The sequence below is a fragment of the Elongatibacter sediminis genome (assembly GCF_037892215.1).
Classification (GTDB): Bacteria; Pseudomonadota; Gammaproteobacteria; order Xanthomonadales; family SZUA-36; genus Elongatibacter; species Elongatibacter sediminis.
This window is the reverse complement of sequence record NZ_JAZHOG010000002.1, coordinates 385,068-481,753: the sequence shown is the minus strand read 5'-3', so window position 1 is coordinate 481,753 and position 96,686 is coordinate 385,068. Positions and strand designations below refer to the sequence as shown.

At 58.7% G+C, this 96,686-nt stretch carries 79 protein-coding genes, 5 tRNA genes and 1 pseudogene; 67 read left to right on the top strand and 18 right to left on the bottom strand.

Annotated features, from left to right (window positions below; translation table 11 throughout):
• Positions 1–95: 95 nt before the first annotated feature.
• Complete coding sequence (locus tag V3330_RS04800) at positions 96–731, bottom strand: transposase (RefSeq protein ID WP_354694250.1); 636 nt, start codon at positions 729–731, stop codon at positions 96–98.
• Positions 732–1,046: 315 nt separating this feature from the next.
• On the opposite strand from V3330_RS04800, the gene V3330_RS04795 reads away from it, so the two are divergent.
• Positions 1,047–10,583: an RHS repeat-associated core domain-containing protein gene (locus V3330_RS04795; protein ID WP_354694249.1), complete on the top strand. Its 9,537-nt coding sequence runs from the start codon at positions 1,047–1,049 to the stop codon at positions 10,581–10,583.
• A gap of 334 nt (positions 10,584–10,917) precedes the next feature.
• Here the strand turns inward: V3330_RS04795 and V3330_RS04790 are convergent, their stop codons facing one another.
• A complete protein-coding gene (locus V3330_RS04790) occupies positions 10,918–11,448 on the bottom strand; it encodes a hypothetical protein (protein WP_354694248.1) in 531 nt (176 codons plus the stop codon).
• A 203-nt stretch (positions 11,449–11,651) separates the two neighbouring features.
• Between V3330_RS04790 and V3330_RS04785 the strand changes: the two genes are divergently transcribed.
• Positions 11,652–12,260: a hypothetical protein gene (locus V3330_RS04785; protein ID WP_354694247.1), complete on the top strand. Its 609-nt coding sequence runs from the start codon at positions 11,652–11,654 to the stop codon at positions 12,258–12,260.
• Between the two features lie 124 nt (positions 12,261–12,384).
• Here V3330_RS04785 and V3330_RS04780 read toward each other — a convergent pair whose 3' ends face one another.
• Entirely contained in the window at positions 12,385–13,824 is a 1,440-nt protein-coding gene (locus V3330_RS04780) for a hypothetical protein (protein ID WP_354694246.1), read from the bottom strand.
• Between the two features lie 222 nt (positions 13,825–14,046).
• On the opposite strand from V3330_RS04780, the gene V3330_RS04775 reads away from it, so the two are divergent.
• Positions 14,047–14,502: a hypothetical protein gene (locus tag V3330_RS04775; protein WP_354694245.1), complete on the top strand. Its 456-nt coding sequence runs from the start codon at positions 14,047–14,049 to the stop codon at positions 14,500–14,502.
• 89 nt (positions 14,503–14,591) lie between these two features.
• Complete coding sequence (locus V3330_RS04770) at positions 14,592–15,002, top strand: hypothetical protein (protein WP_354694244.1); 411 nt, start codon at positions 14,592–14,594, stop codon at positions 15,000–15,002.
• Between the two features lie 468 nt (positions 15,003–15,470).
• Here the strand turns inward: V3330_RS04770 and V3330_RS04765 are convergent, their stop codons facing one another.
• Positions 15,471–16,520 (bottom strand): TolB family protein, encoded by a 1,050-nt coding sequence (locus V3330_RS04765; RefSeq protein ID WP_354694243.1) that lies wholly within the window; start codon positions 16,518–16,520, stop codon positions 15,471–15,473.
• Positions 16,521–16,598: 78 nt separating this feature from the next.
• Positions 16,599–16,871, bottom strand: a complete 273-nt coding sequence (locus V3330_RS04760; protein ID WP_354694242.1) for a hypothetical protein — start codon at positions 16,869–16,871, stop codon at positions 16,599–16,601.
• On the opposite strand from V3330_RS04760, the gene V3330_RS04755 reads away from it, so the two are divergent.
• Positions 16,860–17,798 (top strand): hypothetical protein, encoded by a 939-nt coding sequence (locus tag V3330_RS04755; protein ID WP_354694241.1) that lies wholly within the window; start codon positions 16,860–16,862, stop codon positions 17,796–17,798. The two genes, V3330_RS04760 and V3330_RS04755, sit on opposite strands and share 12 nt — an antisense overlap.
• A gap of 81 nt (positions 17,799–17,879) precedes the next feature.
• Here V3330_RS04755 and V3330_RS04750 read toward each other — a convergent pair whose 3' ends face one another.
• The 5 genes from V3330_RS04750 to V3330_RS04730 all read right to left on the bottom strand — a co-directional run bounded on the left by V3330_RS04750 (position 17,880) and on the right by V3330_RS04730 (position 25,428).
• Positions 17,880–19,436 (bottom strand): tannase/feruloyl esterase family alpha/beta hydrolase, encoded by a 1,557-nt coding sequence (locus V3330_RS04750; RefSeq protein ID WP_354694240.1) that lies wholly within the window; start codon positions 19,434–19,436, stop codon positions 17,880–17,882.
• A 211-nt stretch (positions 19,437–19,647) separates the two neighbouring features.
• Positions 19,648–20,859: an FG-GAP repeat domain-containing protein gene (locus tag V3330_RS04745; protein ID WP_354694239.1), complete on the bottom strand. Its 1,212-nt coding sequence runs from the start codon at positions 20,857–20,859 to the stop codon at positions 19,648–19,650.
• A 79-nt stretch (positions 20,860–20,938) separates the two neighbouring features.
• The gene (gene dgcA / locus V3330_RS04740) at positions 20,939–21,922 is read right to left on the bottom strand and encodes an N-acetyl-D-Glu racemase DgcA (RefSeq protein ID WP_354694238.1); all 984 of its coding nucleotides are present in this window, start codon (positions 21,920–21,922) and stop codon (positions 20,939–20,941) included.
• Positions 21,919–22,956, bottom strand: a complete 1,038-nt coding sequence (locus V3330_RS04735) for an N-acetyltransferase DgcN family protein (RefSeq protein ID WP_354694237.1) — start codon at positions 22,954–22,956, stop codon at positions 21,919–21,921. The genes dgcA and V3330_RS04735 overlap by 4 nt, the downstream gene beginning before the upstream one ends.
• Positions 22,957–23,058: 102 nt before the next feature.
• Positions 23,059–25,428, bottom strand: a complete 2,370-nt coding sequence (locus V3330_RS04730) for a TonB-dependent receptor (protein WP_354694236.1) — start codon at positions 25,426–25,428, stop codon at positions 23,059–23,061.
• Between the two features lie 269 nt (positions 25,429–25,697).
• Between V3330_RS04730 and V3330_RS04725 the strand changes: the two genes are divergently transcribed.
• Positions 25,698–27,737: a sulfotransferase gene (locus V3330_RS04725; RefSeq protein ID WP_354694235.1), complete on the top strand. Its 2,040-nt coding sequence runs from the start codon at positions 25,698–25,700 to the stop codon at positions 27,735–27,737.
• Here V3330_RS04725 and V3330_RS04720 read toward each other — a convergent pair.
• Entirely contained in the window at positions 27,722–29,050 is a 1,329-nt protein-coding gene (locus V3330_RS04720) for a Xaa-Pro dipeptidase (RefSeq protein WP_354694234.1), read from the bottom strand. The two genes, V3330_RS04725 and V3330_RS04720, sit on opposite strands and share 16 nt — an antisense overlap.
• A gap of 209 nt (positions 29,051–29,259) precedes the next feature.
• On the opposite strand from V3330_RS04720, the gene V3330_RS04715 reads away from it, so the two are divergent.
• Positions 29,260–31,470, top strand: a complete 2,211-nt coding sequence (locus V3330_RS04715; protein ID WP_354694233.1) for a SulP family inorganic anion transporter — start codon at positions 29,260–29,262, stop codon at positions 31,468–31,470.
• Between the two features lie 2 nt (positions 31,471–31,472).
• On the opposite strand, the gene V3330_RS04710 is transcribed toward V3330_RS04715, so the two are convergent.
• A complete protein-coding gene (locus tag V3330_RS04710; protein ID WP_354694232.1) occupies positions 31,473–32,513 on the bottom strand; it encodes a PrsW family glutamic-type intramembrane protease in 1,041 nt (346 codons plus the stop codon).
• Positions 32,514–32,744: 231 nt separating this feature from the next.
• Between V3330_RS04710 and V3330_RS04705 the strand changes: the two genes are divergently transcribed.
• The 4 genes from V3330_RS04705 to V3330_RS04690 all read left to right on the top strand — a co-directional run bounded on the left by V3330_RS04705 (position 32,745) and on the right by V3330_RS04690 (position 38,570).
• The gene (locus V3330_RS04705; RefSeq protein ID WP_354694231.1) at positions 32,745–34,592 is read left to right on the top strand and encodes a cation:proton antiporter domain-containing protein; all 1,848 of its coding nucleotides are present in this window, start codon (positions 32,745–32,747) and stop codon (positions 34,590–34,592) included.
• Between the two features lie 68 nt (positions 34,593–34,660).
• A complete protein-coding gene (locus tag V3330_RS04700) occupies positions 34,661–35,512 on the top strand; it encodes a metallophosphoesterase (RefSeq protein WP_354694230.1) in 852 nt (283 codons plus the stop codon).
• A gap of 51 nt (positions 35,513–35,563) precedes the next feature.
• Entirely contained in the window at positions 35,564–37,777 is a 2,214-nt protein-coding gene (locus tag V3330_RS04695; RefSeq protein ID WP_354694229.1) for a CHASE2 domain-containing protein, read from the top strand.
• Between the two features lie 316 nt (positions 37,778–38,093).
• Entirely contained in the window at positions 38,094–38,570 is a 477-nt protein-coding gene (locus tag V3330_RS04690) for a FecR family protein (RefSeq protein ID WP_354694228.1), read from the top strand.
• A 57-nt stretch (positions 38,571–38,627) separates the two neighbouring features.
• Here the strand turns inward: V3330_RS04690 and V3330_RS04685 are convergent, their stop codons facing one another.
• Positions 38,628–39,809: a hypothetical protein gene (locus tag V3330_RS04685; RefSeq protein ID WP_354694227.1), complete on the bottom strand. Its 1,182-nt coding sequence runs from the start codon at positions 39,807–39,809 to the stop codon at positions 38,628–38,630.
• A gap of 224 nt (positions 39,810–40,033) precedes the next feature.
• Between V3330_RS04685 and V3330_RS04680 the strand changes: the two genes are divergently transcribed.
• Positions 40,034–40,519: a transcription termination/antitermination NusG family protein gene (locus V3330_RS04680; protein WP_354694226.1), complete on the top strand. Its 486-nt coding sequence runs from the start codon at positions 40,034–40,036 to the stop codon at positions 40,517–40,519.
• Between the two features lie 371 nt (positions 40,520–40,890).
• Here the strand turns inward: V3330_RS04680 and V3330_RS04675 are convergent, their stop codons facing one another.
• A complete protein-coding gene (locus V3330_RS04675) occupies positions 40,891–41,064 on the bottom strand; it encodes a hypothetical protein (RefSeq protein ID WP_354694258.1) in 174 nt (57 codons plus the stop codon).
• On the opposite strand from V3330_RS04675, the gene V3330_RS04670 reads away from it, so the two are divergent.
• From V3330_RS04670 to V3330_RS04450, 46 genes and pseudogenes are all read left to right on the top strand, one after another.
• A complete protein-coding gene (locus tag V3330_RS04670; protein ID WP_354694225.1) occupies positions 41,047–41,265 on the top strand; it encodes a class I SAM-dependent methyltransferase in 219 nt (72 codons plus the stop codon). The genes V3330_RS04675 and V3330_RS04670 overlap by 18 nt on opposite strands.
• Positions 41,266–41,466: 201 nt before the next feature.
• Positions 41,467–42,582: an acyltransferase family protein gene (locus V3330_RS04665; RefSeq protein ID WP_354694224.1), complete on the top strand. Its 1,116-nt coding sequence runs from the start codon at positions 41,467–41,469 to the stop codon at positions 42,580–42,582.
• A gap of 29 nt (positions 42,583–42,611) precedes the next feature.
• Positions 42,612–43,454, top strand: a complete 843-nt coding sequence (locus V3330_RS04660; protein WP_354694223.1) for an ABC transporter permease — start codon at positions 42,612–42,614, stop codon at positions 43,452–43,454.
• Positions 43,447–44,757, top strand: a complete 1,311-nt coding sequence (locus V3330_RS04655) for an ABC transporter ATP-binding protein (protein WP_354694222.1) — start codon at positions 43,447–43,449, stop codon at positions 44,755–44,757. Before V3330_RS04660 ends, V3330_RS04655 begins: the two co-directional genes overlap by 8 nt.
• On the top strand, positions 44,757–45,395 hold the full coding sequence (locus V3330_RS04650) for a sulfotransferase family 2 domain-containing protein (RefSeq protein WP_354694221.1): 639 nt from the start codon (positions 44,757–44,759) through the stop codon (positions 45,393–45,395). Before V3330_RS04655 ends, V3330_RS04650 begins: the two co-directional genes overlap by 1 nt.
• Positions 45,396–45,523: 128 nt before the next feature.
• Positions 45,524–46,648, top strand: a complete 1,125-nt coding sequence (locus tag V3330_RS04645) for a glycosyltransferase family 4 protein (protein ID WP_354694220.1) — start codon at positions 45,524–45,526, stop codon at positions 46,646–46,648.
• Between the two features lie 18 nt (positions 46,649–46,666).
• On the top strand, positions 46,667–47,821 hold the full coding sequence (locus V3330_RS04640; protein ID WP_354694219.1) for a glycosyltransferase family 4 protein: 1,155 nt from the start codon (positions 46,667–46,669) through the stop codon (positions 47,819–47,821).
• A gap of 63 nt (positions 47,822–47,884) precedes the next feature.
• Positions 47,885–49,153 carry a glycosyltransferase family 4 protein gene (locus V3330_RS04635; protein WP_354694218.1) on the top strand — a complete coding sequence of 423 codons (1,269 nt, stop codon included), beginning with the start codon at positions 47,885–47,887 and terminating at the stop codon, positions 49,151–49,153.
• Positions 49,154–49,177: 24 nt separating this feature from the next.
• The gene (locus tag V3330_RS04630; RefSeq protein ID WP_354694217.1) at positions 49,178–50,179 is read left to right on the top strand and encodes a glycosyltransferase family 10 domain-containing protein; all 1,002 of its coding nucleotides are present in this window, start codon (positions 49,178–49,180) and stop codon (positions 50,177–50,179) included.
• A gap of 69 nt (positions 50,180–50,248) precedes the next feature.
• Positions 50,249–50,887, top strand: a complete 639-nt coding sequence (locus tag V3330_RS04625) for a sulfotransferase family protein (protein ID WP_354694216.1) — start codon at positions 50,249–50,251, stop codon at positions 50,885–50,887.
• Between the two features lie 30 nt (positions 50,888–50,917).
• Positions 50,918–52,114 carry a glycosyltransferase gene (locus tag V3330_RS04620; RefSeq protein WP_354694215.1) on the top strand — a complete coding sequence of 399 codons (1,197 nt, stop codon included), beginning with the start codon at positions 50,918–50,920 and terminating at the stop codon, positions 52,112–52,114.
• A gap of 44 nt (positions 52,115–52,158) precedes the next feature.
• Positions 52,159–53,214, top strand: a complete 1,056-nt coding sequence (locus V3330_RS04615; protein ID WP_354694214.1) for a glycosyltransferase family protein — start codon at positions 52,159–52,161, stop codon at positions 53,212–53,214.
• Complete coding sequence (locus tag V3330_RS04610; protein ID WP_354694213.1) at positions 53,211–54,194, top strand: NAD-dependent epimerase/dehydratase family protein; 984 nt, start codon at positions 53,211–53,213, stop codon at positions 54,192–54,194. Before V3330_RS04615 ends, V3330_RS04610 begins: the two co-directional genes overlap by 4 nt.
• 14 nt (positions 54,195–54,208) lie before the next feature.
• Positions 54,209–55,135 carry a glycosyltransferase family protein gene (locus tag V3330_RS04605; RefSeq protein ID WP_354694212.1) on the top strand — a complete coding sequence of 309 codons (927 nt, stop codon included), beginning with the start codon at positions 54,209–54,211 and terminating at the stop codon, positions 55,133–55,135.
• A 91-nt stretch (positions 55,136–55,226) separates the two neighbouring features.
• Positions 55,227–55,913 (top strand): sulfotransferase domain-containing protein, encoded by a 687-nt coding sequence (locus V3330_RS04600; protein WP_354694211.1) that lies wholly within the window; start codon positions 55,227–55,229, stop codon positions 55,911–55,913.
• Positions 55,914–55,943: 30 nt separating this feature from the next.
• Entirely contained in the window at positions 55,944–56,726 is a 783-nt protein-coding gene (locus V3330_RS04595) for a hypothetical protein (RefSeq protein WP_354694210.1), read from the top strand.
• A complete protein-coding gene (locus V3330_RS04590) occupies positions 56,723–57,865 on the top strand; it encodes a glycosyltransferase family 2 protein (RefSeq protein WP_354694209.1) in 1,143 nt (380 codons plus the stop codon). Before V3330_RS04595 ends, V3330_RS04590 begins: the two co-directional genes overlap by 4 nt.
• A gap of 138 nt (positions 57,866–58,003) precedes the next feature.
• Positions 58,004–58,372, top strand: a pseudogene (locus tag V3330_RS19625) (hypothetical protein); the annotation flags it as partial.
• 164 nt (positions 58,373–58,536) lie between these two features.
• On the top strand, positions 58,537–58,851 hold the full coding sequence (locus tag V3330_RS04585; protein WP_354694208.1) for a hypothetical protein: 315 nt from the start codon (positions 58,537–58,539) through the stop codon (positions 58,849–58,851).
• A gap of 3 nt (positions 58,852–58,854) precedes the next feature.
• Positions 58,855–59,742, top strand: a complete 888-nt coding sequence (locus V3330_RS04580; protein WP_354694207.1) for a glycosyltransferase family 2 protein — start codon at positions 58,855–58,857, stop codon at positions 59,740–59,742.
• Positions 59,743–59,994: 252 nt separating this feature from the next.
• Positions 59,995–60,966: a glycosyltransferase family 2 protein gene (locus tag V3330_RS04575; RefSeq protein WP_354694257.1), complete on the top strand. Its 972-nt coding sequence runs from the start codon at positions 59,995–59,997 to the stop codon at positions 60,964–60,966.
• 26 nt (positions 60,967–60,992) lie between these two features.
• A complete protein-coding gene (locus V3330_RS04570) occupies positions 60,993–62,117 on the top strand; it encodes a glycosyltransferase family 4 protein (RefSeq protein ID WP_354694206.1) in 1,125 nt (374 codons plus the stop codon).
• A 131-nt stretch (positions 62,118–62,248) separates the two neighbouring features.
• Positions 62,249–63,133, top strand: a complete 885-nt coding sequence (locus V3330_RS04565) for a CgeB family protein (protein WP_354694205.1) — start codon at positions 62,249–62,251, stop codon at positions 63,131–63,133.
• Positions 63,130–64,269 carry a glycosyltransferase family protein gene (locus V3330_RS04560; protein ID WP_354694204.1) on the top strand — a complete coding sequence of 380 codons (1,140 nt, stop codon included), beginning with the start codon at positions 63,130–63,132 and terminating at the stop codon, positions 64,267–64,269. The genes V3330_RS04565 and V3330_RS04560 overlap by 4 nt, the downstream gene beginning before the upstream one ends.
• The gene (locus V3330_RS04555; protein WP_354694203.1) at positions 64,266–65,660 is read left to right on the top strand and encodes a hypothetical protein; all 1,395 of its coding nucleotides are present in this window, start codon (positions 64,266–64,268) and stop codon (positions 65,658–65,660) included. The genes V3330_RS04560 and V3330_RS04555 overlap by 4 nt, the downstream gene beginning before the upstream one ends.
• A gap of 6 nt (positions 65,661–65,666) precedes the next feature.
• Positions 65,667–66,827, top strand: coding sequence for a glycosyltransferase (locus tag V3330_RS04550; protein ID WP_354694202.1), 1,161 nt, complete (start codon positions 65,667–65,669; stop codon positions 66,825–66,827).
• A complete protein-coding gene (locus tag V3330_RS04545) occupies positions 66,820–67,197 on the top strand; it encodes a MarR family EPS-associated transcriptional regulator (RefSeq protein WP_354694201.1) in 378 nt (125 codons plus the stop codon). The genes V3330_RS04550 and V3330_RS04545 overlap by 8 nt, the downstream gene beginning before the upstream one ends.
• The gene (locus V3330_RS04540) at positions 67,190–68,500 is read left to right on the top strand and encodes a nucleotide sugar dehydrogenase (RefSeq protein ID WP_354694200.1); all 1,311 of its coding nucleotides are present in this window, start codon (positions 67,190–67,192) and stop codon (positions 68,498–68,500) included. The genes V3330_RS04545 and V3330_RS04540 overlap by 8 nt, the downstream gene beginning before the upstream one ends.
• Before the next feature lie 42 nt (positions 68,501–68,542).
• On the top strand, positions 68,543–69,616 hold the full coding sequence (locus V3330_RS04535) for a glycosyltransferase family 4 protein (protein ID WP_354694199.1): 1,074 nt from the start codon (positions 68,543–68,545) through the stop codon (positions 69,614–69,616).
• A gap of 22 nt (positions 69,617–69,638) precedes the next feature.
• Positions 69,639–70,205, top strand: a complete 567-nt coding sequence (locus V3330_RS04530; protein ID WP_354694198.1) for a WcaF family extracellular polysaccharide biosynthesis acetyltransferase — start codon at positions 69,639–69,641, stop codon at positions 70,203–70,205.
• Positions 70,202–71,431 carry a glycosyltransferase family 4 protein gene (locus V3330_RS04525; protein WP_354694197.1) on the top strand — a complete coding sequence of 410 codons (1,230 nt, stop codon included), beginning with the start codon at positions 70,202–70,204 and terminating at the stop codon, positions 71,429–71,431. Before V3330_RS04530 ends, V3330_RS04525 begins: the two co-directional genes overlap by 4 nt.
• A gap of 224 nt (positions 71,432–71,655) precedes the next feature.
• Positions 71,656–72,882: an outer membrane beta-barrel protein gene (locus V3330_RS04520; RefSeq protein WP_354694196.1), complete on the top strand. Its 1,227-nt coding sequence runs from the start codon at positions 71,656–71,658 to the stop codon at positions 72,880–72,882.
• A gap of 21 nt (positions 72,883–72,903) precedes the next feature.
• On the top strand, positions 72,904–73,536 hold the full coding sequence (locus tag V3330_RS04515; RefSeq protein ID WP_354694195.1) for a polysaccharide biosynthesis/export family protein: 633 nt from the start codon (positions 72,904–72,906) through the stop codon (positions 73,534–73,536).
• A gap of 37 nt (positions 73,537–73,573) precedes the next feature.
• Positions 73,574–75,871, top strand: a complete 2,298-nt coding sequence (locus tag V3330_RS04510; protein ID WP_354694194.1) for a GumC family protein — start codon at positions 73,574–73,576, stop codon at positions 75,869–75,871.
• A gap of 16 nt (positions 75,872–75,887) precedes the next feature.
• A complete protein-coding gene (locus V3330_RS04505; RefSeq protein ID WP_354694193.1) occupies positions 75,888–76,556 on the top strand; it encodes a hypothetical protein in 669 nt (222 codons plus the stop codon).
• The gene (locus V3330_RS04500; RefSeq protein WP_354694192.1) at positions 76,540–77,316 is read left to right on the top strand and encodes a metallophosphoesterase family protein; all 777 of its coding nucleotides are present in this window, start codon (positions 76,540–76,542) and stop codon (positions 77,314–77,316) included. The genes V3330_RS04505 and V3330_RS04500 overlap by 17 nt, the downstream gene beginning before the upstream one ends.
• A 2-nt stretch (positions 77,317–77,318) precedes the next feature.
• On the top strand, positions 77,319–78,344 hold the full coding sequence (locus V3330_RS04495) for a hypothetical protein (protein ID WP_354694191.1): 1,026 nt from the start codon (positions 77,319–77,321) through the stop codon (positions 78,342–78,344).
• A gap of 10 nt (positions 78,345–78,354) precedes the next feature.
• Positions 78,355–79,734 (top strand): O-antigen ligase family protein, encoded by a 1,380-nt coding sequence (locus V3330_RS04490; RefSeq protein ID WP_354694190.1) that lies wholly within the window; start codon positions 78,355–78,357, stop codon positions 79,732–79,734.
• Positions 79,735–79,761: 27 nt separating this feature from the next.
• Entirely contained in the window at positions 79,762–80,901 is a 1,140-nt protein-coding gene (locus V3330_RS04485) for an MraY family glycosyltransferase (RefSeq protein WP_354694189.1), read from the top strand.
• Positions 80,898–81,869: a UDP-glucuronic acid decarboxylase family protein gene (locus V3330_RS04480; protein WP_354694188.1), complete on the top strand. Its 972-nt coding sequence runs from the start codon at positions 80,898–80,900 to the stop codon at positions 81,867–81,869. Before V3330_RS04485 ends, V3330_RS04480 begins: the two co-directional genes overlap by 4 nt.
• Positions 81,869–82,879, top strand: a complete 1,011-nt coding sequence (gene galE / locus V3330_RS04475) for a UDP-glucose 4-epimerase GalE (RefSeq protein WP_435791383.1) — start codon at positions 81,869–81,871, stop codon at positions 82,877–82,879. The genes V3330_RS04480 and galE overlap by 1 nt, the downstream gene beginning before the upstream one ends.
• The gene (locus tag V3330_RS04470; RefSeq protein WP_354694186.1) at positions 82,876–83,988 is read left to right on the top strand and encodes a nucleotidyltransferase family protein; all 1,113 of its coding nucleotides are present in this window, start codon (positions 82,876–82,878) and stop codon (positions 83,986–83,988) included. The genes galE and V3330_RS04470 overlap by 4 nt, the downstream gene beginning before the upstream one ends.
• Entirely contained in the window at positions 83,985–84,320 is a 336-nt protein-coding gene (locus V3330_RS04465; protein ID WP_354694185.1) for a PqqD family protein, read from the top strand. Before V3330_RS04470 ends, V3330_RS04465 begins: the two co-directional genes overlap by 4 nt.
• The gene (locus V3330_RS04460; RefSeq protein WP_354694184.1) at positions 84,320–84,766 is read left to right on the top strand and encodes a lasso peptide biosynthesis B2 protein; all 447 of its coding nucleotides are present in this window, start codon (positions 84,320–84,322) and stop codon (positions 84,764–84,766) included. Before V3330_RS04465 ends, V3330_RS04460 begins: the two co-directional genes overlap by 1 nt.
• A 112-nt stretch (positions 84,767–84,878) precedes the next feature.
• Complete coding sequence (locus V3330_RS04455; protein ID WP_354694183.1) at positions 84,879–85,751, top strand: hypothetical protein; 873 nt, start codon at positions 84,879–84,881, stop codon at positions 85,749–85,751.
• A gap of 4 nt (positions 85,752–85,755) precedes the next feature.
• Positions 85,756–87,663, top strand: a complete 1,908-nt coding sequence (locus V3330_RS04450; protein ID WP_354694182.1) for an asparagine synthase-related protein — start codon at positions 85,756–85,758, stop codon at positions 87,661–87,663.
• Positions 87,664–87,947: 284 nt separating this feature from the next.
• Here V3330_RS04450 and V3330_RS04445 read toward each other — a convergent pair whose 3' ends face one another.
• Positions 87,948–89,618 (bottom strand): ABC transporter ATP-binding protein, encoded by a 1,671-nt coding sequence (locus V3330_RS04445; RefSeq protein ID WP_354694181.1) that lies wholly within the window; start codon positions 89,616–89,618, stop codon positions 87,948–87,950.
• A 146-nt stretch (positions 89,619–89,764) separates the two neighbouring features.
• On the opposite strand from V3330_RS04445, the gene V3330_RS04440 reads away from it, so the two are divergent.
• Both V3330_RS04440 and V3330_RS04435 read left to right on the top strand, forming a co-directional pair.
• Positions 89,765–90,901, top strand: coding sequence for a methyltransferase domain-containing protein (locus tag V3330_RS04440; RefSeq protein WP_354694180.1), 1,137 nt, complete (start codon positions 89,765–89,767; stop codon positions 90,899–90,901).
• Between the two features lie 39 nt (positions 90,902–90,940).
• The gene (locus V3330_RS04435; protein ID WP_354694179.1) at positions 90,941–91,717 is read left to right on the top strand and encodes a YdcF family protein; all 777 of its coding nucleotides are present in this window, start codon (positions 90,941–90,943) and stop codon (positions 91,715–91,717) included.
• A 17-nt stretch (positions 91,718–91,734) separates the two neighbouring features.
• On the opposite strand, the gene V3330_RS04430 is transcribed toward V3330_RS04435, so the two are convergent.
• Positions 91,735–92,079, bottom strand: coding sequence for a 4a-hydroxytetrahydrobiopterin dehydratase (locus V3330_RS04430; RefSeq protein WP_354694178.1), 345 nt, complete (start codon positions 92,077–92,079; stop codon positions 91,735–91,737).
• Positions 92,080–92,434: 355 nt separating this feature from the next.
• Positions 92,435–93,250: a phenylalanine 4-monooxygenase gene (gene phhA, locus V3330_RS04425; RefSeq protein WP_354694177.1), complete on the bottom strand. Its 816-nt coding sequence runs from the start codon at positions 93,248–93,250 to the stop codon at positions 92,435–92,437.
• A 131-nt stretch (positions 93,251–93,381) separates the two neighbouring features.
• Between phhA and V3330_RS04420 the strand changes: the two genes are divergently transcribed.
• Positions 93,382–93,852: an Lrp/AsnC family transcriptional regulator gene (locus tag V3330_RS04420; protein WP_354694176.1), complete on the top strand. Its 471-nt coding sequence runs from the start codon at positions 93,382–93,384 to the stop codon at positions 93,850–93,852.
• 528 nt (positions 93,853–94,380) lie between these two features.
• Here V3330_RS04420 and V3330_RS04415 read toward each other — a convergent pair.
• Complete coding sequence (locus V3330_RS04415) at positions 94,381–95,217, bottom strand: phytanoyl-CoA dioxygenase family protein (RefSeq protein ID WP_354694175.1); 837 nt, start codon at positions 95,215–95,217, stop codon at positions 94,381–94,383.
• 82 nt (positions 95,218–95,299) lie between these two features.
• Here V3330_RS04415 and V3330_RS04410 point away from each other — a divergent pair, with 82 nt between their 5' ends.
• The 6 genes from V3330_RS04410 to V3330_RS04385 all read left to right on the top strand — a co-directional run bounded on the left by V3330_RS04410 (position 95,300) and on the right by V3330_RS04385 (position 96,630).
• Positions 95,300–95,614: a PqqD family peptide modification chaperone gene (locus tag V3330_RS04410; protein ID WP_354694174.1), complete on the top strand. Its 315-nt coding sequence runs from the start codon at positions 95,300–95,302 to the stop codon at positions 95,612–95,614.
• 106 nt (positions 95,615–95,720) lie between these two features.
• Positions 95,721–95,797, top strand: a tRNA-Arg gene (locus V3330_RS04405).
• A 220-nt stretch (positions 95,798–96,017) separates the two neighbouring features.
• A tRNA-Pro gene (locus V3330_RS04400) sits at positions 96,018–96,094 on the top strand.
• A gap of 39 nt (positions 96,095–96,133) precedes the next feature.
• Positions 96,134–96,210: transfer RNA gene (locus tag V3330_RS04395), tRNA-Arg, on the top strand.
• 229 nt (positions 96,211–96,439) lie between these two features.
• Positions 96,440–96,515 (top strand) — tRNA-His (locus V3330_RS04390).
• Between the two features lie 39 nt (positions 96,516–96,554).
• Positions 96,555–96,630 (top strand) — tRNA-Lys (locus V3330_RS04385).
• The last annotated feature ends 56 nt before the right edge of the window (positions 96,631–96,686 follow it).

Below are 96,686 nucleotides of genomic sequence, written 5' to 3'. Positions count from 1 at the left end.
TAGAGCGGCACAGGCTACTTCACCTCGCCCGCTCTTCCCACATCAGTGGCGTTGCACTTCGGGGTTTAATCCAAGCCCTTGGGTGGCCAGTTTCTTCAGCAAAACCGTGCTTTAAAGGAATCCGGGCCCACCGCCACGTCCTCGGTCCATTTGGGTTCCCGCTCAAGGGTCTCGGATCTGAGCGCTTCCATAACCCACCTCCGGTGGTGGCGCCTGAGCGTGTCTGCTGTAGTGAAACCGGTCAGACGACACAAAGCTCCAACATCGATGATTCGGTAGCGCTTTGGCGGCGTCTGAATCTCCCGATAGCCGCTGTCTCTCCACTGCTCCGGGCGCTGGACCACGCCGGCACGAACCATGTTCAGGTCGATGTAGACCAGGCACCGGACCAGATGGTGATCGGTCGACACCGCAGTGGCGAAATAGCGGTCTTCCCAGAAAGCGCCCTTGCGCGCCTTTCGCTGGTTGAACTCCTGAGCGACCCGCCCGGAGATCAACCTCATGCTTCGGGCGATGGCCCCAAGCCTGCGGTCTTGAACCAGCAAGTGGACGTGGTTTGAGGTAACCATGTAGTTCAGCACGGTCAGACCGTAGCGCTTGCGAGCCTCGAACAGCCAATGGCGCCACCGCGTTCTGTCGCGTTGGAATTTCAGCAAGTAATCAGGGTTGTGGCATCGATGAGTGAGATGCCAAGCACCGCCAGAGAGGTAACTTGGCTTGGCTCTGGGCATGAAATGCTCAAAAGCATGATTTTGATGCCCAAATGGCTGTGCTAAGGAATAATTATTCTGCTGATCTTTGAAAGAATCTTTCTATGTTGGTCGTTTACACCCCCACGTGCCGGCCCGACCCCATTCGGCGACCCCATTTGCCGGCCAATCGGCGGCAAGAACGGCAATCCAGCCGGTATCAAGATCCACGTTGGCCGGCGGATTGTTATCTTCGTTTGAAGCCCGTCCGAAATGCTTGATAAACCGAACGCCTGATATGATCAATCGAACACGCTTCGGCAGTTCGAGCCAATGGAGCAACCAGAGTAGGTGCCTATGCGCAACAATCGATTCAATCGGCCTGGAGTTATCTTCCACCATCTGTTCACAGGGGTCGTAGGTGTCCTGGGGCTCTGCGGCATTCCTCAACTTCAGGCAGGTGTTCAGGGCGAACCAGGCCTCCACATGGGAGGCTGGAATGACTCAGTAGTCATTGAAGTGCCTGCCGGCATAGCCGGCGTGGCGCCGACATTGTCGATCGAACACAATCACGGGCACCGTGACGGATTGATGGGGTCCAATTACCAGCTCTCAGGGCTGTCGGTCATCACCCGCCGGTCCGCCACCGGCGGCGTGCCCGAGTTGGGCAGTGATGACACCGAATCTTCCTTCTATCTGGATGGTGAACTGCTGATTCGACAGGAGCAAAACCTGTTGAAACCGCAGGCAGCCACCGCACACCAGATGATGCTCAATCCCGGCAGGGTCGGGATCGACAGCGCCCATTGGCAACCAGGCATTTACTACGAGCCCGAAACCTATACCGGTGCACTTCTGGAATACGACAGCGAACGAAACCTGTGGATCATGCGCCGCAATGGCTGGTTGTGGGAATATGGCCAGCAGGACGGAGCGGGTAGGGAAGCCACCGTTATTCGCGAACTGGCGGTGACCACCTCGGGCGACTCCGCCGTTGGAAACGTAACTGCAGTCCTGTTATGTGAAGATGCAAGTGCGCTTTGCAGTACGGTTGCCTGGCATTTGTCCCGTGCCGTCGACCCTTACGGCAACGAGATCATTTACAACTATCAGTTGTTGCCGCTGACCCATAAGCTGCAGGCCCAGTACGAAGACGTTCAAATCCGATGGCCGGTAATTGAAAGCATCCATTATGCCGGGCAACGCCAGAGCGTTACTTTTGACTATGAGTACCGCCCCGATCCACGCCTCGATGCATCCGGTGGAGTGCCTGCCATTCTCAGCCACCGCCTCAGCAAGATTCAGTCGTGGGTGGACGACCTGCTTTATTCGGACTATCACCTGAGTTATCAGGATGACAGACCGGATAATCCGGAACTCCCCAACAGCGTTTTGTGGAAGGTTGAACGCAAAGCTGCCGATGGCAATGTGTACCGTGACATTCGCGTATTGGAAGTGGATACAGAGCAGGCCGGCTGGCCGGACATTACTGCTGCTGAACCGCTGCAAGTGGTGGCAAACCCGGGCAGCGATAGTGCCAGCGTCCGTCATCTGGTGTTTCCACAGGGCGCCAATCTAAATGATGACGGCGTCACTGATCTGGTGGTGCTCGCCTGGCATTGTTCTGGCTTGCTGTGCAGCAATTTCCACCGGGTTTACCTCGCCAAGCCAGAGGATGAAGCGCGCTTTGTTGGTGTCGATCAGGCCACTGGTGATGACCTGGACTTGATCCAGGCCTGGAACGACGAGTTGAACACGCATCTGGACGGAGCGTTTGTCCGCCATGGCCGAGGCTACCTGCTTGCCGATCTCGATAACGACTACCGTCTGGACCTGCTGGTAGAAAGCAGCGACGCCGACGAAGAAGAGCTGGGTGATATCAGCCTGGTCAGTCATCGTGGCGGAGACCGGTTCGTGACCCGGGCAATTCCCGAGTTGGACGCATGCAAGATTCGCTACGGTCAACTCGGTGACGTTGACGGAGACGGTTATCAGGATCTCATTCGGGTCGTGCATGAGCAAACCGACTTGTGCCCCAGAGCCAACAAGACCCGATGGGTGGCCAATAGCCGGCACGCACCGCATTTCGACTGGGCTGAAAAGAAACAACTCGCGATGCCGCTGGATCAGGAGAGCCTGCCAGATGGGTGGACGAAAATTATTGGCACCAGCACTGCATCCACCCCCAACTTCCATGCGGCCACTCTCGAACCCCGAGCGACAGAAATTGAGATCGATAACATCACCCTGAACCGACTGCCGATCGCAGCCTGCCGGGGCGAGTTTATCGGTCCGCCGGAAAACTTCAGTGAATTCGACTCCGAACCCGCCAACCTGTCCAAGTTTGCCCGTTTCGGTGATTTCAACAGCGATGGCGTACTTGACGTTCTGTACAGCATGCACGGCTGTTACACGTGGAGCGGTCAGACGGCAAACGACGCGGTCAGCTACTGGTATCCGATTGAGGAAAGCCTCTATTCCGAAGTTCATTACGGTCTGGGCGACGGGTCCTTCATAGCCAGCGGAATTCACGCTGGGCACCCGCTGTTGGAATACAGCGAGGGCTGGGCGATACCGAACTCAGGTGGTGATGACGACGGACCGGATATTGTCATCGACCCGGACCTCGATCTGGATCTCGAACCCGGTATTATTCTCGGGTCAGGCGACACGTTCACCCAAACGAGACCGGGCAAATTGTCCGGTAACGTGACGTTCATGAAACGCGCCACCTCTTCAAGCGGTGGCAACAACTCCAGCCCGATCTCGGCCCGCAGCTCATCCAGCGGCTGGCTGATCCAGAACTGGTATCAGCACCGCCTCAGTCCTTTCAATCCGGACCGCGGCCATTACTCCGCACTGATGCTGCAGCTGGACACCAGATTCGCCGAGCCGGCCGTGCTGGCCTATGACCGTGGCCTGTCTGACGGTTATTTCCTGTCCAACGACGAGAGACTGCCTGCGGATCTCGAAATTCTGCCGACAAGGAGTATTGGCGACCACCAGGCCTTCGGTGATTTTGACGGCGACGGTTTTGTCGACCTGCTGACCATTTCTGTTATCTCTACGCAAAGCTACCCAGGCACCCAGGCGTGGAGTACCAAGCTGGCACTGAACACCAAGCAAAGCAGCCGCGGAAGAACACTGTCATCGACTGGACCCTTCGGCGGCAAGCAGCAGCTGGCATGGGGCTTCTCAGCCGAGGGTCTGCACGCCAACCCGGATTTGCCGCTTAACCTGGAAGTGTTAAACGAGTCTGAAGGTGCGCACGGGCGACGAGCGTATCGCTATGCAGAGGGCGTGGCCAGCTACGGAAAATTCCGCGGCTTCGCCCACGCCGAACTTCTCAATGAGCGCGGGGGGCGAACCATCCATGGGTATTACACCGAACCCGCCCGGATCGGCTTGCAGAAATACGGTGCTCGACTGCGAACTGACGGGTCTTTGCAGCATGTAACCGTCAGCCTTTTCGGCAACCGCAATGACTCCGGTGGCTACAGCTATAACCTGGCGCCGCCCTATTTCAGCCCGCTAATACGTAAGTGTGAGTACCAGCTGGGCGCAGCTGATGCCAATGGCAACCAAACACAATCGCTGGACCAGCTTGTTACCCGTTGCCATGACTATTCGCCTGATGAGGGCCTGGGAAAAGGTTTTACCCTGGCACCGGAAATTTTCGACATCTGGCTTGTCGAGAAGCCATTTCACCAGTGGAGCAATTCTGTTCCAATCGAGCAGCCTCTCGATGACAAGCCACCCAGGCTGATGGTTCGTGATCGCCCAGGCGACAAAAACACACCCTCGGCTGTCAAACGCCAAGTCCACCGGGCGACCATTAATCGCATGCGCAGCATGAGTTTCAAGCAGGCGCAGGAGGCAAAGCCGCTGCGAGTGGAATCTGCGAATATTTCCGATTACGTCATCAGCGGCCAGGTGGACAGGCCGTTGCTGGAAACCCAGTGGCAGAAGTCTCTGCAGCAGCGCTGGCAGCGAAACCCGGCGGACTTTCGCTGGAAACCACCGGAAAACATCCCTCTGCCGATCGTGCCCCAACAACCCGGGCGCGCCCACGAGGGGGATACTGAACTCGTTGAGTTCATTACCGACTATTTCTACGACCATGCTGCCCGACGGCTGGACAGCGAATACGAATACCAGGACACAAGCCTGCTCAGTGATGACCGAATCAGTGAGTATGGCTGGGAAAAAGTCGGCGCAGGATTCTGGTATCGACTGAGCGAAGTGCTCGTGAGCGATCATCAAGGCAACCGTTTTGGCCGCCTCAAGCGCTCGGATTTTGACCCAGCCGGATTCAACAACGCGCAAACCGTATTACGGTGCGGCATCGATGATCATTCCTGTTACCAGGAACGGTATGCCTGGGACGAACACGGCAGGCTGGTCAGCACTACCGCCAATGACGGCGGGCAGGCAGGTTGGGAATACGACGATATCTGCGGTGCGGTGGAACACATAGATCCCGTCGGGCGTTCCCGGTATCACCAATATGATGGTTTATGCCGCAAACAGGGCGAACAGTGGCTGACCTCGTCCAGCACGTTTGCTTATGACGGCTTCAACCGTTTGTACCGCACCGATTTTTCGGCCGGTGGGAACACACCCGACAGCACCATCTACACCCTGCAGGACGATGAACTTGCGATCATTGCGGATTCTGAATTCAGGGAGCCGCGCATGGCTCGACTGCGAAGTGATGGCCAGCTTGAGCTGACATACCTAGACGAGTTCGGGCGATTGACGCGCAAACTGCTCTGTCGAAATGACGGAGAGCCCCATCCGCAGCACATCGACGATGTGTTCTGTGAACCCGGGACCGAACTGGTAACGGAGTGGCAGGCCTGGAGTCACGATGGCTATCGTATTGCCCAGGCGCAGCCATATTTCAATGACGAGATCGTCAGGGTCAGTACCTATCATCATGATGAACTCGGTGATGTCTTTGCTGCCCAACATCCGGCCCACACGCCACTGCAGGATGGCCCTCAATGGCTGACCACCTGGTTTTCCAGCGGGCCGGGCTGGGAAAGCAAAACCGATGCGCTGGGCAGGGTATTTAGAACCGAGTTCACCACGCTGCGAAAAAGCGAGACTGTTGACGGCTTGCCGCAAACCAGTGAGACGGTTGATGCCTTTGGGCGCTTCATCACCATCGAACAGCCCGGCGGCGTGACCGAACGTTTCAGCTATGACAGCTACAATCGACTCGCTTCACGAGAATACGCACAGGCCTTCGAGTGCTGGACGTTTAACGGACAGAGTTATGTCAGCAGCCAGACCTGCACCGCGCGCCAGGAGTTTGGATACGATGCCAATGGGCGCCAGAACCTGGTGCGTTTTGCCGACGGCAGCGAACAGATAACCCGGTTTGATTACAGCGGACGTCCGATCGCACAAACGGCCAGTGGCAACGGTGCCTCGCAAGTGCTCAAGCAATGGCAGTACCATGACAGTGAAGTGGTGCCACGAATAACCATCACCGATGAGAACCTCAACCAGCGCGAACAGCTGGCAGGAACCCTGGGTCAGATCACCGAGGAGACCGTAGCTGGACTGAGTATTCAGCGGGACTACGGAATTCATGGAAAGCCACTGCAGATTGTCGACGAGAACGGTGTAATCACCAGTTTTGAGTACGACCTTTACGACCGTCTTTCACGCAAAACCATCGGCGGTATCGAGCAAACCGACTACCAATACAATGGCCGCAACCATCTGACCCGTGAAACCGATGCCGATGGTGTGGTTCAAACCTGGGAATACACCTATTCCGGCAAACCGGCCGCGCATTATCTCGGAGGCTGGTTAATTGAAGCCTCGATCTACGATGAAGGGGGCCGCAAGACCGGCGTTTACGACGATGGGGTATGGGGCCGGCGGAGCCATGACCGCTTCGACATGCTGCTGCGCGTCGAGTCAGGCCTCAGTTCCTTGAATGCAACTGATCCTCTGACCGTTTTTACCTACGATTATGATTCTGGGCATCGCCTGGTGGCCAGAACCGCATGGCCGGTTGAGGGCCAACAGGCTGTGGTTCTATACGGTTACAACGCTATTGGTTTACTGGAGCGGATCACCGACGCCGATGGTGAGCAATATCAACGCGCCTACGACAGCAATCTGAACGTACACCGCAGCACGGATCCCGAAGGGTATTCTGCTGTCACCACTTATGACTGGCGTGGCCGTGTCACGAGCCAGGATATTCCCGGTGGCGGTAAGCTCCAGTACCAGTACGCCTCGGCCGTCGAATGGCCGGACCGGGATGATCGCCTGTACGCCATCACGGTAAGCGATGGCGAACAATCGGCAACCACCCGGTATTTGGATGCCTGGGAACAGACGGTGGTCGTTGAATACCCCGATGGCAGCCAAATGCAACAGGACTATACCGGCACGTTGCTGGCTGCCCGGCGGATGAAAGATGCCAGCGGCCAAACGCTGAGCGAAACCCGCTATGCCTATCACGATAACGTCTCGCGGTTGGCGCAGATTGCGGGACCGGACAGCCCGGCTGCGTTCACGGTAGGCGACAACCTGTACGCGGTCGATTACAGCTACACCAATGCCGGACGTTTGAGCCTCCTGGAATCACCGGTGGAAGCCATCGCTTATGACTATGATGACGATGGTTTGCTGGCTCAGGAAACCTATCCCGAGCAGTCGATCACCTTTTATCGGGAGGCGGCTTATCCCGACGTCACCCGCCAGGATTTGGAAGCGGGCGGGCAGTTGCGCCAGACATTCTACTCACGCAACACCAATGGCCAGATCGTCAAGCAGCAGATCATGACCAACGGTGATGTGGAGACCCGGCAATTCTATCGTTTCAACGCTTATGGCCGGCCTGCACGGACCATCAGCCAGCATAACGGCCGGGCTCAGGTCAGGCACGACTGGGCGTACACGAACACGGGGCAACTGGCGAGTCGCGAGACGTTCTTGCAGGGACGCTCGATAGGCACGGTGAAGTGGTTGTACTACGGCAATGGCGTGGTACAGGCGGTGCAGGACACCGCCGGAAACCGCATCGCCTACCGCTATGGCAACCCCTTTGATTATCGCTTGCTCGCGGTTGATGATGATATCGGGCACACGTACGCCAGCATCAAGCAACATAACGGTCGCGACCAGGTCACTGGCCTGGTGCTGGCGGATGATACTGAAGTCAGATTCACCTATGACCTCTCCGGTCGGCAAACGCGCCGAATCGATCAGTACACTGATGGCAACCAGACTGAAGTACGCAACGACTTCGACGCCCTGGGCCGTCTGGTGCATGAATACTGGCAGGCCGGGGGTCAGGAAGTTGCTACAGATTATGAATACGACGGCAAGGGCCGGTTGCAGCGCGAGGACAAATCCAACCCGGAACTGAGTATTCATTACGAGTGGGACCTGGCTGGCAACCTGCTGACCAAGCAAATTGAGCACTCTGGCAGTATGAACCAGCATTTCGCTGCAACCATCACGAACAATCGCCTGGTCGCCGCCAATGGTGAGGATCTGAAATACGATGCCTTCGGCAATGTCAGGTTGGATCAGTACGGGCGGCAGTTTGATCGCCTGCCCAGCGGCTTGATTCGCGCTGTGGCCACTCCCGAAAACAGATTGCGCTTCTTTCGGGACAGCGACGGCATTAGCTGGGCGGCGATCCAAAGCAGACAGCGTAAACCCATGATCGATTTGTGGCGCCAGGACTACTCGCAGTTGCCTCTGGCTTCGCTCGGCGCGGATGGCAGCCACCGCCTGTTTGTTTCTGATGACGGCGGGTTCGTCTATGAGGTAATCCGGCAAGGCGCTGCCGGCAGCAACAGTGAGGCGGCCGTTTATGACCAACAGGACAGCCTGAGGCGGAGAGCGGGCGGGAACCTGCCGGCGCGTGATGCCTTTGGCGAACCACTGGATAAAGCGCTCTCGCATGACCCCGATATCAGTGACTTCACTTTCCACGGCATGGCCTCGTATGCCGCCACCACCGGTATGCATTTTTCACGCTACCGGGGCTATGACCCGGCCAGTGGCCGTTTCCTCAGCCGCGACCCGGCGGGCCTGCGTGGTGGGTTTAACCGCTATGGCTATGTCCATGGCGACCCGGTCAACCTGAGCGATCCGATGGGACTGTTCGCCATATCCGCATCCGATTATGGCAGTTCTGGCGGCAACTCCTTCGTCCCCCCCAACACCCAGCCTGGCGGCTGGCCGACAGGCGATGATTCCGATGCCCCCTTCGGAGACCCGGGCTGGGGTAATGATGGCTGCCCCGTAACGGCCATGTGCGCCACCGACGATTCCAATGCCTCGGGCGAGGAGTCAGGTGGGAGTTCGGTGGATGCGTCGGACTCGGAAGGCGCGAGCGCAACGGAACCCGGCAGTTCTGACCCGACCACCAGCAATCCTGCGGATCTGGATGGCTATCGATGGGATACTGAGATTTTTTATGAACCCAGCGACGGTTTTGTCTCCTGGCGGGAAGGTGACGGTCAACTGCAAACCGCAGACGTAAAATCGGTCGAACACTTTGCCGAAGGCACTCAGATAAACCTCGAAGACAACCCGTCTGGCGCAACCTCGCTGTTCATCATGGATGGCGAGACACCGGAAGACACGCCAAGCAGCGCTCAGCTCGGAGATGGTACCGATGTGGAATTCGGTTCCGAACTCGAAGTGTCATTTGGCGAACGCGGGCAGATTCTTGGCGATTTGATCGGTCAGAAATGGAGTGGTTTTACCGATTCTTTGTGGGCTACTGCCGATGCCGCCATGAATCCGGTGGATACCTGGATGAACAATACGCCGGGCGGGCTGGCGTTGCAGGGCGACTGGAGTGGCGCGGGCTGGTCCATGCTGAATACCGCGACCATGCCGTATCAGATCGCCGGCGGCATGGTGATGACCGGCGGCCGCGCTGTAGTAGGAACATTTACCAGCCCTTATCACATCAATCGCGTGATGTTCTCGAACGACCCAGCCCAGATTCGGTATTCCGCCAACCAGTTTGTAGACAACCAGATTGCGTCGGTGGAAACCGTATCGATGATTACGCCGGCCGGCGCGGGCCGGAAAATCCTGACCAAGGGCGTGCTCAAGAACATCCCGAAGCGGCCGAAGAAGATCGGTCGTTGCAGTTTCGCTGAAAACACACCCATATATACAGAAGCCGGCTTACGCAGAATTCAGGATGTTTATGCCGGTGATTTGCTGGCCTCGACGCCAGCGACACCGATTGACATTGAATATCGTGAGGTACTCGAGAGCTATACCCGCGACAGTTCCGAACACCTGTTGATCCAGTTCACGGATTTGAACCAGCAAGTTGCCGGCTCATTGGCAATCACGAATGAGCACCCGGTCTGGATCAGAAACAGGGGCTGGGTAGAGGCCAGGGACATTGTGCGGGGTGATGGGGTCATTACGATATTCGGTACATGGCTTACCGTGTCGTCCATTGAAAATGTCAAAGAGCAAACGCCGGTCTTCAACGTGGCGGTTGAAAATACGGAAAACTATTTTGCTGGCGAAGCCGGGGTTCTGGTACACAATTGTCATCACATCAGAAATGACGGAATCACACCTGGCCCGTATGCAGTAAACCCGACTCCTTTACGTCAGGGCAGTCATCGCCGCTGGACGGCAGCAGAGAAGCGTGCGATCAATAAGGAAGGCTATGAAAATGGGTGCCACACCTGCGGCAGGAAAGACCCCGGCGGGTTCAAGAACTTTGTAGTGGATGAGCACCCGAGAATGTCGAGCAACAACGGCGTGTACCCTCGTGAAGGGTATCCGCAATGCAAAAATTGCATGCGCGAGCAGGCACTGAATGCGGCCGAAGATGCACGCTGGGACGCAGATGCATTCAAGGACTGGGACAAATAGCCAGGAACAGTAATTTCGGGCGGATAGGACGAATAATCAAGCACCTATTACCTGATGAACGATGTATCGGCAAAAACGTAAGACCGGTTAAGCGGAGTTGCTGCGACCAGGGTACTGCCCATAACGCGACGGGATCCGCGCCCGAAGGCGCAATCCAGGCCCCGGAAATCTCCACTCCCCGCACCCGGGCGAACGACGCCCTGAGCAACATGCCCATGCGGTTCAGGTGCGATTCAGCGCCTGCGGTGACTCAGCCGGCGGCGTCCGTGCCGGGCACGGCGTTGTCGGCCCGCGCGTGCCCGCCGCTCCTGAATCCGATATCGCCGTCCGCTGATCACGCGTCGGACAAGGTGAAGCGGGTCTTGTACTTCAGGTGATCGCTGTTGAACGATTTCTCGCAGGCGACCGAGAAGGTCGTAATGCCCGTTCCCGGGCAGACGGACTCTGCGCCGGTGGGCAGGGTCCACACGAGGTCGTCATTACCGGTATTCCGCATCCGGTAGCTGCACTCCTTGCTGAACGAAGACAGCTCGGAATAGATTTGTACTCGCAATGTCGCGGATCCGCCGCTTTTCGACAAATGCGTGGTGAATGAACCTTTCTCCCCCGGTTTCAGGAATTTCGTCCATTTCTGTGTGTCGCCACGATAAATCTCGATTTTGAGCGTCTCGCTCGACATCGCGTTGACGACCGTCGTTTCCGCAGCGGGTTTGCTGGAACTCCCGATGGTGCCCGACCGCGACGTATAGGTACACGAGCCGGCCTCGGCCGCCGGGCTCAGCATCGTGGCCAGGACGGCCGCGGTGATCATGCGTTTCGCACCGAGCCGGGATCTCGGGCGGTTGGTGTCTTTCACGAGTGACATATCGACCTCCAGTGTGTTGTGTCGGCGAGACCCGGAAGTCGCATGTTCGTGCCGTTCGGCGACCAGGTGCCTCACTTTCACAAGCGAATTCCAGGGAATATGAATGCCACCGCCATCCCATCCAACGGCATTGGCATGGCATGTTCTTCGGTTGAGCTGCGCTTTAGCGGATATCAGCCCTTTCATCCGACTGGAGGTGTGTCATGACCCGGGTTTCTGTTCTCTCGGCGCTCGCTATTCTCGGTTTCGCTCTTTCTTCGCCCGACTTGGCTCAGGCGGAATCCGTGTTCAACAAGAAAGAGTTCAACTGCGGTGGTGACAACGCCACGGGGTACGCAACGTGCAATAAGTTCGTGCGCAGTTACGGCGTCAATGCCTTCAATTACGCGGTCTATGGCGCATCCGCCTACAAGCTCGACAGCGTGACCCTTCAGGTGAGATTCCCGGGCAAGAACTGGGTCAAGATGTCCCGGCACACGAGCAACATCGCCGACGAGAAGCATGGCGTCATTTTCACGTTCAACATCGGCCACGTCGAAGACACGCTCGATACGTCCGCGAAGTACCTGAGGGACAACCAGGGATTCGAAATTCGCAGCAAGATCGAATCGGTCGCGGCCGGCGGGTCCGAGACCCGCCACCATTGTGCCGCGGTCGAGGTGTCGTATGACAAAGGGGGGGCGACGGGATGGCGTTACCGCAAGGCAGGCAGCAATGACGGTTATGTCAAAGCCGAGTCCGGCAACGTCTTCATGTGGGAGGCCAAAGGAACATCCAACCGGGTGCGCTGCAGCGTGCGCACCGGCCGGTAGCTCGTCCGTTAGCGGAACAGGAGGGTCCGATGCGTACATCGATCACCTTCCAGTCTGCTCACTAAAGGGGGGCTCACAAAAGTGAGCCCGTGCCGCCACCCTGGGTGTCGCCAGTCGACGAAGACTAGCCTTCGAAACCGTCCTTGAAGAACGGCATTTCAGGCACTTCGTAGGCTCCAACATCGCAAGCGGTGATTCCGTCTCCGTCGCCATCGACGGGACGAGGATTGCCGCGCGCATCCGAGTTTCGGCAGTTGCTGCCATCCAGTGTGCCACCATCGATCGGGTCCTCGCCCGGCTCGAATATCACGACGCCAACTCCACCGGTCGTGTTGATATCCAGCACGGACAGGTTATTGCTGATTGAGCCACCCATCGACGACAAAACACCGCATTCCTGTTCGAACAGGTTGGCGGCAACCGGCGCACCGTTGGGAAATATTGTGTCTGTAAGGTCGCAGGCGGGATCCGTTGCCGCTTCAGCCAACACGTTATGCGCAAAAGGAGAAACTTCTACATCATCGAGATAGAGGTGACTGCCGCCGGGGGAGTCATTGAAATAGAACGTGGTGTGGCGCAGGGATATATCGATATCGAAGGCGTGTAGCGCTCCACCGGAAACGGTAGCCTCGTTTCCAACAAAGGTATTATTCTCGGCCTCCATGAAAGCGTTTTCACTTGCCGTATACTGGGAAACGTAGACGGCTCCGCCGGACCGTCCACTGTTCTCATTGAAAAAGTTGTTTTGAATCTGTGTCAGGCCGAAGGTCTCGTGCGACGCATAGACAGCGCCACCAAGGCCGAGCGAAGTGACCGCAGTGTCCACCGAGTTGGAGTCGAAGGTGCAACCATCGATTTCACTGATGGCGCTTGCGGGGGTCGTCAAATGTACTGCTCCGCCGAAACCGCCGCGAGAACCGGCTGAGTGAACAGCGTTGTCACGGAATGTTGAACGGCGAATGATCGCGGCGCTGGACATGGACAGCGCTCCACCCCGCGGCTGCTCATTGGCGACATCGCTCGAAGAAGCGGTGTTACTGATGAATCCGGAATCTTCAATCAGCACCAGCGATGGAGGCTGTTGGTTCCAGTAAATGGCCCCGCCGCCCGCAAAAACGGCGCCGTTTGCAAGGCAGCCGGTAAAGACCGAGCGGCGGACAACCAGGTTGCCGGAGCCGGTCACGTGGTCGGTTGCGATACAGCCACCGTTTTCTCGCACACCGAACTGAAAATTCATGTCTTCAACCTGCAAGGACACACCAATATCGCTGACCAATATGGAGTGGTTCGCGCCTCCATCGATGACTGGATACTTGGGATAACCGAAGAATCGAACTTCGCTGGCCGTTACCATCGGCAGGTTCGATTGGAGCTGGATGGTCCCGAACAAGGGGTACGATCCTGTGAACAGGATGTCGTGGGGGCCAGCGCCGGCAGAGTTCGCGTCCAGGATGGCCTGGCGCAGGCTGCCCGGACCGGAATCCCCGGTGTTGGTTACCGCGAAAACTGCGGCAAAAATATTACCTGAAACACTCAGAAACAGCGCAAGGAAAAACGTGCGCATTATTGACCTCCGGTTGGTTTGCGGTTCCCCTAGTATAAACAACGCTCGCCGAACACAACCGGCTGGACCAATCCTGAAAAGTCTTGCTAAGTAGGCTGAGTTTTCGAATCACTCAGCCAGCGCCATTTCCCTCTGTTTGGCATAAATCTCTTTCGAAATTCGCTTGAAGGTTCTGAGAAGCCGAAATTGGCGTTCTTGGACTGATTTTCGAAGGAGAAAGCAATGAAAGCACGTAAGCAAATCGTATTAGCCACTGCCGGTGCTATCGCGCTGGTCCTGTTTGCCAACAATGCCCTGGCGGCCCAGGGCTATACTATTCGCATCGCGATGGGCAACGAGACCTATGCCCCGTTTACCATCGAAAAGGTAGCCAGAAACCACACGAACCTGAACGAAGAAGAATCAACTTCTTTCGATTCCAAAATTGGCTATGCCGAAACGGGTTCCTACAACTTCCTCCACAATACCGACTACTGTGACGGTAACTACAAGTTCAACGTGATCGGCAAGTCAGGCATTGTTCTGGGGGAGTGCAAGGTGAGCTTTTCGTCCCAGAAGTCGGACCAGAAGTGTCAGCGCTTCTGGGATGAAGCCAAGTGTGAGAACACTGGAACCACCAATATCCAGTTTCACAAGTCGGATACCGGCGCCCACCACCGCAACTTCACCATCAAGTAACTGGCCAACCGGAGTGGGTGGCGTGGTTCCATCCACTCCGAGGTCCCATCCAGAGATCACGGGTACATGTCCAACTCGGGAGGTGCAGCATGTTCAGGCACTTAATATCGGCCAGGGGGCGCAATCTGATTGTGCTGCTGGCCCTGGCAGCCACGGTAAGTTTTCCGCAGATGGCTGCTGCGTGGACCGCCACGATAGAAAACAAGCTCGATGTCGACCTTACCAACCGGGATATCGAAAACCGTCAGTCGATGCAGTGGAAATCCAAGCCGCCGGTAACCATTCCGGCAGGTCAGTCAGCGACGTTTTCGATGAAACAGGGAACCTCGGCCAAGGTCGACCGGCTGAAAATCAAGTACACCGTGGGCGAGAGCAATGACTGGGTTGAGATTCTCATTCAGGACACGCTCTGCACGGCCAAAACCAGCTTGGATTCCTACGTTGGAACGGTCAACAACAAGTGCAAGGGCGGCAGCGTATTCACCTACAAGGCGAAATAGCCCGGTGACGCCTGGCTAGCGAAACGGTCGACAGTGGGCGGATAGGACGAATTAAGCACCCATTACCTGATGTAACGATGTATCGGCAAAGGCGTAAGGCCGGCTAAGCGGTGTTGCTGCGACCTGGGTACTGCCCTTTACGCAACGGGATCCGCGCCCGAAGGTGCAATCGAGGCCCCGGAAACCTCCACTCCCGGCACCCAGGCGAACGACGCCCTGAGCAACATGCCCATGCGGTTCAAGTGCGATTCAGCGCCTGCGGTGACTCAGCCCGCGGCGCCCGTGCCCGGAGGGAGGCTACGGCCTCGCGCGACCGTACATGGCCGAGAATCGTGCGGATCAGTGACGATTCCTCGATTCATGTGATGACCCGAAGTTTCCCACCACAATCCGGGCAGGTCTCGATGGGTCCGGTATCGGTCAATCGCGGATCGTCGAGTGGGCAGTGGGCCGCCGGTTCTCAACCCCTCAGTCGGCTGTCTTCGGGAGGGTAATCACAATGACACTGCCGTACTCGCTCGCTTCGGTCTCGTGATGGCGATAGGCGGTCAGGGAGGTCCCGTCGGGGCCCCAGGCGGGCTGGACGTGGGCCCAGTCGCCCGATGTGATCTGTTGCAGGCCGGTGTCGTCCTTCCGCACCCGCCACACCTGCCCGGTGAGCTTCGGGCCCGCCCGGTTCGAGGCGAACACGATCCATTCGCCGTCGGGAGACCACGCCGGCCAGCCGTCGAAGGCGGGGTGGCTGGCCACCAGCCGGGCGCCGCCGCCGTCGGGCCGGGCGATGGTGATTTCCGAGTTGCGCGGGCCGGCTTCGAGCCACCAGTTGAGGCCCGGCGTGTCGTCCACTTTCCGGTACAGCAACCACCGCCCATCCGGAGACAGGCTGCCAAACGTGCAGACACTTCGGCAGTCGGTGTGGCGTACCGGGTTTTTCGCCTGACCGGAGTCGTCGAGTTCGACCGACCAGATGTCGTGATAACGCTCGTGCCAGGGAGCGGACAGGTCGGGCGTATCGCGGTCGGAGTTGAATACGATCCGACGGCCGTCGAACGACCATGCCGGGTGATCGTCGTATCCGGGACCGTCAGTGACCTGGCGGGGGTTGCCGGCGTCGGCATCCATAACGAAGACATCATTGTCGTCGGGCCCAAGATAGGCGGCGTAGACGATCCTGGAACCATCGGGGGACCAGCGGGGTGTTTCTGCGCCCTGGCCGCCCCGGTGCGTGAGTTGCTCGAGGCCGGACCCGTCCTGGTTCATCACCCAGATCTGGTTTGACCCGCTGCGGTTCGACTGGAACACGATTCGCCCGCCGTCCGGCGACAGGTGCGGATAGCTGTCGCGCACGGGTGCGATCGGCGTGCCGGCCGTTGGTTCCGCGGAAGCAACGGTTCCGGGTGACACGCCGGCCACGATCAGCAGAAGCCATCCGCCGGGTTTCATGAGGAAAGTGTAGCCCCGCCGGATGCCGTTGCCGTGCGGTTTGTCGCTGTGCCCGCTCGTTTCGGCGGATCGCATACCGACCGCCATGAGGTCTGCGCCCAAGTGGGCCGGCGTACGGTGCCCCGCGTGTGTCGAGGGAATTAGATGGGTCCGTCACCAACCGTGCGGTGACTCAGGGATAGGGCTGAACAGGGGAAGCGAATTGTCCGTGACCACGGCTCCGGCCGGGTAACGCGCGGACGTGCTGATGCGCGCGGTGGAACGCCTTTCGACGGCGCAGTAGCTGTCGATCATCACCGAAATCGTCACCGGCGCCCTGCGGGCGTTGACCGGCTGTTCCGCCCCCTGGTGCGGCTGTACAGCGACGGCGAATTCCCGGGCACCGAGCTGGGCCTCGCTTTCGTCGCCCACATCGTGAAACTTCACGGGGGGCAAGTCAGCGCAGTGGGCGCGAATTTCGACAACTATCCTTCGGCCGTTCAGGGCGAATGGACAGGGCACCTGCAGCGCATTCCATCGGGGCACCACCGATTGGTGTCAATTACCCCGATTTCGATCGACCGCAATGGACTGGCGCCGTATCTCGGCAACGAGGGGGCCCAGCCGCTGGCGGTACTGGGCGAACCCTGGTCGAGTGTGGATTTTTCCACACCTGAAGTTTTGCAGGCGTTTTTGAACCATGCCCGCGTCGTGATCGAAGTGTTCACGCCGGACATCCTCGTGGTCGGGATCGAGGTCAACCTGCTACGCAAACTGGCGCCCCGGGACTGGGCTGATTACGTCGAGTTTCAGCGGCAGGTTTATCAGACTCTGCGCGCGGAGAACCGCAGTTTGACTCTGATGCTTTCCTTTACGGCGGCGGACATGCTGGACGATTGGTCGGATACCGATACTGCCACCCAACGCCAGGCATTGCGGGATGTCGAGGACTACACCGAGATTTTCGGCATCTCCATCTACCCCTATCTGACGCGGCATCTGACCGGGCCGTTGCCGGAAAACCTGTTTACGGAACTGGCCGGACTGAGTTCCAGGCCTTACGCGATTACCGAAACCGGATACTTCGCGGCCGAGCAGACGTTCGAAATTGGCCCGGAACTCACCGTGACATTCGAAGGAACCCCGCAGAAACAGCAGGATTGGCTCGCCTGGGTGCTGCGCGAAGCGGACCGCCGTGACTACCGATTCGTGATCAACTTCGTCAACCGCGACTACGACGCCTTGTGCGAGGTCGCGATGTGTACTGACGCGCAGCGTGACTGGCAGGCGACCGGCCTGATCAATGCCGCGGGCAATCCGCGGCCCGCGCTGGAGACCTGGGAGAACGACCTGGCCAGGCCACTGCGGCGTTGATCTCCACGCAACAAGCCAGCCGTAAAACCTCGGGCGCGGATTGACGCTGCAGGTGGTCCGGGTCCTTGCCGAAACCCTGATTCAGGGGCTGCCGCAGCTGAAATTCGCGGCGTCGGTCTGGGAACCGCTGCCGGAGTACTTCGCGACCTGCGGATACGGGCACACCGGCCGGCTGTAAGGCTGGCTCGGTTGCGGCGCATCCATGCCGAAGTAATCCGGAATCTCATCTGGATGCGAGCCGGTCACGGCGCCCGGGGCAACGTTGTCTTCCGACCATTGCTCCAGCGCGGTCAGCCAGTCGATGTTGAATGGTCCTTCACCGCCACTGCAGTGGTTCATTCCCGGCACGAGATACAGCCTGACATGTTGCTGTGCCGTTTCATCGCCGAGGTGGTCGATCACGGAGTCGTAGTAATTGACGGTGTTGCGGTAAGGGATCATCCCGTCCGTGGTGCCGTGAAACAGAATCAGTTTGCCGCCGTTCGCGACAAATTCGGACAGGTCGGGGTCCATGGCCTTGGCGGCGCCGGCATCCAGTTGCTCGGCTCGCGCAATAGCGGCGGCCGGATCCAGTGACGCCGGATCCCAGTCGGGGTCCTGGTACACGACGTTTTGAAAGTAGCTGGTTCCAATGCGGAACATGGGCATCGCGTAAGCGCCCCATTCCCGTTCGCTGCCGGGGCCGGTGCCGGGAAACAACTCGTTGCCCGCGTCGTCGACGAGTCCTGCGTAAAGGCGCTGTGCGGCCGCGACCTGCGGTTCTGTCAGGCAGTCTTCCTGCTCCGCGCGTGCACATTGCAGACTGGACGGATCGAAGGTGCAGCGTTCGGGCCGGGCGATCAGGCGATCGACGATGCCGTCGTGGGCGTCACAAGCTGCAATGGCGGCTTCCTGAAGCTGCTTGAGTTGTTCGGTGCCGAGTCCGCTGGAAACGACTTCATGCTGAATATGTGCGGTCAGTGTCAATAGGGCCAGGAGATTGTTGGCTGGCGCTCCGGCGATAATCGCGTCGTAGTCGGCGGGGTATTTCTGGGCTTCCTTGAGGCCTTGCCGCCCACCGGTCGAACAGCCCAGCCAGTAGGATTTTTCCGGTGCGCGCCCATAGCGCGATTCGGTGACGGCTTTGCCCACGCGGGTCAGTTCGTGAACGGCCCGGTGCTGGTAGTCGACCAGTTTCTCGGGGTGTCCCACGGCCCAGGTGAAATCACCCATGCCGCCCTGGTGGCCCGTATCGGTGTTGGCGACGGCGTAGCCGCGCTGCAGCCCGTTGGCGAGTGAATCGTAGATGATCGCGCCTGCCGCGCCGCCGTTGCCGGTCTGCAGGAATTTGCCGTTCCAGGTTGCGGCCGGAAGCCAGAGCTCGAAACGGATGTCGGAATCGGCGCTGGGTTGGATCGAGCCCGTCACGCGGCAGAATTCCGGAAGTTCGGAATACTGGGCCCCGGGGCCGGCAGCCTGTGGCCCGGGCGGCATGAAGGCGCCGGCCGCCACGGTCTCGGCGCTGTGAATCACGGTGGCTTCCGGGGCCTGTTCGGCCAGGGCTTCGCAGGCAGAAATTTCCTCAGCCATGACAGGGGCCACGTGGGCCACGCCAAGCCAGGCCAAAAGCAGGAAGGGGGTACTCGTGATTGCTCGCATCAGGGTCTCCATCAATTTTGTGCCGACATCATATCCCAGCCGGGGCCGGTCGCTCTTACCGCTACCGTGTGGCCGGGAGCCGAACGACCGGGTGCGGGTCATTGTCGACCCGGGAGCCCGGTGGGTGCAACGTCGAATGAAGTTTGGTGCAGATTTGCCCAATGGGGCGGTGCGGCCGTTGAACGAAGCATCGTGGGCGGCGAGGTCTTGTCTATCCCGCACCGCCGCGCAACAGCAGGCTCGACTGACCGCCGACCAGCGGGTCGGTCCGGGGTATGGCGCGGTTACAGAAGAACAGGTCTTCCTGGCCATCGCCGTCGAAATCCGCGACCTGGATGTCGAAACCGATTCCGCGGTCGTTGACCGACTCGGGCAGGATGCTGCCCGCTGCCGCGAGACTGAACCGTCCGCTTCCGTCGTTGAGGTAGACCAGGTAGTCCCCCGTATCCGGATCGAACATCGAGGACGGAAGAATGGCATCCAGGTCGCCGTCGGTATCGACGTCAGCCACCTGAACCGTGAAAAACTCCCGGTCGCCGGCCGGGAAATCTTCCGACGGTGCCACCGAGAAACGGCCGCTGCCGTCGTTGATGAACAACAGCGTGTCCTTCGGCCCGGTGAATTCGATATTGATGTTGACCAGCAGCAGGTCCTGGTCGCCATCACCGTCGGCGTCGGCTGCCCGGAATTCCCTCGACTCGTCGTGCCGCACCGGCAAATGGCCCGGCGGGGCCGCCAGCAATCGCCCATTTTCATTGAAATAGAGCAGGTTGGGGCCCTCGTCAGCCAGCACCGCATCGAGGTCGCCATCGCCGTCCAGGTCCGCCAGTTCGACATCCTGGGTATCGCCGCCGGTATTCGGCCAGTATGACTCCGTCTGATCGCTGAAATGCCCGCGACCGTCGTTGATCATCACCCCTTCGGCACCGTAATTGCCGAGTACGATGTCCAGGGCTCCGTCACCGTTGAGGTCGACGACATCGATCGCATTGGAACGACCCTTCAGCGGCAGGTTTTCACTGGCATTGCGGAACCGTCCGCTGCCGTCGTTCAAATACAGCTCGTTGTCCTTGCTGTCCTCACTGGCGAACAGCAGGTCCGGGTGGCCGTCACCGTTGACGTCGGCGAACGTGGTGTCCTCGCTGTCGTGCGGGGTTTGCGGTATCCGGTCCGGGTCGCTGGCGAAACGGCCCTGACCGTCGTTGATCAGCAGTATGTTCGCTTCCCGCTCATTCGCCAGCGCGATATCGATATCCCCGTCACCGTCGACATCAGCCGCGGCGGCGTCCATGCAGGTGCGTGGCAGGTCCGGTGGCAGGTGAGTGTCGCTGACGTCACGGTACTCCGCGGCCTGGGCCATGGCCATGGGCACGCTGGCTAGAAGCGTGAAGAAACGCCATTGAATCATCCGGTTTCGACGCATGGTGGTTGTCCTGTAGGTTTCTGGCATTCAGCGGTGCTGAATAAGTTGGGTATCAGGATTCGGGCTCGGACGGGTGCTTCTATCCCCAGAGATCCGAGTTAAATCCTTCGGCCACACCATCCCGGTACGCCAAACCGTTCGGGTGATCGTGTTTGAGCAGCAGCGGCCCGTCGATGTCGACGAAGTCGCACAGTTGAGCGATCACGAACGAGGGCGCCATGCCGAGCGAGGTGCCCATCATGTTGCCGACCATCAGTTGGCGGCCGGCGGCTCGTGCGGCTCTGGCCAGCTTGAGCGCCTCGGTGAGGCCGCCGGTCTTGTCCAGCTTGATGTTGATCATGCCGTAGCGGCGTGCCGCCACGTCGAGTTCGCCGGTGTGCAGGCAGGATTCGTCGGCGCACAGAACGATGGGGGACTCGAAACCTTCCAGAAACTCGTCGCCGTCGCGGGGCAGGGGTTGTTCGAGCATCGCCAGGTTCAGTTCGGCGCAGCCGGGCAGCACGTCGACCAGCAGTTCGGGTGTCCAGCCCTGGTTGGCGTCGACCACCAGTTCGGCGTCCGGGCGTGCGGCGCGAATGGCGGCGAGTTTTTCGTAGGGACGGTCGCCGTCCAGCTTGATCTTCAGCAACGGCGCGTGAGTCGCGGCGGCTGCCTTCTCGGCCATCGCTTCAGGTGAGGATTCCAGGCCGATGGTGAGCACGGTTCGCACGGGCGCGGGTTCGATCCCGGTCATTTCCCAGATCGTTTTGCCGGCCTGCTTGCATTCGAGATCCCACAGCGCGCAGTCGATGGCGTTGCGGGCACCGCCCGGAGGGAGCAGGCGTTGCAGGGCTTCGCGGTCGATGCCTTTTTCGATCTCGCTCGCCACCGATTCCGCCTGTTCAAACAGCGATTCCGCGGTTTCACCGAGGTAGAAAACGCCCTGGGCTTCGCCGCGGCCGAGGTAACCATCCTGCGCGATCTGAACCACCAGGCCGCGGGAATGGGTCCACTCCGAACCGGTAATTCGAAACGGTTGCTGCATTTCCCACTCTTCGAGGTGGGCGCTGTACTTCATGCTCATGTTTTCTCCGGAAATTGCTGGTTGATGCGTTCGACAATCGGCGCGCAGCCGTCGATCAGCGGATCGACGCAGGGCAGGCCAGTCTCGTCGGCGAAGCGTTGCAGGCAGTTTTCGCGTTCTGCGGCATCGACCTGCGAGGTGTTGACGCTGACGCCCACGCATTGGATGTCGGGGTTGGTGCGTCGGCCGGCCGCCACGTGCAGTTCGATGCATTCGGTCAGTGACGGTAATGAAAAGTGCTCCCAGCCCGCCACCCGAGTGCGCGTGGCATCGTGACAGACAACAAAAGCATCCGGCTGCGAGCCGTGCAGCAAGCCCAGGCTCACGCCGGAGTAACCCGGATGGAACAGCGAACCCTGGCCTTCGACCACATCCCAGTGGTCGGGGTCATTGTCGGGGGAGAGCAGTTCGGCGGCGCCGGAAATGAAGTCCGCCACCACCGAATCGATCGGGATGCCCTGGCTGGCGATCATGATGCCGGTCTGGCCGGTGGCCCGGAAAGTGGCCTTCATCCCGGCTTCCTGCATCGCCTGGTGCAGGGCCAGTGCGGTGTACTTTTTGCCAATGGCGCAGTCCGTGCCCACCATCAGTACCCGGCGGCCGCTGCGTTTTCTGCCATTTCCAACCGGCAGGTTGGGGGGCGGCACGCGGACGTCGACCAGACGCGCGCCGGACGATTCCGCCGCGGCCACGATGCCCGGCTGGTCGGTGAGTTTGACATGCAGGCCGCAGACGACGTCCAGACCGGCGCGAGCCGCTGCTTCCATGACGGCCCACCACGTGTCCGGCACGGACCCGCCCACCGGCGCCACGCCGATGAGCAGGCTGCGCACGCCGGCTGCGGCCGCATCTTCGATACTCATGTCGGGTACACCGAGATCGACGGTGCAACCCGGAAACCGGAACTGGCCCGCGACGAGTTCAGGGCGCCACTGCACGATGCCGAAGGCGGTTTTTGCGTACGTCGCGTCGTCTTCCGAGCCGATCAGGATCAGATAGGGCGGATTGATCTTCACCGTGGTCAATTCGTTCATGTCAGCTTCGATTTTCGGTCAGGTAAACAGGTGCGCATGGTGCCACAAAAAACGCCCGCGAATGCGGGCGTTTTGGTGGCAATTGTGGAAAAACGTCGTGATTCAGAACCGTTGGGCCCAGCGAATGCCGTAGCTGCGCGGTTTGATGTAGTTGGTGTTGTAGTCCAGGCCGCTGGGACTGAAGTAACCCGGATCACCGATATCGATCTGACCGCGCTCGTCGGTGACGTTGTTGGCGTACAGGGTCAGGCTCCAGTTGTCCTTTTCGATGCCGGTCGACAGGTTCAGGACCGAGTAGGAATCCATCCGGTCGCGGCGCGAATTGGTGCTCTCCAGATCGTTGAAGGAACCGTCGCGATACGAAAACGCGAACTGCGCGAAGGCGGGCAGGGAGCCAGCGTCGAAATTCCATCGCCCGATCGCCGTGTACTGCCATTCCGGCACATACGGCATGGGTGTGCCCTTCGGCGCGTCCGGCGGCAGGCCGTCGAGGCGGTCCTGGTCGCTGCGCCAGAAGGCTTCCTCGAGTTCCGCGTCGTTGTAAGAACCGGAGAATGAGAGCAGCAGTTGATCCGTCGCCTGCCAGTCGAGTTCAAACTCGACACCGCGCGTCTGCGCATTACCCACGTTCTGGATGATGGTCAGGTTGGACACCGTGAAATCCAGGAAACCAAACTGGAAGTCCTTCCAGTCGATCAGGTAGGCGGCACCGTTGAAGCGCACGGTTCCACCCGCCCACTGGGTCTTCCAGCCAATTTCATAGTTCTCGACGAAGTCCGGCTGGTATTTCGGGATGCCGGGCACCCGGGCGCGGTTCACGCCACCGGCGCGAAAGCCCTCCGAATAGGTGAAGTAGAGCAGCTTGTCGTCGGCCACACGCCACTCCACGCTGCCTTTCCACGACGTGTCGTCGCCGTCGGCGACGTCATCCACGATGCCGGTATCGAAGCATGGAAACTGGGGTTCACCGGCGTTGTCCTGAACGAAATTGCCGTTGTCGTCGTAAAAGCCGGTGCAGTGGCGCAGGAATCCGTTGAAACCGAACAACGAGTTCTCGTACTCGAAGTAGCGGCCGCCGACGGTCAGGGTCACGGCATCGGTGAGATCGAAATACACTTCGCCGAACACCGCCTTGTCGCGGTCGATCCTCTGTTGATGAGTCTGCCAGGTGGACACGCCATTCTGCACGACGGAGTCGGCCGGGTTCATGTCCGGCACCACCCACTGCAGGTCGAACAGGTGTTCCTGGCGTTGGTAGAACAGGCCGGCGATCCAGCGGAATCGTTGATCCTGGTCCGATTGCAGACGGAGTTCGTGGCTGAAGCGCTCGAAGGTCTCATCGCCGTGGACGAATTGTGAACCGTCCGCGCAGTCGCCGAGGGCATCGTAGTACAGGCAGTAGTAACCGTAATAACCGTACAGGTCTTCCAGATACTCCGCGTAGCCCGAGTAGTCGTAGCTGTTTTCAACATCCCGGTCGAGATAGGCGCCGGCGTAGACCAGGTCGAGATTGCCGATCTTGCCTTCCAGGGTCAGCGAGGCCTGGTACCAGTCCTCGTCCTGATAATCCGGGAAGAATCGGGAAACTTCGCGCTCGTTGCCGGTGTAGCCCTCATTGTCGAACCAAACGCCGGTGGCGTCCTGGGTCTGGTAGTTGATGCCGGGAGTCAGCGTCCAGCGGTCGTTCAGATCGATTTTGGCCTGGGCCCGGAATCCGGTGGTCTCAACCGTATTGAAGTCGTCCTCGATGAGAGCGGCATTGTCGCGCACGATGCCGCTGGCGGCGTACTCGATGGTGCCCGGAACGTTGTCGATCCAGCCGCCTTCGTCCTGGTGCCAGGCGACCAGGCGGATTGCCACGCGGTCGTTCACGGGGATGTTGACGAACGCATCGATGCCAAAGCCGGGATCGCCGTCATCGACGGTATCCGCGTAGATGTCGTAGCCGCCCTGGAATTCTCCGATCACCGGTTTGTTGGTGATGATGCGGATCGTTCCCGCCTGGCTGCCCTGGCCGTACAGGGTGCCTTGCGGGCCGGACAGGGTTTCGACACGGGCGATGTCGTAAACGTGCACATCCAGAATCTGGTTGATGGTCGTGACCGGCTGCTCGTCGAGGTACACACCCACGCTGGGCATGGAGCCGGAGTGCACGCCATCGCCGCCGCTCGAAATGCCACGCATGTAAACCTGGCCGTAGCCGGGGCCGTTCGATGTGTACGACACCGTGGGCAGGAACAGGATGTAATCCTCGAATCCCTTGATCTGCAGATCTTCCAGTTTCTCGGTGCCCAGCACCTGAATCGATACCGCGACATCCTGGAGATTGGCGGCTCTCTTTTGGGCGGTGACGACGACCTCCTCGAGCGAGGAGTCGGCCTGTACGGGTGCGACGACTGTCGCTGCGATCGCGGTGCCAGCCAGGGCCATGGACACGGCCTGGTTCAGGGGCGTTCGGTAGAACTGCTTCATCGTGGTCTCCTCGTAACGCTGCGGCTATTCCCCACCATTCGATAGCCGGGCCGGAGGCCCGAGTCGATCGAAAGACCTACTGCGCATCAGGACTTTAATCAGGTGCTCGGTGAGAGTTGTTGGTCTCGGTATTGATGCACCGAATCCTGATGATTCTTCGTATAGTAGTATGCTCCCGCTTCCGGACACAATCGGCAAGCGATGGACCGACCGGTTTAGTCCGATCAGGCAATCTAAACCACTGAGTATCAGGCTTGCAAGTTCATGCCATGACGACAACCAATAGCGAATCCATGGGAAACCTGCAGACGGCGTTGCGCCATGCCGCCGCACTGCTGAAGAATAATCCGGGTCTGGCGGAGCGACAGGCGCGGGAAATCCTGGCGGTTCAGCCCGGGGCCGATCCGGCCATTCGCATTCTCGCGGCGGCTCTGCGCATGCAGGGTAATGTGCGGGCCAGCCGGGATCTTCTCGAGCCGCTGGCAACACGCTATGCCGATTCTCCGAGTTTCCTGTTGGAGTGGGGGCTGGTTCTGGGCGCGCTGGGAGAGGCGGGCCCGGCTACCGCCGCCCTGCGCAAGTCTGTGCGGCTGCAACCCGAACAGGCGGCTGCCTGGCGCGCGCTGGGCGATCAGCTCGCCCTGGCCGGTGACGAGGAGGGAAGCCGCGCCGCATACGAACGGCAGTTCGCCGCGGCAGCCAGACATCCGGACCTCGTGCGGGCCGCGGACGAAGTCCGCGACGGGCGTTACGCCAGGGCAGAAGGCCTGTTGCGCGAATACCTCAAGCAGCATCCCGCCGACGTGTCGGCATTGCGAATGCTGGCCGACGTGGGCATGAAGCTGGGACAGTTCGACGACGCCCGGGCGCTGCTCGAGCAGTGTCTGGAGCTGGCGCCGGACTTTCACCTGGCGCGGCACAACTACGCGGTCGTACTGGTTCGACAGAATCGCCTGGACGAGGCCTGCGAGCAGGTGCGCCGGCTGTTGGCGCGTGATTCGGCGAATCCCAATTTCCTGATCCTGATGGGGACGATCCGGGTGCGGCGCGGTGAGCATGCCGAGGCGCTGGAAATTTACGAGCGGGTGCTCAAGGACTATCCCAACCAGGCCCGCGCGCAGATGAATTACGGCCACACCCTGAAGACCGTCGGGCGGGTGGAGGAGTCCATCGCAGCTTACCGCAATTGCATTCGGATCAATCCGGCCATCGGCGAAGCCTACTGGAGTCTCGCCAACCTCAAGACCTATCGCTTCACCGATGAAGAGATCGAGTTGATGCGCGGTCAGGTCACCACCGAAGGCGGCGATCCCGACGATCAGGCGCACCTGGCATTCGCTCTGGGAAAGGCACTGGAGGACCGCGGCGAATACGACGAGGCCTTCCGCTACTATCATCGCGGTAATGCCATTCGCCGGGTGAATCACCGCCACGACATGCGGGTCAATGTGTTCAACACGGCGCGGCAGATCAAGACGCTGACCGCGGACTTCTTTGCCGAACGAGACGGCTGGGGCTGTCCGGCCGAGGATCCGATTTTCATCGTCGGCCTGCCGCGGGCGGGTTCCACCCTGCTGGAACAGATCCTGGCCAGCCATTCACAGGTCGAGGGTACGGCCGAGCTGGTGGACATCATTCAGACCGCGCGCAAACTCGGCGCCAGATCGCGCAGGAATCCCGCTTCGAATTACCCGGAAGTACTCGCAGATCTCACGGCTGAGCAATGCCGGGAGTTGGGGGAGCGCTACCTGGAAACCACGCGGGTACAGCGCACGGACACTCCGTTTTTCATCGACAAGATGCCAAACAATTTCCAGCACGTGGGTCTGATCCACCTGATCCTGCCGCGGGCCCGGGTCATCGATGCCCGGCGCCATCCCATGGCCTGCTGTTTTTCCGGCTTCAAACAGTTGTTCGCCCGCGGTCAGACCTTCACCTACGGCCTCGAGGAGATCGGCAAGTATTACCGGGATTACGTGATCTTGATGGACCACTGGGACGAGGTTCTGCCCGGTCGGGTATGGCGCGTACAGTACGAGGACATGGTGGCCGACACCGAAAACCGCATTCGGGAGCTACTGGAGTATTGCCGTCTGCCGTTTGAAGAGCAGTGCCTGCGCTTCTGGGAGACCGAACGTGCCGTGCGAACGCCCAGCGCCGAGCAGGTTCGTCAGCCCATTTATACCGCCGGGTTGGAGCAGTGGCGGCACTTCGAGCACCACCTGGACCCGTTGAAAAAGGCGTTGGGCCCGGTACTGGAACGGTACCCTGTTGCCGGGCCGGACGCGGACGTTCAATCGTCGCGGTAGATCACGCCACCCTTCATCACGAACACGACGTCCTCCAGTTCGCTGATATCCGCGAGTGGGTCGCCGTCCACGGCCACGAGGTCGGCGTAGTAACCGGGTGCGATTCGTCCGACCCGGTCGGACCATCCCAGTAATTCGGCGGCGTCGACCGTCGCCGAGCGGATGGCCTGCATCGGTGTCATGCCAAACTGCACCATGCGCGAGAACTGCCGGGCGTTGTCACCGTGCGGGTAGACACCTGAATCGGTGGCAAAGACCAGTCGCACACCGGCTTCCACCGCCCGGCGAAAACTGTCGCGTTGCGCGATGCCAACCGCCCGTTCCTTGGCGATGTTTTCTTCCGGCACCCCATTGGCTTCGCCCTGCGACAGGGTGTACTCGGTATTGTAGATGTCCATGGCCAGCGAGGCGCCGTGTTCGATGGCCATTTCAATCGCTTCGTCATCGAGATAGCTGGCGTGCTCGATGGAGTCCACTCCGGCCCGGATGGCGAGCTTGATGCCTTCGGTGCCATGGGCGTGCGCGGCGACCTTGCGGCCGTGGGTGTGGGCTTCGCGAACCAGCGCCTGCATTTCCTCGAGGGTGTACTGGGTCTGGCCCGGGATCGTGCCTTTCGAGAAGACCCCGCCGGTGGCGCAGAACTTGATCAGATCGACGTCGTACTTGACGTTTTTCCGCACCTGGGCACGAACCGCCCAGGGACCATCCGCCACGCCATCGGCACGTTCGTCGAAGTCGTGATTGAGTGAATTGGAATCGCAGTGCCCGCCGGTGATGCCGAGCGCCGGACCCGAAACCGCCATGCGCGGGCCGGGGACTTCACCGGCATTAATGGCATTGCGCAATGCCACATCCTGAAAATCCGCGGCCCCCACGTTGCGGATGGTGGTGAATCCCGCCCGCAGCGTGCGCTCGGCGTTGACCACGCCGCCGATCACCGCCCGGTGCGGTGACTGGAAATAGCCGGCGAAAAAGTAGTTGTCGAGATGCCCCACGACATGCGTGTGCAAATCCATCAGCCCCGGTACAATGTAGCGGTCGGACAGGTCCACGACCCGCGCGTCCCCGGGCACCGCCGCCGGGTCCGACTCGACCGCCACGATGCGCTCTCCCTCGATGACCACGACCGCATCCTCGTGCACCTCGCCACTGGCCGGATCGATCAGGTGGCCCGCGATCACGTAGAAACGATCCGTTGATGCCTGCACTGTTGCGGCGGCGAAAAGAACAGCCACCAGACCTGTCAGCAGAAGACCGCGCGGCACCCCGGTGAAAAACCGGCCGATGACAGGGTGTGTGCATTGCAGGGGCATGATTGTTACTCCCGGGATGGTTTTGAGGTAAAGACCGACAGGTAAATGGCCGTTCATTTTAAACGCCCTGATTGGCAATGCCAGCGGTTCGGCCTGACTTGCACGCCCGGCCTGAATTTGACATATCATGTGCGCTTCGGTCCGCTGCGGTTGAAACGGGGAAACCCGGCTCAGGCGTTGGCGAAACTCCCGCGCTGACCTCACACAAAATGATCAGGTTCCAAACCCACGGCTACGAATCCCGATCGCTGATTTCGGACATCGCCCTCGGTGTGTTCGACGGCATCGACAACAGTCTGTGGTGTTACGGTTTCGCCGCGATCATTTTCGCCGGCTCCCTGGCCGGCTACATGCCGTTGATGCTGGGCATCCTGCTGGTCGGCTGGTCCCTGATGGGAATTCTGACGGCCGTAACCTCCGGCGCCCGGGTCCACCTGATCAATCTGGATGAACAGGCGGTGGTCATTCTGTCGACCATCGGTGGTTTGATGGTGGCCGAAATGGGCGATCGGGCGTCCACGACCATGGGTCTGTCGACCATGTTCGCGGTAATTTCGCTGACATCGCTGACCGTGGCCCTGAGTTTCCTGATTGTCGGCCGGTTCCAACTTACCCGGCTGCTCGAATTGCTGCCGTATCCCGTCATTTGCGGCTTTATGGCCGGTATCGGCTGGCTGCTGCTGCAAGCGGGCGTCGGCGTAGCCGTGGACCTGCCCATTTCGCGCGAACTGGTCGCGGCTCTGGGCGACTCGGACAACGTCGTGCGTTTGTTGTTGATGGTGTTGGGCGGGCTGGTTCTGATGGCGGCGGCCAAGCGTGCCCGCGTCGCCTGGGCGTTGCCGGCCACCGCGCTGCTGATTCTGGCGGTGTTCTACGCGGTTTCCAGCGTGATGGGGCTCACGCACGAGGAACTCGTCGCCAACAAATGGTTGTTCGATTTCTCGGACGAGGTCGGTGGCGCACTGGAGCAAATGCGTGACCGTTCGTTTTTCCAGATCGACGTTCCCTTCGTGCTGTCGGTCATTCCGCAGATTCTCACCATCGCCTTTCTGGCCATGCTGTCCGCCTCGATGTCGATGTCGGCCATGATGGCCGGCGGCAATCCGGACCTGTCGACCGCGGAAGAAATGCAGGTCGCAGGCACCGGAAACGTGATGATGGGTCTGATGGGCTGTCCGCCCGGATACACCGACGTCACCTCTTCGCTGCTGTACCGCGAGTTCGGTGCGTCGAGCCGCTGGATGGCCCTCACCTCCTGCGCAGTCACGCTGATCGTGGCCATGGCCGGCAGTTGGCTGGTGAGCTGGATGCCCACGCTGGTGGTGGGCTCCATCGTGTTCCTGTTCGCGTTTCAGATGCTGTTCGACTGGATGTACCACAACGCGCGGGGGTTCCAGCCGGTCGATTACGCCATTGTCTGCATCATTCTCGGCACGGTGATTATTGTCGGCTTCATGTCGGGCATCCTGGTCGGCATTTTGTTGGCCCTGCTGCTGTTCGTAATGCGCTACAGCATGATCAGCGCGGTGCAGGGACGATACAGTCTGGCGACGTTCCGCAGTTCGGTGGAGCGCTCGCCGCGCAGTAACCAGTTACTGGATGAACACGGTTCCGGCGCCCTGGTCTACACCCTGCGCGGATTTCTGTTCTTCGGCACGGCCAATGCGATTCTGGACACGATTCGCGACGAATCCGCGATTCGGTCCGGGCAGTGCAAAGCCATCCTGCTGGACCTCAAGCGCGTGACGGGCATGGACATCTCGGCGCTCAAAACCTTCCTGCAGATTCGCCACATCTGCGAAGCCGCAGGTGTGAAACTGATGTACTCGGGTATTCCCAAGGGCACCGAACAGCGCATCGTGCTGATGGACGCGGTCAGCCGGGAACGGGGCCGTCCGCTGTTCTTCAAAGAAGCTGACTACGCGGTGGAATACATGGAAAACGTGCTGTTGGAAGATCTCGGCGAAAACGACGAGGCCAAGTCCATCAGCGATTTCCTGATGGAACTGCTCGACGATGAGCACAAGGTCGATCTGCTCATGGGCGCGATGACGCGTGTGGAATGCGATGTCGGCCATACCTTGTTCCAGCAGGGGGAAACCGATGACGGGCTTTTCATTCTCGAGTCGGGCTCCATGACTGCGCTGATCGGAACACCGACCAACGGCATGAAACGGGTGAAGAAGTTCAACGCCGGTTCGGTGATCGGTGAGATGTCGAGTTACACGCCCGACCGCAAGCGTACAGCCACCATCATCGCCAACGAGCCGTCCGTGTTGTATCACCTCTCGGCGGCTACCATCGCGGGATTGGACGAGCAGGATTATCGGCTGGTCGGATCCATTCACGAACTGGTAGCTCGCACCCTCGGTGGACGCATTGCGTACATGAACCGGCGCCTGATCCAGGAATTGCGCTGAATTCAGGTTGGCCGGTGGGCTGGCGCGGGTGCGATTTCGTCCAGCAGGTGGATGTCCCACAACTCGGTGCTGGAAAAGTGCAGGTGCTGGCGCAGCATTTTCAGGCCGGCCCGGCCGATGTGGCGTTCCAGCCGGTGCATTTCCTCGAGTTTCGCGACCGTCTCAGCGCCAATGCGGATTTCAATACCCTGTTCGCGTGCCAGCAGAATGCGTTCGGCGCCGAGCACCAGTTCGGTGTGCAGGTAGAAATAGTTGATCATGTCGCGCGCCACCGCTTCGGGCACGATCTGTTCCAGGTCCAGCAGAAAGCGGCCGGCTTCGCAGCCGGTGAATTCGCCGTGTTCCAACTGGCGCAGCAGGCGCTGGTGGGTCGCGAAATCCAGTTCCAGAAAATTATGGATCGAAACCGTGTTGCGTTCGAACAGCAGGAACAACAGGGTCGGCAGGATCAACAGGGTGACTGCCGCCGACAGCACCGGTGAAACCGGAAAATGGTTGAATATGGAGTGAATCAGCACGGCGACGATGAGCCCGGGCAGGTAGAGCAGGGGGTTCATCTGCAGATGTCGTTCGGTGAGCTTCTGCGCGATGATGGCGAACAGCGCCGTGGCGCCTCCGTGCATCACCGCGGTTCCGAAGCCGCGCACGAACCAGGTGACGTAGTGGGCGTCGGAGACCAAATGCAGGTAATAGATGTTTTCGACGAAGGAAAATCCCGCGCCAATGGTGAAACCGAGTATGCCTGCGTCAATCAGAAATCCGACGCGGTTGGTACGGAACAGCCAGATCAGCACCGCGGCCTTGAGGCTTTCTTCGATCAGCGGGGCGACGTAGCGGGTGTAATCGAGGAACTCGAACGGGTAGGCCGCTATGACCTGGGCATTGACCACCGCGCTCAGTACCGCGGTCACGCCGCCGCACAGGAACATGCGAGCCAGGAAGTGGGTGCCCAGCAGGCGGTGGCTGTCGAGGTGAAACAGCGCCGCCGCCAATACGATGACCGGCAGGCAGGCGATGACGGATTTCAGTGCGAGATCGAGCATGGTCGCATCCGCGGCTCCGGATTGGGAAGGGTCGTCACGGCAGTCCGCCCCTCAGGGGCTTCGACGGCTCCTTCCCGATGCATCATAGCGTACTGCGGGGCCGTTACCCGGCAGGTGACTGCATCACGGCAAAACTGGTAGCCTAGTCAGCGGCTATCGTTCCGCAGAGGGATACAACAACAAATGCGCCGTCAACCGCGCGTTCATCGCCCACACCGCGCAACGGGGCGGATGTGGCGACTGGGCCTCATCCCCCTTCTGGGGCTGGTTCCGAATCTGGTCTTCGCCGCCGGTGGTGACATGCCATCGCTGGTGCACGACATCGGCATCAGCCTGATGGTGGCCGGGGCACTCGCCGTCATTTTCAACCGCGCGCACATTCCCAGTATCGCGGCCTTCCTGCTGGCGGGCGTCATCATCGGGCCGATCGGGCTGGGCCTGGTGACCGATGCTGAAAACATCGACACCATCGCGCAACTGGGATTCATCCTGCTGCTGTTCCTGATCGGCCTGGAAATCGACTTCAAACGCATTCTCAGCAGCGGTCGCGCCATCATCGTTTCCGGTCTGTTGCAATACCCGCTGACCATTTTGTTTGGCATGCTGGCGGTCAAACTGATGCTGATGGCGGGTATCGGCGGCGCGTTGCTCCAGGAAAGCCCGCACGCGGCCATTTACATCGGCGTCATCATCGCGGGTTCGTCGACCCTGTTGGTGGTGAAGCTGTTCCAGGAGCATTTCGAACTGGACACCGAACCCGGCCGGCTGTCGCTGGGCATGCTGATCTTCCAGGACATCTGGGTGATCGTCGCCATCATCATCCAGCCCAGCCTGGAAAGCCCCGATTTCGGCCTGATTGCGATGTCGTTCCTGGGCATCGTGTTGCTCGCTCTGTTTACCGTCGTCGTCGCCCTCTCATTCGTCGGCCGGGCATTCACCTGGATTGCCAAAACGCCGGAACTGACCCTCACCGGCGCGCTGGCGTGGTGTTTCATCGTCGTGTTCCTGGGGGTAAACCTGGATGCGATTCTCGAGAACCTGTACGGCCGTAATTTTCACATGTCGGTCGGGTCCGGCATGGCGGCGTTGATCGCCGGTGCCAGCATCGCCAATCTGCCATCGGCCACTGAAATCATCACCAAGGTGGCGACGGTCAAGGATTTCTTCATCACCCTGTTCTTTGTCGCCCTGGGTATCAGTATTCCGGCTCCGGAAAGTTTCGACGTGATTGTGCTGGCGGTGGCGATCGCCGTGATCGCGATACTGGCCAGGCAGTTCATATTCTTTCCGTTGTTCTATTTCTGCAGCGTCGACCAGCGCAACGCGCAGGTGGCTTCGATCCGCCTGGCGCAGATTTCCGAATTTGGCCTGGTCATCGCCTTCCTGGGGGTCAAACTCGGTCACCTGAGCCCGGCCTTCACCAGTTCGGTGATTTTCGCGTTCGTCATTACCGCGCTGGCCACTCCGCTGCTTTACGGCAAGGCTTATGAACTGCACCGTGTGTTCCAGCCTGTATTCGAAAAGCTCGGCTTCAAGGCGCCTCCGGAACGCGAACTCGAACAGGGTGCCGAGTACAAGCTGGCCTTGCTGGGCTTCTACCGCGACGCCTCGTCGCTGCTGTACAACCTGCAACAGGCGAATCCCGAACTGGTCCGCGAAACCCTGGTGGTGGACTTCAACGTGGCCTTGCACGAGCGCATTCAGCAAACCGGTGCGCATGTGCATTACGGTGATCTGTCCAATACCGAAACGCTGCATCACGTGGGGCTGGACCGGGCGCGGGTGATCGTGTGCACCATTCCCGACGACCTGCTGCGGGGGATTACCAACCGGTCGCTGGTGCGCGTGGTCAGAAACATGTGCCCCGACGCCATCATCATCGCCAATGCGGTCAGTCTGGACCAGGTGGAATTGATATACGCGGCGGGTGCGGACTGGGTGTACCAGTCACGGCTGGAGGCGGCCCGGGCCCTGAATGAAGCCATCGACGAGGCGTTGGCGGGTCGTATCGATGTGTTTCGCGAGAAGCGCACGCAGATCAATCTGTCCTCGGAGGACCGCCGGGAAGTGCTCGATTGATGCACTTGACCAACTTTTTCGCCGGCCCGCAGTACTTGTCAGACTAGGGGTCTATCCGGGAGTCGCGTGTGACACTGCTGGTTCAGCTGACCGACACGCACATCGTGGAGCCGGGACACCGGCTGTACAACAAGGCTGACACTGCCGCCCACCTGGCGGATGCGGTGGCCCAGATCAATGCCATGAGTCCGCAGCCCGACCGGGTGATGATCACCGGCGATCTGGTGGAGCATCCGGGTCAGGAAACCTATGACCATTTCGCCCGCCTGATCGAACCATTGCATGCCCCGGTCAACCTGCTGCCCGGTAATCATGACGATCCGGCGATCCTGCGCGAGCAGTTCGACGGCACGGGTTGCTTTCCGGCGGAAGGGCCCACCTACCAGTACACCATTGAAGATTTGCCGTTCCGCATTTTGGCGCTCAACAGCCATTACGCGGGCAGCGAGCTGCCGGCCTTTGGTCCGCGCCGCCTGGCCTGGCTCGAAGCTGCCCTGGAGGAGTCGGACCGGCCGACGATGATCGCGATTCACCATCCGCCGATGATCACCGGGGTGGAGTTTATCGACATGGTCGGTGTCGACTGGTACGCGGACATTGCCCGGGTCATCGCGGCCAACTCCCAGGTCCGCCTGGTGATCTGCGGCCATGGTCACACCGACCTCGTCGGCACCATCGCGCATGCGCCGGTCTACATGGCGGGAAGCATTGCGCATCAACTGGTAGCTGCCCGCGGCAACGATCACGCGCCTGGCTTCGATAATCGCCCGGTAGCGCCGGTGTTGCATCACTGGCTGGGCGAGCGTTTTGTCAGCGGTAGCCATCCCTGGCCTGCCTGGGTGGACGATCATCGCATCGATACGGAGTCCGGCCTGGCCTGGACGGAATTGAAAGACCGGATGCGGGGTTCGATGCGCTGATTTGGTATGGTGCCGTCATACCGTCATGTTCGAACCCAGGAACGCCGCTGAATGAAGCGCTATCTCATCCGGGCCGGAGCCGGCCTGCTACTGACCCTGTTCCTGCTCGGACACGTCGCCGGTTCGTTCACCGTCCCGTTTATCGACGAGGTGGAAAATCTGCTGTACGACACGCGCGTGCGCCTGACCGCACCGCGCGGACTCGACGACCGCATCGTGATCATTGCCGTGGACGAAGCCAGCGTACAGGAACAGGGTTATTGGCCGTGGCAGCGTACGAAGCTCGCGCGCCTGGTGAGAAACCTGTTCGATCACGGCGTGGCCGTGGTTGGTTGGGATATGGTGTTCGCTGAACGCGATGAGAGTGCCGATGTGTTCCGCCTCGAGAATCTGGCCGCCGAGGCGGGCGATCACGCCTTCCTGCAGCGCCTGGAAGAATTCGAGCCGCAGTTGGACCGGGATGCGATCTTCGCCGAGGCCCTGGCATCCGGCCCCAGCGTGCTGGGTTTTTTCTTCGACACCAACGAGCAAACGGCCTACGAGACCGGCGAGCTGCCGTTGCCCGCGTTCGATTTTCACGAGTCGATGGCCGAAATCATTTTTCTGCCGCGCGGCGCGGGATTCACTTCAAACCGCCCGGAACTGACGGGGGCGGCCTACAGTGCCGGCTTCATCAACAACCCGCTGATCGACGAAGACGGCATCATTCGGCGGGCTCCGTTGCTTCATGAGTATGACTTCAGTGCCTACGAGTCCCTGTCACTGGCGGTCGCGGCGACCTATTTCAACGAGATCACCCTGCCGATTTTCGTCGATGAATCGCGCTTCATGGGCGATTATCCCCCGCTGGAGGGGCTGGAACTGGCGGGACGGCCAATCCCGATCGATCCGCAGGGGGCGGTGCTGGTGCCGTATCGCGGGCCGCGCGGGAGTTTTCCCTACATTTCGGCCAGTGACGTGATCGAGGATCGGGTTGAAGACCCCGCCGTTCTGGACGGGGCCATTGCGCTGATCGGTGCCACCGCGCCGGGCTTACAGGACATTCGTTCCACACCGTTCGGCTCGGTTTATCCCGGGGTCGAGGTTCATGCCAACGTCATCAGCGGAATCCTCGACGGCACTTTCCGCTGGGAGCCGGCCTACACCGCCGCGGCGGAAATGATCGCGGTAATCGCGTTTGGGATATTGGGCTCGCTGGCCTTGCCGATTCTCTCACCCATCATCGCAAGCCTCGGATTCGCGGCACTGCTGATTTCTGCTTTGGCGGTGAATCTGTACGTGTGGAGTATCGAGATGCACGTGTTGCCACTGGCCATCACGTTGATGACCATCATTGGCATCTACGCCCTGAACATGGTGTTCGGTTATCTGTTCGAGACCCGCAGCCGTTCGCACATGGACAGCCTGTTCGGCCAGTACGTGCCGCCGGACCTGGTCAAGGACATGAGCCGCGACCCGGAGCATTACACCCTGGAAAGTGAAAAGCTCGAACTCAGCGTGCTGTTCAGCGATATTCGCGGGTTCACCTCCATCTCCGAAGGTCTGGATGCCGGTGACCTGTCTGAGTTGATCAACCAATATCTGACGCCGATGACCCGTATCGTGCATGAATCGAAAGGGACCATCGACAAGTACATCGGTGATGCGGTCATGGCCTTCTGGGGAGCGCCGTTGCGGGATTCGCACCATGCCGCGCGCGCGGTCGCGGCCGGTATGGAAATGCTCGCCGCATTGCCGCATCTCAACAAAGCGTTCAAGGAACACAACTGGCCGGAAGTCGCCATCGGTATCGGCATCAATACCGGCACCATGAGCGTGGGCAACATGGGTTCCGAGTTCCGCCGCGCCTACACCGTGCTCGGGGATTCGGTGAATCTCGGCTCGAGGCTGGAAGGCCTGACCAAGGCGTACGGGGTGAGCTTCATCGTCAGCGAGACAACCGCGCTCCAGGCGCCTGAATTCATCTACCGCGAGTTGGACTGCGTGCGCGTCAAGGGCAAGGCGGAACCGGTGACCATTTACGAGCCGCTCGGCCTGCGGGACCAGGTGCCGGGTCGGCTGGTGGAAGACGCCAAGCTGATGCGCAATGCCCTGCGCCTGTACCGCGAGCGTAACTGGGACGCGGCGGAGTCGGTGCTGCAGGAACTGCAGTCGGCCAATCCGGGATTCTACCTCTACGCGCTGTACCTGCAGCGGATCGCCCATTTCCGGGAGCACCCGCCCGAGGAGGGCTGGGACGGGGTATTTACCCACGAAACCAAGTAAATTCCGTCGCCTGCGGCCTGATGATGATGCGAATTCTGCGTTTGGTCGGAATGTTCAGGCCGCCGTAAATGGTTGTCGTTACTGGTTTTTATGAAAATCTGTGCTAAGCTGGATAGATCATGCAGGGTGCTCGCCCGCCCTCATGCAATGGGGTATGGCCGGAGCGGCCGGCCATTGATAACAGTCGCCCGCGTAGCGGGTTCAATAGTTCGAGGGGGGCTGAAGCAGTCCTGATATGCCCCTGCCAACTTTTTGCCGCGCCAAGGGTACTGGCTATTGAACTGCTTCCGAGGGCAAAGAAAAGGGTTCACACATTATGAAAACGTGCCGTTCACTGTTCGTCATTCTCATCGCCGGTCTGTCGGCTTTTACGTCTGAGGCGTTCGCCGCCGATGCAACCGGCCTGATCGTGGCGTCGCGAGGCACCGTGCTTGCAACGGGTGTTGGCGAAGCCCGCGAACTCAAGCAGGGCGATGAGATTTTCGTCGAAGATTCCATTATGACGGCGCCCAAGAGCTTTGCCGTCATCCAGTTCCTGGACGGTGCCAAGGTTACCGTCAAGCCCGACTCCGAAATCGTCATCGAAGATTACGTGTACAACGGCAATGCCGACGACAAGGCCACCTTGAATCTCGTGTCCGGTGGTTTGCGGGTGATCACGGGTGCCATGGCCAAGACCCACCCGGAAAACTACAAGGTCAAGACCCCCGTGGCCCTGATGGGCGTGCGGGGAACCGAGTTTTCCATCCAGTTGTGTGGCGACCAGGTCTGCGAGCAGGAAGTGATCGACTGAGCGGGCCACCCGAACTCAACGAAAAAACCGGCCATCAGGCCGGTTTTTTTGTGGCTGTCAGGAATCGCTTGCCGCGGGATCCGGCGGTGGCGGTGGGGCCAGCCCGCCGGGCGGTACCAGTGGTCCACCGATGGGCGTGGTCGAACCGGATACCGAAGCGTTGGCGGCACCCACCGGTGTTCCGGGTCCGCAGCGGCGAAGGTGTACATCCTGCTCGACGAAATTGATGACCGTCGGCAATCGGCTGATGCCCAGCGACAGGGCGACTCGAACCCGCTCGGGGTCGTCGATGTAGAGTCGGTCCGAGCCCTCCAGCATGGTCACGAATACGGGCTTTTTGGTGAAGCCATACGTTTCCAGACCGGCCGCGAGTGCTTCGCGGCGTAACGGGTCTATATCCTCCAGGTCCGGCAGGTCGAACAACAATTCGAACTCGTCTGCTGTCGGCGCCAAGGTATAGTCTCCCAGCGGCCACATCGGCACTTCAGCCACTTTGATGCTGCGCTCGATGAACGCCTTGTGCAGCTCCTGCAGGCTCACATTGTCGCCAAAATAGCTGACCGGGACTTCGTTGGAATCATTGAAGACGAACACCACCGGAATGTCCTGGCCACCGTATAACTCACGCATTTCATCCACCGCGTAGTTATCGATGACCACCTGGTTGGTGCCCACGTAAAGCGAAATCTGCAGCGTTTTCGGACGCTTTTCCTGCATGAAATCTACGGCGTCGTTGGGGTGATACCAGTACGCCGGAGAGGAAAACTGGATGATGTCCTCGTAGGACAAGGTCGTGTGATATTCACCGTCGACGAAGTTGGGAATCGGCTCGATGACCTCGGGCACTTCGAAGAACCGTCGCACGATTTCCTGCGCGGGATTGTCCGACGTGATTTCATCCAGCCGATAGGTGGCGAACTTGCGCGAATTGGCAGCGTCGGTGGCGCAGGGCCACTCGAGGATGGCCGGGGGCGCTTTGATGCAAACGAGTTTGTCTTCGGATGCGAAGCCGGAATCACCGGGGCCCAGTTCGATGATTTGACCATCCTTGATCACATAGACCTGACCTTCATCGGTGGTGGTGTAAAGGCCTGGCGGCGTGCCCTCGAGTTCCACGCAATCCTGTTGTGCCCACACGGCCGAGGGCGCAAGCAGGCATCCGATCAGCCCGCTGGCAATGGCTGCGGTGAGCGGATGTCGGTGGTACCCGGATACTCGGTGAATGAAGCGCTTCGTCACGACCCCTTGGCCCCGTAATGCTTACGTTTGTGGCAACCCATAATAGACCATATTAGCAGTTTCACGCAGTGTGACAGTCGAAAGGTCGGTGATTTGCGGCATACGTGGGTTTCTTTTCGATGAAGTTCATTTGTTCAATAGCTGAACATGAACTATAGTCTCAGAGGATTCAGGCAGAATTCGGGTTGTTGGCAGTGCAGTCTTCTCACCCCAGTTGGTTCGCGGTGTTCACCAAGCCGCGCCAGGAACGCATCGCGTTGGAGAACCTGGAACGCCAGGGCTTCGACTGCTTCCTGCCTATGGCGATTAATCCGTACCAGCGCCGCACCACCCGCGACAAACGCATCGAACCCCTGTTTCCCCGCTACCTGTTTCTCAATGCCGTTCCCGACCAGCAAAGCCTTGGCCCGGTACGCTCGACCCGCGGCGTGAACAACCTCGTGCGTTTCGGCATGAACATCGCCGAAGTACCCGAAACCGTCATTGAGTTCATTCAGAAGCGGCTGGACCCGAAAGACGGACTGGTCCGGCTGGAACCCGTCCCGGTGGCGCCGGGCGACAAGGTACAGGTATTCGACGGCCCGCTGGCGGGCGCCCGCGGCCTGTTTCAGGAATGCTGCGGCGAGCGCCGCGCCCTCCTGCTGCTTGACCTGATGGGCCGCCAGACCACCGTCGAAATCGATCGAATGCTGTTACAAAAAACGGGTTGACCCCCGGCGCGCAAGCAGCGCGCCACGACTTCCAAGGGGGAAGCACGGAAGGCCCAGACCCACGCCCGGCAAGGGGGGCGCCAAAGCGGCAGGATTGCCGCCATTCACGCCTATGCGGAGCATCAAAAATGCGCTGCAGGGCGGTAGCGTGCCTGAAGCTTAATGAACACAACCGGAAATCCAACGCCTGAATACGGCAAAACGTCATACGCCGCTTTGAAAGATGGCGTGAAGAAACGCATGCCCCGATTCGTGATAGAGGCATATGAAACGCAGTACCACAAGGAAACTCATATCAATTGAGCGTTGAGGAAGGCAGGTCCCAATTCGACGTACGTGGAGATTGGTGTCCGGGATGGGGGCTGTATTCGTCAAATAAAAGCCACACGAAAAGCCGCAGTCGATCCCACACCAATCAATCCGGAGTTCATCGAGAGTGACGGCACCGCTCTATTCCAGACGACGTCTGATCTGTTTTTCGAAGCCAGGCGGCCGCCTGGCTTCAGGAACGGAAGATCGATGTCGCCTTGGTAGACGGGCTTCATGAGTTTAATCAGGCTCTCAGGGACGTACTACATCTCGAGCCACACATGGCAAGAGACGGCGTGATTTTCGTTCACGACTGCAACCTCTCAACCCGTCGGCATGAGCAGGATATGAAAGGCCCATGGAACGGAGATGTCTGGAAAGTGTACTACTTCCTATCCTGTTTCTGCGCGAATCTGCAGTTCTTCACGCTTGATTGAGACTGGGGCTTGGGCGTGCTGATCGGGTTCGATGCCAACGCAAGTCATCCCCGCGAAATCCAACTCACCGAGATCAAGAGCCTGGATTACGAAGTGTTGGAATCGGATCGCGAGCGAATCCTGAAACTCCGAATTCCACTGTACTCGATGTTTTATTTTTCCAAGTTTCGCAATGCTCTTCACTGTTGTAAGTGATCCCAAATGCCTGAACGCAGAGAGTTCATCGGGTACCGGCCAAGGCTCGATGGCTTGCGAGCTGTGGCGATCGGTGCCGTGCTTACGGAGCATTTGGGCGGGTATCTGGCCAAACCATTTATGGCAGGATATTACGGGGTTGATCTGTTTTTCGTCATCAGCGGATTCCTGATCACTTCGATACTGCTGAACGATCAAACGCCCACTTTTCGTGGGTCTTATCGCAAGTTCATTGGTAGGCGCGTTTTGAGGATATTTCCCATCTACTACTTAACAATCTTCTGCCTGCTGATTGTTGATTATCCGTCCGCGCGCGAGATGTTTCCCTGGCTGGCCAGTTACACGTACAACTATGGTGTTGTGTTAAATAAAGAGCCGGGGTCTGGAGCCCCCTTGTTCTACTTGTGGTCCCTTTCAGTCGAGGAACAGTTCTATCTATTCTGGCCATTGCTCGTGATCTCGCTGAGAAAGAGATTGAAGATACTAAGTGCGATAACGTTGGTCATTGTCGTGGCCAGCTATGTCCAGTTAACAGTCCACCTGATTACTTCGCTGGTCGAGTTCAACTACACCGGTCTTCCGGCACGGATGGGCTCGCTGGGACTGGGAGCACTGGGGGCGATCCTGGTAGCGTGGAACGCACTGCCGTCGGGATTTTTCAACGACCGGCGAGTGGAAGTGATCGTGCTACTATCGCTCTTGCTGACACTGACGCTGACATTCAGGCTTCAGTTCATTGTCATGGGACTCTGTTCCTTGTACCTAGTGCTCAAAGCGGCAAGTTTCGGCTTTCGAACAACGACGGTAGATCGATTCCTCCTGCACCCCGCAGTTATCTATGTAGGCGCTATTTCATATGGCATTTATCTATTTCACGTGCCCGTTGCTGTTCTCATGACTGAGCACGTTTTCGATCATTTCTGGCTGGCTTTGCCGTGGGAAAAATTTGGCGAGTTTGGCGTGATCAGATGGCACTCCTGGATTATCAAGTTCCCAGTGTATTGCGCAGCGACTATTGCGCTTGCAGCTCTTTCCTACAGGTGGGTCGAGTCACCAATGCTTGTGCTCAAGGATCGATGGTTTAAGTACTCATCAGCACGCGCCGGGCAAGTTGCGGCATGAGTGGGGGCGTGCAAGACAACAATCGCACCTTGCCGGTTCGGGTCATCACCCCGCACGCGGGCTTGGAGGCCTTTACCGATGCGATCCGGTCACTTGTGCGTGATTTTCCACAAAGCCGGGCACTGGCCTGGCGCATGTTGCTCCGCGATACGAGAGCGATGTACCGGCAGAGTTTGTTGGGCTATGTCTGGCTGTTCCTGCCGCCGCTGGCGACCGTGTTGGTCTGGGTGCTGCTCAACAGTTCGAGCCTGGTAAATATCGAGGTGGGCACCGTCCCGTACCCTTTGTTTGTCATTACCGGCACTGTCCTGTGGACAGCGTTCAACGCCTCCGTGATGGCCATGCAGGAAATCATGGGTAGCGCACGCAGCATGTTGTCCAAGGTCAATTTTCCGCACGAGGCCCTGATCATGACCGCGTTCGGCAAGGCGCTTTTGAACAGTGTCATACCGGCACTGTTGCTCGTGCCCGCGCTTATCGTATACGGAATCCCTCCTGGCTTGCCCGCGTTGCTGTTCCCACTGGGATTTCTCACTCTTCTGCTGTTGGGCTGTGCGCTCGGCCTGTTGTTCGTGCCCATTGGGGCGCTTTACGGTGATGTGGGCCGCGCCATTCAGATGGGCTTGCGTTTCGGTTTCTTCGTAACGCCGGTAATCTACGCGATGCCCGAATCCGCGCTCACCCGCACACTCCTTCTGTGGAACCCCGTGAGCGCACCCCTGGTGTCGAGTCGTTCCTGGCTGATCGGAGGTGAATCCGTCTTCGTCTGGGAAACGGTATTAGTGGGCCTGATAAGCATCTTCCTACTGGCAATCGCAACCCTCGTGTTCAAAGTGGTCATGCCACACCTGATTGAGCGGCTCAATGCGTAACAACGCACACAACACCGACGATGAAGTCTTGATACGCGCCGAGCATGTCTCCAAGAAGTTCTGCCGTTCGCTGAAGCGCTCGTTGTGGTACGGGGCACAGGACGTGGCCAATAGCCTGATGCCATGGAAACGCAGTCTGGAACGAATTGGGATTGGGGAAAAGCTGGGCGAGCCAGAGTTGCGCCCTGAGGAATTCTGGGCAGTGCGGGATGTGTCCTTCGAGGTCCGGCGCGGTGAGTGTTTGGGTTTGATCGGGCACAACGGTGCCGGAAAGAGTACGTTGCTTAAGATACTGAACAGCCTGATCCGGCCAGATTCGGGACGCATCACGATGAAGGGCAGGGTGGGTGCGCTAATCGAGTTGAGTGCCGGTTTCAATCCGATACTGACTGGACGGGAGAATATCTACAACCAAGCGGCGCTGCTGGGCTTTAGCAAGAAAGAGACGGATGCGAATTTCGATGCGATTGTGGATTTCGCGCAACTCGAGCCATTTCTTGACATGCCGGTGCAGAATTACAGTTCAGGGATGCGCGTTAAGCTCGGCTTTGCAGTTTCCACGCAGCTGGAGCCCGATATTCTCTTGATCGATGAGGTCCTCGCGGTCGGCGATATCGGGTTCAGGCAGAAAAGTCTGAACAAGATGGCTGAATTGCTCGACAAATGCGCTGTAATCTTCGTCACACACTCAATGCCCCAGATTCTAAGAGTGTGCAATGAGGTGATGGTCTTGGAGAATGGGAAGAGCCTTTTCAAGGGCGCAGACATTGGTGCAGGTGTAGAGAGGTTCATCGCCCATTTTGATTCGGTTGGGCAAACGGTGACAGGTAGCGGGGAAGTGGAAGTTGTGGGGTTGACCATTTGGACCGTTGATGGATGCGCAGGGCTAGGTGAAACGGTCAATGTGCGTTACGGGGATGAGGTTACGATTTCAATTGAAGTTAGAGCAAGAGAACATCTTCGCGCTGCAAAGTTGCATTTCGTCGTTTGGAACAGCGAGTTGCTGCCAGTCTTGGACGTTATGGGACCAGACCTGACTGGTTTCCAATTCGAATTTGGCCACGATGGCCGCAGTAAATTGACCGCAAGAATTGGCGAACTCTTTCTTGGGGCCGGAAAGTACAGTGTAAGCGCAGTAATTAACTCTATAGACAATAAACGGGTGTTGTGCCGTTTCGATTCAGCTGTCAATTTGCTTGTGAGGGCGGATTCTTTTAGTGGTGCGCATGCCTTGCACTGTCCAGAGTGGTCGATTGAATCAGTCAGTAAGGAAGGTCAATTGACTATTGAGGAAAACGCCTGATGCCACTCTTCGAGAAGAATGGTGTCAAGGTTCTGTTCCTGCACATTCCCAAAACAGGGGGTACGTCGATTGAGAAGGCGCTAGGCTCTCAATCGACAATGACGTTTTACTCTCGGATACAACCTACTGAATTGCGTGTTTGTCCGCAGCATATGGTCGTGCGTGATTTGTTCATGCTGCTAGGAAGCAAAGGCTGGGACCACGCATTTTCTGTCGTTCGCAACCCTTATGATCGGATCGAAAGTGAATACTGCTTTCGCTCTGATATCGGAGACAACCGATACGGCCAGAAAATCGATTTTTCTACGTGGGTACTAACGAGTTTGCACAAATCGAAGAGAAAACCATGGTTCTGGGATAACCACTTCCGTCCTCAAACTGATTTCATCGACTCCAACGTTACTCTGTTTCGATACGAGGACGGAATAGAGACAGCTGTTAGGGAGGCCCAGGCATGGTTGGGGCTCAAGCAGGTGAGGTCGCTTGAAATCATGAATGCCAGCGAGAGAAAACGGCAAACCTGGTCAGCTGACGCTCTCAATTCATTTAATGATTTCTATGCAAACGATTTTAAAGAGCTCGGGTACAGGAAGAGGAATAAGACGCTTAGGTTCTTTCTGGCTGATCGCTCCACTTGAGTGAATGAAGTGACCATTCTGATGAGCGTAGCAGTTTTTAGTTTCAGGTTTGCAATAGACAGAGTTGGTCAGCTTTGACTGGAAGACTCACGAGAAAATACCTGTTCGCTCTCGGCCACTATGGCCACATGGGCGGTGCCGAACGTCAAGCGTTTCATTTGATCCGATACCTTCGTGAACGGCGTGATGCTCGGATCGCGGTTCTTGGCTGGTATGGTACGGAAGGCCCACTGGCTGAGGCATTGCGAGAGTGGGGCTGCGAATTATTCACGTTTCCTTATCAGGGCATGGCCCCAAAGGCATCAAAGGCTTGGAACCTGTTTCAGCTCGCCCGCTTTATCAAGTCGAGCATCAGACCCGATTACATCCTTCCGTTCGTGGCGGTGCACAGTAAGCCGATCTGCCAGATCTGGCGCTTGACTGGCGCGCGTTACGCCTGGTGGAATCAGCAAGATGAGGGGCGGGGTTTGTTCGGCACCGGGGCAGAGCGCAGGGCGCTTTTGAATGCAGCGCACATCACCTCGAATTCATGGGCCGGAAGCGAATTTCTCGCGCAAACTTATCGAATTCCCAAAGAACGCATCCTGACCTATAACAACGGTACTGAATTGCCTGACACGGATCGTCTACAACCCACATGGCGCAAACAACTTGGTATATCGTCAGGCACACCGCTGGTCAGCATGGTGGCCAATATCACACCCTACAAGGATCACGCGACGCTGCTTCAAGCCTGGCGCGTCGTGCTGCAGTCCTGGAGTGGGGAGATGCGTCCGGCACCCGTGCTGGCGCTGGTTGGCCATCAAAAAGTTGCAACGCAAGTCGCCAGATTAAAGGTGTTGGCTTTCGATATGGGGCTGGGCACCAGTGTCCGGTTTATCGGGTCGATTGATACCGTCAAAGAGCTGATGTGCGAGTCGGACCTGGTAGTTCACAGTTCGCTCAAAGAGGGTTGCCCGAATGCAGTTTGCGAAGCCATGGCGTTGGGCAAGCCGGTGGTTGCGACCGACATTCCAGGAACGCGTCAGGCACTGGATGAATCCACATGGAGAGACTGTCTCGCCGCACCAAAGGACGCGGAGGCACTTGCGCAGCGGATTCTGACAATGCTGAAAAACCCTGACATGAGCGCAGATTTGGGCGCGCGAAATCGGCAGCGAATCAAACAGCATTTTTCCATCGAAGGGATGTGTGCTTTCTTCCTCTCGCTGCTGGAGCAGGATGCGGCGCCGGCAAACTCAAGGCATGCCTGAGCGAAGCGGGACGTATTAGTGGGTCTGGCTGCCAAACTGGATGGCTATCGCCGGCGTGCTGGGTACGAATGGAAGCAGTTGCGGCAGCGGACCGCCGCTCGCAAGCGCGAGGCGGCGTTTCAGTCCTGGCTCGATGCGCTCTCAGCCAAGCCGCCCGAGGTGCTGGTCGGGGCAAACTTCGCCGCCTACGGTGGGGTGCGTCACCACATACAGGCCATCCAGAGATACTCGTCATTGAATGTGGATTTCGCCCCGCCGGAGTATGTGCTTAAGACAGTTGGACCTCATCACCTCAGTCATGATTTCCGCCAGCGCTTTTTGGACTTTCCGGCCAAGGGCATCAAGGTCGTGCATTCGCACGTGTTTCCGTGGTTCATTGAATGGTGTCGCGAGAAGCAGAATCAGGGAATACGCTGGGTGCATACCTATCATCTGAATTACTTTCCTGAGCATGGCCGAAATGGCATAGAACCGTGGCAGGAACAGATAAATTGCACTTTGGTCAACGTAGCCTGTCAGGCGGATATCGCGCTGTCTGTTTCACGGTGGCAGCGTGATTATCTTCTTAGAGAGCATGGAATCGAGACGTCTTACCTTCCAAATGGTGTTGACATAGCCGCATGTGACCGCGCGGACTCATCACGATTCGTTCGCAAGACAGGTTTGATTGATTTCATGCTTTGGGTGGGTCGAAATGACCCGGTAAAAGACCCGATTGAACTTGTCCGGCTAGCTGATCGTATGCCAGACCAGCAGTTTGTGATGATTGGCGGTGGATTTGCTGAGGGCGATCCGCTTGGCGATTGGCCTGAAACATTACCGGATAACCTGAGTTTGCTCGGTTCAATGTCACATTCGGACGTTCAGGATGCAATCGCCGCCAGCCTCGCAGTTATAGTGACGAGCAAACGGGAAGGGCTGCCTACATTGGTTATGGAGGGGATGGCTCATGGCAAACCGGTCATCGTCCCTGATGAGCCTGGTTGCACAGAGGTGCTTGGTTCAGGTGATACAGGGCTGGTTTACAAGTTAGGCGATCTTGATGACTTAACGGAAAAAGCCTGCCAGGCTAGGGTGGATCGTTCATATGGAGTCGAGGCCAGAAAGCGAGTGGTTAGCGAATACGACTGGAAAAAAATAGCCCCAAGGCTCGATGATCTGTATCTCCACTAGTTTGCCATTTCAGCGGAATCACCCGTCGGAATATCCAGGTAATTTCCATAGCCGAATAACTCAATGCTGAGGGTAGCTTTTTGCGCCTATGACAAACCGGACAGCATCGGTGGGCCACAAACCTGGCTGGCTCATTTGCTGCCAGCGTTATACGAATACGGCATCGAATCAAGCTGCCTGTTCCTGACTCACTGGGGCGATACCGGACCCTGTCTGGAGAGCCTGAGAAAACATGGTGTTGACTGTGAGCAAACAGCCTGCCAGGAACACACTCGAGAACGAATTAAGTGGATTCTTGCTCACCTGCGCCAAAAGTCACCCGATATATTCGTTCCCAATTTGGTGGTTGCCGGCTACTTCGCGGGCCGTTGGGTGCGGGCGGCCGGCATTCCCACCGTAGGCGTGCTCCATTCCGATGATCCCTTTTATCGCGGGATTCGGGATGAATTTGTTTTTGGCAGGAAAGCATTTCGCGTTTCAGCATTAGCCTGTGTCTCCCGGGAATTGGAAAGTCAGGCTGTCGCGCTCAAGCCCAGGGATACGATGATCGAACGGATACCATACGGGGTTGAAGTTCCCGCAAAGGAACGCGAAAAAACCAAAGGCTGCCTGCGCATCGCATACGTTGGCCGACTGGCGGAAGAACAAAAGCAAATTTCCCAGGTTGCCCGTTCACTGTGCCGAGTCATAAGCGAAATTCCGGGTACGGAAGCGGTGCTGTATGGGGATGGCCCGGATCGAAGAAACGTCGAGCAAGTCATCGCTTCGATGGGTCTCGAACTTCCAATAAGAATGGCGGGCCGGGTTCCGGCGGACGAGATTCAATCCCATCTCTTGGACTGTGATGTGCTGGTCTTGCTTTCGGACTATGAGGGATTGCCGATCGCGGTATTGGAAGCGATGGCATGTGGGGTCGTCCCAGTCTGCCTTCGAATGCGCAGTGGCGTGCCCGAACTCGTGGAGGATGGTGTTACCGGTCTGATTGTGGATGATCGAGGCGATGAACTTGTCCGTGCCATTGCGCGGCTTCAGTGCGAATCCGGGCTTTGGCAGAGGTTATCACGCGCTGCAAAATCTCGTGTTTCGTCAAACTACTCGCACCAGGCTTGCGTGGAGCGGTGGGCAGATTTGTTCTTCCGAATTCAAGCAAGGGTGAAAGGCAAACAGGTCATAAGTATCCCGTCAGTAATGGTGCTTCCCCGGACTAATCCGGCGCTTTCATCGGCAGATCCGCGACCTTCACCACCTGTCTTGCCCTTGCGGATATACAGACGAGGGAGGAAGTTCGCCGGACGGATAAGGCGGCGACTCTCGGGCCAGAGAATATGGTGAATAGGCAAAGCGATTGGTAACAAGATGACCAATGAAACCAAGCCATTTGAAAAGCCGGCTGTCTCGATAAATGTTTGCCAGCCAACGATGCGAGGCCCGGCACGAACTGATCCTGAGCAATGGTGGTACATTCGGTTTCTGCGCCGGTTTTTTGATCTTCGTTTTCATGATCGGCCGGATTTCTTGTTTTATGGCGACGCGGGCAATGGCGAACACCTTTCTTACCCTCCGAGCGTTATTAGAATATTCACCACGGGTGAGAATATTCTGCCTAATTGGCAGGAAGCTGACTACGCACTCACACATGAGCGAGTCTATTCACATCGTCACTGGAGATTGCCCCTGCACCGGCACTGGTTTGATACAACATGCACTGAGCCAGAGCGGGATTTTTCCATCATTTCAAAACGGGTAAGCCGGTTTTGTAACTTCATTTACAGTAACGATAAAGCGCAAGAGCGCATTGAGTTTTTCAAATTGCTCAGCCGATACAGGCCGGTGGATTCAGGCGGCGCAGTATGCAATAACATGAACGGTCGAGTGAATGATAAAAGGGCTTTGGTTTGCCAGTCGAAATTTACGATTGCGTTCGAAAATTCCAGTCGCTCGGGGTATTCAACGGAGAAGATCATTGAGCCACTGCTTTACGGAAGCATTCCGATCTATTGGGGTGATCCCGACATAAGTCAGGACTTTAACCCGGCTTGCTTTATCAATGTGCATGATTTTGGAAACCTGGACTCTGTGGTCGATCTCGTCAAGCAGATCGATCAAGACGATAGCCTGTGGAAGAGCTACGTAACAGCCCCGATATTCCCCGGCGGCCGGATGCCGGCCAAGTTAACTGATGACGCGATAGTGCGATTTTTTGGAAACATTTTTGCCCATGGGCGAGCGCAGAATTCACGCCGAGTCAGGATGAAACAGAGAATCGGATATCACTGGGCAAACTCCAGAATCATGGAATCCTTCGATAAGGCTATTGCGTCGTTCCATCGCAGAATCGGTGCAGTGGGCAGACGCTGAAGCACAGCGTGATAAAAGTCGGGGTGAGCTAGCATTTCGAACATCAACGGTCTGCCATTTCAGGCTAAAGTGCTACGAAAAGTGGCATTTTCGGACTTGGTGATTTCTGCTGGGATGCAGCGGTCTGGTTCAACACTGCTGTTCAATATCTTGAAACAACTCTTTGGTTTGCGGTCACCCACGACTATTACTGCAGGGTACATTCGAGACTACGCGCAATTGGGTGCTGCCGATTTATTCATTATAAAAACGCATACGCTTCCCGTACTGTTGAGACTGCGGGCACGCCAAATCTTCTATACGTATCGTGATGTACGTACCGCGATGGTGAGCCAGAATCGAAAATTTGGAGGCAAGCCGGACTTGGGTTTCGTGAGTTACTGCATTAATCAATACCTGATTGCAAAAAGGTACGGTACGCTGCTCATAAAGTATGAAGATTTGATTGAGGATCCATTGATTTGGATTGAACGGATCGCTGGCTGCCTGAAGATGCAAGTCGATGCAGGGTGGGTGTGGGAACACGTCAACAATACCGAGATTCCAAAGTCTGGAGATGGCTATTCAAAAGAGACGTTGTTTCATCCTAACCACGCCACAGGAACTACGGATGGAGAGTGGAGGGCAGTGCTTGAACAAAACTTGCAGAACGAGATTTGTGACCGATTTGGATGGTGGCTGGATGAATGTAACTATCCACGGACGTAGCCTTGAGCGTGTGAATTGGGTGCTGCTGCAGTGAGTTTATGCATTATCCAAGGGCTCAATCAGTTTCATTCATCTTCGTTCATTCGTGCACACGTTGAAATGCTGGCTGGTGAGAAGGTCACTCTTACCGAACGCTATCCAAACTTGACCTTCAACGGACGGCAAATACGCTACTTTTATAGCCAAAAACCTTGGCAGAAAAAGTTAAGCAAGCTTCTTCCACACTGGCTATACGAAAAACGAAGAAGCTCTTGGGAGGAGACCTACGCGGGTCGTCATGACTCAATCGCGGCATTCATGCGGGTTCATGCCGTGGATGTGATTCTGGCCGAATTCGGTATCCACGGCTCCAATATTTGCCCACATGCACGGGATCTAGGCATACCTTTGATCGTTCACTTTCACGGTCATGACGTTCATCGAAATCCAATGTTGGAGGGGTTTCAAGGACGCTACCAAGCGATGTTCGAGTATGCGTTTCGGTTGATAAGCGTTTCGCACTCGATGATCGAGAAACTCATTGAGATGGGTGCGGATCCGGCAAAGATTGTTTACAACCCCTATGGTCCGCGAAGGTCATTCCTTGAAATTCGACCGGATTATCGTAAGACACTCGTCGCGGTCGGCCGTTTCACGGATATAAAGGCTCCTTACCTGACCCTGATGGCTTTCAGGCAAGCGCTACAAGAACATCCTGACGCCTCTCTGGTGATGGGTGGATGCGGGGAGTTGCTTGAAACGTGCAAAACTCTGGCGCGCACCTGGAAAATTGAGGAACGGGTGTCATTCCCTGGGGCGCTCCGTCATGAAGAAGTACATGAACTGCTTGAGAATGCCTGCGGCTTCGTTCAGCACTCGGTGTGTCCAACCTATGGCGACTCGGAAGGTACACCGGTTGCGATCCTGGAAGCTGGTGCAGCAGGACTTCCGGTGGTCGCAACCCGCCACGCTGGCATTCCGGATGCGGTCGTTGAAGGCGTGACCGGGTTTTTGGTTGACGAGCGGGATGTGGATTCCATGTCAAAGCGAATGGGATGTTTGCTGGCTGATGTTGATAAGTGTCGACTAATGGGCCGTGCAGCGCGTGAACATATTCAAAGAAACTTCAGTATCGACCGCCACATTGGGTGCCTGAATGAATTGATTACACAGGCCCGTGGACAGGTTGATGCGAGGGTGAAAACCAGAACGTCGTTGGGCAGGTCAATGACCCGGAACCAAACCTGAAAGTTCTCGTTGCCAACATTCCTCTTCCGCAGAATCGCTTTCTTGTGGACCTGAATGTTGCGCTACAGCGTCACGTCAACATTGTTCACGACCACGAAGCATTCTGGAATCAGCAGGGCCGTTACGATATCGTCCACCTGCATTTTCCGGAATACATGACGTTCGAGACCGAGCAAGCCTTAAGGGGTTCACTCACGAGAAAGTTGATGTCTGCGGTCGAGGAGCGGCTGCAGTATTGGTCTGGCCGCAGCAAACTGGTAATCACCCGTCACGTGCTGCTTCCTCACGGTGCTCGCTCGGATCCCCGCTGGGAACGGATGTACGAAATGGTCTACCGGTATGTCGATGGCGTCGTGCATTTCGCCGACCCCAGTGTCGAGGATTTCGAACGTCGATATGCGAACACCAGATTTGTGCACGGTGTACCGTTACATGCCGTTGTGCCACACCACAACTACGCTTCATTGCCGAATACGATCTCACGCGAGCAGGCGAGACGAGCATTGCGTATCCCGGATCGGGCGAAGGTATTGTTGGTTTTTGGAGCTATCCGCAGTGAAGAGGAACGCCAAATGGTCCTGGATGCGTTCCACGACGCCCGTTTGCCGCATAAACTGCTATTGGTATCGCGCTGGCGTGAGAAATTGGCCGATGTATCCTGGATCCGCCTGAAGTACTGGTTGCGTGATTTAAAGCGCCTGTACTATCGCGTCCATCCCCGTTATCACTTCAATTATGAATTTGTCGCAGAGGAAAATGCGCAGACTTACCTGAACGCCGCCGATGTACTGCTGATTCCAAGATTACACGTTCTGAATTCCGGCAATATCACCCTCGGCATGACCTTCGGCAGAGTCGTGATTGGTCCGGACTCTCTGGATGTGGGGGACTTGCTCAGATCCACCGGGAACGTGGTGTTTGATCCCAATCACCCGGAAAGCGCTGCTGCTGCTGTTGAGCAGGCATTCGCGCTTGCAGCGCGGAATGAGGTTGGTCCTGCCAATATGAAATTGGCACTTGGTGAATGGTCGGCGGAGCAGTGCGCCGATCGTTACTTCGAGTTCTTCGAAAAACTCAATGGTATGAGAAAAACGGCATGAAGAAGATACTCATCACGGGCGGTGCCGGCTTTGTCGGTCGCCGCTTCTGCAAACGTTATCTGGAATCAGGCGACGAAGTGCACTGCGTGGATCCCATCGCGCCGGACACTGGCGGACTGGATCCACACTCCGGTTGGCCGCTTTTCAGTCCGGGAGATTACGAGAATTTTTACTTCTATCAGCAGGATTGCCGCAATTGGTTCAAAACCCGCGCCGATGATGATTTCGATTATGTATTTCACCTCGCAGCCATGGTCGGCGGCAGGGCGATGATCGAGAATCGTCCGTTGGCAGTGGCTGACGACCTCTCCATTGACGCAGAGTACTGGCAGTGGGCGGAGCGGGTACGGCCGGCGAAGACGGTGTGCTTCAGTTCCAGCGCCGCTTATCCGATTGACAGGCAGAAAAAGGGAAGTTACGAACTGTTAAGCGAAGACATGATTCGCTTTGACGGTGACATCGGCATGCCGGACATGACCTATGGCTGGGCCAAGCTGACCTGCGAGTACCTGGCGCGCCTGGCGTTTGAGAAGCACGGGCTGAAGTCGGTGTGCTACCGGCCCTTTTCGGGTTATGGCGAGGACCAGGACGATTCCTATCCGTTTCCCAGTATTTGCAAGCGCGCAATAGCACATATGGGCCAGCCCACATTGACTGTCTGGGGCACTGGGGAACAGATGCGCGACTTCATCTACATCGAAGACAGTGTGGATGGCGTGCTCGCCACGATGGATAAAATCGACGACGGTGATGCATTGAATTTGTCGACGGGCATTTACACCACCTTTAAACAGTTTGCCCGAATGGCTGCAGAAGAATGCGGTTACGATCCTGAGGTTGTTGGGCTTTCGGACAAACCATCGGGGGTGTTCGCACGGGGAGGAAATACCGCAAAGCAGGTGCAATACGGCTTTCGTCACAAGTTGACCTTCAGGGACGGGATTCGCAAGGCACTGGCTTTCTTTGGCCGGGAAGCCTGAGAGTTTGCGGGACCGTGGTTGAAGCGCCAATAGCACTTTTTGTTTACAACCGCCCGGAGCATGCACGACGTACTCTGGAAGCGCTGAGTCGAAATGATGGCGCCGAGCGTTCTTGCCTCTACATCTTTGCGGATGGGCTGGCTCAAGAAGCCGATGCGATGGATCGGCGCAACCATAGGGAAGTCAGACGTCTAATCCGCGAACGTCCCTGGTGTGGTCGTGTTGAAATCATTGAGGCGGATGTTAATCGAGGATTGAAAGAATCCATATGCACTGGCATTAGCAGAGTCCTGGAGTCATACGACCGTGTGATTGTGCTCGAAGATGACATAGAAATCTCACCAGGTTTTCTCCGATACATGAATGGCGCGCTGGATTTGTATGCGGATGAGGACCAGGTATTCCAGATTTCCGGATTCATGGTGAAGAATTGGCCATGGATTCAATCCACCGGTTTCTTGCGCGTCAGTACCTCATGGGGATGGGGGACTTGGCGGAGAGCCTGGAAGCATTATCGCGCTGATGCTGAAAACCTGCTCATTGAAGTCGGACGAAAGGGCAGAACCCAATTTGACCTCGACGGATATTCGTTTCACTTTGAAGAGCTGGAGCGAAATGTCCGCGGAGAGTTGAACACGTGGGCAGTTCGCTGGTACGCCAGCATTTTTCTACTGAATGGACTTTGCCTTTATCCGAGAAAAACTCTGGTTCGGAATATCGGGTTTGACGGCAGCGGGGTTCATTGTCATAACGACAAGATGCGATACCATCGGCGTTTGCGTCTCGCCCGTAACGTTGAACCCGAGCGGCGGTGCATCTCGGAGGACAAAGCGTATCTCAAGGCGATTCAAGCGCACTACCGGGAAACGCTTCGGGTTTGGACTCACACGCGAGTAAGGGACCGGCTGCTACGGCGTCTTCGATGGCCATTGGCGCGTTGATCAATCGCAGGCGCTCAGATGGCCATTCGCCGGAACGGCCCGGAGTCAATTTCTTTAAAGGGCTTTGCTCATGATTGTCCTCAGTAACGCAATGCCCAAATCCGGCAGCACGCTACTGGCCAATTATCAGGAGCAACTGCTGGAAATGACGGGACAACAATCCGGTCAGGACGCTCTGAAGCGAGCATTTGGTGGTCGGTATGTCGCGGAACCTCGCTTAACCGCTTTGATTCGATTACTCGGAATCAATTTCCTTTCAGGAACCGTCGTCGTCAAGAATCACTGGGAACTGACGGCATTGCTCAAGAGCTTTGTGAAGTTGGGTGTGGTCAAGGTAACAATGAACTTTCGGGATCCGCGGGACGTCATCCTTTCGGCACTCGATCATGGACGGCGGAGTCGTGCCAAGGGGGTGAAAACGGGAGAGTTCACTGAGTATCATTCGGTTGTTGACTCCATTCCTTTTGTGAAGAAACTGGTCTCGGTATTCATTGCCTGGTCAGACTATTCTCCCGTTCATCTCATCAAGTACGAAGATCTCATCTCGGAGCCAGTGACAGAATTGAAAAAGATGGCTGCTTTTCTGGAGTGGGAAGTATCGGAAGACCAGGTTCGTAGCGTTGTGCAGCACCAACGCACGGTGCGCAAAGAGGCTTTGAATTTCAATAAGGGCACCACCCAGCGTTGGAAAGTAGAAATGACCGATGACGAAGTGGCACAAACAACAAAAGCCTTCGAGCCCTTTTTGACCCAAATGGACTACGAAATTTCGATCTGACGTGAAATTCGGCCTCCTCTGGTGATTCGGTTGTTCACTTCACTGCATCTTGAGCAGAACCCTCGGCGGTGGTCCGAAATACTGGATTGCCTGAAACAGAACCTGGATTTGGGGGCAATCGATGAAGTCTGTGTCCTCCTGGAGGATGTGCCCGACGCACCAGTAAGGCATGAAAAGCTCAGAACAAAAAAACAGTTTCACCGGCCGACTTACGAAGATTATTTGCGATGGGTAAATGAAATTAAACCGGCGTATTCGGACCTGTGCATTTTCGCCAACAGCGATATCTATTTCGATAACAGCATTGCAGTTCTCGGGTCGGCCTTGAAGCCGACACAGTGCGCGGTGCTTTCCCGATGGGATGCGAACAGTTTGGCGCAGCCATCTCTATTCGACCGCAACGACAGCCAGGACGCATGGGTGTTCAAAGGGCCGCCGAAAACGGTTCGAGGCGACTTCTGTGTTGGTGTCCCGCGTTGCGATAACCGTTTTCTTCACGAATTGCGGGAAGCGGGCTACGAGGTTATCAACCCGGCTTTTTCGATCCGCGCCTATCACCTGCATGAGGGCGCGCGTACAGAATATGACGGTGCGAACCTGGAACACTTTATTGACCCCCCCTATGCGTACCTGTGGCCGCACAACCTGTGGTCGCTGCCGCGCACGGCACTGCACAACCTGCGGCATCCTGAGGCCCTCGTGTCCTGGCGGCTCGATCGAAGAAAGCTGACCGGAAGCCTGCCCGTTCGGGCCATTCGCAAAGTCCTCAGTATGCTGAATATCTCAGACAGGCCGGCGGCGCCCAAGACGTGACCGAATCACCACTGGTTTCCATCGTCATACCACACTTCAACCGCTCAGAACTGCTCGTCGAAACCTTGCATTCCATTCGAACGCAGAGTTACCCCAATTGGGAGGTTGTCATTGTTGATGATGGATCCGGGCAGGACGAATGGCGGAACATCCAGTCTTTGGCAGACGATCGCGTGCGTGTGCTGCAGCGAATCGATGGGCTCAAGGGACCGTCGCGTTGCCGTAATCTCGGCGCGGCGGCCTCCCGCGGAGGGTTCCTTCTCTTCGTTGATTCCGATGACATACTCGCCCCCTGGTGTCTTTTGGAACGGATTTGCCAAGCCCAGCAAGGCTCCGACACCGCGCTTTGGGTATTCCCGGTCATGTTGTTCAACCGTTACCCGGGCGATCTCGAAATTTGCTGGAACCGGCTTGAAGGGAACGACGACCTGGAGCGATTTCTGCGCTCGGATCCGCCTTGGCATACGTCGTCTGGGCTGTGGCGGAGGAAAACCTTCATAGGACTTGGCGGCTTTAACGAACGGGTCATGTACGGTGATGATGCCGAATTACATACCCGTGCATTACTCCAGGGCACGGCAGTTCGCAAATATCCACGTTGCTTGCCGGATGTATTCATACGGCGCGGGGAGACACCTCGCATCACCAGCCATCTTTCTTCCGCTGTGATCGAGTCGAGGCGAGTGCGATTGCGGGCGGGCACGAAGCTGCTTGATGAACATCATGCGCCAGAACAGTTGAGAGGTTTATGGGAGGGGCAGTACTTCGTCGAGTGCGAAGAATTGTTTTTCAATGCCAAAGTCTCCCGGCAGAACATTCGAGCCGTCATCGATGATTGGGTCGAGTTTTATCGCCCTCCTCGGTTCAGGGAATGGCTGGTCAGGTCCTATTTCTTGCTCGCTGTCTGGTTGCGCCCTCGAGCCTATCTGATGCTTCGCATCGCTCGTCGTTTGATGATGCTGATGCTTCCGAAGGAGTTCTTTCCGCTCGGAGGATATTTTCAGAATTGGGGTTTGGCGGAGGATAAGGCAGACCGCATTAAAGCATTGCTCGAAGAAGCATCAAAGCGTGGGCGTAACTGGCCCGGGTTCAGTCAGGGCACGGGTGTTCCCACACACGCAGCATTCAGACAAAGGTGACTATTGTTTCCAGATTGGTGCAATCGGTCCGGCGAGCAGCGCTGTCCCGCGAAAACCGGCGCCGTCTCCGCCGGAGTATTGGATCACACCAAGTGCGTAACAAGACTCCGATATTCTTCATAATTTACGCCCGATATAGTGGATTTCGCGCCGTACTGCATTCCAACAGATGCGAAAGGCTTTGAACCCATTATCGTTCTCAACTCCGTATCGGGTACGGATGAGCAATGGATTCGTTTACTGCATCCGAAATGTCCGGCCGTTTCGTCGCAGGTCTCGCTGACGGGGAATCAACGGTCTGTGCTGTCCCATGGCGAAGTCCTGAACAACCTGCTTGCGGTAAATGAGAAACCATTTTGCATCCAGGACCCGGACTGCTTTGTCACCGATCCGGAATTCTGGAGCAAGGTGCGTCTGAATGTGACAACGGACATGGCTTCCGGGCCCTTCACCAAATCAACCACGGGTCACGGACACGTTCTGCCGGACACCAGCTTCCTGATGCTGAATCCGCGAGTGTTTCACACCATCCGGAACAGATATCGAATTCACGCTGATGGCATGTCGAAACTGAATGCCCAAGCGTTGCACAAGATCACGGACCCCGGTTACTCCGGGGGACAGTACCCGGAGGACTTCAAAACGGCTTCGACACTCAGCAGGCCTTTGGGGTGCTTGCGCTGGGTGAAGGCTATCGGTTCCGTGAGATTCAAGGGGCCGGCGAGCAGATTTTTCACATTGGGGGCACCAGTTACCTTTGTGGCGCTGAATCGAATCTGGAACATTGGGACTACTGGCCGTTGAGTGTCATGTATTTCAACTTGAAGTTGCTGGAACTGCCGGCCGGTGAAAGGTTCAGAACCCGTTTCGAAAAATTGCTGAGACGATTCGAGTCCTCAGACGGTGTGATCGATCGGTTTCCGGAGTTTGCCAAGTCGCAGCGATACGCCGACATGCAGACGCTGTTTGCTCAGCTCGAAAATTGAGTCTTGGCTAGAGAAGCCCCGCTGGTATCCATTCTTGTCACTGTGTACAACAGAGAATCGAGCGTAGGCGAGACGCTGTCCAGTGTTCTGAGATCCGACTATTGCAATTTTGAAGTAATCGTCGTCGACGATTGCTCGAGCGATGGTTCCCAGGCGATTGTCAGCGCGTTCGCTGAAGGCGATAAGCGGATTCGCGTTCATCGCAACGAGCGAAACCTTGGGGATTATCCCAACCGCAATAAAGCAGCGTCACTGGCGAAAGGCCGCTACCTCAAATACGTCGACTCGGACGATCTGATCTATCCGCACGGCTTGTCCGTCATGGTGGCGGCGATGGAGGCGAATCCGGACGCGGTGCTGGGCTTGGCCCACTCGATGCCTGAAGAGGAAACCCCGTATCCATGTTATCTGCAGCCGCATGAGGCTTACCGCAAGCAGTTCCTGGGACGTGGTTGCCTGAGTTGCGGGCCGACCGGTGCGATTATCCGGCGAGATGCATTTGAAGCGGCAGCGGGCTTCTGCGCCGAGTGGGACCTGCTTGCGGACATGGAATTGTGGTACCGCCTGGCAGCTTGCGCCCCGGTGGTCCTACTGCCCCCCGGTCTGGTGTGGTGGAGACGGCATTCCGGGCAGGAGTTCGAACGCTCCGGGGCGGTGTTGCAGTATCTGCAGAAGGGATACGAACTGGACCGTGAGACTTTGCTTGGCTTGGACTGCCCCCTCGAGAAAGACGAACGGGATACGGCGCTGGCTCGAAGACGCCAGCACGTATCCCGACGTCTGATGTCGCACGCGGCCAGGAACCGGGCGCCCGGCGAGGCCATCCGCGTGTTTCGGGGAGCGGACCTTTCATGGCGCGATCTGTTGGCTGGCCTGCGGAGATACCGGTGAGGTCCCGCAGAGTCTTAGTGCACGATGGCCCCTGCGGTGGATGTCAGGCGAATCGCCTCTGGCTCGAACTCAAAAGCCATTATCGACACAGGGAAATCATCGCGGATCCGAGCCAGGGTTGGGCCGGCATCGGAGTCCTTTATGTCTGATGTCATCGAGTGCACGTATCGCAAAGCAAAAAGTGAACTGCGCTAGGCATCTAAAATCAATCAGATCTCGCGGTCGTTGATCTCGTGAAGGGATTGTTGCCTCATCAGTAAGGATTGCCAAAAACCGCTGGTTTCCGTCATTGTCCCCGCTCGAAACGCCGAGCGGTATATCGCAGAGACGATCGACTCTGTGATACGGCAGTCATGGACTCACTTCGAGCTCCTCGTCGTAGACAACGCGTCGACGGACGCGACGGCCTGCGTGGTTCACAAACATGAAGACGAGCGGGTCCGGGTCATTTCATGCGAACGGCCTGGCGCAGCCGCGGCCCGGAATGTTGGAATGCGGGCTGCCCGGGGTGACTTTATCCAATTTCTGGATGCTGACGACATTCTGGGGAGAAACAAACTCGAACTGCAGCTAAAGGCTCTTCAGGATTGGGGAACGGCCCTTGCCATCGCTTCGTGCCCGTGGGTTCGATTCAATCATGACCTTGCCGAGGCCTGTGTTCACGCCGAAGCCGTCTGGCCCATCGCAGACCCGCTCGACTGGATCGTCTGTTCCCTCACCGGCGGAGGAATGATGCAGACCGGCGGGTGGCTGGTTCACCGCCAGTTGGTCGAGGCCGCCGGTTTTTGGAACGAAGATCTGTCTTTGCATGACGACGGGGAATACTTCACTCGCATGCTGTTACAGGCCGAACGCCTGGTGTTCGTGCCGGATGCCCGGGTTTATTACCGGACAGTACCGGGCAGCTTGAGTCGCCAGCGCGACCGGGCTGCGATCGAGTCCGCATTCAAGGTGTGCCAGGCGCGCGACACGCAACTGCTTGCGGCTGAAGACAGTTCGCGTGTGCGAGCCGCTCTGGCTACCCAGTATGCGCAGTTTGCGTACGAGTTTTCGCAGTCCGCACCGGATCTGGCCGCATCGGCTTTGAGCCGCATGAAAGCCCTGGGAAAGCCCGTCAATTGCGTCGGTGGCTACGCTTTTCGGTGGGTCGCCGCTGTCGTCGGATTCGCGCGCTCACTGGCTCTGCGCCAAGCAGTCGCAGGCTTCCGGGATGCGCCGGGTTGACGACGGTTCTCCGCCTCTAGTCCAGCGTGACACGCCTGCTCTACATCACGGACCTGGAGTACAAGCCCGGCGGCGGCGGATCGTATGCCGTGAATGCGCACATCCAGGATCAGTTGAAAAAGCATTTCGATCTGTGCTCGCCGGAACCCATCGTTCCGAAAATATCGTTTTGGCAACGCCTGCTCTCCCGAATTCAACGCTACGGACTCAGGCGGGCCTCACGGTTCTTTTATTTCTCGCCCGCGACACTCGACAGCAACGCCGCGCGGGCAGCGCAGTATTACTCGAGTGATATTGACGCCGTCTGTTTCCGCTCCGCCGCCCGCTGGTGTCACGCCACGCCGCCGGTTCCTTATTTTGTCTACCTCGATATCGTTTTCCATACCTTTTTCGAAAACACTTTCGCCGCCGACGACTTTCTGGCCTCGGATCTCGAGCGGATTTATGCGGCCGAGCGGCAGTTTCTTGACAAGGCTGAGGCCGTGTTTTTCGAGTCGGAATGGGGAATGCAGCGGGCGCTATCCGCCTATTCGCTGGGACCGGAAAATTGTCATGTCATCGGCCGCGGCGGCCTGGTGACTCCACCTTCAGAGGATACCTGGCCGGAAGGCGAATTCGTGTTGGTTTCGGTGGCGCTCAACTTTGAGCAGAAGGGTGGGGACCTCATCCTTTCGGCATACGTGAAGTTGAAACAGCGCTATCCGAATCTGCGCTGGCATATCGTGGGCGGCCGGCCGACGGGTGATTGGGAGCACGTCGATGGCATTACCTGGGAAGGTGTGCTGGACCCGGGTAAGGCCAGCGACCTGGAGCGCTTTCGCGATCTGCTGGCACGCGCATTCGTGCTGCTCCATCCGACGCGGGAGGATACCAATCCGCTGGTGCTCACCGAGGCGGCCTACTTCGGGTGCCCTTGCATTTCCGTTCGGCACTTCGCGATTCCGGAGCTGGTCATCGATGGCGAAACGGGGGTGCTGGTGGATTTTCCTCCCCGGTCGCATGAGTTGGAAGCCGCGGTCAGCCAGCTGATCGAGTCGCCCGACCGGTATCGCAAGATGCGCCGCGCCGCATTCGACTTCGCCCGAACGCATTTCGAATGGGATGTCATCGGAGCGCGAATGGCATCGATGATCCGGGAGCATCTGCACTGAAAGCGCTCTATATTGGCATTCTTACTCCAGGGACTACATCAGCGCAGCGAGCAGCCACGCTACGACGCCTTACGCCAGAAGCGGTCTGGGAGACCGTCGATACCGATGCGGGTTTTCGTCGCGCCGGCAGGTTGTCGCGAACCTTCTCGTTTCGCAGCAAGGCCGGCGCGCTGGTTCGCGACATCAATGCGCGCGTCGAGGCAAAGTCCAGAAGTCATCGATACGACCTCGTGTGGATCGACAAGGGCGTGTATCTGTGGCCGCGCACGGTCGTTTCCCTGCGCCAGCGGGCCGGGCGCCTGGTGCACTACACGCCGGACACCGCGTTTCATGCCAACCGCTCGCGTCATTTCAGAGCGTCGGCTGAACTCTTCGACTTGCTGGTGACCACGAAAGCTTTTGAGCTCGAGCATTACGAGACTCTGGTGCCGCGCGACCGCGTGTTGCTCACCACCCAGGCCTATGATTCCCGTGTGCATATGCCCAGCGCAGTCGGCGCCCGCAAGGAACCCGTCGTTACCTTCATCGGTCTGAGTGAAGCTTACCGGCGGCGCTGCATCGAATCTCTGTTGTCAGCCGGGATTACCGTCCGTCTTGGGGGGCAGGGCTGGAAGCGGTTCCGGAAACGGCACAAGGGTAACGGGCGACTGGAATTTCTGGGGGAGCGAATCTTTGGCGATGACTATGCGGCTCACTATTCCGCAGCGAGTGTCGGGCTGGGTCTGCTGTCCAGACGTTTTCCGGAATTGCACACCACGCGGACTTTTGAAATTCCCGCCTGTGGCACGGTGTTGGCGACCGAAAAGACCGCTGATACCCGTCAATTCTTCACCGGGCGGGAAGCAGTGTTCTTCAACTCTTTCCAAGACCTGGTTCGGCGAATCAGAGCATTGATGGCCGATCCGGCGCGAATGGAAGAATTGGCGCGTAACGGACGTCGGCGTGTGCTGGCCGACGGGCGGGATTGCGAGTCTGTGCTTCGGCGTGTGCTTGAACGCGTGGGCCTGCCGTGTTGAAGGTTGCGTACCTGCATATCCTGCCCCTCGAATACTATCCGCCTGCCTGCACTTTCCTGGATACATTGGCTGCGGAAAAATCGGTTGACGTCCGGGTTTATACAACCTGCAATCTCAGAGGAAGGAAACCCTATTGCAATAAATCGGTAACCATCGACCGTGGTGATGCGCCAAATCCCGGGGCGCTTCGGGTATTGCGTTTGCTGACAACCATCAAGTGGCACGTCAAGACCGCATTCAGTTTGCGGAGGTTTCAGCCCGATTCGATCGTGTACGTCGAGCCGCATTCGGCGATCGCCGCATGGCTGTTTTTAAGGTTCTTCAGTGGAAAGGCCCGACTGTACGTCCATCATCATGAATTTTATGAGCAGAGGGATTTTCTGCGACCGGGGATGCAGCTTCCACGGATCGGGAACCTCAAGGAACGACAATTTCTGTTTCCTCGTGCGGAATGGATTTCACAAACCAACGAGGATCGCCTGCGCCTTGCCATGCGTGACAATCCCGCGATTTCAGACACTGCCTGGCGGGTGCTTCCAAATTACCCGCCGGCGGAGTGGTGCACGAAACGAGATGTGAATGCTGCCGGTTGGGGTCAGCCGGTACGCTTGATCTATGTGGGATCCGCGTCGTTTGAAGATACCTACATCCAGGAGATCACCCGTTGGGCGTCCAGATATCCCAAGGATATACAACTGCACATTTGTGGTTACAACGTGAAGGCAGATGTATTCGAGTGGCTGGACCAGCAACGGTTTTCCAACGTGACATACGAACCCGACGGCTGTGCATATGAAGAGCTGCCCTCCATCCTGACCGAGTTCGACATAGGATTGGTGCTGTACAAGGGCAACACGACGAATTTTGTTTTCAATATCCCCAACAAGGTTTACGAGTATTTGTGCTGCGGCCTGGAAGTCTGGTACCCAACCGAGATGACGAGCATCAAGAAATTTCAAGGTGAGCACTCACTGCCGCTGCGGGAACTCGATTTCAGCAATCTGGTTCATTTTGATTCTTCAGATCTGCAACCCCTGGGCAGGGCCCCTTCCAGGGCTCGTGATTTTACGGCGGAGCAGGCGTTCGACCCCCTCCTCGCAGCCATGGGCGTGAATGAACGGCGAGCACGAATTTGAATCAGTCCATTAACGGTCGGGCGATTTCGTTGTCCCGGCTGCCAAATTCGGACGCGGCATTGCCTTATGCTGCGGCCATCATCGGTGCGGCCTTGTCATTCGGCATGAGTTCCCACTGGCTTGCAGCCGTGGGCATAGGTGCATTCGTTTACTATTTCGTACGCCTGTTGCAAGAGGCCGGGCGAGACCTTCCCATAGAAAGCTTCATCCTGGTCATGGCGTCATTGCAGTGGATCGTCGGGCCGGCACTGGCATATTCGGGGTTTTCAGACCACTACAAATACCGAATGTACGTTCCGGTCGAGCAGTACATGACACTGGCCGTACCTGGCGTTCTTTTGTTGTCAATCGGTCTTTATGCCTTCCGCAGAGAAAACAGGTTCGCACTCGTCAGTCACTACATCGCGACCACCCACCAGATCGTAAAGCGGGCGGCCTATCTGCCGTTCTACCTGATCGGGGTCGGTATTGTATTTTCCGTGCTGGTGGACCGGTTTCCGCCGGCGCTGGCTTTTCCGGCCTATGTGCTTTCGAACGTCAAGTACATCGGCCTGGTGTACCTGATCTTTTCCGATCGACTGCAGTACAAGGGCGGTATCCTGATTGCGGCCTTCGGGCTCACTTTCCTGAGCTCGCTCAAAGGCGCGATGTTCCACGATCTGCTGCTCTGGTCGGCATTCATCGGCATGTATGCGGCCTTCATTTTTCGCCCGAAATTCGGGCACAAACTGCTCATTGCCTGCCTCGGATTTGCATTTATCTTCGTGTTGCAGGCCAGCAAGGATCTGTACCGCGAAAAGCTCCAGGAAGGAGGGCGTTCCGACTTTGTCAGCAAGTTCGTCAGTTCGGTTGAGGAGCGTCTGGACACCGATCCGCTCTCGGAGAGCAACAACCTCGAGCGCCTCGTCGTGCGCATCAACCAGGGATGGATCATCAGCCGGATCATGCAGAATGTGCCGGACCGTATACCGCATGCCGAAGGCGAAACGGTGGCTACCGCCGTCAAGGCCAGCCTGCTTCCGCGGTTGCTGTTTCCGGACAAACCCATCGCGGGTGGCAAAAAGAATTACGAGAAGTACACGAACTTCTACCTGCAGAGCAGCACGTCCATGGGCATCAGTCTTCTGGGCGAGGCTTACATCAATTACGGGGTGGCCGGTGCCTGGCTGTTCATGCTGATATTCGGTCTGGTCTCCTCCTTCGTGATCAACCGCTTCTTCAAATTGGCCAGAACCTATCCAACCATCTGGCTCTGGTTTCCGCTGATTCTGCTGCACTTCGTCAAGGCGGAAACCGAGTTGCTGGTGCAGCTGAATTTCCTGGTCAAGAGCATCGTCCTGGTCTACCTGTTTGTCTGGGCCAACAAGTATTTCCTCAAACTCAACATCTGATTGACTGTGCACATCGTCCATGTGGTTCGCGACCTGGATCGTTCCAGTGGCGGGCCGTCGCGATCGGTACCCGCGCTGGCGGAGGCGCAGAGCCGCGAGGATGGAACACAGGTTGCCGCGATCTATCTGGACCGCGGCAATCCGGTGGTTCCTGCCCTCGGGGAGCGGGTGGATTACCACGTTCTCAGCGGCGCGTTTCGTGCCGCAACAGGGGCGCTTTCCGGGGTTCTGCGGGAGGTTTCAGCCTCGGCTGAGGGAGTGATGATTTGTCACCTGCATGGCCTGTGGAGCCCGGTGCTGCACCAGGCGGCCGCCTGGGCCCGATCCGCCGCCGTACCGTACGTCGTTTCCACCCGGGGTATGCTCGCCGGCTGGGCGCTTGGCCACAAAGCGTGGAAAAAGAAACTGGCCTGGTCCGTCTACCAGAGAAGGGATTTGCAGCAGGCCGACGCGTTGATCGCTACAAGCCCTCTCGAAGCCGCGGATATTCGGAGGTTGCTGCCCGAGGCGCGCACGGAAGTCATTCCAAACGGCTGTCATCCGCGCCCGGGCGATCGTGTGGCGGGTGCCGAACTGCCCGCTGGCCAGGATACCCGCTGGGCCCTGGCGCTGGGTCGCCTGCATCCGGTCAAGGGTTACGCCGAGCTGATTGAGGCTTGGCATTCACTGCGCCCAGCCGGTTGGAAGCTGGCCATCGCCGGACCGGACGAGGGGGGTTACCGCAGACGGCTCGAGCGGCTTATCGAACGCTACGGCATCGGCGACGATGTCGCGTTGCTCGGCGCGGTGGACGACGAACGCAAATGGGCCTTGCTGGACCGGTGTGAGCTGTTCCTAGCGCCCTCGAAGACGGAAAATTTCGGTATGGCGATCGCCGAGGCGTTGCAGTCGGGAACACCGGTCGTGACCACCACCGCCACGCCTTGGGCGCTGTTGCGCGAGCACGACTGTGGCTGGTGGATCGAACCTGCCAAAGTGGCCCTTGGGCACGCGCTCGATGAAGCGACCCGCATGGATGCCGATGCACTCCGTGTCCGGGGCGTCCGCGGCCGGCAGATCATCGAGGCGGAATTTTCGTGGCAGTCCATTGCGCGGCAGTCGATCCGGCTGTATCGCTCCATTCTGTCCGAACGCACGGCAGGCACACAGGCCAAGGTGAATGTCTAGACCCGGCACGGGACCCAGCCAGGAGATTCATCTGCAGGTGCTGCGAACCATCGAGGCCCGGCCTGACGTGACGCAGCGGCAACTCGCCCAGGAACTGGGTGTGAGCCTGGGCAAGACGAATTACTGCCTGCGGGCGTTGATCGATCGCGGGTGGGTGAAAGCGAACAATTTCAAGAACAGCAATAACAAGGCGGCCTACACCTATCTGTTGACCCCGAAGGGCATGGAGGAAAAGGCCAAAATCACGATGAAATTCCTGAGGAAAAAAATGGCGGAATACGAGCAGTTGCGCGCCGAAATCGAGGATCTGGGGCGCGAAGTAAAGCGCACCCACGGAGGGGAGCACATGACGGATTCGCGCCATGAGTAATCGCCAATCGCTGATCCGGCGGCTGGAAGATCGTTCGGCCGTGGTGGGCGTCATCGGTCTGGGGTACGTGGGCCTGCCGCTTGCGCTGGCGTTCAGCGAAGCCGGGTATCGCGTGCTCGGCCTGGACATCGATCCCGGCAAGCCCCGGGCGCTGGCACGGGGGGAATCCTATTTCCGCCACGTTCCGGATGCGCGCGTGCAACGCGCTCTCGATAACGGGTTGGAGGCCGGCACGGATTTTTCGCGTGCGGAGGAAGCGGATGCGTTAATCATCTGTGTGCCCACGCCGCTCAATGAACACCGCGATCCCGACTTGAGTTTCATTGTGAACACGATGGAATCGATCGTGCCTCACCTGCGCGCCGGACACATGGTTTCGCTGGAAAGCACGACCTGGCCGGGTACGACCGAGGAGGTGTTGCGACCGCGCTTGCAACAGGCCGGATTTTCGGTGGGGCGGGACGTTTTCCTGGCGTATTCGCCCGAACGCGAAGACCCGGGAAACGCCAGTTTTACCACCGCGACCATTCCCAAGGTCGTCAGCGGCTCGACCCCTGCCTGCCGGGAGGTCGCGGAAGCGCTGTACCGCGGTGTTGTCGATGAAGTCGTTCCCGTCAGTTCTACCCGCGCGGCTGAAATGACCAAGTTGCTGGAGAACATCCATCGGGCCGTGAACATCGGCCTGGTGAACGAAATGAAGATCGTCGCCGACCGGATGGGTATCGACATCTACGAGGTGATCGAGGCCGCGGCTTCCAAGCCGTTCGGTTTCGTTCCTTATTACCCGGGCCCCGGTCTGGGTGGTCACTGCATACCGATTGACCCGTTCTACCTGACCTGGAAGGCTCGCGAATACGGTGTCAATACGCGCTTTATCGAGCTTGCCGGCGAAATCAACAGCGACATGCCCCGCTGGGTGGTGAGCAAGATCGGCGAGGCCCTGAATTCCCGGGCGAAACCCATCCGGGGCAGCACCGTTTTGATGCTCGGCATCGCCTACAAGAAAAACGTGGATGACGTTCGTGAGTCGCCATCCGTGGAAATCATGCATCAGCTCCGCGAGCACGGCGCGGCGGTCGAATATCACGATCCGTATTTTCCCCGGTTTCCCACTATGCGCCGCTATTCATTCGATCTGGAGTCGCAACCACTGACCGCCGAGAGCCTGCGGGACTACGATTGTGTTGTAATCGGTGTTGATCATGATCTGTTCGATTACGAACGGATTTTCTCCGAAGCATCGCTGGTGGTGGATACACGGGGACGGGCCAGGGGAGACAGTGACCACATTTTTCGTGCCTGAGGCGTGTAGCCCCTGAAATCAGACCAGCAACCACCGGTTTGCGTGTTCGGCACGGCGGGCCTGGAAAAAGGGTCCGGTGGCATCGCCGAATGGTCCCGGGAGATTGTGCGCACCTTGCTTGCGATGGCGAATGAGGGCCTGTTCGAAGTCAGGATTCACGTGCTGGAGGGATCGGGCCCCGACCCGGAGGATGACCTTTTTACCGATGAAAACCGTCAAAGATTTCGCTGGTACGCCGGTAGTCGGTGGAGGTTTGCCGCGGGCGTCACGTTGCCGCGCGCGGACCTGCGGCTTTTCGACCATGCGGGTCTGGCTCGCCTGTCCTCGATGTTTTATCGCGCCCGGCCCTACCAGCTGTTGATTCACGGTGTGGAACTGCTCGACAGCGCGCGCGACGATTATGTGCGGGCGGCCCGGCGGGCTCGCAGATTGATTGCCAACTCGCACTACACGGCCCGCCGGGTGATGGAACGTCATCAGGAACTCCCGGAAATCCGCGTTTGCTGGCCCGGCAAACGGGACCCGCGTTCGCCTCGGGATGCGCCGGCCGTGCTTTCGGCGGATCAGCTTGGGGGCCACGCCCTGCTGATTGTCGGGCGTTTGTCGGCCGAGCAGCGCCACAAGGGGCACGACCAGCTCATCGAGGCCATGCCGCTGATTCTTCGGCAGGTGCCCGATGCCCGCCTCATAGTCGCTGGGGATGGCGATGACCGAGTCCGGCTGGAGCACAAGGCCCGAAGTCTGGGGGTGGCCGGGCAGGTCCTCTTCACCGGCTGGGTGAGCGAACCGCAACTCCGCTGGCTGTACGATCAATGCGCGGTATTCGTTCTTCCCAGCGACGGGGACGGGTTCGGGCTCGTGTTTCTCGAGGCGATGATGGCGCGTTTGCCCTGCGTGGGTCTGCGTAGCGGAGCCGCGGCGGAAATCTTCGCGGAAGGCGAGAGCGGTGTGCTGGTCGATCGCGAGGATCGCTCCGGCATGGCCGAACAACTCGCCGGCCTGCTGCGCGACGAGCCGCGGCGCGAACGTCTCGGTCAGGCGGCCTACCAGCGATATCTATCCTGTTTTACCGCACCCCATTTCGCTGCACGCCTGCGCACGGTGCTTACTTCGTGATTCCACGCCCCACCACATCATCATGCGTCTAGATCGATTCGACAACCGTGCATTCGACCGCGGCAGGCCCTGGCTGGTCGAGGCAATGTGGCGGGTGTTCGAAGGGGCGCTGGTCAACAGCGGGTTGCCGGGCTCGGGTTGGCGGGTTGCCTTGTTGCGGCTGTTCGGCGCACGGGTTGGCGGTGGTGTCGTCATCAAGCCGTACGTTCGGGTCAAGTTTCCGTGGAAATTGCACATCGGCGATCACAGCTGGATCGGGGAGAGCGTGTGGATCGACAACCTCGAATCCGTTGCCATCGGAGCGCATTGCTGTGTTTCCCAGGGGGCCTACCTGTGTACCGGAAACCATCGCTGGGATGACACGTCATTCGCACTGGTGACACAGCCGATCATCATTGGTGATCAGTGCTGGATCGGCGCCCAGGCACGTGTCGCACCCGGCGTGACCTGCGGCGAGGGGGCCGTGTTGTGCCTGGGCGGCGTGGCGACGGCCGACCTGGAGGCGTGGACGATAAACGCGGGAATTCCGGCGACGCGGGTCCGCTTGCGTGAGAAGACCGGGATTGTGCCGGAAGCGTCCCCGGGGTGAGGATTTTCTTTGTCAACCGGTTCTTTCATCCGGATGAATCGGCGACCAGCCGGATTCTGACCGATCTGGTTGGCGGATTACGCGACAATTTTAACATTCAGGTGGTAACCAGCCGCCATTCATATGACAACTCGTCAACGCGTTTGCCGGTTTGTACCGTGGAGGACCGGCTCACCGTGAACCGTCTGTGGAGCAGCCGGTTCGGCCGATCGAAGACCGCATTGCGGGCCATTGATTACCTGAGTTTTCATGCCGCGGTCGCCTGGTTTCTTGTCCGGCGGGTGCGGCCGGGAGACGTCGTCGTCCTGAAAACCGACCCGCCGCTTCTGCAACTGATCAATACGGCCTTGATTCGAATCCGGGGGGGCAAGGTCGTGAACTGGTTGCAGGACATCTATCCCGAGATTGCCGAGCGGGCAGGCGTTTATCGTGGGCCGGCATGGCTGGCGCGGATGATTTGCAAATGGCGCGATCGCACTCTGAGGGCCGCCGTCACCAACGTGGTAATCAGTGAGCGTATGGCGACCTACCTGCAGGGCCGGGGCATCCGCAATGTCCGGGTGATTCCCAATTGGGCTGACGAACAGGCGATTTCACCCGTTCCCAGAGAAGCCAATGATGTGCGGCGCGAATGGCGCCTCGGAGACCGCTTTGTCGTCATGTACTCGGGCAATCTGGGCCGGGTTCACGCGTTCGACGAAATCCGCGAGGCCATGCACCTTCTGAGTCATCGGGACGACATTGCCTTCGTGTTTGTGGGGGGCGGTGCCGAACAGCAAGGGTTGAAAGCATTCGTCGAGTCGAAGGGGCTGCGTAACACGATGTTTTTTCCGCTTCAGCCGCGAGATCGTCTGCGGCACAGTCTGGCCGCCGCGGATCTGCATCTGGTGACTCTGAAGGCGGGCATGGAGGACCTGGTCATGCCCAGCAAGCTCTATGGCGTGTGGGCAGCCGGTCGTCCGGTGGCTTTTGTGGGGGAACCCGACAGTGCCGTCGCCCGGTTGATCCGGGAGAGTGGGACGGGACTGGCATTCACACACGGTGACGCCGCGGGGCTGGTGCAAGCGATTGAAGCCCTGGCCGATGAGCCGGCCAGCCGGGCCGAACAGGGTCGAAACGCGCGTCGTTTGTTCGAGCAGCGTTTCACCCGTGCCCATTGCCTGGGCTTGTGGCAGGATCTGATTCAAGGCAAATTTTCGGCCGAAACCGTGCCGGGGACTACCTGAATCCTGTTTGCACACCGTTCACACGCGGTTCACGTGCTCGTATTCTGCAGGTGTTTCAATATGTTCATGCTTGAACCTGTCTTGCAACCTGCCGCTATAATGACCATGAAGGCAGTCGCTCATTTCCAGTGTCGGCAGCAATGCCGCGAGAGACCCACGTGAGCAAATCAATGATTCGATCATGGCGAATAGAGATCGCGGCCACTGGGTTGCTGGCTTGTACTGTGCCTGGCGCACTGTTGGCCCAGTATTACGACGATCCGGGACTGGGTTCGCGCCCGGTGGCCGCCCATCCGCAGGATTACAAGCCGCTGGGCATCCGCGCCGGAGCCTTCATGCTGCACCCGGGCGTACAGGTTGGCGCCGAGTACACGGACAACGTGCTGTTTTCAGACGGGGAGAAATCCAGCGACACCATTTTTCACGTTCGCCCCTACATTTCAGCCCAGAGCACCTGGAGCCAGCACTCGCTGAATGTCAGCCTGTCTGCCGATATCGCGCGCCACGCCGACTTCAGTGTGCGCGACTACGAGGATTACTTTTTCGGAGTTTCGGGCCGGGTGGACGTCAAAACGCGCAGTTACCTGACCTACTCCGTGGATTACCTCGACCTGCACGAAGACCTCAATTCGCGCGGCTCGGAACAGGGCATCGAACCGACCCGCTACAACTCCACCGGCTTCACCCTCGGCTACGATCATACGTTTAACCGCTTGTCACTCGGCGCTTCCTATGGCTGGAGTCAATTCGACTACGACAATGTCCTCGATGCCAATGGCGAAATCATCGACAACCAGGATCGCGATCGGGACAGTAATACCTACTCGTTGCGCGCGGGTTATCAGTTCCGCACCGACCAGCAGGTCTATGTTTCCTACACCGGTTACAGCCGCGACTTCGACCAGCAGTTCGACCGCAACGGATACGAGCGCGCCGGTGATGGTTACAGCGTGAACGGCGGTCTGCGGTTGTCCATTACCGGCAAGCTGAATGGCAATATTTTCGCCAGCTATCACAACCGCGATTTCGATGACCCCCGTTTGCCCTCTGCCGACGGTTTTGCCGGTGGCGCCGGGCTGACCTGGCTACCGACCCAGCTCACCACGGTTTATGCCAGCATGGCCAGCAGCATCGAAGACACGACCAACCGCGACAGCTCCGGTTACCTGCAACGGATTTATACCCTGCGTGCTGATCACGAACTGCGCCGGCACCTGCAACTCAATACGTTTGTTTCCTATCGCACCTATGATTACCAGCCGATCGAGAATGCCCCGGAAACGGCGCGCTCCCAGGACGATAGCTGGCGCGCCGGCTTCGGCGCCAACTGGTTCATCAACCGCCATGCTTACCTCAATGCTTCCTACACTTGGGAAAGTCTCGACAGCAGCGTCGCCAACGACGATTACACGGTCAATCGCGTATGGCTGCTTCTGGGCCTGGAGTACTGAGTTCAGTTTTCCTCGTTTGACATGACGCCTCGCATCAACAGCAGTGGCCATGAGCCGCGTGTTGGCAGCCGTATACGGGGAATCAGATTTCCCTGCTGGCGCGGCTTGCTGGCCGTGCTGCTCACCCTTTGCAGCCTTGCGGCGGCCGCCCAGGAGCCGCAGGCTGAACCGCTGTTGCAATCCGGGCTGAGTAACGACAGTTACGCGCTGAGCCCCGGCGACCGGCTGAGGATCAGTGTGTTCAACCACGAAGATCTGTCCGGCGAGTTTCAACTCGACAGTGACGGCCGGTTTTCCATGCCGCTGATCGGCACAGTCGATGCGGCCGGCCTGACGCCTGCCGAGCTGGAATCGCTCCTGGTCAATCGCTACAAGCCCGACTATCTCGTCAACCCACGCATCTTCATCCAGGTGCTTAACGCGCGCCTGTACTACCTGGTGGGCGAAGTCCGGGGGACCGGGGCCTTCCCCTATGTGCCGGGCATGACCTATCTCACCGCCATTGCCAAGGCCGGCGGATTTACCTACCGCGCGAAAAAGGAATACGTCTATGTGGTTCGCGCGGAGGACCCCGACCAGGAGGAAATCCGGTTGAGCGTGGAAGAACTGGTCCGGCCGGGCGATATTGTCCGGATCGCGGAACGGCTTTTTTGAAACACCGGGTGTCTCCAAACCCGCTAGAATCCCTGAAATGAACGATATCGGCACCGACCGCCCGTCTGGCGAATTCGCTGACCACGAAGAATCCGCTCAGCCGTTCCCGCTGTTCGATTACCTTCAGCTTCTGTGGTTTCGCCGCAAGCTCATTATCGCGATCACCGTGTTCGTGGCCATTGTCGGTTACATCCAGGTCAATGAAATCAAGAACGTCTATTCGGCGACCGCAACCATGATTATCGGAGTCCCCGAGTCCCAGGTCGTGGATATCGAGCAGGTACTCACGCGCAATGTGCGGACGGATGGCGCGGCTGGAGAGGTCGAAGTGCTGCGCTCGCGCGGTCTCGCGGAAAAGGTGATTGAACGTCTCGGCCTGCTCAATGACCCCGAATTCAACCCCTGGCTGCGCCAGCCCGAGAAAGGATTTTTCGATTTCCTGCGGTTCCTGAATCCGAAAACCTGGATTCCCACCGGGTGGAAAACCACGATCAAAGAAGCGGTGGGAGTTCAAACCGAAGTGGCGGCACCGGCCGTCACGCCCAGTGCCGAGGAAAAAGAGGAAGCCCTTCGGCAGCGTCAGCTATCAACGGCTGTCAGTATTTTTCTGCGCAAGCTCAAAGTCCAGCAGCTCGAGTGGACCAACGTCATCAACATCACGTTCTCGTCCCTGAGTCCCGAGACCGCCGCCCGCGTAGCGAACGACCTGCCCGAGGCCTATATCGTCGATCAGCTCGAAGCCAAGTTCGAAGCCACAGAGAAGGCCAATTCCTGGCTGACCGACCAGTTGCAGGAGCTGGAACTGAAGGTCGTCGAATCCGAGCGGGCTGTCGAAATCTATCGGGATGAGCACGGTCTGTCTCCGCAGGCGGGCGGCAGCATTCTCGACGCTCAGCTCTCGGAACTGAACAGCCAGTTGATCATTGCACGGGCGGAGCGCGCCGAAGTACAGGCTCGTCTGTCACAGCTTCGGCGTCTGCTCAAAGGGGGCGGTCAGGGCATTGAAACCGCATCCGAAGTCATTTCCTCCACCCTGATTCAGCAATTGCGTGCGCAGGAGGCCCAGGCGCTCAGCCGACAGTCCGAACTGGCGGTCGAGTACGGTCCGAAACATCCGCGCATGCTGCAGGTGCAGGCCGAAATCGAGGAAATTCGCGACCGCGTACAGACCGAGATCAGGCGGATCGCCATCGGCCTGGAAAACGAAGCGGATTTCGCGCGCACCAAGGTGGCCAGCATCGAGAGCAGCCTGCGCGCGGCCCAGGGAGAGTCCAGCGAACAGAACAAGGAAGCCATTCAGCTCAGGGCCCTGCAGCGCGAAGCCGCAGCGAATCGCACGCTGTATGAGACCTTTCTCAACCGTTTCAAGGAGACCAGTTCCACCCAGGGACTCGAATCCGCGGATGCCCGGATTATCTCAAAGGCGGAAACGCCCGGAGGCCCGTCGTACCCCAACCGCAATGCGTTGCTGCGCAATTACGTGGTGATGGGTCTGATGGGCGCCTGCGGTCTGGTATTGGCTTTGCAGATTCTCAACCCCGGCCTGATGAACCCCGAGCAGGTGCAGCAGGTGGTGGGCGAATACGTGATCGGGCTGATACCGGTAATGCCCGGCAAGGTGGCCCCGCACGACCAAATTCTGGACAAGCCGAATTCATCCCTGGTGGAGGCGATCAATTCCCTGAAATTTTCACTCGCATTGTCCGATCCCGACCACCCGGTCAAGGCGGTGCAGATTACTTCCTCGGTGCCGGAGGAGGGCAAAACCACGCTGGCCCTGTCGATCGCCCGAGTGGTGGCGGCATCCGGTGAAAAAGTCATCGTGGTCGATGGTGACCTGCGCCGTTCCAGCATCGGCAAGAAACTGGGCATGCGGGAAAAACACAAAGGCTTGTCCGATCTGGTGGTTGCCGGCGACGCGGACCTGTCCGAGTTTGTGCGCCGGGATGAAAAGGGTCAGATCGACTACATGCCTCCCGGCACGGCCAAATTCGCCAATGCCACCGACATTTTTTCCTCGCACCGGATGCAGAGCATCGTGGAATTGCTGAAGTCGCGCTACGATCTGGTTCTGATCGACACACCGCCGGTGATGGCCGTGGCCGACGCACGCATCATTGGCCGGGTCGTCGACAAGACCATTTTCGTCATACGCTGGGACAAGACTCCGCGCAAAGTCGCACGGGCCGCGATCGAGCAGTTGCGCCGCGCGGGAACCAGCCTGGCCGGTGTGGTTTTGCAGCAGGTGGATCTCAAGCGCTATGGCCGCGTGGGCTATGGCAATTCCGGCTACTACTACCATTACGGTCGATACGGACACTATTACACCGATTAATCCGCGCCGATATTTTTTGCCGCTGCTGGTCACGGCCATTGCCGCCATGGTGCTGGTGCTGTCCGGTCCGCGCGTGGTGGCGAGTATTCGCTACCTGCCGATCGAGCATGCGCTGGACGAGTATTACCGCACCCTCGAAATTCCCACGGATCGTTTACCGGTCCTCATGCAGTTCGCGCAAACAGCCATCGCGTACAACGACCATCCCCGCTATTTCGACGGCCTGAGCGTATTGCACTATCTGCGCGGCCTGGATGTCTATACCCCCGCGCGGCAACGGATTGGGGAGTACCGGGCAGCCGAGGGGGCAGCCCTCGAGTCTTTGAGCCGCTCACCGGCTCAGCCGGCTGCCTGGTTGCGCGTGTCCTATATTCGCTGGGTCCTGCGTGACGAGGCACCGGACGTCATCAGGCCCTGGAAAATGTCGATATTCGCCGGGCGAATGGAATCCGCCCTGTTTCTGCAACGCGTGGAAATCGGCATGGCCTATCGGACGGAGCTGGACGAAGAAGGATCGGCGATGTTGCGGGATCAGATTCTCCTGGCGTGGGAGTTGCGCCCCGGTTCGCTGATACAGTTGCTGGCCCGGCGTGACCCGAGCCTGGCGCAAACGCGCGCCCTGATCGGAACGGCCGATCCGCTCGCACTGGCAGAAATGGAGGCCTGGGTTGAGAAAGCTCGTTAATCGCTGGCTTCGTGGCAAAGACCGGGAAGCGGTGGCTCCACGCGTTCCCGATGGCCAGCGGGTGTATTGCATCGGCGACATTCACGGGCGGCTGGATCTGCTGGACGAGCTTCTGCGGAAAGTCGACGAGGATGCATGCGAATTCGAAGGTGCGCGGATTCTCGTGTATCTCGGTGATTACATCGACCGCGGCCCGCAGTCCCGGGAAGTCATCGATCGGCTGCTGGAGGAACCGCTGGCCGGTTTCGAGGTGATCCACCTGCTGGGCAACCATGAACAAACCCTGCTGGATTTCCTCGCGCACCCGCACAGTGTGGGCAGTTGGCTGGCGTATGGCGGAATCGCCACCCTGGCGAGCTACGGCGTTCATGCCGGGCCCGGCGAGTCGCGCAGTGAACTGGGCGGCCTGCGTGACAGTTTGGAGCAACGATTGCCCGATGCCCATCGGCGCTTCCTGGAAGAATTGAAGTTGCTGCACGTCTGCGGCAGTTACTGTTTCGTTCACGCGGGCATCCGGCCGGGCGTGCCCTTGCAGGAACAGCGGAACGACGACCTGCTGTGGATTCGCGATGAGTTCACGCGCAGTTCGGCCGTACACCCGCACGTCATCGTGCACGGACACACCATCACCCCGAGTGTCGAGTTTCTGCCGAACCGGATCGGGATCGATACGGGCGCCTTTCATACCGGAATCCTGACCTGCCTGGTTTTGGAAGCCGACACGCAGCGCCTGTTGCAGACCGGAATCGCGGCGGTCTGAACATGCGGTCCCGAAGATACTTCCAGCGACCCGGTGCATGGCTTCGATCGCTTTCGCTGATGGTTTTCTGGACTGCAACGGGCATGGCCGACTACCGGGCCGGCATCGAAGCCTACCGTGCGGGCGACTTCGAAGGGGCCCACGCTGAATGGCACGCAGTGGCCAGTCAATCATCACCCCAGGTGGAGCCCGGTATTCGGGCAGAAGCCTGCTATGCGCTGGCCATGCTGTACTGGCTGGGTCGGGGGGTGATCCAGGACAGCGTTGAAGCCGCTCGTTGGCTCGGTGAAGCCGCGGAATTGAATCATGCCGGTGCTCAATCGAAGCTCGGCTATCTGTACCTGATCGGCCAAGGCGTGCCGCAGGACGACTTCGAAGCATTCAAGTGGCTTCGCATGGCGGCGGCCGCCAGTGACGCAGATGCACAGTACAACCTCGGCGTGATGTACCGCGACGGTCGCGGCGTCCCCCCCGAACCGGGGCGCGCGCTTCAATGGTTCAGTGAAGCGGCCGCGAACGGCGATCCCGTCTCCGCGGCCATCGTCGAGGAGTATCGGCGTTCCGGAGTGTTACACACCGGCATTGCGGATACCGAAGAGCGGGTGCCGGGCAGTGAAATCGGGAATGAAGCCGAAGAGCCTTCACTGGTCAGCCAGTTGGCCCGGTTTGGAGAAGACGGACAGAATGAGCCAGACGGGGAGGGGGCCGACTGGCCGGCTGATGTAATGCGGCGAGACTGGATCAGGTCGCGCGACCCGGCGCATTACGCCATCCAGGTCATCGCCGTCCGCTACACGGCCACGGTCAGGGAGTTCATCCAAGATCATCCGGACTGGCAACCGTTTTCGGTGTTTGCGTTGCATTCGGAGTCAGGGCCTGTCTGGGTGCTGCTGCAGGGAGATTATTCCAGTGCGGAGGAGGCGGGCCTGGCCAGGGAACGTTTTCCGACGACCATTCAGTCACAGCGGGAACTGTGGATCCGTCCATTCGGCGAGATCCAGGCGGAACTGGAGCCCCGGGAACGGTGAGGGCAGGGTGTTGAACCGCAGCATCTTCCCGGTACTGATGTTGCTGGTGGCCATCGCCCCCCTTCCGCTCGGGAGCAACCGCGAATGGGCCTGGAGCATCTGTGCCGCGATCGTGGGTGTGTTGGGACTGCTGTGGGGTCTGAGCCTTTCTTTCAATCGTTCGAGTTCACCGAGCCAGCCCAATCCGTGGATTGTCCTGGCATTCGTGTTCGCGTGCATCTGGGTCGTCGTGCAGCAGGCGGCCTGGGTGCCAGCTTCCTGGAAACATCCCCTGTGGGGCATGACGTCGACCGTGCTCGCGCGGGATGTCGCTGACGCCATTTCCGTCAATCCGCACGCAACCGTTTCGGCGATGATGCGCCTGCTGACCTATGCCCTGAGCTTCATGCTCGCTTTCCACCTCGGGAGGGAGCGCGAACGCGCACTGGCGGCTTTCGGCTGGATTGCGATGGCTGGCCTCGTCTACGGAATCTTCGGCCTCGCGGTCTATTGGAGTGGTTATCACCCTGGCTGGCTGTTCGGCGACCGGGTATTGCCTGAAGACGTGCGCAGTACCTTCGTCAATCGCAATCATTTCGCCACCTGGCAGGGGCTGTCGCTGCTGGTGGCCATGGCGTACTACTACCAGCGGCTCTCGCGGCCACCCGTCAAGCCGTACCAGGTACCCATGGACCGGGCGGCGGCCGCTGAAGAATTCATTCGGCGCGCATGGATGCCGCTGGCTGCCTTGCTGCTGATGTCTTCAGCGCTGATCCTGACCCACTCGCGGGGTGGTTTCGTGGCTGCCGTTGCGGGCACCCTGGTGCTGGTCTACCTGCTGGATCGTCGCGGGCGCAGGCATCGGGCGGCTTCGCGCGTGACGGTCATCGCCGCGGTCGGTGTGGCCAGCCTCGCCTTCTTTCTGACCAGCGAGGTGCTGCTCGAGCGCATCAACCATACCGACATCACGACCGAAGAGCGGTTGGCGGTCTATGCCGACGTCACTCGGGGCATTTCGGACAACCCGTTGCTGGGTTTTGGCTACGGAACCTTCAGCGACAGCTTCCGAATGTACAACCAGGTCGGCACGGCGGTGCATTACGACCGGGCACACAACACCTGGTTGGAAAATGCCTTCGAACTGGGCTTGCCCGCCGCCGTGCTTTTGTACGCAGCACTCGCGGGCCTGGCTCTGATCTGCCTCGGCGGAGTGTCACGCCGCCATCGGGATTGGGTTTTCCCGGCCACCGGAGTCGCCGCGTCGGTACTGGTCGCGATGCATTCGATGGTGGATTTCAGCCTGCAGATTCCCGCGGTCGCCATTCTGTACGCCTGCATCATGGGAGTCTGCTGTGCCCAGGCGTATTCGAGTTCTGCCGGCGTTTCGGGATTCGGTCATGCAACACGGTGATTGCCGGGGCAGGTGGATGAACGCGCGGTGAGTCTGCTCAGTGCACAACCCTGGATCCTGCTGCCCATGGCCCTGCTGATGTCCGTGGTCTGCGCCGCGCTCCTGGTGCCTCTGGCGCAGCGAGTCAACCTGGTCGATCGACCGGACATCCGCAAAGTGCATGATGCCGCCACACCCCTGGTCGGAGGGGCGGCCATCTATGTGGCGCTGGTCATATCCACCGTGCTGTCTCCCATCCAGGTGGGGCTGTCCGATCCGTTTTATCTGGCTGTTCTGGCTGGTGGCGCGCTGCTTCTGCTGACCGGACTGATCGATGATTGGCGCGGACTGTCGCCGCTGGCGCGATTCCTGGTTCAGATCGGCGCCTGCCTGCTGTTGATCCGGTTTACCGGTGTTCGACTGGATGATTTCGGACCCCTGTTCACCGATGAGCGGCTGAACCTGGGTTGGTGCGCGATTCCGATTACGATTTTCGCCGCGATGGGTGTGATAAATGCTTTGAACCTGTGCGACGGCATGGACGGGCTGGCCGGCTCGATCGTGTGCATCGCGGCGGCCGGCATGGCGATGTTTTCCGCCATCGCCGGCGATACCGACATGTTGTGGTTGTTGCTGCTCACCATGGCCACTGTTTGCGGATTTCTGTTGCTCAATGCGCGTTTGCCGTGGAATCCGGTCGCCCGGATTTTCCTGGGAGATGCGGGCAGCCTGATGCTGGGCTTCGTCCTTGCGTGGAGTTTCATTCGTCTGGGCAGTGGTCCCGAGCGTGCCTTCATGCCGATGACGGCCGTCTGGCTGTTCGCGGTACCGCTGCTGGATACATCGACCCTGATCTGGATGCGTTGGCGCTCGGGGCGTTCGGCCTTCGCGGCGGATCAGCGGCACCTGCACCACGCCTTTCTTCGCGCCGGTTTCAGCATGGGTGAGACCTGGATTGCGATAACGCTTCTCGCCGTGATGCTGGCGGGGGTGGGGATCGTTTTCGAATTCAGCCAGGTGCCCGCGTATCTCAGCTTCTACGGATTCATGATTTTTGCATTTGCCTATTACTTCTACCTGCGCCACAGTTGGGCCGCCCAGAGTTTTCTCGGCCGCCATTTCATTCATCACGATTTTCAGATCGAGGAAAAACTCCACTACGGAACGAAAGGAGCCATGCACAAATGACGACAACGACCTCGATGGGCGGCGGCCCGCTACGCATTCTGGTGACCGGCGGCGCGGGATTTCTCGGCTCCCACCTGTGTGAACGGCTGCTGCGCGAAGGGCATGACATTCTGTGCGTTGACAATTTCTACACCTCCACGCGGCGCAATATCATCCCGTTTCTGGACCACCCGAATTTCGAGCTGATGCGGCACGATGTGACCTTTCCGCTGTACGTCGAAGTCGACCGCATTTACAACCTGGCCTGCCCCGCTTCGCCCATCCATTACCAGCGTGATCCGGTTCAAACGACGAAGACTTCGGTGCACGGGGCGATCAACATGCTCGGCCTGGCCAAGCGCACCGGTGCCCGGATCCTGCAGGCATCGACCAGCGAAGTGTACGGCGATCCGGAAGTTCATCCGCAGACCGAATCCTATTGGGGCAATGTGAACCCGATTGGTGTCCGCTCCTGTTACGACGAGGGCAAGCGCTGCGCGGAAACCCTGTTCTTTGATTATTGGCGGCAGCACGGATTGCCGATCAAGGTGGCACGAATCTTCAATACCTACGGGCCGAGGATGTTGCCCAACGACGGCCGGGTCGTGTCGAATTTCATCGTTCAGGCGCTTCAGGCAAGGGATATCACGGTCTACGGCGACGGCGAGCAGACGCGGTCTTTCTGTTATGTCGATGATCTGGTCGATGGCCTCATCAGGTTGATGGAAAGCGATGATGAGATAACCGGACCGGTCAATCTCGGTAATCCGGGTGAGTTTTCGATCAGGCAACTGGCGGAGCAGGTCACCGAGCTGGTGGGTTCAGGTTCGAGCATTGTTTATGAGCCGCTGCCCGAAGATGACCCGACCCAGCGTAAACCGGACATTTCCGAGGCTCGCCGGCACCTGGGATGGAATCCGGTGGTGGCGCTCGAGGATGGCCTGCCGCGCACGGTCGAGTATTTTCGCGAAACCCTGCTGGGCGAATGATGAAAAACGTACTGGTTACGGGGGGCGCCGGATACATCGGATCCCACGCCTGTGTCGAGTTGCTGGAGGCCGGTTACCGGGTGCTGGTTATCGACAACCTCAGCAACAGCAAAACCGATGCGTTGGAGCGGGTGGGCGGAATCACCGGCAAGTCCCTCGACTTCATCCGCTGCGACCTGCTGGACCGGGACAAGTTGCGCAAGGCTTTCGATGTTTTCAGGCCCGACACCGTGATGCATTTCGCCGGCCTCAAGGCCGTCGGGGAGTCGGTCGAAAAACCCCTGCTGTACTATCGGAACAACGTTTCCGGCACGGTGAATCTGCTGGACGTGATGGTCGATAGCGGTGTCCGAAACCTGGTCTTCAGTTCATCGTGCACGGTCTACGGCGAGCCGGATACCTTGCCGATCACCGAGGATTCCCCGCTGGGAGCTGTCAACCCCTACGGGCAAACCAAGCTCACCATCGAGTACATGTTGCGCGACGTGGTGGCGTCCAGGCCGGACTGGAATGTTTCCGTGTTGCGCTACTTCAACCCGGTGGGCGCCCATCCCAGCGGTGAAATCGGCGAGGACCCGCTGGGTATTCCCAACAATCTGATGCCTTACATCACCAAGGTGGCGGTCGGGGAATTGCCCGAGCTGTCCGTGTGGGGTGACGACTACGACACCCCGGATGGTACCTGCATACGCGATTACATCCACGTGGTCGATCTGGCCAGGGGGCACATCAAGGCGTTGCAGAAACTGGCAACCGATCCGGGCCTGATGGTGCACAACCTCGGTACCGGGCGCGGCTATTCGGTCAAGGAGGTCATTGCAGGGTTTCGCAGGGCCACCGGACAGGACATTCCCTGCCGGATTGCCGGGCGCAGGGCGGGTGACGCCCCTGCGGTTTATGCCGACCCTTCGCGGGCCGCGGCCGAATTGAGCTGGACCGCGGAATTCGACCTCGACGCCATGTGCGCGGACGCGTGGCGTTGGCAACAGAAAAACCCGGAGGGGTATTGAGCAGCACGTCACCGCACGTCATCGAATTCATCGCAGCGGCGCTCCGTGGCGCGCCGGCATCCTGGGCTTCGCTGCAACCGTCTGTGAGCGAACAGGAATTTCTCGATTGTTGCCGGCATCATGGCGTTCAGGGGGTCCTGTTTCACGCGCTGGCGGAGTCCGGCACCGGGCATGAATGGCCCGATGGCATCCTGACCGTACTGGAAGAAGAATGCAGGGAGTTCGTGGCTGCAGAGCTGTTGCGCGGCCACCATCTCGTGCGAATCAGCGAAGCACTCGGGCAGCGCGGTATCCGCCATATACTGATGAAAGGCGAGGCGCTCGCGCAGACCCATTACGCGCAGCCAGGCAGCCGCGTGCGCGGTGACACGGATTTGTTCATTCACCTGCATGACATCGGGCGGGTGCGAAGCACGCTGACCGACGCTGGCTACAAAATCGTCCCTCCGGTATACAAAACGCACCAGTTCACAGTGACACCCGCCGCCGGAAAGGGCGTGGGGGTGTGGTTCGACGTCCATTGGCGGATATTGAATTCTCCGCGATACGCGCTCAGCTTCGATTTCGAAGACGCATATGCGCAGGCAACAAAAATGGATTCACTGGAAAGTGCCAGCGTTCTCAGCGCGGAGCATAATTTCCTGGTGGCCTGCATGCACCGCGATGGCAGTGACCGGCATGATCGGAACCGGTTGATCTGGCTTTACGACATACACCTGCTGTTCTCCGCACTGGGCCAGGAGGGGCAGATGCGCGTTTGCCGGCTGGCGAACTCGCTCAACCTGCAGGAATGCTGCCGGGATGGGCTCGAGCGTGCGGCCAGGCTCTTCCGAACCAGGGTCACTTCCGAGTTGCTTGAGCTCCTGAGTCCGGCGCCAGAGCCGGTTGATTTCCGGTGGCGGTTCAGTCACAGCAGCCTGGGTCTGTTGCGTCATGACTGGTACAGTCTTCAGGGATGGGGAGATCGCAGGCGCTTGCTGGGAGAACTCTTCCTGCCTTCCGGAAAAAGCCTGCTTGCCAGGTACGGCAAGGAGGGTCGTCAATGGTTGCCATGGCTTTATGTGCGGCAGATTTCGAGCGGAGTGGCGAACCGGTTGAGGTTGAGGTGAAGGTGAAGGATGGGGATCAGGCCCCGTTGAACTCGAAGAATTTTGCCAGAGACCAGATATTCGAACTCTCGGATCAGGTGTTGAGCCAGGAGGTTCGGGGCGAGACCGTGCTTCTGGATCTTGCCAGCGAAAAGTACTTTGGACTCGACCCGGTGGCGACCCGGGTCTGGCAGTTGCTGGAGGCGGGTATGACCCTGGGCGATGTGTTCGAAACGCTCCTGGGGGAGTTTGATGTCGAACCCGGCCAGCTCGAGGACGACATCCACTCACTTCTTGTCTCCCTTAACGAGGCGGGTCTCATTCGTCCGAGTGCCCGGCCCGTGGAGTCCTGATGGCCGTGCGCTGGAATACGTTGCGCACGCTCGGTTGGCTGGACTGGCTGATTTTTTTTCAGGCGCTGTGGATGCTCCCCTGGTGCGCTCTCAGCCTCAGGTACAGGTCGTTTCAGGCCCTGTACGAGCAGGCTCGTTCAGGTATGCCCACGGCAAGTCCGCTGACTGAGGATCAACAGCTTGCGCTGGCGCACCGGGTGTCGGAGGGCGTTGACCGCGCGGCCGCGCGCGGGCCGTATCGGGCCAACTGTCTCAAGCGTTCGCTGGTTCTGTGCCGGTTACTGCACAAGCGTGGCATTCCTTGCGAAGTCAAACTGGGTGCGGACCTGGCAGCCAGCGGTTTTTCCGCACACGCCTGGGTGGAATGCTCAGGCACCATTATTGGTACGCAGGAACCCGGGCAGCGCTTCAAGACTCTCGAATCCCGGAGCCGCGCTGGTCACTGAGCCAAGGGCCGAGGCGGACACGTATCGGGTCTTCGATCTGCTCGTCCGCAGTGAATTGCCATTGCCGCTCCCGCCGGTCCCGGGTCAAAACAAGGCCGACCTTGATATTTTCGTGGGCGATGAGCCTGGCACGGATGCGACCGGGTTTACCTGGTTCAACGAATGGAAAGGCACGGACGGCCAGGTCTCTCTGGCCGCCGCGCGCAACGGCGGCGCCTACCTGCTGCGTTTTCCGGACCTGGCCGATTTCCACATCGGTTCCGACCTGGGAACCATCACCGTCAGGTCGGCGCAAAATGCCGCACAGGATTTCCTTGCACACCTTCTGATTGATCAGGTCATTCCGAGGGTTCTGAACCAGAAAGGCCTTCTCGTCGTCCATGCGAGCGCGGTTGCGTTGCCGTGCGGCAGGGTGATTGCTTTCGTGGGCAGGGGCGGCCTGGGAAAATCGACGTTGGCGGCAGCCCTGGTCGTGAGGGGTTCCAAACTGGTGACCGATGACTGCCTGGTTTTGGACCGTGAGTCCGGTGCCATTACCGGGCGGCCACCGTATGGCAGCCTGCGGTTGTGGCCGGATTCAATCGCCGCGCTGTTTGACCGCAACAACGCTTTTCGACCCATTTCCGAGTCAGCCGAAAAATTTCAATGGATACCCGAAACCCGGGATTCGGGGTCGAGTGCTCATGCGCTTTCTGCACTGTTCGTGCTGGATGAGCCGGATGCCGACGGCGGGCCGGAGCAGCCGCGCATGGTCCCGCTCAGTGGCTCCGGGGCGTCAATGGCGATCATTGAATCCCTGTTCGTGCTGGATATCGACAATGCCGACGTGGTTGGTCGCAATGTGCGTGGGGCGGCGGCACTGGTGGCATCTCGGTTGCCTGTTTTTCGTTTTTCGTACACCCGCCGGTACGAGTCACTGGCGGCGGCGTGCGGCTTCGTCGAAGCACAGGCGCAGGCCGCATCGGGCATGATCCCGGCGAACTGACCGCATGCACAGCATTCTGGGAATACTGCATTTCGATGGTGAAGCACTGGATTCGGCAGCATGGCACAGTCTCGTCGGCGCCAGTGCTCCTCATAAGTGGGCCGCGCCGGAACCCGCACGTATTCCGGAGTTTCGCGAGTGGAAGAACCGGAGTGTGGCCCTGGGATACCGGCCCAGCCCATCCGCGCGAAGCAAGCATGAAGACGTACTCCCATGGGTCCACGACCCCACCGGCCACGTCATCACGGCGGAGGCGCGCCTGGATAACCGCCGGGAATTGATGTCACGCCTGAATATCCGAAAAAAAGGCGGTGAGGAACCCCACGACGGAGAGTTGATACTTCGGGCCTATCTGGAATGGGGGCGCGGCTGCCTGGACCGGTTGCAGGGAGATTTCGCGTTCGCGCTCTGGGACCCTCGGCGTCGTGCACTCCTGTGCGCACGCGATCGCCTGGGTGCCGGCGCACTCACTTATGTCCGACAGCACAACCGGTTTGCTCTCGCATCGAGCTCCGAATGGCTGATTCGTCTGCCCGGACTGACGGGCCGGCCCGAACTCACGAGCCTTGCCGAGTCGATTGACTGGCGATTTCCCGCCCTGGGAACGCGAACGACCTGCCGGCAGGAGGTTCAGTCCATGGTTCCGGGAGAGTTGCTTGAAATTGACAGCGAAGGCCGCCTGTCCACTTCAATCTGGTGGGCGCTGGAGCTGACGGAGCCGGAGTCTTATGCCACGGAGCGTGAAGCTGCGGAACACTTTCGGGAAGTTTTTTCAGTGGCTGTCCAAAGGCGGCTGGAGCCGGGTGTTGATGCCGGTTTGCTGCTGAGTGGCGGGCTGGATTCGATGGCCATCGGCGCCACCAGCCGAAGTTTGCGACCTGCTCCCGAACCATTGCATTCATTTTCAGGGGTATATGACAGTCCTGACGAATGCATTGAAAGCCGCAGCATCATGAGCCTGGTCGCGTCATTGCAAACAGTTCCCCACTTGATCCACGTGCCATCGCTTGCCGGCGAGCCCGGCAGGGATGATCTGATAGAAATCGCCTGGGGCCAGCCACACCCTGTCGATAACAGTCTGCTGCTGCCGGCCTTGTGCTGCCTGGCGGCTCGCAGCGCCGGCATGGACGTGATGTTGTATGGGGCAGCAGGTGACATTGTCACAAGTGCGCCGCACATGTACGTTGCTGATCATTTTCGAAATGGCGATTGGCGGCTTGCTGTTTCAGAGAGTTTCGGCGCAAGCCGTAATCACGTCTATTTCCGGAGCAGGAGCGCGTCCTGGTTGCTGGCGAGATTCATGATGTCAGCATTTCTGCCCGAATGGTGCAAACGGCCGATCAGAAAGGCGCCGTTCTATCCTGCCAGGGATCCGGCGCCACCCCCTCTCATGAGCCGGTCGTTGTACGACGCGTATCAGGAGATCAAGTCGGAGAGCGGCCCGTCAGGATCCAATGGAGAAAGGCTGCCGCCGGAGGGCTCGAACTGGAATCACCAGGCATCCGGACTGTCCGGATTCGGGCGGATCGGAAGGCGATTCGGCACTCAGATGCGGGATCCCTGGGCGGATGTCGATGTCGTCAAATTCTTCGTCGGCCTGCCACTGAAGTACAAGATACGCGACGGCTGGACAAAGTATCTGGTGCGTCGTGCTTTTCGTGACCGAGTGGATAAAGACGTGATCTGGCGGCGCGACAAAAATCATCTGGGGTGGCGATTTACACGCGAACTGATGATTGCCACGGCGCCCTTTGTCCGGGATACCATCAATGGCGGTTTGTCTGACGTCGCAGACTACGTCAATGTGGACGAGGTCAACAAACTGATGCAGCACTACGACCCGCACGACGACAACGGCCCATGCCAGGTGGTTTTTGACTTGGTAACCCTGATACTATGGCTTAAGGGGTAGTGGTATTGGAACCTGCCCGCCGGATCAAATTTTTCGGGTGACGTCTATGGATTTTCAAAGACCTGCGGCAAAAAAACCCTACGAAAAACCGAAGTTGCAATACTTCGGCCGACTCCGGGAACTGACCGCGTCCGGTTCCGGCGGCCCGAGTGAGTCGGCATCAGAAAACTCCGATATGAATTGCCTCCCGAATTATAAAGCGCATATGTCATGTGTTTGAGGGTGCTTGAGCGCAAAGCGCATGCATCTGCAAGCACAAACGGATGGGCCGGGGCGATAGCTGATTAAGCCTGGCGCTGTGGCAAGGGGTCCAGTTGGATAATTCGATCCGCCAGTTCCAGCGTGCCGGGACGGTGCGTGATGAGAATGACGGTTTTAAGTCGAAATATCTCTTTGCATTGAGACACGAGATCCGATTCGCCGAACGGGTCCAGCATCGATGTGGCCTCATCGAACACGAGAATCGCTGGCTGGCGCAGGAGGGTTCGCGCCAGGGACACGCGCTGGCGTTGCCCGCCCGACAACTTGACACCCTGGTCGCCGATGACCGTTTCATAGCCATCGGGTAATTCGTCGATAAACCCATGTGCCTGGGCCGCGAAAGCGGCCTTTTTCATTTCCGCGTCTGTCGCATCCGGGCAGCCATAGCAGATATTCTCTCGAACCGTGCCGTTGAACAGCAGGGTATGCTGCGCAACCAGTCCCACCTGGCTGCGCAGGCTGGTGATGTCCACCTCGGCGATGTCCTGCCCGTTGATCAGGATTCGTCCGCCGCGGGGTTCCATGAATCGCAACAACAAATGCACCAGCGTGGTTTTGCCCGCGCCATTCGGGCCGGTGAGGGCGATGGTTTCGCCCGGTTGAATGACCAACGAAAAGTCCTCGAGCACCGGACTGCGCCCGGGATAGGCGAAACTGACGTTCTGGTATTCGATACGACCGTCACCGGCCACCAGAGGTGGTTGGCCGATGCTGACCGGTTCAGGCTGCACGGAGAAAAAATCCAGAAGCCGATCGGCTGCGCCGCGGGTCAGCATGACCTGCCCGTAAACGTTGGCCAGGCCGGACAGCGGCTGTGCCAGCAGCATGGCGTACAACAGCAGGCTGACGAGTTCGGCGGCATCGATCCGCCCCTGTTCAACATGCTGCAGACCCAGCCACAGCAAGAGCAGCATGCCTATTCCGGACAGGAAGCTGACTGAGGGTGACAACAGGGCCTGCAGGCGGATCTGCTGGCGCGAGTGCCCCAGCACGGCGCGATTGTGCTCGCGAAAGCGAGCCCGTTCCGCCGGCTCGCGCCCAAACGCCTTGATGGCCGGGATCAGCGCCACATTCTCCTGGGCGAAGGCGTACATGCTCGACCAGGCATCGATCCACCGGCCGGTGATGGGGCGGATTCGGCGCCCGATGACTTTCATCGCAACGAAGTAGGCGGGCAGGAGGATGGCCGCAAGCAGTGCGAGTTGGATGTCGATCAGCGCCATCATGAGGAACGCCCCGGCGAATACGAAAAGCTGGGGCAGCAGTTGCACCAGCGTGCCCGTCACGAAGCCGCTGATGATCTCGGAGTCGTTTGCGAGCAAACTGAGCAGATCGCCCGGCTTGCGATCCTGGTAGTAGCCCAGCGGCAGCACTTGCAGGTGCTCGTACACGCGATTGCGCAGTTCCGCGGACATCGACTCACCCGTTACGCCGATCAGGTACTGGTTGGCAAAGCCAATGACCGCCCGAAAGAGCAGCAAGCCCGACCACGCCAGCAAAATGAAGGTCAATGAAAAACGGCCTTGAGCGGAATCGAGAATGATCGCGGTCAATTGCCCGGCAATCCAGGGGTTGGCGAGCGAAATGGCGCCGCCGGCCAGGAGCAACAGCAGGATGAGCGCCAACGTGCCGCGATGAGGGGTCACGTAGCGGAGCAAGTGGGCGAACTTCATGGGATGGTCGTTCAGACTCATTCGGTGGCTGCCCTTCAGCCGGGATTGCAAACCCGGGCGTGTCTGTTCTGCATTCTCCCAGTAACACCATGGGGCTGCAAAGCCAGTGTGTGCGAAGATAGGGTTTGGCGGCGCGGGCGCGCCACGGCACGGCTGGATTGAGACAAGTGAGCGTATACCGGGATATTGAATCACATCGCAGCATGGTCTTCGACGAGGTGCGTAATGCCGCGTACGCGAAGGCGATTCGAAACGTCGTGACACCCGATTGCACGGTGTTGGATCTTGGGGCCGGGCTGGGCATACATGGATTGCTCGCGGCCGGGGCGGGCGCCGCACGCGTCATTCTGCTCGATCCCTCACCCGTCGTGGACCTGGGGCTCGATCTGGCCCGCGATAACGGCCTTGGCGGCCGCGTTGAGGTGATCCGAAAACGCGCCGAAGAGGTGGAAACCTTGCCACCCGTGGACCTGATCGTTTCCGTGTTTACCGGCAACTTTCTGCTTTCCGAGGATTTGCTGCCCTCGCTGTTCCTGGCGCGGGATCGATTTCTGAAGCCGGGCGGTGAGCTCCTGCCGGACCGGGCGCGCATGCTGACGGCACTCGTTTCCGCGCCCGATTTTTATTCCGAACACATCTCGCGCTGGTCCAGGCCAACGCTCGGAATCGACTTTTCGCGTGGGCGTGGTTTTGCCGCGAACACCCTGTTTTGGCGTCCGGTGAGCGATCTGGGCGCGGAATTGCTGAGCGATGCGGTGGAACTTGACTGCATCGACTTTCACACGGCGCGCACGGCGGCGTGCGGCAGCGAAGTGGAAATGACCGCCGGCAGTAGCGGCCTTTGCCACGGCGTGATGGGGTGGTTCGACATGCGGCTGGGAGAAGACTGGCTGTCGACGGGGCCGGCTGCCGAACCGATGCATTGGTCGGTGGCATTCATGCCGCTGGATCCTCCGCTCGACCTGAAGGAAGGAGACAACGTTAAATTTGGCCTCGATCGACCCCCGTTCGGCGAATGGACCTGGACCGTGACCCTGGGGGGCAGCCGGCAGCGCCACTCGACTTTCCAGGCCAACATCGTCGACCTGGCGCACCTGAAGAAACAGGCGCCCGATGCGGCACCGAACCTGAGCCAGGAGGGCAGGCTGGCTTTGCACGTGTTGTCCTGGCTAAGCGAAGGGCGAACGCTTCGGCAGATCATCGACAGCGCTCGTAAAGAGTTCCCCCGGCAGTCGGTGCACGAACAGGAACTCGAGAGCCACGTTCGAAGCCTGGTGAGACGCTGGGGCGGTGACCCGGCATGAGTCAGGCAGACACCCTGCGGTATTCAAGCGGTATTTGAAATGTACGTATATCTTTCCAAGATCGTGCCCCTCTTTCTGATGCCCCTCGGCTTGATCATTTTTGCCGCCGTACTGGTGCTGCTGCTTCTGGTCACGGGCCGCAGGCGGCTCGCCGCCTGGCTGCTGTCGTTCACGGTCCTGCTGCTTTGGCTGGCTGCAATGCCGATCGTGGCAGGCAGCCTGTACGGGCGCTTGGAGTCGAGGTTTCCGCCCGAGCCGCTCGCACGGATTCCTGTCAGCAGTTGTATCGTAGTCCTTGGCGGGGCCGTGGGCTTGCCGTTCGCTCCGCGCCAGGACATCGAGCTTACCGAAGCGGTGGACCGGGTTTACAAGGCCGTGCAGTTGTACCGGGAAGGCAAGGCCAACCGCGTGTTCGTCGCGGCCGGCAACCAGCCCCGGTCGGAGTCCGGGCCCAGCGAGGCAGCGCTGATCGGTGAGTTGCTGGTGGAGTGGGGCGTGCCGGCGGATGCGATACAACTCGAGGGCCGTAGCCGCAACACGCGCGAGAACGCGGTGAACATTAAGCCGATGCTGGAAGCGACGGGCTGTGACCGTTCGCTGCTGGTGACATCGGCCGCGCACATGCAGCGGGCGCTGGCCTCGTTCAAGGAAGTGGGTCTGTACGCCTACCCGGTTTCCACCGATGTGCGGGCGATCAGGAGAACGGAATATACGGCGATGGATTTTCTACCCGACGCCCACGCCCTGGCGATGACCTCCGACGCCATCCGCGAATGGATGGGCCAGAAGGTCTATCAATGGAATGGATGGAACTGAAGCCCGCGGGGCAGGGTTCAGTCGTGTAACAGCGCGTCGACTTTCGCGGCGCAGATGAAGTCGTTTTCGCTCAGCCCGTCGATGGCGTGGGTGGTAAAGGTGACCTCACAGTAGTTGTAACCAGCGCTGAAATCCGGGTGATGACCTTCCTGGTTGGCGATCCATGCCATGGCGTTGATAAAGCCCACGCATTTGTAGAAGCCCTTGAACTCGAAGCGACGATGAATGGACTTGCCATCTTCGGCCAGTTCCCAGCCTGTCAGCTGACCCAGCAGGGTTTCGGCCCGCTGCCGGTCGAGCGGATCGACCCCGCCTTCGCAGGGTTCGCAGTGGCGGTCGGTAAGGCTGCAGGTTCTGTTCATGGTGTGTGACTTCCTCTTGGTGATTTCTGGCACGTTCAGACCGGCGCATTCATTGGGGCCGGATGGGTCCCGGATCAAGTCCGGGATGACGTCCGGATCACGTCCGGGATGCTGCGATAGCGTCACCCCGGCCCCCGAGCCGGGGCCCACAAGCCGGGTTTGGCACAGCGTTCGGATCAAATCCGGGATGTTTCGATAGCGTCACCCCGGCCCCCGAGCCGGGGCCCACAAGCCGGGTCTGGCACAGCGTTCGGATCAAATCCGGGATGTTTCGATAGCGTCACCCCGGCCTCCGAGCCGGGGTCCACAAGCCGGGTTTGGCACAGCGTCCGCCCCCGTCCGGATTGCTCGGCATTCATGCCACTTCCCTGGGCGGAAACGTCGGTTCGTGCATGCCCAGGCGGCGCGCTTCGGCCACCAGTTTGAGCAGATCCATCTGGGCCAGGTCGAACAGCTGGTCGAAACTCTCCAGTACAAAATACACGGTTTGAAAGATATCGATGCGGTAGGGCGTGCGCAGGGCATCCACCGGGTCGAAGGGCTTGCGCTGCGGCTTGTCGCTCTCCACCGCGTAGACCAGCTCGCCGGGGGAGGACATGATGCCGGATCCGTACGCGCGGATCCCTTCCGCGGTTTCCGCCAGGCCGAATTCCACGGTAAACCAGAACAGCCGGGCGAGCATGGCGTGGTCTTTTGGGTCGGCTGCCAGGCCGGCTTTCCCATAGGCCTCGATGAACGCGCCGAAGCGGTGGTCCGTCAATACCGGGGTATGGCCGAACACTTCGTGGAAAACATCCGGCTCTTCGAGGTAATCGAAGTCCTCGCGGGTGCGGATGAACGTGGCTACCGGAAATTTCCGGTCGGCCAGCAGGCCGAAGAACTTCGTAAACGGAATGAGGGCCGGCACCGGCCATACGTGCCAGCCGGTGTGCTGTTCGAGCACGGCGTTCAGCTCGTTGATCTGAGGCACCCGGTTGACAGGCAGGTCCATCTTCTCCAGCGCTTCGATCCACTGCGGACAGGCGCGGCCGGGCAACATCGGAATCTGCCGCGTGATCAGGTCGTGCCAGATCGCGTTTTCTTCGTCTGAATACCCGATGTGCCCGGTTTCGTCGGGAACCTTGGCGACGTATTTGCTTTGCTTTCCCTTGCCCATAGACGAAAAATTCATTTCCTTTTCAGCGTATTCGAAGATAAGTTTATATCAATACGTGAGCAAAAATTTTGCGTTTATTGCTTTTTGTTCGGCAATAGTGATATAAATGTTTCCGTCAAACGGAATTTGACGAAAAATATGTTTCAATGGACAGAACAGATTTGCGAATCCTTGCGGAGTTGCAGGCCGATGGCACGCTCTCCAGCCAGGCTCTCGCGGAGAAGGTTGGATTGTCCACGGCGCCGACCTGGCGCCGGGTTCGAAAGCTGGAGGAAGACCGGGTCATATCTACCACAGTAGCGATACTGGATCCGGAAAAAATTGGGCTGGATGTGATCGCCATAGCGGCGGTTTCATTAGAGGACCACCACCCTGTTTCGATCAGGGAGTTCGACGAAATGGTCGCCAACCGGCCCGAGATACTGGAATGTTTCGCCATGAGCGGACAGTACGACTACTTGTTGAAGGTAGTGTGCTCATCCATCAAGGCGTACGAGCGGCTGCTGCGCGAGCACATCATGCCCTGCAGGGCCGTACATCAAGTCAACACGAGTTTCGTGTTGCGAAAAGAAAAGGTCACCACGGCGTTGCCGTTGAGCGAATCAGAATTGGCATGAGCTGGAGTTGGAGAGGACACCAGTTTCAATGCAACGGAACTGCAGGTGGCGACCAGGGAAGGTTTTGAATTCGGAAGCTTTGCGCTTCGACGCATTGAAACTGACGGCCAGGGAGGTCGTCAGGATCACCAGGGAAGGTCCTTTGGAGTGGCGTGGCCAGGACGGCTGCCTGAACGAGCCAGGGACGGTTCCTGTTCAAGGGGATTGAACCCAGCCCGGTTGGGCTGGTTTGACCGCCACAGGCGGTTGTTTGCAAGGGATAGGGCGGCGGAGATGGTCCAGGATGGACGTCAGCGCCAAGGAAGGCTGGCGCCTTCGCTGCCCTTGGAGCGCAGTCGGCTCGTCGGCTGCGTTTCGTCCAGCGAGACTGTCAGGGAGCTGCTACCCTGGCGTTTCAACGAGATGGCCGGGACCTTTGGGTCCCGGCTTTTTTTTGCTCTGCTCCGGACGAATGCGTGTGATCCGCCGCTCGGATGCAGGCTGACTTCCCATCATTTTTTGAGACATCGAGACTGTTATCCAGCCTATTCAATGGCTTGGGCGAGCATTCTCGAAGAGGTGTCGATAGGGTTCGGGGATGCGTTCGTACTCGTCGCGCTCGATCATCAAGGGTTCCTGCAATTCGTAATTCTTGCGGTCCTGAAACCAGCGCCTGCTGTACACCAGGTAGAGAATGGGCCGGGGAATGGTCGATGAGTTGGCCGTGCCGGCGTGGCGCAGCCGAAAATCCATCAGGTAGCAGTCGCCGACCTTCGGCCATGGCATGACTGCGCCTTCAAAGGCGTCCAGTTGCCGGCGCGAATACCGGTTTTCTTCACGGCTGGATCGGATCCGGTGCGATCCTTCCCACAGCGCGGTGGTGCCGGTGCTCTCAGTCAGATCGACCAACGGCACGACCACGTGCAATGCGTAGGGCGGGAAGAAGGCATTCAGGCCGCCGGCCTCCGCGAACAGCGGCGGGTGGTCGCGATGGACATGCTGCGCGGGAGCGCCCGGGTAGGCACAGACGGCACCGAAGCTCTGGATCACGCAGTCATCGCCCAGCAGCCGGTGCAGTACGGGCAGCAAGCGTGGATTGGCATACAGTTCCGGGTCCATGAACGGCGGTTCCAGCCGCAGCGAGAACATGAACCGCTCATGACCGACCTTGAGGCAGGACTGCTCGATTTCGGCGCGATCCCGGGAGGCGTAATCATGCAGGAACGCTTCCCGCAACGCGGCCACCCGGGCCGGGTCGAAACAGCCGTCCAGCTGCAGGGCGCCGTGCACCCGAAAACCGTGCGCTGCCCGGTCAAACAGCGGTTCGAGTTCGGTGGGGTCGGAGTCGGCCGATGCGCCGTACCGGATTCGGGCCTGGAGGGTCATGTATGTGCTGTGATGTTCGAGACTGGCAACATTCTAGCCGTGTTCGCTATGCTGCGGTGATTCCTGGCGCAGGCATGTCTGCATGAGCGTAGCCCCCGAATTCAAAATCTGCGAAGGCGTCATTTCCGAAGTGGTTCCGCTCGGCGAGACGGTTTTCATGAACGTGCATACCCTGACCTATTTCGGGCTGGATACCCTGGGCTCGCGGTTGTGGCGCGCGGTGCGGGAGACGCAGGATTTCTCGGCCGCGGTTGCGGCCGTGGCGGAAGAAACCGGCATGGATCCGGAGCGGCTGGCGCGTACCCTGGAGTCGGTGCTCGCCGGTATGGAACGCAGCGGTTTGATTGTACGCCCGGGCGCCCCGGAATCAGGCGCCGCCGCGGGCTCGTCGGACTGATCGATTCGGTTGACATCACCCGCCGTCAAAAAGGATAATGCGCAGCCCCCGACGGGGTGGGGTCCGACCGCGGACCCATATCGTCTCGAGGGGATCGAAAAAGCGCGCGCCCGTAGCTCAGTTGGATAGAGTGTCTGGCTACGAACCAGAAGGTCGGGAGTTCGAATCTCTCCGGGCGCGCCAGTTTTCGAAACGGCAAGACGGGAAGCGAGAGCAGCAAGGCCGAGGCCACTGCGATTCGAACTCCCGACAGACACGAAGAGTTCGACGAATTCGAAAAAGTCAGTATTTGAGTTGTGCAGGCGCCCCACGGCGTCTTTTTTGTTTTAAATGGCGTTTTTGAAACGTCGCCGGTTTGCCGGTGGACATCGAAGTTTCTAAAATGCCCGGGTTCGGACCGAGTCGGGGTGTAGCGCAGCCTGGTAGCGCAACTGCTTTGGGAGCAGTGGGTCGGGGGTTCAAATCCCTCCACCCCGACCATTCGCGAACGTTTCGCGTATTACTCCGGTCTGAAACGCCGCGCCTGTAGCTCAACCGGATAGAGCACCGGCCTTCTAAGCCGGGGGTTGCAGGTTCGAGTCCTGCCGGGCGCGCCAATATAGCAAGGCGGCAGTAACGCAGAAGAGCGTCACGCCGCAAAGGCGTCTGGAGACTCGAACCGAGGCTTTCGGAGACTTGCCGCAGGCAAGCGAGGAAGCCATTGATGTCGGCGGAGCGTTGCGGTTTGCGCGCCTGTGCGCAAGAACGCATTTTTCGGCGAGTTGAGGGTATGCCACGCGACACAAACCGGTTAAAATAGGCGGTCGCGTTACTGAACGATCAATGGTGGGCGTAGCTCAGTTGGTAGAGCTCTGGATTGTGATTCCAGCGGTCGTGGGTTCGAGCCCCATCGTCCACCCCAATTTTCCGGTCGTGCGGATGCCGCACGGCCTGCAGTTCCGGGCCATTAGCTCAATTGGCAGAGCAGTAGACTCTTAATCTATTGGTTCTAGGTTCGAGTCCTAGATGGCCCACCAATTAAAGACCGGCAGTGAAAGCGAAGTAGGCAAAGCTTTCACACCGGCAGGGCCGG

What these genes read in the sequence shown, in the direction of transcription:
- V3330_RS04435 (WP_354694179.1), top strand. Translation starts at nt 90,941, where the DNA reads ATGTACGTATATCTTTCCAAGATCGTGCCCCTCTTTCTGATGCCCCTC.
- V3330_RS04735 (WP_354694237.1), bottom strand. Translation starts at nt 22,956, where the DNA reads ATGAACGAATTGACCACGGTGAAGATCAATCCGCCCTATCTGATCCTG.
- V3330_RS04725 (WP_354694235.1), top strand. Translation starts at nt 25,698, where the DNA reads ATGACGACAACCAATAGCGAATCCATGGGAAACCTGCAGACGGCGTTG.
- V3330_RS04720 (WP_354694234.1), bottom strand. Translation starts at nt 29,050, where the DNA reads ATGCCCCTGCAATGCACACACCCTGTCATCGGCCGGTTTTTCACCGGG.
- V3330_RS04645 (WP_354694220.1), top strand. Translation starts at nt 45,524, where the DNA reads ATGGGCGGTGCCGAACGTCAAGCGTTTCATTTGATCCGATACCTTCGT.
- V3330_RS04600 (WP_354694211.1), top strand. Translation starts at nt 55,227, where the DNA reads ATGCCCAAATCCGGCAGCACGCTACTGGCCAATTATCAGGAGCAACTG.
- V3330_RS04530 (WP_354694198.1), top strand. Translation starts at nt 69,639, where the DNA reads ATGCGTCTAGATCGATTCGACAACCGTGCATTCGACCGCGGCAGGCCC.
- V3330_RS04695 (WP_354694229.1), top strand. Translation starts at nt 35,564, where the DNA reads ATGAAGCGCTATCTCATCCGGGCCGGAGCCGGCCTGCTACTGACCCTG.
- V3330_RS04770 (WP_354694244.1), top strand. Translation starts at nt 14,592, where the DNA reads ATGTTCAGGCACTTAATATCGGCCAGGGGGCGCAATCTGATTGTGCTG.
- V3330_RS04430 (WP_354694178.1), bottom strand. Translation starts at nt 92,079, where the DNA reads ATGAACAGAACCTGCAGCCTTACCGACCGCCACTGCGAACCCTGCGAA.
- V3330_RS04445 (WP_354694181.1), bottom strand. Translation starts at nt 89,618, where the DNA reads ATGAGTCTGAACGACCATCCCATGAAGTTCGCCCACTTGCTCCGCTAC.
- V3330_RS04630 (WP_354694217.1), top strand. Translation starts at nt 49,178, where the DNA reads ATGACCAATGAAACCAAGCCATTTGAAAAGCCGGCTGTCTCGATAAAT.
- V3330_RS04540 (WP_354694200.1), top strand. Translation starts at nt 67,190, where the DNA reads ATGAGTAATCGCCAATCGCTGATCCGGCGGCTGGAAGATCGTTCGGCC.
- V3330_RS04460 (WP_354694184.1), top strand. Translation starts at nt 84,320, where the DNA reads ATGGCCGTGCGCTGGAATACGTTGCGCACGCTCGGTTGGCTGGACTGG.
- V3330_RS04750 (WP_354694240.1), bottom strand. Translation starts at nt 19,436, where the DNA reads ATGCGAGCAATCACGAGTACCCCCTTCCTGCTTTTGGCCTGGCTTGGC.
- V3330_RS04665 (WP_354694224.1), top strand. Translation starts at nt 41,467, where the DNA reads ATGCCTGAACGCAGAGAGTTCATCGGGTACCGGCCAAGGCTCGATGGC.
- V3330_RS04610 (WP_354694213.1), top strand. Translation starts at nt 53,211, where the DNA reads ATGAAGAAGATACTCATCACGGGCGGTGCCGGCTTTGTCGGTCGCCGC.
- V3330_RS04790 (WP_354694248.1), bottom strand. Translation starts at nt 11,448, where the DNA reads ATGTCACTCGTGAAAGACACCAACCGCCCGAGATCCCGGCTCGGTGCG.
- V3330_RS04705 (WP_354694231.1), top strand. Translation starts at nt 32,745, where the DNA reads ATGTGGCGACTGGGCCTCATCCCCCTTCTGGGGCTGGTTCCGAATCTG.
- V3330_RS04420 (WP_354694176.1), top strand. Translation starts at nt 93,382, where the DNA reads ATGGACAGAACAGATTTGCGAATCCTTGCGGAGTTGCAGGCCGATGGC.
- V3330_RS04675 (WP_354694258.1), bottom strand. Translation starts at nt 41,064, where the DNA reads ATGAAGCCCGTCTACCAAGGCGACATCGATCTTCCGTTCCTGAAGCCA.
- V3330_RS04710 (WP_354694232.1), bottom strand. Translation starts at nt 32,513, where the DNA reads ATGCTCGATCTCGCACTGAAATCCGTCATCGCCTGCCTGCCGGTCATC.
- V3330_RS04775 (WP_354694245.1), top strand. Translation starts at nt 14,047, where the DNA reads ATGAAAGCACGTAAGCAAATCGTATTAGCCACTGCCGGTGCTATCGCG.
- V3330_RS04650 (WP_354694221.1), top strand. Translation starts at nt 44,757, where the DNA reads ATGCCACTCTTCGAGAAGAATGGTGTCAAGGTTCTGTTCCTGCACATT.
- V3330_RS04780 (WP_354694246.1), bottom strand. Translation starts at nt 13,824, where the DNA reads ATGCGCACGTTTTTCCTTGCGCTGTTTCTGAGTGTTTCAGGTAATATT.
- V3330_RS04785 (WP_354694247.1), top strand. Translation starts at nt 11,652, where the DNA reads ATGACCCGGGTTTCTGTTCTCTCGGCGCTCGCTATTCTCGGTTTCGCT.
- V3330_RS04415 (WP_354694175.1), bottom strand. Translation starts at nt 95,217, where the DNA reads ATGACCCTCCAGGCCCGAATCCGGTACGGCGCATCGGCCGACTCCGAC.
- V3330_RS04515 (WP_354694195.1), top strand. Translation starts at nt 72,904, where the DNA reads ATGACGCCTCGCATCAACAGCAGTGGCCATGAGCCGCGTGTTGGCAGC.
- V3330_RS04715 (WP_354694233.1), top strand. Translation starts at nt 29,260, where the DNA reads ATGATCAGGTTCCAAACCCACGGCTACGAATCCCGATCGCTGATTTCG.
- V3330_RS04655 (WP_354694222.1), top strand. Translation starts at nt 43,447, where the DNA reads ATGCGTAACAACGCACACAACACCGACGATGAAGTCTTGATACGCGCC.
- V3330_RS04410 (WP_354694174.1), top strand. Translation starts at nt 95,300, where the DNA reads ATGAGCGTAGCCCCCGAATTCAAAATCTGCGAAGGCGTCATTTCCGAA.
- V3330_RS04765 (WP_354694243.1), bottom strand. Translation starts at nt 16,520, where the DNA reads ATGCGATCCGCCGAAACGAGCGGGCACAGCGACAAACCGCACGGCAAC.
- V3330_RS04800 (WP_354694250.1), bottom strand. Translation starts at nt 731, where the DNA reads ATGCCCAGAGCCAAGCCAAGTTACCTCTCTGGCGGTGCTTGGCATCTC.
- V3330_RS04690 (WP_354694228.1), top strand. Translation starts at nt 38,094, where the DNA reads ATGAAAACGTGCCGTTCACTGTTCGTCATTCTCATCGCCGGTCTGTCG.
- V3330_RS04480 (WP_354694188.1), top strand. Translation starts at nt 80,898, where the DNA reads ATGACGACAACGACCTCGATGGGCGGCGGCCCGCTACGCATTCTGGTG.
- V3330_RS04745 (WP_354694239.1), bottom strand. Translation starts at nt 20,859, where the DNA reads ATGCGTCGAAACCGGATGATTCAATGGCGTTTCTTCACGCTTCTAGCC.
- V3330_RS04730 (WP_354694236.1), bottom strand. Translation starts at nt 25,428, where the DNA reads ATGAAGCAGTTCTACCGAACGCCCCTGAACCAGGCCGTGTCCATGGCC.
- galE (WP_435791383.1), top strand. Translation starts at nt 81,869, where the DNA reads ATGAAAAACGTACTGGTTACGGGGGGCGCCGGATACATCGGATCCCAC.
- phhA (WP_354694177.1), bottom strand. Translation starts at nt 93,250, where the DNA reads ATGAATTTTTCGTCTATGGGCAAGGGAAAGCAAAGCAAATACGTCGCC.
- V3330_RS04795 (WP_354694249.1), top strand. Translation starts at nt 1,047, where the DNA reads ATGCGCAACAATCGATTCAATCGGCCTGGAGTTATCTTCCACCATCTG.
- V3330_RS04545 (WP_354694201.1), top strand. Translation starts at nt 66,820, where the DNA reads ATGTCTAGACCCGGCACGGGACCCAGCCAGGAGATTCATCTGCAGGTG.
- V3330_RS04510 (WP_354694194.1), top strand. Translation starts at nt 73,574, where the DNA reads ATGAACGATATCGGCACCGACCGCCCGTCTGGCGAATTCGCTGACCAC.
- V3330_RS04495 (WP_354694191.1), top strand. Translation starts at nt 77,319, where the DNA reads ATGCGGTCCCGAAGATACTTCCAGCGACCCGGTGCATGGCTTCGATCG.
- V3330_RS04450 (WP_354694182.1), top strand. Translation starts at nt 85,756, where the DNA reads ATGCACAGCATTCTGGGAATACTGCATTTCGATGGTGAAGCACTGGAT.
- V3330_RS04635 (WP_354694218.1), top strand. Translation starts at nt 47,885, where the DNA reads ATGCTGAGGGTAGCTTTTTGCGCCTATGACAAACCGGACAGCATCGGT.
- dgcA (WP_354694238.1), bottom strand. Translation starts at nt 21,922, where the DNA reads ATGAGCATGAAGTACAGCGCCCACCTCGAAGAGTGGGAAATGCAGCAA.